This window comes from Burkholderia sp. HI2714 (genome assembly GCF_002223085.1).
In the GTDB taxonomy this organism is placed as follows: Bacteria; Pseudomonadota; Gammaproteobacteria; order Burkholderiales; family Burkholderiaceae; genus Burkholderia; species Burkholderia lata_D.
In genome coordinates this window covers 112123-224801 of the sequence record NZ_NKFM01000056.1, presented here as the reverse complement: position 1 = coordinate 224801, position 112679 = coordinate 112123, and the positions used below count along the sequence as shown (strand labels likewise).

Below are 112679 nucleotides of genomic sequence, written 5' to 3'. Positions count from 1 at the left end.
TGCCCGCGCGCACGATGTCGTGCAGCGTGCTCATCGTTTCCTCGACGGGCGTGTTCACGTCGAAGAAGTGCAGCATGAAGATGTCGACGTAATCCATCCCGAGGCGCTTCAGCGACCCGTCGATGCCGTCGAGCACGTGCTTGCGCGAATGGCCGCCCGCGTTCGGATAGCTGCCCATGTCGTAGCCGACCTTGGTCGTCACGACGAGCTCCTCACGGCGCGCGTTGCGCTTCAGGATGCGGCCCACCACTTCCTCGCCGACGCCCGTCGAATAGAAATCCGCGAGATCGATGAAGTTGACGCCGGCGTCGAGTGCCCGGCGCACGATCGGCTCGCTCTGCGCTTCGTCGAAGATCCAGGGCTTCCATTCGGGGGTGCCCATGTTCATCGTGCCGAGACACAGGCGGGACACCTTCAGGCCGGACTGGCCGAGGCGGACGTATTCCATGTTTCCTCCAGATGCGGCCGTCCGTCGCGCGTCGGCCGCTTGTCGTCGTCAGTTTTTCTTCGGGGTGTAGAACGGGTTCGACACGTCGCGCGCGGCGGCGAACACCGCGTCGCGATGCGGCAGCCCTTCCATCGCGGCGACGATCGCGTTGCGGCACGCGCGGTAGTTGTTCTCGAACACGGCGTCGAGATCGTCGGTCTGCGGGTTCACCCAGTTCGCCGACACGACGACCCAGTCGTTCTCCGCTTCGGGCGGCAGCGTGCCGTTCTCGAGCGCTTCGGCCACGGCCTTCGCGATGCCGGCCTGCGATGCGCCCCACGTGGCATTGCCGTGGAAATCGCCGGCGATCTGCGCCTTGTTCACGTACAGCGTGAGCGGCTTGGTCGGCACGCCCGGCTGCGCGATCACGACGAACGGCGCATGGCCGGCCGACGGCGTCGCGAGTGCGGTGGCGAACGCCTGGCCCGCCGGGCCGTTGCGCGGGCCGACCAGCACGTTGATGTGCGCAAGGTTGACGCCGGGGCCTTCGAAGCCTTCGCCGATGTAAAGCTGCCTGGGTTGGGATGCGGTCATTGCGGTGTCTCGTCGATGAGGTGGGTGTGAGGCGATTGTGGTGGGCCGTGATGCGGCCGGTGAATCGATGTTTTCTGATCGGGCCATGAGTTTTCGTCGTCTCCGGGAAAGCCCTGAATCCGGCACGCGAATGCCCGCCGGGCGGGCCTCGGCCGTGGTCGTGACGGCGGGCGGGGCGGGATCGGCGGGTGGGCATTCGCGTACTGGCTCCGGGTTTGTCATACCCGGGCAGGGGTTGGAGGGCCGAGCGCATCCGGACAACAATCGGCGTACTCCGAGCCCTATCTTTCGTCTTCCCTTCTTTTTTCGAAAGCGAGTAATTTCGATGGCTGCCATTCAAAAGCCCGATTGGTCGAAGCTCAGTTCGCTCGATCCGGAACTGATCCGGGCATTCGTCGCGGTCGTCGAAAGCGGTGGCTTCACCGCGGCGGCCCGGCAACTGCATCGCACGCAATCGACGATCAGCCTGCGCATCCGCACGCTCGAGGAGCGGCTCGACACGCACCTGTTCATGCGCAACAGCCGGCGGCTCGAGCTGTCGCGCGACGGCGAGAATTTCCTGATCCATGCGCGCCGGATCATCCAGGTGCAGAACGACGCGATCCTCGCGCTGAAGCAGGCGAGCAGCGACCGCGGCGTCGTGCGCTTCGGGCTGCCCGAGGACTATGCGGAGCTGTGGCTGCCCGACCTGCTGAAGTCGTTCTATGCGATGCGGCCGGGCGCGCGCCTGCACGTGCATTGCCGGATGTCGCTCGAATTGCTCGAACGGCTGCAGGCCGGCGAGCTCGACGTGGCGCTCGTCGTGCGGCACGGGCCCGGCGCGGGCGGGCGGGTGCTCGGCCGGCACGACGTCGTGTGGGCCGCGCACCGCGATTTCGCGCTCGACCGCCATGCGTCGGTGCCGCTCGCGCTGTTCCCGGAAACGTGCTGCTACCGGCAGCGCGGGCTGCAGGCGCTCGCGACGGCCGACCGGTCGTTTCATGTCGTCTACACGAGCCAGAGCCCGACCGGCATCAAGATCGCGGTGAACCACGGCGCAGCCGTGACGATGATCGATCGCTGCACGCTGCCCGAGAACTGGCGCGTGCTCGACGAGTCGGACGGCTTTCCGTCGCTGCCGGCGGCCGACCTCGAACTGCATCGCTCGCCGGGCATCTGCGATCCGCTGACCGACGATCTGGTATCGCTGATCGAATCGATGGTCGACGAGCGGCGGCGCGCGTCGCTCGAGGCCTTCGCCGCGTAACGGGAAGAACCGACGGGCGAACGCGGCGCGGGCGAGGTCGACGCGCGCCGTGATGCGCGACCCCCTCGCGCGCATGACGGCCGCACGGCCAGCCGCCGGCCGCTGGCGTGTTGTGTCCCCGATGCCGTTTTTTGCATCGGCGGTGCGTTTTTTTGCACGACGTTTATGTCGTCTCTTCTAAGCTGGGGATGTGTCGAACAGCCGAGACGGCTTCCGTCCGCTCCATGACCTTCATTCATCCCGTTCCCGCCTTCAATGCCGCCGGCCGCCAGTTGCACGCCGGCGCACGCAACAACGTCATTCCTTTCCCGCCGCCGCGCCCGCGCCTGCAGTTGCCCGTCACGCTGACGGCCGACTCCGGCGAACACGCGCACGCCCGCCTCGCGGCGCTGCTGCATTCCCCGCTCGGCGTGTACGTCGTCAGCGCGCGCGCCGTGCGCGACGTGGTTCACGTGCACTTCGACATCGCGCCGGAAGACCTGGATTTCACGCTGCACATGCTGATCGCGCAGCAGGCCGATGCGGTGATCGGGCCGGTTGCGCGACGGTTGCGCATCGGGCCGAAGGCGCGGTGAAGCGAGGAACGGTTATTGCTCGCTCCTGAATGGCTTGTCTGATCCGCCGCCCGATTGCCGGTCGCCGTGCTGTCCGTCGACAGACGGCGGACAGGCGCGCGGCACCGCGTGCGCGGCGCCGATCCTGAATACGGAGGGGTCATGGACCTCATGGAAGCAGTACCTGTCGCGCGGCCGGAAAGCCGCCGCGTAAGGACGGCGTCACTGCCGTCGGGCCAGCAGCTCGCGCGTCAGCTCGTGACGACGGTGCGCGTGGCCGAAGTGCTGCTGCATCAGGCGATCGTCGTACCCGACCGGCATCAGTGGTCGGTCGACACCGAAGGGGTCGACGCGGCCGGCGGGCCGCTCGCCGCGTGGGAAACCTGCGTGACCTGGCGGATCGGCAAGATGTTCGCGTCGACGGTCAGCCCGGCCGCGCGTGTCAACGATCGCGACCAGGTCGCCGTCGAGATCCGGCTCCGTTTGCCCGAACAGGACTATGTGGCGGAGCGGCGCGTGAGCACCTTCGGCCTCCGCCACGGCAACACGTTCGGCGCGGCGCTTTCGGTCGCGTCGGGCGCGCAGTGGGGCTGGCAACGCAAGGAGCACGTCGCGCCGGAACACCGGCTGGTGCGCGGCGATACGCTCGAGGCGCTCGTCGATACGGTCGCCGCGACCGTCAACGCGGCGCTGGGCGCGGCCGGGTTCGGCGCGACGCGCTGATCACGCGTCGCCGGTCTGCCCGGTCTGCCGCTGCAGGTCTTCCATCAGCTGTTCCGCGAGAAAGTCGCACGGCGGCCGTTTCGATTTCGTGCTGCGCGCGAGGATCAGCTCGAGCGGCGGCAGGTCGGGCAGCCCGTGCGAGCGGCCGAGCATCGACAGCTGCGCGGGAATCGCGCAGCGCGCGAGCGGCGCGACGGCCAGGCCGGCTTCGACCATGCTGAGGAGCCCGAGCAGGCTCGGGCTTTCATAGGACGTGCGGTACGGCACCTTGGCGCGCTCCAGGCTGCGGATCGCGTTCTCGCGGGCGACGCTGCCCGGCATGAACACCGCGATCGGCAGCGGCCGCTCTTCCCACACGCGCGGCCCGTTCGTCATCGCGGCCCACGCCATCGGCTCGTGGCGGATGAAGTCGCCGGACAGCCCCTTGATGCGCGTGCCGCACACGAGATCGACGGTGCCGTCCTTGATCAGTGGCGCGAGCGCGCTGCTCGGCAGCCCCATCACCTGGATCTCGACCTTCGGGTAGGTCGCCGAGAATTTCTTCAGGACCGACGGCAGCAGCGACGATGCATAGTCGTCCGGCACGCCGATCACGACCTTGCCGGTCACTTCCGGCCGCACCACGGCCGCCCATGCCTCGTCGCGCAGCGCCAGCATTCGTCTGGCGAATCCCAGCAGCACCTCGCCTTCGCGCGTCAGCACGATGCTGCGCGGCTTGCGCACGAACAGCGGCCGCCCGATCGCGTCCTCCAGGCTCTTGATCTGCATGCTCACGGCCGACTGCGAGCGGTTCACGGCCTCGGCGGCGCGGGTCATGTTGCCGGTTTCCGCGACGGCGACGACGGTGGCCAGCACGTCGTGATCGAGCATCTTCATGGGTATCAAAAAAACTGAACGTAACGATCAGCATTATGCGTTTTTATTGTTGCTGTGTGTCTGCCATAGTGCGATCACGCTGACGTTTCACCCGAGGGTGGCGCGGCGTTCGGGCCGGCCGAGCCGGCGTGCAGCACTGAACAGGAAAGCGTGGTGTCTCGATGATGGACCATCCGTTGCGCGCCGCACTGGCCGCGGAATTGCATGCCCGGCCGTTCCTGCGGCTCGCCGAAGCCGTGTCGCTCACGCATTACGCGATCTACGCGGACGGCCAGCCCGACATCCACGAAACGCTGCTGCACGCGCTGTGCCGCGAGACCGGCATCGCCGCGCCGCACGAAGGCGCGACACACTACGCGGTGCAGTCGCCGAGCGGCTGGCACCTGAAGTGGGAACGTCACACCGAATTCTCGACCTTCACGTTCGTCGCGCCGCGTCGCGACACCGGCTATTTCGACGATCTCGCGATCGAAGGCATTCCGGCCGCGTGGTTCGCGCGGCTGGCCGGCATCCGCTTCGTCGCGGTGCGCATGGAGCTGCTGTCGGGCGACGCCGCGCGGCTCGTGTGCGGCGACCTGCGCCGCTGGATCGACGGGCCCGCGCTCGTCGGCAGCAACGTGCTCGGCGGCGGCAAGGTGTTCTGCGACTGGCACGTGCGCGACGACGGCTTCATGCGCTTTCTCGTGGTCGACGAGGATTTCCGCGAGGAGCAGGGCGGCCGGCTGCTGCAGCGCCTGTATGAAATCGAAACGTACCGGATGATGGCGCTGCTCGCGCTGCCCGTCGCGCGCCGGATGAGCCGCGAACTCGACGAGATCCACGCGGCGCTGCACGCATTGATGCAGCGGATGGACGCGAGCGGCGCGGACGGCGACGACACGGCGCTGCTCGTCAAGCTCACGCATCTCGCGGTGCGGGTCGAATCGCTGTCGGGATCGGGCGCACGTTTCAGCGCATCGCGGGCGTACGAAAAGCTCGTGCTGGCGCGCATCCACGAGCTGCGCGAGGAGCGCATCGAAGGCATGCCGACGATCGCCGAATTCATGGAGCGCCGCTTCGCGCCGGCGATGGAAACCTGCCGCAGCGTATGGGCGCGCCACGAGCAGATCGCCGCGCGGATCGCGCGGGCGGTCGACCTGCTGCGCACGCGCGTGAATCTCGCCCAGGAAAAGGACGTGACGCGCCTGCTGGCGGGCATGGAGCGCACCGCGCGCAATCAGCTTCACTTGCAGCACGCGGTCGAAGGGCTGTCGGTGGCCGCCATTTCGTACTACGTGCTGTCGCTCGCGACGGCGGCGTTCAAGGCGCTGCATGTGATGAACCTGCCGGTCGATCCCGAGCTGGCGGAAGGCCTGCTGATCGCGCCGGTCGTGTTCGCGGTGATTCACATCACGCGGCGCACGCGCGCGCAGCTGGCGCGATCGGAGGCCGCGCACGACGGCGCGCCGATGCATGCGGCGGCGTTGAAGCAGGTGGGTTAGAACATCGAAAACACAATCAATGAAAGGAATGGAGATGACTTTTTCGCAGAAGCAACCGGCGTTCTTCAGCGGTTTCGACGCCGCGTTCGATGAGCCGGCGATGGATGAGCCCGGTGCGTCGGACGAGCCGCGCGTGACGTCGTATCAAGCCGTGCTGCAGGAGCCGATGACGTCGCTCGTCGGGAATACGATCGATCGGCCGGACGTCGCGGCGGTGGCGATTCTCGGGTACAACTGACGCGATGGCTTGCCCCGGTCCGGGGCAAAGCCGGCCTTCATGACCCGGCACGTCTCGAGACGTGCCGGGCGCGGTTCACTTTCCTTTTTCCCCTTTCCCCGCCTGCTGCGCCAACGCCAGTTCGACGAACGCGCGCGCAGCTGCGCTCCGGTACGCCCCCTTGCGCTGCAGCAGCACGGCCGTGCGCCGCAGGACGGCCGGATCGAGCGCGACGGCAGCGAGATCGTCGTGCCTGGTCGCGATCGTCGCCGGCAGCAGCGTCGCGAGGTTCGTGCGGCGCACGATCTCGATCACCGCCCCCAGTGAATTTGCCTCCATCAACACGCGCGGCCGCACGTCGTGCTCGCGGAAATAGCGGTCGATCTGCACGCGTGTCGCGAACTCGGCCGTGAGCAGCACGAGCGGCGCATCGTGCAGCGCGCGCAGGCCGGCCTTGCGGTTGCCGGCGAGCGCATGCCCGCGGTTCACGACGAGCGCGAGCGTTTCGACCAGCAGCGTTTGTGCTTCGATATCCGCCGTCTGCACGTCCTCGAACGCGATACCGACATCGAGCTCGTCATCGACGAGCAGCGCCTCGATGCGCTCCTGCGACATCTCGCGTACCGACAGCGACACGTCCGGATAGCGGCCGTGAAACGCCTCGACGAGCGGTCCGACGAGATAGCTCGTGAAAGTCGGCGTGACCGCGATCCGCAGCGAGCCGCGGCTCAGGTCCTGCACGTCGTGAATCGCGCGCCGGCCTTCCGCGAGATCGTGCAGCGCCTGCCGCGCATAGCGGAAATACACGTCGCCGGCGTCGGTCAGCCGCGTCACGCGCCCGGTGCGGTCGAACAATTGCGCGCCGAGCGTCTCCTCGAGCTGGCGGATCTGCTGGGACAGCGCGGGCTGCGACACATGCAGCGCGGCGGCCGCGCGCGTGAAGCTGCGGTGCTCGGCGACGGCGAGGAAGTAATGGATATGGCGCAGCAGCATGGCGGTTCCTATAAGTCCTGCTTATCGGGCAGATCATAAATCAGTCTTTTACGTTATTGGAAGTCCGGCGTAACCTGCCCTTCATCGATTCCACCTGCACCGGAGAACACACGATGAAGGACATCATCGAAGGCTTCCTGAAGTTCCAGCGCGACGCCTATCCGGAACGCGCCGCGCTGTTCCGCGATCTCGCGCGCAGCCAGAACCCGCGGGCGCTGTTCATCTCGTGCTCGGACAGCCGGCTCGTGCCCGAACTCGTCACGCAGCGCGAACCGGGCGACCTGTTCGTGATCCGCAATGCCGGCAACATCGTGCCGTCGTACGGCCCCGAGCCGGGCGGCGTGTCGGCATCGGTCGAATACGCGGTGGCCGCGCTGCGCGTGACCGACGTCGTGATCTGCGGCCATTCCGATTGCGGCGCGATGACCGCGATTGCCACCTGCCAGTGCATGGACGCCATGCCGGCCGTCGGCCACTGGCTGCGCTACGCCGATTCGGCGCGCGTCGTGAACGAGGCGCGCACGCATCGCAGCGACCGCGAGCGGATCGACTCGATGGTGCGCGAGAACGTCGTCGCGCAACTGGCGAACCTGAAGACGCACCCCGCCGTGCGGCTTGCGCTCGAAGAAGGGCGTCTCGCGCTGCACGGCTGGGTCTACGACATCGAATCGGGCTGCATCGACGCCTACGACGACGCGACCGGCCGGTTCGTCTCCCTGGCGGACCACCCCGAGGTCCGCGCCACGCCCGCGACGCTCCCCGTCGCGGCCTGAATCGCTCCTATCCCACCACGAGGAATTGCCATGATCCAGTCCCAGCACAGCCAGACCGCCCGCCACGCATTGGCGGAGACTATCGTGCTCGCGAAGGCGCGCAAGAACCTGTCGTTCGCGCAGCTCACCGACGGCACGGGCCTGAGCGAAGCGTTCGTGACCGCCGCGCTGCTCGGCCAGCATGCGCTGCCGGCGGAAGCCGCGCGCAGCGTTGCCGACAAGCTCGGCCTCGACGACGACGCGGTGTTGCTGCTGCAGACGATCCCGCTGCGCGGCAGCATCGATGATCGCGTGCCGACCGACCCGACCATTTACCGGTTCTACGAAATGCTGCAGGTGTACGGCACGACGCTGAAGGCGCTCGTCCACGAGAAGTTCGGCGACGGCATCATCAGCGCGATCAATTTCCGGCTGGACGTGAAGAAGGTCGACGATCCCGAAGGCGGTTCGCGCGCGGTGATCACGCTCGACGGCAAGTACCTGCCGACCAAGCCGTTCTGACGCCGGCGCGGCGCCGTGGAAGCGGTGCCGCGCAGGTTTCCGCCCGACGCGCGTTGGCCGCCGGCCGGCGCACGTTCCCGCCATTCCGTTTCAACGAGGACGCAGCCATGGATTTTGTGAAGCGCACGATCGATCTCGCGATGAAGAACGGTTCTCGCGCGTGCGGCTGGGACTGAACCCGGAGATGAACGCCCTGGCGACGCTGTTCATCACGGCGGTGACGATCGGCGTGATCGTCGTGAACCGGATGATGATCGCGCGCGAGCGGCGCCGCATCGCCGACATGAAGGCGGCGTTCGCGGTGGCGTGAGGGCGGGCATCGGGCACGGGCATGAACGCGGCCGGCCACGTGGTGCGTGACGACGGGTGACGAAGGCGGCGGGTGAGCCGGCACGGCATGCCCGCCGGCGCGCTATAGTCGTACGATTCCCGCCCCGGGGGTGTTGCACGCCCGGCGGTATCTCTCTTCGTCCGAACCCGCCCAATGACCACGCAACGCGACGTTTCCATCCGCCTCACCGATACCGAGCAGCCGGCCGCACACGATCTCATCAGCCGCAAACTCGGCGAATTCAATCACGCGATGACCGGGCGCGCCGACGCGGCCACGCTCGACGTGTACGTCACCGATCCCGCGACCGGCGAGATCCTGGGCGGCCTCACGGGGCGCACGTCGCTCGGCCTCTTCTTCATCGATCTGTTCTACCTGCCCGAATCGCTGCGTGGCGGCGGGTTCGGCAGCCGGCTGCTGCGCGAGGCCGAGGCGGAAGCGAAACGGCGCGGCTGTGCGCGTGCGGTGCTCTACACGATCTCGTTCCAGGCACCGGATTTCTACCGGAAACAGGGCTACGAAGCGTTCGGCGAAGTGCCGTGCGAGCCGGAAGGGACGTCGCGCGTGTTCATGGTGAAGGTGCTTTGAACCAGGGCGGGCGGCTCGCGTCGCGTGGCAAGCACGCTGGCGTAGCGCGAATGCCGGCAACCGGGCGCGGGCGGCATCGCTGAATACCTGCCCCGCGCCCGCCGGCTTCGCCCCGTGCGAACCGCCACGGGGCGCATGCCACGCGGGTCAGCAATGCTCCAGCGCGTACGACAGGTCGGCGATCAGGTCGTCCGGATGTTCGAGCCCGACCGACACGCGAATCAACCCTTCCGACACCCCCGCCGCCGCGCGCGCGTCGGCCGGCACGCCCGAATGCGTGGTCGACGCCGGATGGCAGATCAGCGACTCCGTGCCGCCGAGACTGACTGCCGACTTGAAGAGCGTCAGGTGGTTGATGAACCTGAACGCCTGCTCGCGGCCGCCGTCGAGGATGAACGCGAACGTCGAGCCGGGCCCGGTGCACTGACGCTGATAGACGGCCTGATAGGCCGGATCGTCGATGAGCTCGGGGTGCAGCACGCGCACCGGCCGATGCGGATTGCCGGCGAGCCAGCGGGCGACGGCGCTGCCGCTGCGGGCCGCCTGCTGCATGCGCAGCACGAGCGTTTCCATCGAGCGCGTGATCATCCACGACGAATGCGGGTCGAGCTGCGAGCCGAGCGTGCTGCGGACCGAGCGAATCTTCGTGATCAGCGCGCGAGCGCCCGTGACGCCGCCGGCGACGAGGTCGCTATGCCCGCCGATGTATTTCGTCAACGAGTACACGCTCAGGTCGATGCCCTGCCGCGACGGCTTCTGGTACAGCGGCCCGAGCAGCGTGTTGTCGCAGACCGACAGCGGGCGATAGCCGTGGCGCGCTTCGAACGCGTCGATCTCGCTGCGCAGCCCGTCGAGGTCGAACAGCGCGTTGGTCGGGTTGGCGGGCGTCTCGATGTAGCACATCCGCACGTTGCCCTTTTGCGCGGCCGCTTCGAGCGCGGCGCGGATCGCGTGGGTGGACAGCCCGTCGGCGATCACTTCGGAGCGAATGCCCCACTCGGGCAGGAACTTCGAGATCAGCGTTTCGGTGCCGCCGTAAAGCGGCACGGACTGGACGACGCAGTCGCCCGGCCGCAGGAAGGTCAGCAGGATCGCGGCGATCGCCGACATGCCGCTCGACGTCACGACGGCGGCTTCGGAATCGTCGAGCAGTGCGAGGCGATCCTCGACGATCTCCAGGTTCGGGTGATTGAAGCGGCTGTAGACGAGGCCCGCGCCTTCGCCTTCGGGTGAAGGCTTGCGCCCGGCCACGACGTCGAAGAATTCGGCGCCGTCCTCGGCCGTGCGGAACGCGAACGTCGACGTGAGGAACACGGGCGGCTTCACCGATCCTTCCGACAGGAACGGATCGTAGCCGTACGACATCATCTGGGTTTCGGGATGGAGTTCCCGGTCTGCAATCTTGCGCTTGTGGTAGTTGCGATAGGCCATGTAGTGCTCCGTGCAGGGGTGGTGAGGAACGGCCGTTGCAGCGGTGGCATGACGTGCGCGGCGCCGGGTAGGCACCGGTCGTCGCGACCGCGTGTGGCGATACTACCCCGAAGGCGCTGCTTCGTGACGCACCCCTGACACTATCGTCAGGGTGTCGCCTGTTCGACGATCATGTCGTACAACGCACGGGCGGCCGGCGACAGTTGCGCGCGCTTGCGCGTGACGAGCACGAGCGTGCGCGACACCGCCGGCTCGACGAGCTCGATCGTGCGGATCATCGGATACGCGTTCTTCTGGATCGCGAGCTTCGGCACCACGGCCGCGCCGAGCCCTTCCGCGACGAGCCCGAGCGCCGTCGAGCTGCGTTGGACCTCGTAGAACGAATGCAGCGACACGCCGCTCGTCTTCAGCGCGCCGTCGAGCAGCCCGCGATTGCCGCTCACTTCACCGGCGAAGATCAGCGGATGCGGCTGCAGCGCCGCCCAGCGAATGCGCCGCCGCTTCGCGAGCGGATGATCGTCGCGGCACACCAGCACGTACGGATCGCTCGTCAGCGGCACGTTGACCAGCTCCGGATGCTGGTCGCCCGCGATGCCGATGCCGAACTCGGCCTCGCGATGCAGCACGGCCTGCAGCACGGACGCCGACGCATGATCGAGGATCTTCACGCGATCGTGCGGCCGGTGCGCGGAGAAGGCGCGCAGGATGCGCGGCAGGTATTGCACGCCGACCGTCGGCACGCACGCGATCGTGACGTCGCCGCGCTGGCTCAGGCCGGTTTCGCGGATTTCGGTGAGTGCATCGGACAGTTCATTCAGCAGCCGGCGCGCTTGCGGCAGGAAACGCCGGCCGATTTCGGTGAGCGTGGTGCGGCGCGTGGTGCGCTCGACGAGCGCGACGCCGAGGAAGCTTTCGAGCTTGCGCAGCCGCTGCGTGATGGCCGTCTGCGTGACGTGCAGCGTGTCGGCTGCCTGCCGGAAGCTGCCGCCGTCGGCGATTGCGACGAAGGCCTGGACACCGAGCGTATCGATTTTCATTAGAGATTTGAATCAATCACGATATTAAATTCATTTTACTGAATACCGTGACGATCGCAGAATGCAGTGCATCGACGGCCACCGGCGTCCCACGCGCAGGGAAGGCCACGCCGTCCACGCCGACCAGGAGAAACGACATGACGACCCCACTCGATCGATACGCCGCCCAGTACGTGCAATTCGAGGACGAACGCACGCGGCCGATCCGCGATCTGCTGGCCGCCGTGCCGAACACGCCGATCCATACCGCGATCGACCTCGGCTGCGGCCCCGGCAATTCGACCGAGGCGCTGATCGCACGTGCGCCGGACGCGACGGTTCACGGGATCGATGCGTCGGCGGACATGATCGACGCCGCGCGCAAGCGGCTGCCGGACCTGCGTTTCGATGTCGTGGATATCTCCACCTGGGACGATCCGGGCGGCTATGACCTGATTCTCGCGAATGCGGTGCTGCAATGGGTGCCCGCGCACGACACGCTGTTTCCGTCGCTTGTCGGCCGGCTCGCGCCGGGCGGTCATCTTGCGGTGCAGATGCCGGACAACCTCGACGAACCCGCGCACCGGCTGATGCGCGAGGTCGCCGCGGCCGGCCCGTGGGCGGACAAGCTGAAGGGGGCGGCACGTACCGAGCGGTTCGACGCGCGCTACTACCACGCGCTGCTGTCGCCGCTGTGCTCGCGGGTGGACGTGTGGCGCACGACTTACTACCACCCGCTGCGCGGCGGTGCCGACGCGGTCGTGGAGTGGTTCAAGGGCAGCGCGCTGCGGCCGTTCCTCGCGGCGCTCGACGATGGCGAGCGCGCGGCGTTTCTCGCGCAGTATCGCGATGCGGTCGCCGGCCCGGGCGGATATCCGGCGCTCGCCGACGGCACCGTGCTGCTGCCGTTCCCGCGCCTGTTCATCGTGGCGACGCGGACGTAGAGTCGCAAAGACGCGCGGGGTAGCCGTGCGTCAGCGCACCGGCCGCACCGATTCCGGGTCGACCGTGCGGATTCGCGCGGTCTGCCCGTCGCGCAGGTCCTTGTACCAGAACAGCGCCACTTCGCCGTCGTTCTCGTCGTCCGCGTACAGCAGGCGATCGTGTCCGCCCAGCACGAAGCCCGAGCGCGCATACGTGCTGCACGCGGCGATGTTGTTCGACTGCGTTTCCAGCCGCATGAAGCCGAACCCGTGGCCGCGCGCCCACGATTCGGCGGTTGCCATCAGCAACTGCCCGATGCCTTGCCGCCGGCACTGGCGGTCGACGGCCAGCTCCGCGATCTCCGCCATCCCGTTCCAGCTCTGGCCGATGGCCACGAACCCCGCGAGCCGGCCGCCGGCCGTCGCGCGAAAGAGCGCCGTCTTGCCCGACGCTTCATCCGCCCAGCCGGCCGGATCGAAGCCGTAGTTTTTGCGGCGTGCAGGCAGCGCACGAAGATCGAGCAGGTCCTGATACGGCGCGTTCAATTCCCAGGCGATGTCGAACGAGAAGTCGCATCGGTCCAGCTCGTCGGCCGGCAGCCCGCTCGTCTGTTCGATGCTGATGTGCTCGGCTCGGTCCATGTGTCGGTGTCCTGTCTTCTGCGGGATGCGTGGTGGTGTCCGTGATGCGATTGCCGGCGCCATGATATGCGCCGCATGGAGTGTGTTCTTGCTTCGACTTTTTGCACCTGCACAATTCGCCGCGCGCGAGACCGGCACAGACCGGCTGCGTCCGTGGCGGTGGAACGCGGTCAGGCGATGAACGGGACGGTCGCGCAAACGTGTGCGGGGTTCACGCGCCGGCTGAGGCGCTCGTTCAACCGTCCGATTATGCTGGATTTCGGCGCTGGCCCTGTACTCGCATCGCTGCGATGACGGCCGTCGTGTGTCGTGTCTTCGATCCGCATGGCCGTCGATCGCATGTGGATGAAAGACGACAGGAACCCGAATAATTGTTTACGGTTGCGTGACAACTCGATATATTTCGCAAAATATATCGAAGGTCGTGGGGTCGTCAGGCACCACGTCGTCCACCCGCTCCACGAAAGCCGGAAGAGATGCTGACCTGCATCGTCGGAGCAACGCGTCGTCGCGGCATGCGCAACCGGTGCGCACGCTGGTCGACGCTGCAACACGAGCGGCCGCCCCGCGGCGTGCCGCTTCCGCAAGCCCACATTGGCATCGAAACGGAACATCGTGCACGCGCATGAGGTATTGGTGCGTGCGGCGATCCGGTGGCTTGCGTTCGTTCATCAGCCGGTTCTTCGCCAACACGCCGCGCGTCATGCTGCGACGCAGGCGCGCGCGTCAACAACAAAAAGGAAGTGAGCATGAAAAAGACCATCGTGGCCGCGGCCGCACTCGGGATGTTCGGCACCGCCGCGCACGCACAAAGCAGCGTCACGCTCTACGGGTTGATCGATGCGGGTATCACGTATTCGAACAAAGTCGCGACGACGGGCGGGCACGGCAAGCTCGTCAGGTACGGGGACGGCGTCGCGTCGGGCAGCCGCTGGGGCATCCGCGGCACCGAGGATCTCGGCGGCGGGCTGAAGGCGATGTTCGTGCTGGAGAACGGCTTCAGCAGCGGCGACGGTTCGATCGGCCAGGGCGGCGCGATCTTCGGCCGCCAGGCATTCGTCGGCCTGTCGAAGAACGGGATCGGTTCGCTGACGTTCGGCCGCCAGTACTCGTTCTCGACCGACTACATCGGCGCGAACTATTCGATGGGCAGCCAGACGCCCGCCGGCAACTACGCGTATCACATCAACGATCTCGATCAGCTGACGTCGAGCCGCATCAACAACGCGGTGAAGTTCCAGAGCGCGAACTTCGCGGGCCTCACGTTCGGTGCGATGTACGGCTTCTCGAACTCGACGCAGTTCGCGGGCACGCCGACCACGACCGGCGCGAACGGTTCGCAGGGTTCGTCGAGCGCGTACAGCTTCGGCGCGAACTACGCGCAAGGGCCGTTCGGCATCGGCGCCGCGTACACGAACATCCGCTTCCCGAACGGCGCGCAGCCCGCGTTCGGCGTGAGCATCGCGAACATCAACACGCAAGGGTTGCGCGACCTCGAGACGGTCGGCGTCGGCGCGCGCTATGCGATCGCGGCGGCCCTCGTGTGGGCGAACTGGACGCACACGAAGTTCGTGCCGCTGTCGGGCGAAACGTCGAAGCTGAACAACTACGAAATCGGCGGCCGCTATGCGTTCACGCCGGCCCTGAGCGGCGGTCTCGGCTATACGTTCTCGAAGCTCGACGGCCGCTTCGACGGCAAGTGGCACCAGGTCAATGCCGCGGTCGACTATGCGCTGTCGAAGCGCACGGACGTCTATGTGAGCGCGGCCTACCAGAAGGCGTCGGGCAGCAACACGATCAACGGCCGCGTGGTGCCGGTGCAGGCCGAGATCGGCTCGTCGGGGTCGTTCATCGGCAACGCGGGCGCGAACACGCAGTTCGTCACGCGGATCGGCCTGCGTCACAAGTTCTGACATCCGAAGCGGCCGTTCGGCGCGTTCCACGAGGATCTGCTCGTCTAGCGCGTGCCGCGTGGCTGGAAAAGCATCCGGGCGCGACGGGGTACGTCGCGCCCGAATGCGTGTCGGCCCCGTGCGGGCGGCCGATACCGGCTGGTCATACCGTCAAATGTTGATCGTGACGGGGCCCGCGAGCGGCGTGTAGCCGTCGTCGAACAGGTACCACGCATCGTACTGACCCGACGCCAGTGAACTGTTGGCCGTGGACGAGAACAGCAGCGAGCCGCAACTCTTCGGCAGGTACGCCCACGACTTGTAGCTGCCCTTGGTCGGCTGCGCGCCATGCGCGAAGATGCCCACCCAGTTCTTCGGGCTGTGGCTCCACGGCGGCGCGACGTAGTCGAACCGCAGCGTGCCGAACGTCGAGCCCTGCGCCGCGAGCGACGCGACGAACTTCTTGCTGGTATTGCCGATCGCCGAATCCGTGAGCAGCGTGCCGGATTGCGTCTGCACGCAGCCGGCCACCCGGCGCAGGAAGTTCGGATCGTTCGCGTCGCGGATGCTGGCGTCGTACCAGCCGCCGTCGCCGTACCACGTGACCGCTTGCGTCGCGCCGGCGGCGACGGTGTACGACTGCCTCGTGTTCATCCCGTACGCGTTGTCGGTGAGCTGGAACGTCGTCGCACTGGACCCCGCCGAGTTGTCGAGCGTGATCTGCACGTTGCCGTTCGCCACGTCGTAGCACAGGCTGATTTCGGCGGTCGATCCCGTGTTGCCGGACGAACCGATGCTGCCGCGGAACGTCTGCAGGAAACCGTTCGGCCCGTAGACCGAATAGTCGTAGCCGCCGCCGCTATTCAGCGCGAGCGAATCGGACAGGGTCGCGCACGGGCTCGCGCCGGCCGCGATCGTGTAATGGCGGGGGACCGTGCTCGTGCCGTCGACCCACACCTGCAGGTGCACGCCGGCGGTGCCGGTGTTGGTCATCGTCAGCGCGAGCGCACGGCCGGCGCGGTTGACCCTGCCTTGCACGAAGAACTCGTAGGGCAGGCGGCAGGCCGTGCTGCGGCCGGCCGCCTGTGCCGGCACCGCGGTGGTGGTCGGATAGGGGATCAGGACGGCCGGGCCGTTCGGGTTCATGTTGCTCACCGGCGGCTGGATCGCGGGAACGGTCTGGTCGGCGTTCGAGAAATCGAAGGCCGACGTCAGGTCGCCGCACACCGTGCGCCGCCACGGCGTGATGTTGGTTTCCTGCAGCCCGAAGCGCGCTTCCAGAAAGCGGATCACCGAGGTGTGATCGAACACCTGCGAGTTGACCTTGCCGCCCTTCGACCACGGCGAGATCACGAACATCGGCACGCGCGGGCCGAGCCCGATCGGCACGTCGCCGCTGGCCGAGCCGTCCGATGCGGTGCCGCTGCCGGAGACGAATTCGGCGGCCGTCGAGACCGTCGACTGGCCGGTGCCGGCAGCGGCGCTGGCCGGGACGGCCGGCGGCATGTGATCGAACAGGCCATCGTTCTCGTCGTACATGACGAGCAGCACCGTGCTGGCCCACACCGCCGGATTCGACGTCAGCGCATTGAGGACGTTGCTCACGTACCATTCGCCGCCGCTCGCGGCCCACGACGGATGTTCGCTGTAGGCGTAGGGCGCGGCGATCCACGACACCTGCGGCAGCGTGCCGTTGGCGACGTCGGCCCGCAACTGGCTGAAGAGGTTCGTGTCGTATTCCTTGCCGCCGCCCGACGGGTCGATCTGCGTGCCGTTGAGCGCCGGCGCGAGCGGATCGCTTGCACCGAGGTTCTGGTACTGCTTGAAGTTCAGGATGACGTTGTCGCCGTAATTGCCGTTCCACCAGAGATCGCTTTTCGAGCCGTTGTACTCGCCGTAGCCATGGCCGGCATCCAGGCCGTTGCCCTTGTCCTGGTAGAACTTCCACGTGACGCCGGCCGTGTTCAGGCGCTCCGGCATCGTGGTCCAGCCGGTGCCCGTCATCGTGTTGGTCGTGTACGGCGAATAGCCGGTGACGTTGCCGCAGCACCCGGTCCACAGATACAGGCGGTTCGGGTCCGTCGGGCCGAGCATCGAGCAGTGGTAGGCGTCGCACACCGTGAATGCGCTCGCCAGCGCGTAGTAGAACGGAATGTCGTTCTGCGTGAAGTAGTACATCGTGCCGCTGGTCTTCGCGGCGGTCCAGTTGTCATAGCGGCCGTTGTTCCAGGCGCTGTGCGTGGTGCCCCAGTCGTGAGGGAGGTCGCCGTAGTAGGTGTCGCCGTTCGCCGTACCGGAGGGCGAGGACGGGTTGAACGGGAACACGTAGGACAGCATCCAGGGCTGGCGCCACACCGGATACCCGCTCGAAATCACGACCGGCCGCGGATCGCCGAAGCCGCGTGCACCGCCCAGCGTGCCGAGGTAGTGGTCGAACGAGCGGTTTTCCTGCATCAGGATCACGACGTGCTTCACGTCCTGGATCGTGCCGGTCACGGTGGCAGCCGGAATGGCCTGCGCGCGTGCGATGCTTTCGGGCAGCATGCCCGTGATCGCGGTGGCGCCGGCGAGCTTCAGCGCATCGGCAATGAATTGACGTCGTGTTGTGGGTTTGTTTTGCATGATCGCTCTCTGTCTTGGATGGCTGGCCCGGGGGCCGGCGTCGGTCAGTGGCACGCGCTCGCGCAGTGCAGGACGGGCGTGGACGCCGAGCCCGGTGCGGCCGCGCGCGCGGCCGCCATGCTGGCCGCCGTTCCCGAGTCGCCGTCGCCGCAAGCGGCCAGCGTGCACAGGAGTGCGATCATGAAAACGCCGCGCCAGTGCGGAAAGCGGCTTTCCGACTGACGCGAGTTGACGACAGGCTTTCGATCCGATTCGAGTCGGATTCCTGAATGATCGAGACTGTTGCTGCATGCTCCGTATTTCATTACCCCTCCAGACATGAAAAATGGACAGCAGAGAATATCGCCCGAATCAGAACAACTTCATGACAGGCCACCCGCGCGTGCCTGCCACATGCAACAGCTTCGAGTCGGGATTGGTGGCGACCGGATGCGTGACGTAGTCCAGCAGCGGCACGTCGTTGATCGAGTCGCTGTAGAAGTAGGTGCGCTCGAAATCGGACGGCGCGTAGCCGAGTGATGCCAGCCACGCGGTGGTGCGCACGATCTTTCCTTCGCGGAAGCTCGGCACGCCCGTGCTGCGCCCGGTGAACGCGCCGCCCGGCGTGCCGTCGTCGGTATCGAGCTCGATGCCGAGCAGGTGCTCTATGCCGAATTCCGCCGCGATCGGCCGCGTGACGAACACGTTGGTCGCCGTCACGATGCAGCAGAGATCGCCGTTCTCGCGATGGCGGTCGACCAGCTCGCGCGCCTGCGGCGTGATCGCAGGGCGGATCACTTCGTCCATGAACCGTGCATGCCAGCGCTCGAGCACCTTGCGCGGATAGCGGGTGAGCGGCGCGAGCGTCACGGCGAGATACGCGTCCATGTCGAGCGTGCCGGCCGCATAGTGACCGTAGTGCTCGTCGATCAGCGCCACGTGCGCGTCGTCTTCCCGCCAGCCGACCCGCGTGATGAAGCGGCTCCAGGCCTGGTCGCTGTCGAGCGGCAGCAGCGTGTGGTCGAGGTCGAACAGCGCGAGATTCTTGTGCATGGGTGGTTCCTTGTGTTGCGTGCTTATGCGCCGATGCGCTTCTCGATCGCGTCCTTCGCGTTCTTGCCGTCGATGGTCGTGACGCCGTCGAGCCACTTCGACAGCACGCCGGGGTTCTTCTTCGCCCATTCCTTTGCCACGGCGACCGGATCGGCGTGATTCATGATCGGCACCATCAGCTGGTTCTCTTCGTCGGTCGTGAACTTCAGGTTGGTCAGTAGCCGGCCGACGTTCGGGCAGCGTTCGAGATAGCCGGGCGTGACGAGCGTATAGACCTTCGCCGAGCCGTAGTTCGGGCCGAACACGCTGTCGCCGCCGTCGAGATAGGCGATCTTGTAGTTGATGTTCATCGGATGCGGCTCCCACGCGAGGAACACGATCATCCGGTGCTCCTGCACCGCGCGCGTGACCTGCACGAGCATCCCGGCCTCGCTCGATTCGACCAGCTTGAAGCCGCCGAGCCCGAACTCGTTCTTGTCGATCATCCGCTGGATCAGCGCGTTGCCGTTGTTGCCGGCGCCGATCCCGTAGATCTTGCCGTCGAGCTGGTCGTGGAACTTGGCAATGTCGGCAAAACTCTTGAGGCCCTTGTCCGACGCGTATTGCGGCACGGCCAGCGTGTAGCGCGCGCCGATCAGGTTCGGCTGAGGCAGCTGGTGGACGGCGCCGGCATCGACGAACGGCTTGACCGTCGGCGTCATGCTCGGATCCCAGTAGCCGAGGAACGCGTCGATCTGTGCCTTCTTCACGCCGGCCAGCACGATCGGCGGCGACGCGATCGTCTTGGTCGCCTCATAGCCGAGCCCGTCGAGCAGCATCATCGCGACACCGGTGGTGGCCGCGATGTCGCTCCAGCCGACATCGCCGAGCGTCACCTTCTTGCAGACGTCGCCTTCCGACGCGTGACCGGGGGCCGTCGCCAGCGCCGCCAGCAGTGTTGCGGCCAGCATCCATGCCTTCTTCATCATGTTGGTCTCCTAAGCAAGTGTTCCGGATCGTGTTGCCTGAATGGTCTGACGATTGATCGTGCTGATCGGATGAAACAAACGAACTTGGGTCTGGCTTTGTAGTTTTGCGTACCGTATATTAGAACGCACAAAATCGCAAGAACGCACAAAAATACAACCATCCGGTTGCTGAGATTGGCGACGGGCGGGGCGAGGGCAGGAAGAATCGGGCGACGGCCCCGGTGGGCCGTGTTTCATCAGGTAGACCAGGCAAAGCAAGGAGACCTCGCATGATCAGTCAGCTGGAAATCGTGTCCCGCCTGTTGCTGGCGGCATTGCTCGGCAGCATCGTCGGCATCGAGCGCGAGCGCCTGTCGTGGGCGGCCGGATTGCGCACGCACATGCTGGTGGCCGTGGGCGCCGCGCTCGTGATGGTCGTGTCGGCGTTCGGCTTCGCGGATATCCAGAACGCGAAGAACGTGTCGCTGGACCCGTCGCGCGTCGCCGCGCAGGTGGTGTCGGGCATCGGCTTCCTCGGCGCCGGTTCGATCATGCTGCGCGGCGAGATCATCCGCGGCCTGACGACCGCGGCGAGCCTGTGGGTCGTGGCGGCGGTCGGGCTGGCCGTGGGCGGCGGCATGTATGTCGCCGCGATCGCCGCGACGGCGATCGTGCTCGCGATCCTGGCCGGCCTGAAGCCGATCGAGAAGCGCTTCTTCGCCGCGCGGCAGCGCTGGGGCGTGCGCATCCTCGCGCGCCGCGGCGCCGTGAAGCTGACGTCGCTGCAGGCGATGCCCGGCATCGACCAGGCGCGCATCGTCCAGTTCATCATCGAGCAGGACGACGCCGCGCCGGACGACGACCGCATCCACGTGGTGTTTTCGAAGATGACGAGCCGCGAGTTCCAGGCGGTCCGTCAATCCCTGCAGACCCTCGTCGGCATCAAAAAGATGGAGGAGAGCGCAGCGTAGTCCGCCGTTCGAATAATATTGGCGTTCATTCCGAGGACATTCCATGTGGCAAGAAGAGCGATACCAGAGGATTCGGCTTCTGTTATCGAAGATGCAGCGCGTTTCCACCGACCGGATCATGGCCGACCTGAACGTGTCGCGGGAAACCGTGCGGCGCGATCTCGTCGACCTCGAGGCGCTCGGTGAACTGAAGCGCGTACACGGCGGTGCGGTGCAGGTGGGCGACGAAGCGCCGATCGCCGAGCGCGCGCAGACGCACGTGAAGGCGAAGCTGGCGATCGCCCGCGCGGCGGTCAGGCTGGTCACGGGCTCGCAGACGCTGTTCATCGACGCGGGCACGACCACGACGCTGCTGGCCGAGGAACTGGCGAAGCTGTCGGGCCTCACGATCGTCACGAATTCGATCGACGTCGCGCTGAAGATGCGGTCGAGCGACCCGGCGCAGGCGAACAACGAAACGATCCTGCTCGGCGGGATGATCGGCAGCCGCGCGGCCGCGACCGTCGGCGACGGCACGGTCGCCGAAATCTTCCGCTACCGCGCCGATCTCGCGCTGCTGTCGCCGGTGGGCGTCGATGCCGTGCGTGGCGCGACCAACTACGACCGGATGGAAACCGAAGTGGCGCGCGCGATGGTCAGCAACGCGGCGAACGTCGCGATCCTCGCCGATTTCAGCAAGCTCGGCACGAACAGCCGGATCAGCTTCTGCGAGCCGGCGCGGATCGGCACACTGGTGACGGACCCGAAGGCGGAGTCGGTCGAAAGCTTCAAGAGCCTCAAGAAGGCTATCAAGCACATCGTGCTGGCGTAGATTTATTTAAAAATACCGTATGGCCCGTGGGCGATCATGTCACTACGCAATCGCCCGCTGATTCTGGCAACTGCGACCATTTCGCGCGACCGGCGCGCCTTCAGGACAGCGCGCGTAAGGATTCCGCGTACGACCAGTTGACGCCAGAGACGTTGACGACGGCCTGCCACGCGGCTTCTTGATTCGCGCCATCGAGGAGGTGTGGGTGTCGCTGCGCCTCAATCGGGCCTGAGAACTTCCCTTGAGCGGAGGCGAAGAATTGCCCTGAGACCTCGGTTCCGAACTTCGAAGCCTGGATATACCGGCCCGCTGCCGTCTCCGGCGTCTGATTCATGCCGGGAATGAGGTTCGCGATCGGGATAAACAGATACTTCACGGCCAGGCTAGCTTGTCGCGAAACGTTGGTCGCAGTCGCCGCACCGGGGGAGACGGCGTACACGCCCATGCCAGAGGGTAGCCGCCGCGCCAGCGCTGCGACCCACCAGGCGACGAGGAGCTTCGCGTCGGCATACGCATTGTTGGGCACGTACTTCACGTTCGGCCCGTTGCGAATCAGGGCTTCCATGGCAGCGGTCAGGTCGCCCTGGTGGTATTTGGCAGCGAGTGCGTCCACGTCGGTGTATTTGAACATGGGTACGCCCCCTCGGGCAGGCTCCGCGCTGGTGATGACAATCCGTGCGTTGGGGCTCAGCAGGTTGGCGCGGAGCAACCCGACAGTCAATTGATGATGACCGATGAGCGGGGCCTGAGAAGCCTCGACGCCCTCCGCGGTGATCACGCGCGCCTTGCCAGGAACCATCCCTGCATTGAGCAGCAGGAAATCGATCGGCCGACCTCGCTTGACGAGTTCGGCGAGCGCGGACTGGACGCTGGCCGGCGTGTCCAACTCCAGTTCCAGCGGTGTGAAGACCTGTCTTTTAGCTTCCGTTGCGAGTTGAGCGGCCGTTTCCTGGGCTCGAGCCAGGCTGCGGCCAGTGACGATGATCTCACGCCAGCCCTCTCCGGCAAGTGTGCGGGCAGCCGCATAACCGAGCCCGGAGGTGGCACCGGTGACGAGCACGATCGAATGTTCCATGGGCGTCTCAGTGTTGAAGGGGGAAAGGGGGAAGGTCGAGTCGTGAGGCCACGGACGACTTGCTAATTTAGAACTATTCAGTTATATATTTGCGCGATGACGAGTGTCAAGGAGTTTTGAACTAAATGATTCAAAATGCTGCCAGGCCGAGGGGCCGACCGCGCAGCTTCGACGAGACGGGGGCGCTGGAAAAGGCAACTCAGGTGTTCTGGTCGAAAGGCTACGACGGAGTGACGATTGACGATCTCGTCGCCGGGATGGGTGTGGGACGGCCCAGCCTGTATGCTGTCTTTGGGGACAAGCGGGCGATATTCTTGCGGGTCCTTAAGGCGTACGCGGAACGGAAAGGTGCATCAGCCGCGAAGACACTCCTCTCACCACTGAGTCTTCGCGACTCGATCACGAGCTTTCTGAGGTACGCCGTCGAAAGTGCGACCGAGAAAGGGTCCGCCCGTGGCTGCCTTCTGATTTGCGTCGCGCCGCTCGTGGACGACCCCGAGGTCCGGCAGTTCCTGCAAAACGCGGCCGCTGGCGGCGCCGCGCTGGTGGAAGGTCGTTTCCGGGACGCAATCATCGCGGGAGAAATCCCATCCGACTTTCCCGTCGCCGCGCGCGCAACCCAAGTCACGGATTTAGCGCGTGGGCTAACCATGCGTGCGCAGCTAGGCGTGCCGCGCAAGATGCTCCTCAAAGATGCCGAGGAAGCGGCCGACCTGGTGCTCCTGCCGCGACGCGTCTGACGGGTTATTGGACAAGAATTCATTGAGAAATGACCACGACAACTGACATGAGCGGCGGATCCGGGCGTTTCGTCGTCTGATGAACAAAGTGGCGACGTGGTCAATCGACTCCACGCGCGCCGATGGGAACACAACCGTTTTTTCACTTACTGCGGCAGCGCGGGACGAATATTTCATTTTCGTTGGCACGTGCTGGTTGTTCGATGCCACGCTTGCTGAAAAAATCGCCTCAACTTCAACGACGCATTTTTCATAATTGGTGGCACCCGACCATACAACGCAGGCTTGCCCACCGGCGGCCGCTGCTGTTCTCGGGCGCCGACCTCCTGCCCGCGCCGCGCCACGCCACGTGAAGCGGCTGGCCGGCGCGCGCCGCACCGGCCATCGTGTATGCTTGCCCGCATCGTTCAAAGGGCGGGACAACATGAAGACACCGGCACACCCCAAGCCTGAGGTGCGGTTCAGGATGCGTATCCAGCAAGCCGACACGATCGCGCTCGGGCCGGGCAAGGTCGCGCTGCTCGAAGCCGTGCGCGAGCACGGTTCGATTTCGGCGGCGGCGCGCAGCCTGAAGATGTCGTACCGGCGTGCGTGGTTGCTGATGGACGAACTGAACCGCTCGCTGAAATCGCCGGCGACGGTGTCCGAACATGGCGGGCAGAGCGGCGGCGGCAGCGTGCTCACGCCGGTCGGCGAGGAGATCATCCGGCTCTATCGCGGGATCGAGGAGCAGGCTTACGCGGCTTGCGCCGACGACATCGCCGCGCTCACGAAAATGGTCCGGCGCTGAAGGTACGCTTACGCTGACAACGGGCTTTCATCGGCCCGCTGAAGGGCCGCGTGCAACGTATGCGGCGAAACGAATCAGGCGCTAGCCGTGCCGCAGGCAGAAGCGCGACACGTCGCCCGTGGTGGTATCCGGTGCCATCACATCGCGCGCTTGCGCATCGAGCCGCCCGATCAGCTCGACGAAACTGGCGACGCTCGCCGTCCGCAGCGGGTAGTACGCGATGTGGTGGCGTTCGCAGATGCGCTTGAGCAGGTTCATCGAATCGTGGTCGATACAGTCGACCGGGAACACGACCATCCGCGCACCGGGTAGTGCCGCCGCCAGCAGGCCCTTGCGATCCTCGATGCCGCCGTCGTGCAGCGTCACCTCGCCACCCGCCGTTTCGACGATCCGCTTGATCGCGCGGTTCGAGCCCGGACGCCCGCCGACATACACCAGACGCGTACCCTGAAGGATCGACAGCGGATCGGCCACGCGTTCGGCCGGATCGTCCGCGGACGCCTGCACTGCCTGTTCGATCGCGCTCGCTTCGGCGCGCAGCGTCTTCACCATCGCCATCAGGTCGTCGAGCCGCGCGCGCATCGCGCGGGCGCTCGCCTGTTCCGCGGCGATCCGCTGCTCGGCCGCCTCGCGGCGGCTCGTGTGCAGCGCGAGCCGTTCGTCGCGCACGGCCAGCGCTTCGCGCAGTTCGTGCACTTCGTCGCGCAGGACGCTTTCCGCCGCCAGCGGCTGCGCGTTCTGGCGCGCGGCGAGGGCATCGCGTTCCTGCAGCGCCGCGTCGCGCTGCGCGCTCATTTCCTGCAGGCGCGCCTGCTGCCGTTCGATCTTCGCGTGCAGCGCCGCATTCTCTTCCTCCAGCGCGACCAGCCGCCGGATATCGGCGCGATTGGCCGCGCCGACCAGATGCGACAGCATGTGCAGGTCGCCGAACGCGGCCTGGCGTACGCCCATCGTCGTGCGCGGATGCGTCATCAGCGCCCAGTACGCGGGCGGAATGTCGCCGCTCTTCAGCGCTTCCTTCCAGCGCGCGAGGAGTTCATCCGCATCCTTCGCGCTGTCGAATGCGCGGATCGCACCGGCGTAGCGCTCGTCGAGCGCCTTGTGCAAGGCCTTGGCGCCGGCCGTGCCGTCGATGGCGAGTTCGACGGCCGCGTGATGGATCTCGAGGTCGGTCGCGCGCTGGCGGTCGAGGTCGGTGAACTTCGGCACGAGCTTGCGCAGTTCGTGCGTGGTCAGGCAGGTGCCGATGATCGAGCAGTGCAGGTTCGCATCGAGCTCGGACAGGCGCGCGCGGCGCTTCAGCTCGGTCAGTTGCGCGCGCGACGGCGCGCAGCAAGCGTCGATCCGCGTGCCAGTTGCCGCGGGCAGGTTACCGCCGGGCGTCGAGAGATCCACCGTGCGGGCAAGGCGAAAGGGCGGAGCGTGCATGTTGACCTCTGTCCGGCATGGTCGGGCCGGAGACGGATGCGCGAAAGATTCGCGAAATATACCACGGAATATAACGCTAGAAATTCAGGGGAAGTCACGGAGCAACGCGGTGTGGCACGGTCAGCAGAGCGCAGTTGAATGGTCGGTGAGCGATCGTGCGGACGGGGCCTCGGGCGAAACGGGGAGCGATGCCGGCGCATGACGCGCCATCACGTACTCGACGCACAGCCCGACGAACAGCAGGTCGACGCGCTCCAGTGCGGCGACCGCGTCGCGCATCGCGGCCGGGTCGTTGCTGAACGAATCGGAGAACACGTCGTCGCGTGTGCGTTCGAGTCGGCGTGCGTGGCCAATCACCCGTTCGAGTTCGGGCAGGCGCGTGAAGCGGGCGGCGCGGGCGTCGTCTTCGAGCGTCGACAGCAGTTCACGAAAGCCCATCGCGGACAGCGCATCGTCCGGCGTGTCGTCGGCATGCGCGGCCGAGAACATCAGGATGAAGCGCACGACGCTGCCGCGTAGACGCCGGAACGCGTCGACGACATCCGTGATCTGCTGAGCGCGTGCATCGCTCGACAGCGGCCTGAGTGCGCGGATCTTGCGCGCGAGCGGCTGTTCCCGTGCGGCGCGCTGCGAGACGCGATCCGTCGGCGTGCGGGGCATGGCGAGTCTCCGGAAGTGCAGGTATCGATATATTCTAAGGAATATATCGAATGCGCAGAAAAAGACGGCACGTGGAGGAGACACGGTGCCGTCAACGGCCGGGGCGGCCGACTGGTCAGTCGATGTCGCTCACGGCCGTTCCGAACGCGGCCATGAAGCGGAGGTACGCGCCGTCGGGCACGAGGATGTGCGCGGTGGCTGCGCACATCCGGCCCGCGTGTGTGAACGCGCGGGCGCCTGATGCTGCCGCGTGACCGCCGCCGGCAGCACGGTGGTCCGGGCGCCGGCCGTTTCGTCCATCGTCGGCCGACCGGCTGGATCCGTGCGCCGGCAGGGTTTTCATCAGGACCTCCGGAGCGCTGCACGATTCATCATGACGAAACCACCGTCGCAGCCAACCGCAGGAGGGCGCACCGTGACGTCCGATTCCATTCCTTCGACCGCCTTCGTGTTCGCCGGCGGCGGCAGTCTTGGTGCGATCGAGGTCGGCATGCTCCGCGAGCTGGTCACGAGCGGCGAACGGCCCGATTGCGTGATCGGCGCGTCGGCGGGCGCGATCAACGCCGCCTATTTCGCCGGCCGGCCGGATGCGGACGGCGTCGCGATGCTTGAAGCGCTGTGGTGCAAAATCCGCCGCCAGGACGTGATGCCGTTCTCGATGCGCAGCCTCTTCGCGATGCTGCTGCGCAACCGGCCGCATCTGGTCGAGGCCGACGCGCTGCGCCTGCTGCTGCAAAAGAACCTGCCGTACCGCCGGATCGAGCAGGCCGCGTTGCCGCTCCACATCGTCGCGACCGACGTGCTGAGCGGCCGCGAAGTCGTGCTGTCGGCCGGCCCGGTCGTGGATGCGGTGCAGGCCAGCGCGGCGATTCCCGGCGTGTTTCCGTCGGTCAGCATCGACGGCGTGGAACTCGTCGACGGCGGCGTCGCGAACAATACGCCGATCTCGGTTGCGATCGCGCTCGGCGCCAAGCGGATCGTCGTGCTGCCGGCCGGGTTCGCCTGCGCGTTGCGGGTCCCGCCGCGCAGCCCGATCGCGCATGCGACGCACGCGCTGACGCTCGTGATCGCACGGCAACTGGTGCGCGATCTGGAGCTATACGGGGCCCGCGCGCAAATTCATGTCGTGCCGCCGCTCTGTCCGCTCGAGGTGTCGTCCTACGACTACTCACAGTGCGCACAACTGATCGACAAGGCCGCGGAACGCACACGCGTGTGGATCGAGGCGGGCGGGCTCGCGGCGTGTGCGATTCCTGGCCAGTTGCGCGAGCACGATCATGCTGCGGCGCATTCGCATTGATCGTTGCTCACGCACCGTGCAAACGCATGACCGACGAGCGCCGGTTGCCGTGCCGCCTGGGCCTCTTTCCGGAAATCGGTAAAAAAAACGGCACCGTGCCACGAGACACGGTGCCGCCAACGGCCTGGAAGGCCCCACTGATCAGTCGATCGCGCGCATCGCGTGGCGCAGTTCCTGATAGCTGCGCAGCCCCGCCACGCCGAGTTCGCGCCCGATCCCGCTGAGCCCGAACCCGCCCCAGCACACGTGCGGGTAGATGAGCTGCGGCGCGTTGATCCACACGAGCCCCGCGCGCACGCGCTGCTGGAACTGCTTGGCGATACCCGCATCGCGCGTCACGACGGTCGCGACGAGCCCGTAGCGCGTGTCGTTCGCGAGCGCGATCGCTTCGTCGTCGGTGCGGAACGATTTCACGCATGCAACGGGGCCGAACACTTCGTCGGTCCACAGCGGGTTGTCGGCGGCCGGCTCGGCGATCACGACGGGCGCCATGAAGAAGCCGTCGCCGCCGGTATCCGCCACCCGGCCGCTGAAGGCGACGCGAGCGCCCGCATCGATGCCTTGCTGGAGCATCGCTTCGACGCGCGTGCGCTGTGCGGCCGAGATCAGCGGCCCCATCGCGACCTGTTCCGCGGCCGGCGGCGCGACGACGAGCGCGCGCACGGCGGTCTCGAACGCGGCCATGAAGCTGCGGTACACGCTGTCGTGCACGAGGATGCGCGCGGTGGCCGAGCACATCTGGCCCGCGTTCGTGAAGGCGCCCGCGACCGCGAGCGACACGGCGACGTCGAGGTCGGCGTCGTCGCGCACGATCAGCGACGACTTGCCGCCGAGTTCGAGCGTCACGCGCTTCATGTCGACGGCCGCGGCCTGCATGACCTTGCGGCCGGCCGCGGTGCTGCCGGTAAACGAGATCTTGTCGATCAGCGGATGCGCGGTCAGCGCCGCGCCGACGTCGGCGCCGCCGTTCACGACGTTGACGACGCCGGCCGGCACGCCGGCTTCGGCGACGATGTCGAGCAGCGCGTGTTCGGTGGGCGACGTGAGTTCGGACGGCTTCAGCACGACCGCGCAGCCGGCGGCGAGCGCGGGCGCGAGCTTCCACGCGGTCGTGACCATCGGGAAGTTCCACGGCATGACGAGCGCCGCGACGCCGACGGAGTCGTAGAAGCGTTCGGCCGTGACGGCGTCGCTCGGCAGTGCGACCGGTTCGGCCGCGAACAGCGCCGGGTCCTCGCACAGCGTCGCGTAGTACGCGAACGTCGCGGCGACGTCGCCGACATCGGCCTCGGCTTCAAACGGCGGCTTGCCGCTCACCTGCATCTGCAGCGCCGCCAGGCGATCGCGCGATGCTTCGACGCGTTCGGCGATCTTGGCGAGAATCCGGCCGCGCTCGGCGGGCGGCGTATCGCGCCAGGCGGCGAACGCGTCGCGCGCGGCGCGCACTGCCGCGTCGACGTGCGCGGCCGTCGCGAATTCCTGCCAGCCGATCGCGGCACCGGTCGACGCGTCGAAGATCGGCGCGCCGGGCGCGCCGGGCGCGTCGGCAGGCGTGCGCACGGGCTGGCCGGCGATGTGCGCCGCGGGCAGCACGAACGTGGCGGTGGAACGGGAAAGCTCGGCGGTGGACATGAGGGTCATCCTGTCGGTCGGGTTAGCGGTAGGCGACGCCCGGCATCACGCAGAGCATCTCGAACGCGAGGTTCGCGCCGGTGAGCCCGGTGGTGCCGGTCGGATCGTACGGCGGCGCGACTTCGACGAGGTCCGCGCCGACGATATTCAGGCCCTTCATCCCGCGCACGATCTCGAGGCCCTGCTGCACGGTGAGGCCGCCGATTTCGGGCGTGCCGGTGCCGGGCGCGAACGACGGATCGAGTCCGTCGATGTCGAAGCTCAGGTAGACCGGCGTGTCGCCGACGCGTTCGCGCACCTGCGCCATCAGCGGCGCGAGCGACTTGTTCCAGCACGCTTCCGCTTGCACGACCGTGAAGCCCTGCTGGCGGCACCAGTCGAAATCGTCCGCGTGGTAGCCGGTGCCGCGCAGGCCGATCTGCGTGACCTTGTCGCATTGCAGCAGGCCGTCTTCCACCGCGCGGCGGAACGGCGTGCCGTGCGCGATCTTCTCGCCGAACATCGTGTCGTTCACGTCCGCGTGCGCGTCGACGTGCACGACCGCGACCTTGCCGTACTTTTTATGCAGTGCGCGTAGGATCGGCCACGCGATCGTGTGGTCGCCGCCGAGCGTGATCGGCCGGCAGCCGTTCGCGACGATCTCGTCGTACGCTTCTTCGATGCGGCGCACCGAGTCCTTCAGGTCGTACGGGTTGGTCGCGACGTCGCCGATGTCGGCCACCTGCAGCGAATCGAACGGCGCCGCGCGCGTGGCCATGTTGTACGGGCGCAGCAGCACGGATTCGGTGCGGATCTGGCGCGGGCCGAAGCGCGAGCCCGAGCGGTTCGACGTGCCGAGGTCGAGCGGCACGCCGACGAAGCACACGTCGAGGCCGTCGGTCGTGGCGGCTTGCGGCAGCCGCATCATCGTGGCGATGCCGCCAAAGCGCGGCATGTCGTTGCCGCCCATCGGTTGATTCAGTTCGCGGGACATGGGCCGTCTCCTTTTTTTGAGGTCAAGCGATCGGCCGATGGTAGAGGAGAACGCCCGCGCGAAGATTTTGAAGTCGCAACGTTTACATCGACGGGCTTCGATGCAAGTGGCGCCGCCGCATCGACGCGGCGCAACCGAACGGGGCCGCACAGTGCGGCCGGGTGTGTCAGCGTGGGATGTCCGGCGGCGCGGCGCCGTCGTGCGAGCCGGCGGAAGGAAATGCGGTGGATGCCGAACCCCACGCGGCGAGCTCGCGCTTCGTGCGCACGCCGAGCTTCGCGAACGCGCGCTTCACGTACGACTCGGCCGACGCGACGCGCACGCCGAGGATCCCGGCCGTCTCCGGCACGGTCTTGCCGGAGAGCAGGTGCTTGCAGGTTTCGTATTCGCGCTTCGACAGCTTCACGCCGTCGGCCGCGATCCGCGCATCGAATTGCGCGAGCGGATGGACGTCGGGCGTCGGGTGCGCGACGCGCCGCGCGGCCGTGGTCGACGCATGCAGTTCGAGCAGCGGGAACAGCACGTCGCTGATGCTGCGAAAGCGGTTCATCTCGGCGAGCGTGAACGGCGGCCGGTCGCGGCCGCGCTCCAGCGCGATCGAATGCTGCGAATAGCGTGTGCCGCGGGCGAGCACGCATTCGTGCCCGATATGCACGTCGTCGAACAGCCGCTGGCGGAATTCGCCGGGCGGGATCGCCGCGATGTCGCGCACGACGAGCATCGTGCCCGTCTTGCCGCGCAGCCCCGCGAACAGCGGGTCGCTGTCGAGAAAGCGCTCGTAGTAGAGCGTCATCACGTCGGAGATTTCGGTGGATTCGGTATCGATGCCGCTGCTACCGATCCATTCGCATCGATAGCCGGTGGGCATCGAGCCGTCGACGCGCGAACGTTCGACGTGCGCGACGTCGAGCGGCACGACTTCGTTGAGCAACTGCGTGAGGCGCGGCACGAAGTGCGGCGTGCCGACCGTTTCGATCAGCTCGCCCAGCACCTTGAACGACACGTTGAAGCGGTCGTTGTCGCGGTGGAAGGGGTTCACGTTGAGCAGCATGCGGTTCCCCGGGTGAAAAGCGGCGCGATTGTAGCGGTCACAACGAAAAACGTCTTTAGGGGGAAACACCGTCGGTTGTCCTGCCGACCCGTTCGCCCCGGAAAATACCGCTTGTCCCCCCCGGAGGGGGGCATACCGGGGCAGTGTAAATGAGTAACTTTGTCTCTGCTTTTTTCAATCGAGAGACGAAAGATTCACATGACCAAACTGATCAAGGACATCCTGCCGCTCGGCGCAGGCATCGGCGAATTCACGAAGCTCGACTTCGGCATGGACGAAAGCGACTGGCGCGCGGCGGAAGGCAAGAGCGGCAACTACATCATCGGCTGGTGGGAAGGGAAAGTCGGTTCGGTTGAGTTTCCGGAAACCGCGGCCGATGAAGCCGTGTGGCTCGTCGAGGGCCGGATCGCGCTGACCGACGTCGAAGGCAACCGCAAGGAATTCACGCCGGGCCAGGGCTACCTGCTGCCGGCCGGCTTCGCGGGCCGCTGGGAGACGATCGAGGACGCGAAGAAGTTCTACGTGCTGCTCGAGAAGTCGTGATGTCCGAAGCCGCCGCTGCGGTGTCGTCGTCCGTGTGACGCGCGCCCGGCGGCGGTTTCGCTTTTCGCGTGTGATGGCTGGGATCATGGAAATGGAAGTCAAAACAAGAGAGACTGCACCGGAGCAGGCGCACGCAATGCGTGGCGCGCCGGTCGCACTGGGCGTCGAGGCGGCGCTCGCGAATACGAAGCTGTTCCCGTACTGGCTCGACAACCCGGCGGCGCCGGTCACCGAGCCGGAACTCGTCGGCGACGTGACGGCCGACCTGCTGATCGTCGGCGGCGGCTTCACGGGGCTATGGGCGGCCGTGCAGGCGAAGGAACAGATGCCGCACCTGAACGTGGTGCTGATCGAGGCCGGCAAGGTGGCGCACGGCGCATCGGGCCGCGCGGGCGGGATCATCTCGACGTCGGTGATGCACGGGCTGCCGAACGCGGTGCGCGTGTTCCCGAACGACATCGCGCAGCTCGAGGCATTCGGCCATCACAACCTCGACGGCTTCGAGGACACGCTGAAGCGCTACGACATCGACGCCGATATCGAGTGGAACGGCGAGATGACGGTCGCGGTCGATCCCGAACACATCGCGCACCTGAAAGGCGACTACGACCTGCATCGCGAATACGGCCACAACGTCGCGCTGCTGAACCGCGAGGAAACGCTCGAACAACTGAATTCCCCGCTGTTCGCGGGCGCATTGTGGTCGCGCAATCGCAGCGGCATCGTGCACCCGGCGAAGCTCGCGTGGGGGCTGAAGCGCGCGGCGCTGAAGCTCGGCGTGAAGCTGCACGAGCACACGCCGCTCGTGACGGTGACCGACGAAGGCAGCACCGTATTCGTGATGACACCGAAGGGCAGCGTACGCGCGCCGCGCGTGGTGTTCGGCAGCGGCACCGCGAAGGTCGGGATTCCCGACATCAATCGTCGCGTGATGCAGGTGCGCGACCACGTGCTCGCGACCGAGCCGCTCACCGACGAGCAGCTCGCGCGAATCGGCTGGAAGAACCGCCAGGGCGTGTACGACACGCGCACGCAGCTCAACTATTTCCGGCTGACGAAGCAGAACAACATCATCTTCGGCGGGCTGGTGAGCTATCACTTCGACGGCGACCCGGAACCACACCAGGACGGCCAGCGCGAAACGTATTACCGGCTCGCGGAAGCGTTCTACCGCACGTTCCCGCAACTGTGCGACGTGCGTTTCTCGCACGCGTGGGGCGGCCCGATCGACTACTGCTCGCGCGGTTCGGTGTTCGCGAAGCGCTACCTCGGCGACAAGGCCGTGTTCGTCGCCGGCTATACGGGCTTCGGCGTCGCGGCGAGCCGGTTCGGCGCGTTCATGGGGCTGAACATCCTGTTCGACCGCGACAGCCCCGAGCGCCAGCTCGACATCGCGAACCAGACCCCGAGCTATATCCCGCCCGAGCCGATGCGCTGGGTCGCCGCGAAGATCACGTTCCATGCGTTCGACGGCGCGGATGCGGAAGGCGGCTGGAAGCGCGCCTGGATCAGCGGCATCAAGGCGATGGGCTTCCCGATGTAAACGACTCAGGGGCGGCCCCGCGCCGGGCCGCCCCGTCATGGCGACACAACAAAAGACGATCCCCAGAGGAGACGGTCCGCACCGCGGACACGGAGAGAGACACCAGATGAATGTAGTCAACCTGCAGGACGAAGCGCGACAGGAAAGCGCGCTGTTCGTCGTCGTGATGCTGCTGCTCGGCATGCTCGGGCCGACGGTCTTCCTCGGCCTGCCCGCGATCGTCGGGCAGGTCGAGCGTCATTGGGGCTTCGGCGAAGCGGCGCTCGGGCTGTCGAGCTTCATCGAGGTGCTCGGCGAATCGACGGGCACGCTGCTCGTCGCGTTCGTGCTCGGCCGCCAGCCGGTGCGGTGGGTGCTCGCGGGCGCGGTGACGCTCGCGGCCGGCGCGAACCTCGGCACGCTCGCGACGCACGGGCTGGTGGCGTATTCGGCGTTGCAGTTCATTGCGTGCGTCGGCTCGGGCGGGCTGAACGGCATCGCGCTGCGCTACCTGTCGTATTCGCGCGCGCCGGAACGCAATCTCGGGATCATGCTGATGGGGCAGGTGACGTGGAGCATGGTGCTGCTCGCCTATATTTTCCCGATGCTGAGCGACACCTGGGGCGCGCACGGCGTGTTCGGCTTCGTCGCGTGCGTGCTCGGCATGTTCGTGCTCGCGACGCCGCTGTTTCGCCGCGGCGAGACGATGGCCGCGCCGACACCGGCCGGTGTCGCCGGCCGCATCGACCGCACGGGCGCGATGCTCGTGCTGTGCGCGCAGCTCGCGCTGTACGGCGGCGTCGGCGTCGTGTGGACCTTCCTCGAGAAGATCGGCACCGCGGCGGGCCTGAGCGACAAGTCGGTGTCGCTCGTGCTCGGCGCCGCGAACATCGCGAGCCTCGTGATCTGCGCGGCGATGCCGAAGCTCGGCGCGGGCGCGGGCCTGCGCCGCTGGGCGCTCGTGAATCTTGGGGGCTGCGCGGTCGCGGCCGTGCTGCTCGCGCTGCCGGCCTCGGCCGCGACGTTCACGCTCGGCGCGATCGTCTTCATCGGCTGCTGGACCGGCGGCGCGCTGCTGATCTACGCGACGATTCCGCAGTACGACCTGGTCGGCAAGTCGGCCGCGTTGTCGCCGGGTTGCGTCGCGCTCGGCTACGGCGTCGGCTCGGTCGCGGGCGGGTCGCTGATCGAGCGCGCGGGCACGCAGTCGGCGCTGATCGCGGCGATCGTGCTGTGCGCGGTGGCGTTCCTCTGCTACCGGCGGCTGCGGCCGGCCGTGTTCGGCATGGAACGCGCGCTCGCGGTGGCATCTGAATGACGGTGGCGACGCGCGCCGCTGCCGATGGCGGCGCGTGTCCGGTTCGGTTCATCGGCGCAGGCGGCGAGCGTGGCGTGCGAGGCGCGTCGGGCTGGCCGGCCGGGTAACGCGCACACGCGCAGCGACTTGAAGCATGTTCTCGAATACCTCCGATCTCGATCTCCGGCTCATCCGGGTCTTTCTGGCCGTCGTCGACGCACGCGGCATCACGGCCGCCGAGGCGTCGCTCGGCGTGCGGCAGTCGACCATCAGCACGCAGCTGTCGGCGCTCGAAGCGCGCGTCGGCTTCAAGCTGTGCGATCGCGGGCGCGGCGGCTTTCGCCTGACGTCGAAGGGCGAGCGCTTCGCGGCCACCGCGCGCACGCTCGTCGCGGCAACTTCCGAATTCGTCGCGCGCGTGCGCGACATCGACCGCAAGCTGGTCGGCACGCTGTCGATCGGCCTGATCGGCCAGGCGCCGCTCGTCGAGAACGCGCGCGTGGCCGATGCGATCGGCGCATTCCGCAAGCGCGACCAGGCCGTCACGTTCGCGATGAAGGTCGCGTCGCCGCAGGAGCTCGAGGAAAGCCTCGTCAACAACCAGCTCGATCTCGCGATCGGCTATTTCTGGCATCGCGTGCCCGGGCTGCTCTACACGCCGCTCTTCACCGAGCAGCAGGTGATCTACTGCGGGCGCGGGCATCCGCTGTTCCATGCGTCGCGGCCCGTGACGGCGGACGACCTGCAGCTTCACGACTGGGTCTGGCGCACCTATCCGGTGCCGGAGGAGCAATATCCGCTACCCGAGCGGCGCGTGACCGCGAGCGCGGACAGCATCGAGGCCGCGACGATCCTGATCCTGTCGGGCGGCCATCTCGGCTACCTGCCCGCGCACTACGCGGAGCCGTTCGAGCAGCGCGGGCTCGTGAAGGCCGTCGGCCGCGCGACGTTCAGCTTCGACGTGCCGCTGCATCTCGCGATGAAGCGCAGCGCGAGCGACAAGCCGATCGTCGACGCGTTCTGCGAGGACCTGCTGCGAGCCTTCAACATCAAGGCGGCCGCGCTGGCCGCGTAAGCCGGCGGCGCGCGTTCAGCAGTCCACCAGCACCCAGTCGAACAGCTCGCGGCGCGTGCGCACGCCGAGCTTCGCGAACGCGCGCTTCACGTACGACTCGGCCGTCGACAGCTTCACGTCGAGCTGCTGCGCGGCCTCGGGCACCGAGCGCCCGCACAGCATCAGCCGGCAGATCTCGTGCTCGCGGCGCGACAGCTGCACGTGCTGCCGTTCGAGGCGCGCGTCGAAGCCCGCCTGCGACGCGGCATTCACCGATACCGACGCCACGCGCCGCGCCGCGCAGGTGCGCGCATGCAGCTCGAACATCGGGAACAGCAGGTCGACCATCTGCCGGAAGTGGAACAGCTCGTCCATCGTGAACGCGGCACGCCCGACGGTGCGTGCGAGCCCGAGCGCGTACTGCAGGTGCGCGTTGCCGTGCACGAGCAGGCATTCCTGCTCGATGCCGGGTTCGTCGAAGATCCGGCGGCGGAATTCGCCGTGCGCGATGCCGTCGACATGGCGCTGCACGAGCAGCGTGCCGGCCTTGCCGCGCAGCGGCGCGACCAGCGGATCGGCCTGGCAGTAGTCCTGGTAATAGACATCCATCACGCGCAGCGTATCGGCCGCGAAGCGCAGGCTGCCGCTGCCGAGCCACTCGACGACGAAACCCGACGCGCTGCCCGTATCCGCGCGCCAGCGTTCGAGGTGCACGGCGTCGGCGTCGATGCTGTCGTTGACGAACTCCGTGACCGCGCCGACGAAATCCGGCGTGCCGACCGCGCGCAACGTCGCGCCGAGCGTGTCGGGGCGCACACCGATCAGGTAGTGGCCGCGGGCGGCCGGGTCGGGCTGGAGAAGTCGCATGGTCGGGCGTGGGCAGTCGGGGGACAGCGCGACGTTACGCGAACGCCGCACACGCGTCAGCCGGGAATTCACCGGATCAACCCGACGAATTTCACACGTTGTCCCCAAAACGATGACAAGACCGTGCCCGAGGCGGCCGGAATTCGTCAAAGCCCCGGCAGCGGGGGGGCATACCGCCACGAATCGTCTGCCTATAGTGAAAGCACTTCGAAAACCTGATCAACAGAAAGGACAGGCCATGCAGATGCAACCGACGCCCGCCGCCGTCAAGGACTCAACGCCGGCGGATTTCGTTCTGACCAACGCGAAGGTCTACACCGTCGATCCGCACAAGCCGTGGGCACAGGCGGTCGCCGTGCGCGACGGCCGGATCGTCCACGTCGGCGACACGGCGGCCGTGCAGGCGTACGTCGGCGCGGATACGAAGGTCGTCGACGCGGCGGGCCGGCTCGTGCTGCCGGGCTTCGTCGAATCGCACTGGCACTTCGAGACGACCGCATTCGCGTTCCAGGCGTTCGTGAACTACGAGGACCCGCAGAAGGTGCTCGCCGCGCTGCGCGAGTATGTCGAGTCGCATCCGGACGAGCCGGCGATCACCGGGATGGGCTGGGTGCAGGCGACCATTCCGCCGGCGCTGCTGCGCAAGGAGACGCTCGACGCGATCTGCGCGGATCGCCCCGTGTGCCTGCTGTCGACCGATTTCCATTCGATGTGGGTGAACTCGAAGGCGCTGGAGATCGCCGGCATCGACGCGTCGACGCCGCCCGTGCAGGAAGGCGCGAGCTGGTTCGAGAAGGACGCGGTGACCGGCGAGCCGACCGGCCTGATCGTCGACGGCGCCGCGTATTCGATGCTGATGCAGCGGATCAGCGCGGCCGGCCTGCTGCCGACCGGCATCGACCTGTATCTGAAATCGATCCCGCCATGGCAGAAGAAGCTGTGCGCGGCCGGCGTGACGACCGTGTTCGACGCGGGCTTCTTCGATCCGAGCGGCGACCAGTCGCTGCTGTACGAGACGCTGCAGACGATGGAGCGCGCGGGCGACCTGAAGCTGCGCGTGGTGGGCAGTGTCGCGGTGATCGGCGAGATCGACGATCCGGTCGGCACGCTCGTCAAATACCGCGAGCAGTACGATTCGCCGCTCGTGAAGGCGCGCGCGCTGAAGCTGTTCCTCGACGGCACCGAAGCGAACCACACCGCGTACCTGCTCGAACCGTACGCGGACCGCCCCGACACCTGCGGCGCGCCGACGATGCCGGCCGACACGTTCAACCACTACCTGGTCGAAGCCGATCGCGTGAACGCGAACGTGATGGTCCACTGCGTCGGCGATGCGGCCGTGCGGATGGCGCTCGACGGCTTCGACACGGTCAACCGCACGAACCCGCCGCGCGACCGCCGCCACGTGATCACGCACGCGTTCCTCACGCATCCGGACGACATCCCGCGCTTCCGCCGCGCGGGCGTGATGGCGAACACGCAGCTGCAATGGGGCGTGGTCGACGCGTACACCGAGCAGCTGCGCGACCACTACGGCCACGCGCGCTGGAGCAACATGTACAAGTTCCGCACGTTCCTCGACGAAGGCGTGAGGGTGTCGATCGGCATGGACGGCCTCGCGTGCCAGTGCCGCTGCCAGCACAAGCCGCTCGAACACATCGAGTCGGGCCATACGCGCCAGCTCGCGGGCGAGCCCGATGCACCGGTGTTCCCGGACATCGCCGAGCGCCTGAGCATTCCGCAGCTGATCGCCGCGTACACGATCCACGGCGCATACCAGCTCGGGATGGAGCACGAGGTCGGGTCGCTCACGCCCGGCAAGCGTGCGGATCTCGTCGTGCTGGAAAACGACCTGTTCGAGGTCGGCCAGTACGACATCGGCCGCATCGACGTCGCGCTGACGATGATGGACGGCCGCATCACGCACGTGGGCGAGGACTTCGGCGTGCGCACGGGCGTGCAGGCATCCTGAGCGGTTTTCGGTTGGCATGACGAAGTGGCGAAGGAAGCTTTCGATTCGCCTACGTGCCGTGCCGATCGGGGCATCCGCGCGGAACCGGATGCCCCGATTGTGCCGCGTGTCCCCCTAACGGCAGGGCAGACCGGCCAATTTCCTCTGGCTACATTTTTCCGGACCGAAGCACACACCGTTCATCGCGAGCGGATCATGATATCGACGGAGGAAACCATGGCAGGGGATTGGAGCAAGCATCTGGGAACGGCATGCGCGGCGCTCGCGCTGGGCGGCGTCCTGTGGGCCGGCGTGCCGGCGGCGCACGCGGCGGACGTCGTCAACGTGTACAACTGGGGCAACTCGATCGGCAAGGCGACGATCGCGAACTTCGAGAAGGCGACCGGCATCAAGGTGGTCTACCAGGAGTTCGATTCGAACGAGACGCTGCAGGCGAAGCTGCTGTCGGGCACGTCGGGCTATGACGTCGTCGTGCCGTCCGACATCTTCTGGGCGCGGCAGCTGCAGGCCGGCATCTACCGCAAGATCGACAAGAGCCAGGTGCCGAACTACGGGTTGCTCGATCCGGACATCATGAAGGTGCTCGCGAAGGACGATCCGGGCAACCAGTTCGGCATTCCGTGGACGTGGGGCACCGACGGGCTCGGGATGAACGTCGAGAAGGTCAAGGCCGCGCTCGGCAACGACGCGCCGCTCGACAGCTGGGCGCTGCTGTTCGACCCGAAGTACGCGCAGAAGCTGAAGCACTGCGGCATTTCGGTGCTCGATTCGCCGGTCGATGCGTTCGGGATGGCGTTCGTCTACCTGAAGAAGGATCCGAACACGACGAACCCGGCCGACTACCAGGCCGCGTACGAGCTGCTGAAGACGGTGCGGCCGTACATCACGCAGTTCAATTCGAGCAGCTACATCAACGATCTTGCGGGCGGCGACATCTGCCTCGCGCTCGGCTGGTCGGGCGACGTGAACTCCGCGCGGATTGCGGCCGCTTCCGCGAAGAAGCCATATCACATCAAGTACGTGATCCCGACGGAGGGCAGCGCGATGTGGTTCGACATGATGGCGGTGCCGAAGGATGCGCCGCATCCGGACGCCGCGCTGAAGTTCGTCAACTTCGTGCTGTCGGAGAAGGAGAGCGCGAACCTGACCAACGACACGTCGTACCCGTCGGCCGTGTCGTCGTCGAAGCATCTGGTGCGCGCCGACGTGACGAGCGATCCGGCCGTGTTCCCGCCCGCCGACGTGATCCGCAAGCTGAGCCTCAGCAAGCCGGTTCCGCCTGAGCTGATGCGTCTGCAGAACCGTCTCTGGACCAAGCTGAAGACCGAGTAAGCCGGCCGTCGCTTCTTCCCGTTCCCGCACACCTTTCGCGCGCCCCGCCGCTCATCGCGGCGGGCGGGGGCGCGCGCGTCCCGACGACCACCCAAAACATGAAAATCACACACATGACGGCGCTGTGCCTGCTGGCGTTTGAAGCCGCCTCGGCATTCGCGCACACGCCGCAGGCGACCGACGCGAGCAGGATGAAGGCGCTGCAGGCGCAGGTCACCGCGCTGCAGCTGCAGGTGAACGAACTGCGCGCGAGCATGCTGGCCGCGAAGCCGGCCGGCGCGGCAACGACCGCCAATGCCGCCTCGGGCGGCGCGACGATCGGCTCGATCAACACGGCGGCGGCCGCTGCACCGGCCGCGGATGCGGCCCCGGCGTTCACGAACGACGACCTGCAGCAGATGCGCGAGCAGATCGCGAACGCGTCGCTGAAGGTCGACTCGCTGCAGGAAGCGGCGACCACCGGCCCGCTCGCGGGCCTGAGCATCACCGGCTATGTCGATCCCGTGTACCTGTTCAACCGCGCGCAGCGCACGTCCGGCTTCCAGTTCCTGAACCACGACCCTGGAGCGTACGACTATTTCAACAGCACGATCGGCGACGTCTACCTCGACATCAAGAAGACCTTCGGCGTCGGCCCGATGGCGCCGGCGGCCGAAGTCGTGATCCAGCCGAACCGCGGCTTCGGCAACGTGTTCAGCAATGCGCACGGCGGCATCGGCAACAACATCATCACGCAGGCGGTGGTCACCGTGCCGCTCAGCACGACCCGCACCTTCGAGATCGGGATGATGCCGAGTCTCGCCGGCTACGAGGTGCAGCCGTCGAACCAGATGCTGACGCTCACGCACGGGCTGCTGTACGACTTCAGCGAGCCGGGCAACCTGATCGGCGTCGGGCTGAAGGGCTCCAACGCGGCGATGACGCGCTTCTGGCAGGTCGTGATCGGCAACGAGGTGCTGCGCACGGCCGGCGCGATCGCGAACGCGGCGAACAACACGACGAAGACCAACTGGACGCCGACGATCACCGCGCGCTTCGACAACGCGACGTCGACCGCCTTCGACTTCGGCCTCTCCGGGATGCTCGGCCGGCAGTCGCTGTTCTCGCCGTGCGCGCAGGCGGGCGGCTACGGCTACCAGTGCAACGGCGCGTCGCCGACGGGCCTCTACAAGTACGTGGAAGCCGACGTGACCTATACGCACGACAAGACGCAAGTCAACGCGCAGGTGGACTACGGCGAGCTGCAGAAGGGCGCGTGGAACGGCGGCACCGCGCGCTGGTACGGGATGTCGCTGCTCGGCCACACGAAGTGGACGACGTCGTGGGTCGGCCGCATGGGCGCGACGCTGCGCTTCGATTACCTGAACAACACGTCGAACGGCGGCGGCGGCACGAACATCCAGTACGGGCTCGCGGGCGGCAATCCGTCGGTGAACGGGTCGAGCGGCTTCGGCATCGATCCGGCGTGCTTCCAGGGTTCGTCGACGAACGGCACCGAGTGCAAGGGCGCGCAGCGTTATGCGATCACGGCCGACCTGTTGTTCTATCCGACGCAGCAGATCACCGTGAAGCTCGAATACCGCCACGACGCGGCGAACCATCCGGTGTTCCTGAAGAGCAACGGCACGTACGCGCGCAGCAACGACCTGGCCGGGATGCAGTTCGTCTACTCGTTCTGACCCGCTGCACGATGTATCACGCTCCGGGCCGCACAGGCCCGGAACGCATTTAACCCAGGAGATTTGATCTTGAAGCTGCACACCTTCGTGACCGACGTCACCGATCCGCGCGAGCGCGGCCGCCTGATCGGCGAGCGCTTCGCGCCGGCGATCCGCGAGACGGTCGCGCTGTATCTCGCGTTCTTCCCGAAGCTCGGCATCGCGCCGCAGCGCGCACGGGAGATCGGCGAAGCGAGTCTCGCCACACTCGGCGCGTGGTGCCCGCGCCTCGCCGCCGAAGTCGAGGCGATCGCCGACGGCGTCGACCTGCCGCGCTGGCAGCTCGCGTGCCCGAATGCGCGCACCGAGATTCTCGCCACTGCACCCGCGTCGGCCGAAGGCGAGTGCTCGACGACTGTCTACGCGCCGGCCGGCCCGCAAGCGCCGCGTACGCTGCAGACGTGGGACTGGCACGACAGCCTCGCGCCGGAGGGCTTGCTGATGCAGTTCGCGACACCGCACGGCCGTACCGTCAAGCTGTTCTCCGAATTCGGGATGCTGGCGAAGCTCGGCGTGAACAGCGCGGGGCTCGGGCTGCACTTCAACATCCTGCATCACGCGAGCGACAACGACAGCGCCGGCGTGCCGGTGCACGCGATCGCGCGGCGCCTGCTCGAAGACGCGACGACGGTGCAGGAGGCGATCGACATCGCGTGCACCGCACGCGTGAGCGCGTCGACGGTGCTGACCGTGTTCACACGGCACGACGCGAACCCGCGTGCGGCGAGCATCGAGCTAAGCCCGTCAGGTGTGGGCGTGGTGGTGCCGCGTCCGGACGGCTGGCTGCTGCATACGAACCACTTCCTCGATCGCGCGTTGAGCGGCGGCGAGTGCATGCCCGACAGCTCGACCACGCGCGAGCGCTTTGCGCACCTGAACGACGTCGTGAACGGGATGACGAGTGCCGATGTGCGCGAGCGCGCGGCGGCGATGTGTGGCGCGGCCGGCGACCAGGCCGTCGTGTGTTTTCATCCGGACCTGTCGATGCCCGACACCGAGCGCTGGGAAACGCTGTTGACCGTCGGCATCGACACCGATGCATGCGCGCTCGACTACTTAGCGGGCAATCCGCACGACCTCGCGCGCGACGGGGCTCAGCGGTTCTGACGCGACGTTTGACGCGCGTCAAGCGGTAGCGGTAACGCACGGCGGCATGCGCGTGCCGCCCTCGTGACGTTTACGCGTCGATGCGCTCGACTTTGCCGACCAGCAGCCCGTACGACAGGCTGCCGGCGAGCGCCATCGCGGCGATGTAGGTGATCGCGCGCGAGAAGTCGGCGCCGTCCACCAGCAGCCCGATCACGATCGGCGTCGCGATTGCGGACAGGTTGCCGATCAGGTTGAACACGCCGCCCGTAAGGCCGATCAGCCGCGCGGGCGCGAGCCCCGACACGAGCGACCACGTGATTGACGCGAAGCCGTTACCGAAGAACGCGATCGTCATGAATGCGATCACCCAGCCCGTCGACGTCACGTAGTTCGCGCCGATGATGCAGGTCGAGATCAGCAGCCCCGAGATGATCGGCAGCTTGCGCGCGAAGCCCTGCGATGCGCCTCGGCGCATCAGCCAGTCCGACAGCACGCCCGAGCACAGCACGCCGACGAACGCGGCGAGGAACGGCAATGACGCGAGAAAACCGGACTTGATGAAGTCCATTCCGCGGTACTTGACGAGGTAGGTCGGGAACCACGTGAGGAAGAACCACAGCGTCGAGTTCAGCGCGAACTGGCCGAGATAGATGCCCCACAGCTTGCGCCGGCCGAGCACGACGCCGAGGTCGCGCCACGTCGACGGCGCGCGTTCGGTGCGCGCCGCGACGCGGTCTTCGAGATCGACGAGCCCACCGCCGTCGCGGATCAGCGCGATCTCGGCCGCGTTGACACCACGAAACGCGCGCGGCTCGCGATACACCGCATACCAGATCGCGGCCCACACGATGCCGGCGAGGCCGGTCGCGACGAACACCATGTGCCAGCCGAGATGCACCTGCAGCCACGCGAGCACCGGCGTGAGGAATGCGAGGCCGACGAACTGGCCCGACGTGTAGCCGCCGATCGCGCTCGCGCGTTCGCGGGTCGGGAACCAGGTCGTCACCACGCGGTTGTTGATCGGGTAGGCCGGCGCTTCGAGCGCGCCGACTGCGAGGCGCAACACGATCAGCCCGACGAACGAGCCCGCGAAGCCGAGCAGCAGCGTCGCGGCCGACCACAGCGCGAGCGCACCCGCATACAGCACGCGCGGCGACACCTTGTCGACGAGCCAGCCGCCCGGGATCTGCATCAGCGCGTAGGTCCAGCCGAACGCGGAGAACACGAGGCCCGCGCGCATCGGATCGATGTTCAGTTCCTTGAACAGCGCGGGCGCGGCGATCGACAGGTTGCTGCGGTCGAGATAATTGATCACGACCGTGACGAAGAGCAACGCGAGGATCAGCAGCCGCTTGCGGCTGGGCGCTGTTGTCTGCGCGGCGGCTGCACGGGCGGCAGGATCGGATGCGATGCCGGCATGTGCGGGCAACTGTTCCGGCGGATTGGCGTGGGTGCGCGACGCAGATTGGGCCACGGTTGTCTCCTGTGTTCGGTGCCCGGCCGTCTCCCGCGAGCGGGGCGGCCGAATCGAATGGCGTTGGGGCGAACGTTAGAGCCGGGGCGGGAAGCACGTCAACATTTGGACAGGCATCCCTATTAATGGGACGTGACGCGCTCAATATGTGGGAAGGAGCGGCGATCACGTCACCGTGTGCATCAGTTTCCGATCGCTTCCTTCGCGCTGACCCAGCCCTGCACCGCGCCCGCTTGCGGGTTGCGATACCGCACCTTCAGCCACTGGAAATCGGCGCTCGTGTCGATCAGTTCGACCGTGTCGCCCGCGACGACGTAGCGGCGCGTGGGTGCGTCGGTCGTTGCATCGTGCAGCGGCAGGCGCGCCGGGCGCACCTTGAACGTGACGGTGCCGCCGCCGTACGCATCCGGGCGGCGCGATACGCGCTTGCCTTGTGCGTCGTAGGTCAGCAGCATCGACGACGGGCCGGAATCGGTGTCGAGCAGGTCGCGCAGGTCGTCGGGGATCGCTTCGCTGGACTGGTACAGATACAGCTTGCCGCTGGCATCGTAGCGGTACGCATCGGTGTACCAGCTCGGGCCGCCGCGGCACGAGCTGTACAGCGTGCGCGCTTTCGGCTTCGCGACCACGTTGATCAGGTCGTCGCAGTTGCCATGCGGCATGTTGGCCGCCGGCATGCGCAGCGGCGCGAACTGCTGGCGTGCGGCGTCATACAGGTAGATGCCGTAGCTGTCGTTGACCATGCCGAGAGTCGCGTGCATGGCGAGATCGCGGTGGCCGTCGAAGTTGTAGTCGTCCGGCGAGAGGCGATAGTGGCCTTCCTCGTCGCTGGCGGTGACGTCGAGCGTTTGCGTCTTGCCGCTCGGCAGAAGGCGCACGGTGATGTGCTCGCTGTCCGCGCGTTCGACGCGAGCCGTGACGGTGTCGTCGACCTTGAACGTGAGCAGCGGCTTGGCTGCTTGCGCGGCAGGCGCAAGCGATGCGCATGCGGCGAGCAGCAGCGCGGTCGCGGCAAGGCGGGGAAGTGGGCGGAGCCGAAGGGAACGCGTCATGAGCGGGCGTCGAAACGAAGATCGAGGATGAACGGGCTGGCCACTGCCTAGCCGCGCGTGCTGTCGTCCTGAAAGCCGCTCTTGCCGACGAAGATCTCCTTCAGCGCGGCGCGCAGCGTGACCGGATCGTATTGGCCGGGCGCGAGATGGATCACGTAGCGCGTCTGGCCGTCGAGACGCGCGGCGAGGGCGGGTTCGATCTCGACGTCGATCGTGTCGTCCGTCAGGCGCACCGACAGATCCTTGACGCGCACGTTGACCTGGTCGCGCACCATCACTTCGATCAGCGCGTCGTCCGGAAAGCGCGACAGCGCGAAGCAATAGTCCTGCTCGGCGTCGTGACAGTAGATGTTGGCGAAGCTTTCGTCGTCGTCGAGATCGGACGTTGCCGCGCCGATGGTGGCGTGAAGTTCCATGAACGGGGTTCCTGCGTAAAAGAGTGGGGGGTTATCGGGGCGAATGGAGGGCCGTGTCGATCGCGGCTGCCGCGCCGGGCGTCACGCCGGTGTCGCACGATGCATCGGCATCGCGCGCTTTCAGCCACAGCCCGAATTCGCGCATCACGTCGACGACGGGCCGCAGCCGGTCGCCGTCGGCGGTGAGATCGTACTCGACCCGCACCGGCACTTCCGGATAGACGGTGCGCCGCACGAGCCCCGCGTCTTCCAGCGCGCGCAGGTCGAGCGTCAGCATGCGCTGCGAGATGCCAGGCATGTCGCGCCGCAGGTCGCTGAAGCGCCGCGGCCCGTCGAGCAGATACGACACCAGCAGCAGCCGCCAGCGGCCGCCGAGCAGGCGCATCGCTTCTTCAACGGAACATCCTGTCGCACTCGTTTTCATCGTGCCGATTCCTGGTCGGTAAATTTTTTGTGACTACGGCACAAACGACTGCCGTCTTCTCAGCGCTGCGCCGATGCGAGATATTAGCGCCCGCGTCGCGGCGAATCGATACATGAACAACTCACGAAGGACACGCATGAAGCTTTATCACGCTCCGGGAAGCTGTTCCCAGGCCATCTGCATCGTGCTGCGCGAAGGCGGCATCGACGCGGAGGTCATCAAGGTCGACGCGCGCAAGCATGTCATTGAATACGGGCGCAATTACTACGATGTGACCGAACTCGGCTACGTGCCGCTGCTCGAACTCGACGACGGCACGCTGCTGCGCGAAGGGCCGGTGATCGCGCAGTATCTCGCGGATGTGCGTCCGGATGCGGGGCTCGCGCCCGCCTACGGCACGCTCGCACGCTATCGGCTGATGGAGTGGCTCAACTTCCTCGGCACCGAGATCCACAAGGGTTTCATCCCGCTCTTGTACGCGGTGCAGGCAGGGAAATACGTCGACCCGGCGAGAACGAAGCTCGACAGCCGCTTCGCGTGGATCGATCGCCAGCTCGACGGCAAGACGTTCGTGATGGGCGACTCGTTCACGGTCACCGATGCATACCTGTTCGCGCTGACGGGCTGGGGCAAGGCCGACTGGATGCGGTCGGTGTACCACGCGGATATCGACCTGACCCGGTATGCGCATCTGCGTGCGTGGTACGAACGGGTGCGGGCGCGGCCGGCGGTGCAGGCGGTGCTGGAGGCGGAGGGGCTGGCGCGGTAGCAGGCGACGGTGGTCGTGGAGTGGGCGCGTCTTTACGCTTCATCGACGCGCCGCCACACAGCCAACCCCCGCGCTATAATCCCCGCCATGAAATTCCTCCGGACGATCATCCTGCTGCTGCTCTGCGCGGTGCTGCCCATCAGCGGGCTGGCAGCCAGCGGCCTGGCCGGGGAATGTCCGATGATGCAGCAGGGCATGTCGATGTCGACGGACATGGACGCCAGCATGTCCGCCGGCATGCCGGGCTGCGATTCGATGAAGTCGACGTCCGCCGACAAGGCCCACGCAAAAGCGAAGGGCATGGCCTGCAAGCTGACGGCGCAATGCCAGTTCGGCAGTCTCTATCATCCGGCTGCACGAGCCGAAGTCAGTCGCCCCGCTGCATTCGCCAGCACCGTCGCGTTCCACTACGCGCAAATCCTCCCGGTCCGCGATCCGAACGGATTGTGGCGCCCTCCACGCATCAGCTGATCCCGATCCGATAGGTTCGCCGCATTCGCGGTGAGGTTCGTCCTGTATCAGGACGTGGAATCCCTATGGGGTTCCGCCGTTGGGGTTCAACCATGTCATTCCATCCCGGCACGCTGCTTGCGCGGCGTGCACGTCGGCGCGCGCCCGTGCTTTGGGCGGCGCTGCTGGTGGCGGGCGCCGTTCACGCGCAGCCATCGCCTTTCACGCTGGACGCCGCGCTGCAGTCCGCGACCGATCATTCCGCTTCGATGCAGGCCGCCCAGGCGTCGGTGCGCGCGAGCGCGGAGGCGGCCGTGAAGGCCGGCCAGCTGCCCGACCCGATGCTCAAGGCCGGCATCGACAACCTGCCGGTCAACGGCGGCCAGCGCTTCACCGTCGGCCAGGACTTCATGACGATGCGCCGCATCGGCATCGAACAGGAGTGGGTATCCGGCGACAAGCGGCGCCTGCGCTCGGCGCTCGCCAACGAGCAGGTCGGACGCGAGCGCGCCGGTTATCTCGCGCAGCTCGCGAGCGTGCGCCAGCAAACCGCGACGGCGTGGCTCAACGCCGTCTACGCGAAGCAGGCGCTCGCGCTGCAGCGGGCGCTGCTCGATCATATGAACCACGAGCTTGAAGCGACGAAGGCGTCGTATCGCGGCGCGAAGGCGAGTGCGGCCGACGTGGTCCAGGCGCGGGCCATGCTCGCGCAGACGCAGGATCAACTGCTGAAAGCGCAGCAGGTCTACCAGACCGCGCTCATTGCACTGTCGCGCTGGACCGCCGTGCCGGTCGACGACGTCACGGGCACGCCGCCCGCGCCGGAATCGTTCGTGTCGTCGTTGCCGCCGGACGAACTGCGTCTGTCGCAACCGGCGCTGATCACCGCCGCCGACGATATCGCGGTTGCCGAAGCCGATACCGCCGTCGCAAACAGCGAACGCAGCCCGAACTGGACGTGGGAAGTCGCTTACCAGCAGCGTGGCGGCGCGTATTCGAACATGGTGTCCGTCGGCGTCACGATCCCGCTGCCGCTCAATCGCAAGAACCGCCAGAACCGCGACGTCGCCGAAAAGGCCGCGCTCGCGACGAAGGCGCGCCTGATGTACGAGGACACGCTGCGCCAGGTGCAGGCCGATATCCGCACGCAGTCCGCGACGCTGGCGAGCGGTCGTGCACGCATCGCGAATCTCGACGACGCATTGCTGCCCGCCGCCGACCAGCGCGTGCAACTGGCGAACGCGGCCTACCGCGCGGGCACAGGCTCGCTCGCCGATACGTTTGTTGCCCGCCGCGCGCAACTGGATGCGCAATTGCAGGTGCTCGATCTGCGGCGCGAGGTCTCGCAGACCTGGGCGCAGCTCGAATACCAAGTCGTGCCGTCGACGCTGGCCGCCGCGCAATAAGGGAGAACGACATGACGAAGCAAACATTGGCCCGCGCGGCCGTGCTGGCGTTCGCCGGTGCCGCGCTGCTCGGCACGGGTTATTTCGTGGGCGCACGCCATGCGGCGACGGCCGCAACGACAACGGACACCACCGCGTCGGCATCACCTTCGCCCGGTAGCGCCGACCCGAAGACCGGCCGCCAGGTGCTGTACTGGCACGACCCGATGGTGCCGAACCAGCACTTCGACAAACCGGGCAAGTCGCCGTTCATGGACATGCAGCTGCAGCCCGTCTACGCGGACGAAGGCGGCGGTGCGTCGGGCATCCGGATCGATGCGGGCCTGCAGCAGAACCTCGGCATCCGCTATGCGACCGTCCGCCGCCAGCAGACGGCGGCCGGATTCGATGCGGTGGGCACCACGCAATTCGACGAATCGCGCGCGGACGTCGTCCAGTCGCGCGTGACCGGCTACATCGACCATCTCTATGCACGCGCGCCGATGCAGCGCATCGCGAAAGGCGCGCCGGTCGCGTCGTTGTTCGTGCCGGACTGGCTCGCGCCGCAGGAGGAATACCTCGCGCTCAAGCGCGGCGGGATGGATGCCGGCCTGCTCGATGCCTCGCGTGCGCGGATGCGGGCGCTGTCGATCCCCGACGGCATGATCGCGAACCTCGATCGCACCGGACGCGCACAGACGCATGTCGTGCTGACCGCGCCGGAAACCGGCGTCGTCAGCGAGCTGAACGTGCGGGACGGCGCGATGGTCGCGCCCGGTCAGACGCTCGCGAAGATCGCGGGGCTGTCGACGCTGTGGCTCATCGTCGAAGTGCCGGAAGCGCTCGCGCTGACCGTGCAGCCGGGGATGGCGGTCGATGCGACGTTCGGGGGCGACTCGGCGCAGCATTTCACCGGACGCATCCGCGAAGTGCTGCCCGGCATCAGCACGAGCAGCCGCACGCTGCAGGCACGCGTGGAGATCGACAACGCGGCGCTGAAGCTCACGCCCGGCATGCTGATGCGCGTGCGGATCGCCGCGCGGCAGAGCGTGTCGCGCCTGCTCGTGCCGTCCGAAGCGGTGATCGCGACCGGCAAGCGCACGATCGTCATCGTGAAGAATCGCGACGGCCGGCTTCAGCCCGTGACGGTGACGACGGGCAGCGACGTCGGCAGCGACACCGAAGTTCTCGGCGGGCTGAACGAAGGCGACACGGTCGTCGCATCGGGGCAGTTTCTGATCGATTCCGAGGCGAGCCTGAAAAGCGTGCTGCCGCGGCTGGAAAGCGGCACCGGCGCGAGCGGGGCCGCGGCGACGCCCGCGTCGGCACCGACCGCGGCGGCACCGGTCTATGAAACCACCGGCAAGGTCGAACAGGTCACGGCCGACGACATCACGTTCTCGCATCAGCCCGTTCCGGCGCTCGGCTGGGGCGCGATGACGATGGCGTTCGGCAAGCCGTCGGCCACGGCGTTCCCGGACGTGAAGCCGGGTCAGACCGTGCGCTTCGCGTTCACGCAGGGCGACGACGGCTACCGGCTGACGAAGGTCGAACCGCAGGGAGGCGAACGATGATCGCGCGCATCATTCGCTGGTCGGTCCACAACCGGTTTCTCGTGCTGCTCGCCACCGTGCTGATCGCCGCATGGGGCGTTCATTCGCTGCGGCAGACGCCGCTCGATGCATTGCCCGACCTGTCGGACACGCAGGTGATCGTGAAGGCGTCGTATCCGGGCAAGGCGCCGCAGATCGTCGAGGATCAGGTGACCTATCCGTTGACGACCACGCTGCTCGGCGTGCCCGGTGCGAAAACCGTCCGCGCATATTCGTCGTTCGGCGACGCGTTCGTCTACGTGCTGTTCGATGACCGCACCGATCCGTACTGGGCGCGTTCGCGTGTGCTCGAATACCTGAGCCAGGTGCAGAGCCGGCTGCCTGCCGGCGCGACGGTGTCGCTCGGGCCCGATGCGACCGGCGTCGGCTGGGTATACGAGTACGCGCTCGTCGATCGCACCAGCCGTCACGATCTCGGGCAACTGCGCGCGCTCAACGACTGGTTCCTGAAGTTCGAGCTGAAGGCGGTGCCGGATGTGTCGGAAGTCGCGAGCCTCGGCGGTATGGTGCAGCAATACCAGGTCGTGCTCGATCCGGACAAGCTGCGCGCGTACGGCATCACGCAGGCGGAGGTTGCGAACGCGCTCGGCAACGCGAACCAGGCGTCCGGCGGTTCGGTCGTCGAGCTGGCCGAGTCGGAGTACATGGTGCGCTCGACCGGCTACTTGCGCACGCTCGACGATTTCCGGCACGTGGTGCTGCGTACGAACGACGCCGGCACGCCGGTGCTGCTCGGCGACGTCGCGCGCATCCAGGTCGGCCCCGCGATGCGGCGCGGGATCGCGGAGCTGAACGGGCAGGGCGAGGTGACGGGCGGCGTCGTCGTGATGCGTTCGGGCAAGAACGCGCTGACCACGATCGATGCGGTGAAGGCGAAGCTCGCCGACCTGAAGCGTTCGCTGCCGCCCGGCGTCGAGATCGTCACGACCTACGATCGCTCGCAGCTGATCGAGCGCGCGGTGGGCAACCTGAAGGACAAGCTGATCGAGGAGTTCGTGATCGTCGGGCTCGTCTGCGCGGTGTTCCTGTTCCACCTGCGCAGTGCGTTCGTCGCGATCCTGTCGCTGCCGCTCGGCGTGCTGGCCGCGTTCATCGTGATGCGCTACCAGGGCGTGAACGCGAACCTGATGTCGCTCGGCGGCATCGCGATCGCGATCGGCGCGATGATCGACGCGGCGATCGTGATGATCGAGAACGCGCACAAACATCTCGAAGCGTACGACCACGCGCACCCCGGCGAGCCGATCACGGCCGCGCGACGCTGGGCGCTCGTCGCGACGTCCGCCGCGGAAGTCGGGCCCGCGCTGTTCTTCTCGCTGCTGATCATCACGCTGTCGTTCATCCCGGTGTTTTCGCTGGAAGGTCAGGAAGGCAAGCTGTTCGCGCCGCTGGCGTTCACGAAGACCTACACGATCGCCGCCGCCGCCGGGCTGTCGGTGACGCTGGTGCCGGTGCTGATGGGTTATCTCGTGCGCGGTCGCATTCCGCACGAGCATGCGAACCCGATCAACCGCGTGCTGATCCGCGTGTACCGGCCGCTGCTCGAAGCGACGCTCAGGCGCCCGTGGCTCGCGATTGGTGTCGCGGTCGTCGCGCTGGTGCTGACGGCCGTGCCGCTGTCGCGGCTCGGCGGCGAATTCATGCCGCCGCTCGACGAAGGCGACCTGCTGTACATGCCGACCGCGCTGCCCGGCATCTCGGCCGGCAAGGCGAGCGAACTGCTGCAGCAGACCGACCGGCTGATCAAGACCGTTCCGGAGGTCGACACGGTATTCGGCAAATCGGGCCGCGCCGATACCGCGACCGATCCCGCGCCGCTCGAGATGTTCGAGACGACGATCCGCTTCAAGCCACGCAGCGCATGGCGGCCCGGCATGACGCCGGAGAAGCTCGTCGACGAACTCGATCGCACGGTGAAGGTGCCGGGCCTGTCGAACGTATGGGTGCCGCCGATCCGCAACCGGCTCGACATGCTGTCCACCGGGATCAAGACGCCGGTCGGCGTGAAGATTTCCGGGCCGGACCTGGCCGGGATCGACGCGATCGCGAAGCAGGTCGAGGCCGCGGTGAAGCCCGTGCCGGGCGTGACGTCCGCGCTCGCGGAGCGGCTGAACGGCGGCCGCTACATCGACGTCGACATCGACCGGCTCACCGCCGCGCGCTACATGCTGTCGGTGGCCGACGTCCAGTCGGTCGTGTCGACGGCGGTCGGCGGCGGCGACGTCGGCGAAGTGATCGCGGGGCGCGAGCGCTTTCCGATCAACCTCCGCTACCCGCGCGAGGTGCGCGATTCGGTCGAGAACCTGCGGCAACTGCCGATCGTCACCGCGCGCGGTGCGCAGATCCGCCTGGGCGACGTCGCGCGCATCGCGATCGCCGACGGCCCGCCGATGATCCGCAGCGAGAACGCGCGACTGTCCGGCTACGTGTACGTCGATCTCCGCGGCGTCGACCTGAGCACCGCCGTCCGCACGATGCAGCAGGCCGTCGCGCAGCAGGTCGCGTTGCCGCCCGGCTATTCGATCGCGTGGTCGGGGCAGTTCGAGTATCTCGAACGCGCGGCGGCCAAGCTGCGCACCGTCGTGCCGGTGACGCTCGTGGTGATCTTCGTGCTGCTGTTCCTTACGTTCGGCTCGGCGGCCGACGCGCTGCTGCTGATGTCGACGGTGCCGTTCGCGCTGATCGGTGGCTTCTGGCTCGTGTGGGCGCTCGGTCACGCGGTGTCCGTCGCGACGTCGGTGGGCTTCATCGCGCTCGCGGGCGTGGCCGCCGAATTCGGCGTCGTGATGCTGCTGTACCTGAAGGGCGCGCTGCAGCGCCGGCTCGACGCCGGCGAACCGCTGACCGACGCGTTGCTGCTCGACGCGATCCGCGAAGGCGCGGTGCTGCGCGTGCGGCCCAAGGCGATGACGGTCGCGGTCGTGCTCGCCGGCCTCGTGCCGATCATGGTCGGGCACGGCGCCGGTTCCGAAGTCATGCAGCGCATCGCCGCGCCGATGGTCGGCGGCATGGTCACCGCGCCGCTGCTGTCGATGTTCGTCATTCCCGCCGCATGGCTCCTGCTGCAGCGCCGTCGTGCGCGAAGCATGGGCCGCGCGGGGCATTCCGAAGCAGTTCCTCACGGCACGAACGTGCCATCCATCCCAACCGGAGAATCCCGATGAAGAAGTTGATTACCGTCACCGTTGCTGCTGCCGCCGTGCTTGCTGTCGGCACGGTCGTTACCCCCGCCTTTGCTGCCGGCGACATGGCCGGCATGGACATGTCCGGTATGAAGATGTCGTCGGGCGGCATGGCCGAATCGAATGCCGCGCTGACCGACGCCGAAGTGAAGAAGGTCGATGCCGCGACCGGCAAGATCACGCTGAAGCACGGCGCGCTCGAGAACGTCGGGATGCCGCCGATGACGATGGCGTTCAAGGCGCGGGACGCGGCGATGCTCGAGCACGCGCATGCGGGCGACAAGGTCAAGGTGCGGATCGAGAAGGTCGACGGCACGCTGACGATCGTCAAGCTGGTGAAGGCGTCCTGACCTGAGCGCATGCCGGTGCGTTGCCCGTCCGTGAGGCGGGCGGCTGCACCGGCGCCATGCGTGTCGGGCCGGAAGCCGCGCGTGCGGCTCCGTTTGACGGTGCGCGAAGGGCTGGAGTGCGGCCACGCACGGGATCAGCATCTTCATTTCAACAATGCTTGAAATATTGAAATGATGGCGCTATCCTTCGCGCCATGGACTCCAATCTCGTCGTGCGCGCCCTGGGCGCGCTTGCTCATGAAGCGCGCCTGGCCGTCTTTCGCGCGCTGGTCGTGGCCGGGCCCGAAGGGCTGCCGGCTGGCGCGATCGCCCAGCAAATCGGGCTGTCGCCATCGAGCCTGTCGTTCCACCTGAAGGATTTGTCGCATGCCGACCTGGTCACCGCGCGTCAGGACGGCCGGTTCATCTATTACGCGGCGAATTTCGAATCGATGAGCGGCCTCATCGGGTTCCTGACCGAGAACTGCTGCGCCGGCGCGGCCTGTGGCGTGCCGACGGCGCCCGATTGCTGCGGAGGCGACGCATGACCGGCTCGGACGTCGCACAACCGCAAGCCGTGACGGCGCAGCCCGCCATCGGTTTCTTCGAGCGCTACCTGAGCGTGTGGGTGGCGCTGTGCATCGTGCTCGGCATCGCGCTGGGCCAGGCGCTGCCCGGGCTCTTCCAGCACATCGGCCGCATGGAATACGCCCAGGTCAACCTGCCCGTCGGGTTGTTGATCTGGGTGATGATCGTGCCGATGCTGGTCAAGGTCGACTTCGGCGCGTTGCATGAGGTTCGGCAGCACGTCCGCGGGATCGGCGTGACGCTCGTCGTGAACTGGCTCGTCAAGCCGTTTTCGATGGCGTTGCTCGGCTGGCTGTTCATCCGGCAGCTATTCGCGCCGATGCTGCCCGCCGACCAGATCGACAGTTATATCGCCGGCCTGATCCTGCTGGCCGCCGCGCCGTGCACGGCGATGGTGTTCGTGTGGAGCCGGCTGACGGGCGGCGATCCGCTGTTCACGCTGTCGCAGGTCGCGCTGAACGACAGCATCATGGTGATCGCGTTCGCGCCGCTGGTCGGCCTGTTGCTGGGGATGTCCGCCATCACGGTGCCGTGGGCGACGCTGCTCACGTCGGTCGTGCTCTACATCGTCATCCCGGTGATCCTCGCGCAAGTATGGCGCAGGCTGTTGCTCGCGAAGGGGCCGGCGGCGTTCGACCGCGCGATGGCAAAGATCGGCCCGTGGTCCATCGCCGCGCTGCTGGCCACGCTGGTGCTGCTGTTCGCGTTCCAGGGCGAGGCGATCCTGAAGCAGCCGCTGGTGATCGCACTGCTCGCGGTGCCGATCCTGATCCAGGTGTTCTTCAACGCAGCGCTCGCCTACGGGCTCAATCGTCTCGTCGGCGAGAAGCACAGCATCGCGTGTCCGTCGGCGTTGATCGGTGCGTCCAATTTCTTCGAGCTGGCCGTGGCCGCCGCGATCAGCCTGTTCGGCTTCCATTCCGGCGCAGCGCTCGCGACCGTCGTCGGCGTGCTCATCGAAGTGCCGGTGATGCTGCTCGTCGTGCGCGTCGTCAACCGCTCGAAGGGCTGGTACGAGTGCGCGTGAAACCATTCAGGAATCCCGAAATGACCGACATCACGATCTATCACAACCCCGATTGCGGCACGTCGCGCAACACGCTGGCGATGATTCGCAACTCCGGCGTCGAGCCGCGCGTCGTGCTTTATCTGGAAACGCCGCCGGGACAGGAAGAACTGCGCGCGCTGATCGCGGCGATGGGCATCCCCGTGCGCGACGTGTTGCGGCGCAAGGGGACACCGTATGAAGCACTCGATCTCGACAATCCGAAATGGAGCGACGACGACCTGATCGGCTTCATGGTCGCTCACCCGATCCTGATCAATCGCCCGATCGTCGTGACGCCGCTCGGCACGCGACTGTGCCGTCCGTCCGAGCAGGTGCTCGACATCCTGCCCGATCCGCAGAAGGGGCCGTTTGCGAAGGAAGACGGCGAGATCGTGATCAATGCGGAGGGCAAGCGTGTCTGACCGATTGAACGATCTGCCGCAACTCGATGCCGCGCTCTTTCGCGTGCCGGACGCGAGCCGGCTGCAGCCCGTGCAGCCGTCGACGCATCCGCCTCGAATCGTGTTGCTCTACGGGTCATTGCGCACGCGCTCGTTCAGCCGGTTGCTGGTCGAGGAGGCGGCGCGGTTGCTGGCGGCGATGGGCGCCGAAGCAAGGATCTTCAATCCGGCCGGCTTGCCGCTGCCTGACGATGCGCCCGACGACCACCCGAAGGTGGCCGAGTTGCGCGAGCTCGTGCAATGGTCGGAGGGCATGGTGTGGTGCTCCCCCGAGCGGCACGGCGCGATGACCGGCGTGATGAAATCGCAGATCGACTGGATTCCGCTGTCGGTCGGCGCGGTGCGGCCGACGCAGGGCAAGACGCTGGCGGTCATGCAGGTCAGCGGCGGATCGCAGTCGTTCAACGCGGTCAACCAGATGCGCGTGCTCGGACGCTGGATGCGCATGCTGACCATCCCGAACCAGTCGTCCGTCGCGAAGGCGTTCATGGAATTCGGCGACGACAACCGGATGAAGCCGTCCGCGTATTTCGACCGGGTCGTCGACGTCATGGAGGAACTGGTCAAATTCACGCTGCTGACGCGCGACGTCGGCGCGTACCTGACGGACCGGTACAGCGAACGCAAGGAAAGCGCCGAGCAACTGTCGCAGCGTGTGAACCAGACGCGCATCTGAATCGCTTGCGGGCCGGCGGCGCGACGATGCTTCGTTCGCGCCGGGCAGCGGGATCGTTCCCGGCGCGTCCGTTGAGTCCGTTGAGCAAGTTCAACGCGCCAGCGTCAGGAACAGATACCCCGCATACCCCGCGCCGTTCGCGAGCAACGCCCAGATTGCGAGCCCGCGCGTGCGCGCATTGACGCGCAGCCACGCCGCCGCCGCGAGCGTGATGATCACGCCGGTCAGCACTTCGGGGCGCGGCTCCCACGGCGTCAGCATGATGCCGATCGCCGGCAGCAGCGTGCCCTGGAACACCATTGCGCCGGTGATGTTGCCGAACGCGAGCGTGTCCTTCCTGCGGCGAATCCACAGCACGCTGTTGACCTTCTCCGGCAGTTCCGTCGCGATCGGCACGATGATCAGCGACAGCAGCAGCGCCGATACGCCGAGCGCGTGCGATACACCTTCCACGCCGTGAATGAAGCCCTTCGCCCCGCCGACCAGCAGCGCGACACCGAGGAGCAGTTGCAGCGCGATCGTCGCGAGGTTGGTCGGCACACCCAGGCGCGCCAGGAACATCGTGTGCGGCGCCTCGGTGCCGTGCCCGGCGTCGACGAGCTGGTTCGACGCCCGGAACGTCATCACGACATACATCACGTAGATGCCCACCAGCATCGCCGCGAGCAGCGCACGCACGGCCCCGTTGTGATGCGGGACGAACATCGCGGCGGTGGCCAGCGAAAACGCGGCGAGAAAGTAGTTCATGTCGCGCACGAAGCCCGTGCGTTCGGGCGCGATCGTGCCGCGCAGCCCGCGCGAACGGATCACGGCGAGCGTCATCAGGAAGGTGGTGAGCGTCGCGAGCATCAGCGGCGCGCCGAGAATCGCGCCGACGCCGATCTCCTCGTTCACGGCCTGGTTCGCCGTGCCGCCCGCGAGCGCGAGCAGCGGCACCATCGTTTCGGGCAGCGCGGTGCCGACGGCGGCGAACAGCGAACCGGTGACGCCTTCGGAAATCTTCAGGCGTTCGCCGAGGTGTTCGAGCGCATTGGTGAAGACCTCGGCGGCGATGAGGATGACGACCAGCATGAACGCCAGTTCGACAAACATGAACGTCATGCGGCACCTCCGCAGGCATGGGCGCGGACGGCGGCGAAACGCGGGGAGAAGGCGGCGGGGAACATGGGGACTCCGTGGTCGGACGCTGACAAACCATGGCGCATCCGCCGACGTCCGACCAGGAACGACGCGATGCGCCTATGGTCTCGCCAGGCCAATCAGGCTGATCGTGCCACGGCCGCAGGCCGAGTGTGTTGACACGATCGCTTTCCGGGGACGGAAAGCAGGCTACTCCCCAAAGACGAAGGGCAGTCTAGTCGAGCGGATGGCTTTCGGCAAGCTTGCCGATGCATATCCACGCATCGGGTGAGGAAAGGTGCGCGCATGGCGGACGCTCATGCCGCATCAGAAGGCATTCGGCACGCGTTGGCGTGGGTATGGCGTACGTGTCGTGAATGAGAATCGCTAACCGACTTGCGCTGCCGTGCCGCGCGGAAAATAAAGCGCGAACGTCGTGCGCCCGTCGCGGTTCGCGACCTCGACCTTGCCGCGATGCAGTTCCATGATCGACTTCACGATCGCGAGCCCGAGCCCGGCGTTGCGCGCCGCGCCGTGCCGCGACGAATCGATGCGGTAGAAGCGCTCGAAGATCTTGTCGACCTGTTCGGGCGGAATCGCGGCGCCGCGATTCGTGACTTCGACGACCGCGTAGCGGCCTTGCGCGGAAACCGCCAGCTCGATCGTCGACGCGGCCTCCGCATGTTCGAGCGCATTCGACACGAGGTTGCTGACGGCGCGCCGGAACAGCGTCGCATCGGCGACGACCGGCGCTTCGCCGTGTACGTCGATCCGCACGCCGGCTTCGTCGGCCAGCGCCTGGAAATACGATGCGAGCCGGCGCAGCTCGCTACCCGCATCGAGCGCGGTGGTCTTCAGGTGCTGCCGTGCGTTATCGGTGCGCGCGAGAAACAGCATGTTCTCGATCATCCGCTGCAACCGTTCGCATTCCTCGATGTTCGAATCGATCAATGCTTCGTATTCCTCGGTCGTGCGCGCGCGCGACAGCGTGACCTGCGACGCGCTGATCACGTTGGCGAGCGGCGTGCGCATGTCATGCGCGAGATCGGACGAGAACTGCGACAGCCGCACGAACGCGCGTTCGAGGCGGTCGAGCATCCGGTTGACCGACGTCGCGAGTTCATGCAGCTCGACCGGGCCGCCGCGCGCGTCGAGCCGTGCGTTCAGGTTGTGGGCCTCGATGCGCGACGTCTGCCGGCCGAGACTCTCGACCGGGCGCAGGCCGCGCGACGCAACCGCATAGCCGAGCGCGCCGACCAGCAGCGCACCCACGGCGGCCGCGAGCCAGATGTCGACGCGATAGCTTTCGAGTAGCGACTGGCGATCGGTCGCCGTACGGGCAAGCGCGACCTGGATTGCATCGCCGGACGGCAGCGTTTCGCGTGCATAGACGCAACGCGACGTGCCGACGCCGGGCGGCGAACAGGTGAACGGCACGCTGGCTCGGCTGGCCGGATGCGGTGCGGCGATCATCGACGCCAGCGTATTGCCGGCTTCGTCGGAATGCTCGACGATCGCGCGGTTCTGCGCATCGTAGATGCCGAGATACACGCCCGGGTGCGACAGCAGCACCTCGTGAAACACGGCCGGATCGGCGCGCAGCGCGGCGATCGAGCCGCTCGCGTGTGCAAGCTGCAGGAACTGGTTGAGCTTGCCGGAAATCTCGATGTCGTCGCGCCGCGTCAGCTCGGCGGACAGTGAGCGGTACAGGTATGCGCCGGTCAGCGCGAACACGAGCGCGGCGACGACGGCGAACGCGAGCGTCAGGCGCCGCAGCAGCGAATACGCGCCGGGGCGGCGCGTCACGAGCGATCCTCGAGCACGTAGCCCATCCCACGGATCGTGTGGATCAGCTTCTTCTCGTAGGCATTGTCGATCTTCGCGCGCAGGCGCTTGATCGCCGCATCGACGACGTTCGTGTCGCTGTCGAAATTCATGTCCCAGATCTGCGACGTGATGAAGGTGCGCGTCAGCACTTCCCCCTCGCGTTCGGCGAGCAACTGCAGCAGCGCGAATTCCTGCGCGGTCAGGTCGATCCGGGTGTCGGCGCGGCGCACGCGGCGGCGGATCAGGTCGACTTCGAGATCGGCGACCTGCAGGATGTCGCGCACGTTGCGCGGTGCGCGCCGCAGCAGCGAGCGGATGCGCGCGAGGAATTCGGCATACGCGAACGGCTTGAGCAGGTAGTCGTCGGCGCCCAGTTCGAGCCCGGCGACCTTGTCCTCGATCGCCTCGCGCGCCGTGAGCAGCAGCACGGGCGTCTGCTTTTGCGCGCGCAGCCGCTTGAGCACCTCGAAGCCATCCATTTCCGGCAGCATCACGTCGAGCACGACGAGATCGAAATCCTCGTGCAGCGCGAGGAACAACCCGTCCTTGCCGTTTTCCGCGACGTCGACCGTGTAGCTCGCCTCCATCAGCCCTTTCCGGAGGTACGACGCCATCTTGGGTTCGTCTTCGACTATCAGTATCCGCATGGTGGGGCAGGCTGTCCGTGATTCATCCGTGATTCCAGCCGGTCAGTGTAACGCGTGAGCTTACGGCGCCGCGCGTGCGCGAAGGATGACCGCCGGATGACGGAATTGTCATGAAACGCCGGTCATGTTTCGGCCATGTCGTCGTCACCGCGACGGCGATAAGCTGCGGCCGTCGTGTCCCCGGAGCGCGCCGTCGCGGCGCTGCGCCGGCCCATCCGGTCGTTGCCTGCGTGATTCCGCATCCATGTCGTACTGGCGCCAATTCCTCGTCGTCGTGCTGCTGGCGCTGAGCCTGCCGATCCAGTCGTTCGCGGCTGTGTCGATGGCGTGTGCGGGCGGGGGCGCGGCCATGCCGTATGCGGAAGGCGGGGCAAGTGCCGTCGAGGCAGTGACGCATGCAATGCCGAACGCGCATGGTGGCCAGCATCAGCATCAGCACAGGCACGACGATCACGCGCGACATGCACAGCCATGTTCCGCATGCGGGTCCTGCTGCCTCGGCGCCGGCATGGCGGATCTTCCCGCGATGTCCGTTGCGTCGGGTATCGGTATCGCGATCGTCGCTTTCGCTCCGACGCCGGTCGTCGTGTCGTTCCTGACCGGCGGCATCGACAGGCCGCCGCGCCGGTTTCTCGTCTAGACCCAGCCCGCGGCCCCGACCGGCCGCGCTCTGCAATCCGCTCCGGCGGCGGCGTCACGTCCGCCGGGCAACTCACGACGAGACCCATTCATGCGATTGATCATTGCGGCGCTGTTGAGCGCGGCGGCCCTCGCGCCGTCGCTCGCGCCTGCGCAAACCCCGTTGCCCGATCCGGCGGACGCCGCCGCGGCGGTGCCGGATATCACCGTGACGTCCGCATTCGACGGCTACCGGCCGTATCGGGACGACGAAGGCCCGGGCTGGAAACAACTGAATCGTGACGTGATGGAACGGCCCGCGAAGGGCCGTGCGACGGGCGGCGCGGCCGGAAGCGGCGCCGCTCATTCGAAGCACGGAGGCACCGCACGATGACGATGCTTGCGATATCGCCGAGGATCGCCGCGGCGGCGGCCGTGCTGGCTTTCCTCGCGGGCTGCACGACGTTTTCGAAGGATGGTGGCTTCGACGCGGTGTCGTCCGCCGCGTCGGCGCGCATCGGGAAAGACGCGGTCGTGGTCAGGACCGACGCCGATCGCGAAGCCGTCGACAAGCGCACGAAGGAACTGCTTGCGAAGCCGCTGTCGATGGACGACGCGGTGCAGGTCGCGCTGCTGAACAACCGCGGGCTGCAGGCTTCGTATGCGGAGCTCGGGCTGTCGGAAGCCGATCTCGTCCAGGCCGGCCGGCTGCCGAACCCGCGCTTCGCGTTCAGCCGCACCCGTGCCGGCGACGGCGAGCTGACGCTCGGCCGCACGTTCTCGGCGAACGTGTTCGCGCTGCTGACGATGCCGCTCGCGACGAACATCGAACGCCGCCGCTTCGAGCAGACCAAGCTCGAAACGGCCGACGCGATGCTGAAGGTGGCGGCCGACGCACGCCGCGCGTACGTCGAGGCCGTCGCTGCCGAGCAGGCCGCGAACTATGCGCAGCAGGTGCGCGATGCCGGGAGCGCAGCTGCCGAACTCGCGCTGCGCATGCGGCAGGCCGGCAACTTCAGCCGCCTCGATTACGCGCGTGAACAGGCGTTCCATGCCGATGCGGTCGCGCAGCACGCGAAGGCGCGCCAACAGGCCGTGGCTGCGCGCGAGAAGCTCACGCGCGCGATGGGCCTGTGGGGCGAACGCACGCAGTACGCACTGCCCGAGCGCTTGCCCGACCTGCCGAACGCGCGGCCGAACCTGCCCGATCTCGAGCGGTTCGCGATGAGCAACCGCTTCGACATCCAGGCCGCGAAGCTGCAGACGCAGGGCGTCGCGTCGTCGCTCGGCCTGAGCAAGGCGACGCGCTTCGTCAATGCGGTCGATCTCGGTTACGTGAACAACTACGAGACCGGCAAGGGTCACGAGCACGGCTACGAGATCAGCGTCGAGATCCCGCTGTTCGACTGGGGCGGCGCGAAGGTCGCGCGGGCCGAGGCCGTCTACATGCAGTCGGCAAACCGGCTCGCGAAGACGGCCATCGATGCGCGTTCCGAAGTGCGCGAATCGTATGCGGCGTACGTGACGAGCTACGACGTCGCGACCCACTATCGCGACGAAGTCGTGCCGCTGCGCAAGACGATCTCCGACGAACTGCTGTTGCGCTACAACGGGATGCTCGCGAGCGTGTTCGAGCTGCTCGCCGATGCGCGCGAACAAGTCGGTGCGGTCAACGGCTACATCGATGCGCTGAAGGACTACTGGCTCGCCGAAACCGATCTGCAGATGGCCGTCGGAGGGCGGCTGCCGTCCGACGGTGCCACGCCGCGCGCGACGCCATCCGCCCAACCCGAAGCCACTTCAAACGCCGACGCTGCGCCGCAGCCGGCATCCACCCCCGCGGCGCAACCGGCGCCCGCGACGCAACCGCATCCGGAAGGTCATTGACATGGTGTCCCGTCGACAATTTCTCAGCGGCTCGGGTGCCGCGCTACTGGGCGCCGCGATGGTCAGCAAGGCCGGCGCCGCGTCGCTGCCCGAAGCGCCCACGATGGCGAAGGCCGGCACGCAGCCGCCGCTCGTGCCGCCCAACGGCCGTCCGTACACGCCCGTCGCGACGCTGAACGGCTGGACGCTGCCGTGGCGGATGAAGAACGGCTGGAAGGAGTTCCACCTGACGGCAGAGCCCGTCGTGCGCGAGATGGCGCCCGGCATGAACGCGAACCTGTGGGGCTACAACGGCCAGTCGCCGGGCCCGACGATCGAAGCCGTCGAAGGCGACAAGGTGCGCATCTTCGTGACCAACCGGCTGCCCGAGCACACGACGATCCACTGGCACGGGCTGCGGCTGCCGAACGGGATGGACGGCGTCGGCGGCCTCACGCAGCCGCATATCCCGCCCGGCAAGACTTTCGTCTACGAGTTCCAGCTGGAGGCGCACGGCACGTTCATGTATCACCCGCACGCCGACGAGATGGTGCAGATGGCGATGGGGATGATGGGCATGTTCATCGTGCATCCGAAGGATCGCGGCACGATGCCGGTCGATCGCGATTTCGTGCTCCTGCTCGCCGCGTACGATATCGATCCGGGCAGCTACACGCCGCGCGTGAACGAGATGACCGACTTCAACATGTGGACCTTCAACTCACGCGTGTTCCCGGGCATCGATCCGCTGCCGGTGCGCGCGGGCGACCGCGTGCGGATTCGGTTCGGCAACCTGACGATGACGAACCATCCGATCCACCTGCACGGCTACAGCTTCGAAGTCGCGGGCACCGACGGCGGCTGGATTCCGCCGGCGGCGCGCTGGCCGGAAGTGACGGCCGATGTCGCGGTGGGCCAGATGCGCGCGATCGAGTTCACCGCCGATCGCCCGGGCGACTGGGCGTTCCATTGCCACAAGTCGCATCACACGATGAATGCGATGGGCCACCAGGTGCCGAACCTGATCGGCGTGCCGCAGAAGGATCTCGCGAAACGCATCGGCAAGCTCGTGCCCGACTACATGGCGATGGGCAGCACGGGCGGCGCGATGGGCGGCATGGAGATGCCGCTGCCCGACAACACGCTGCCGATGATGACGGGCACGGGCCCGTTCGGGCCGCTGGAGATGGGCGGCATGTTCACGGTCTGCAAGGTGCGGCAGGGGCTCGGCCGCAACGACTATCGCGATCCGGGCTGGTTCAAACATCCGAAGGGGACCGTCGCATACGAGTACACCGGCGAACTGCCGGACGGCTGAGCAGCAGCATGCGGCGGCTGCGTGAATGCAGCCGCCGGTTTCGTTTCATTCACTGGGAGTCGACATGATGAAGAAGGGACTGGTTTTGATGGCAACGGGGTGTGCACTGGTGTTTTCCGGTGCATCGTACGCAGGGGGCGACATGGCCGGCATGGACATGAGCGGCGGCGCGAAGCAGGCAGCCGCGGCGAAGCAGGACATGTCGCACGGCGAAATCCGCAAGGTCGACACGGCCGCCGGCAAGCTGACGATCAAGCACGGCCCGCTGGGCAACCTCGGGATGGACGCGATGACGATGGTGTTCAAGGTGAAGGACCCGGCGATGCTGTCGCAGGTGAAAGCGGGCGACAAGATCGACTTCGTCGCGGAAGACGTGGACGGTGCGCTGACCGTCGTCGAGCTGAAGAAGCCGTGACGCGGAGCGCGCACATGAAGATCACGAACCTCACGCGGCTGGCCGCGATCGTCGCGACCGGTGCGATGCTCGCCGCCGCCCCGGTTGCGGCATCCGCGCACGGCAAGCTGGAAAGCGCCGCACCGGCGACGGGCAGCACGGTCGACACCGCGCCCGACACGTTGCGGCTCACGTTCAACGAAGACCTCGAACCGGCGTTCAGCTCGGTGAAGGTATCGGATGCGAACGGCAACGCCGTCACGCAGGACAAAGCGAAGGTCGACGCGGCGAACCCGCGCGTGATGACCGTCGCGATGCCGAAGCTCGCGCCCGGCGCGTACACGGTGCAGTGGGCGGCGATGACGGCCGACGCGCATCGCACGAAGGGCACCTATACGTTCAGGGTGAAGGGGTGAACGACGGCTTCATCGGTCTCCTGCGGCTCGTGTCGGTGGCGCTCCAGAACGCCGGGTTCGCCGTCGTCGTCGGCGCGCTGCTCGGCCGCCACTGGCTCGCGCGCGGCGCGTCGGCGTGGCAGCACGGCATCGGGCGGCGGCTCGCCGCGACGCTGCGCATCGCGTCCGTCGTATCACTGGCCGCGAGCATCACCGCGTTCTGGGCGCACTGCGCGCTGATGAGCGAGGTGTCGTTGCTCGACGCAGGGCCGGCCGTCTGCTCGATGCTCGCGGGTACCGGCTTCGGTCATGCGTGGCTGGCTGGCGCGGTGTTCATGCTCATCTTTGTGGCGCTGTCGTTTGTCCGGCGCGCGAACGACACGCGCTTGCCGTTTGCGATGTGGGCCGCGCTGGCCTGCGTCGCGCTCGCGCGCAGCAATGGCGGGCATCCGGTGGATGCCGGATTGTTCAGCGTGCCGGTGTGGATCGACTGGCTGCATCTGCTGGCGATCAGCGCATGGGTCGGGCTCGTGCTCGTGACGGCATTCGGCGTGATGCCGAGGCTTGTCGCGATGCCCGCAAGCGAACGCACGACCGGCGCGTCGTTCGTGCAGTCGCTGTCCGATGCGTCGACCTACGCATTGATCGTGCTGTTCGCGACCGGTGCGTACAACGGCTGGCGCGGCGTCGATACGCCCGCCAATCTGCTCGCGTCGGCGTACGGGCAGATCCTGCTGTTGAAGCTCGCGCTCGTGTTGATCGCGGCGGCGCTCGGCGGACACAACCGCTTCTTCGGGATGCCAACGTTGCTGGCTGCATTGAAGGATCCGGCCGCCGCGATACCGGTTGGCTCGCTGAAACGGTTCGGCACAGTGTTGCGGATCGAGGCGCTGGTGCTCGGCGGCGTGCTGACGGTCGCGGCCGTGCTCGTGTCGAGCGCGTTGCCGGGCACGGTGTAGCGCGACGGCGCGAAGCCGCGGCAGCGAAGGCCCGCGGGGGAATCGCGTCGTGCACGGCGGATTTTCATCAGACGATTTCCCCGCTTTTTCAGGCGTAAACGCACGCTCGACGGCGATCGCCGCGTGATAACGACAATTACATCCGCCTGTCTTTCAATTACCAAAAACTGTCATTGAGCGCCGCTAAGCTTTCGCCACCCTCACAACCGGGATTCCCCGTCATGCGCTCGACAATCCGTCTCATTACCCCGCTATTGCTGCTTCCGACGCTCGCCGCGCCGGTTTTCGCCGCCACTGCCGCGCCCGTCAGCCCGAACTGCGGCGGCAGCACGACGCCGATCGCCGATATCCAGGGGCCGGGCGCGCCGTCGCCGCTCGCCGGCCAGAACGTATCGATCGAAGCCGTCGTTACCGCCGATTTCGGCGGCACGGACGGCTTCGGCGGCTTCTTCGTCCAGCAGGCCGACGCGCAGCGCCGCAACCAGCCGGGCGTGTCCGAAGGCTTGTTTGTCTACGCGCCGAAGGTGCGGGCGAAAGCGGGCGACCTCGTGCACGTGACGGGCAAGGTCGAGGAGAAGTACGGCCAGACGCAGCTCACGCAGTCGGGTGCGATCGCTGTGTGCGCGAACAACCAGACCGTCACGCCCGCGACGCTCACGCTGCCGGTCGACAGCCCGAACGCGTTCGCCGCGTATGAAGGGATGCTGGTGCGCCTGCCGCAGACGCTGAACGTCACCGACAACTACGAGCTCGGCCGCTACGGCAGCGTGATGCTCAGCAACGGCCGCCTGCGCACGCCGACGAGCGTCGTGCCGCCCGCGCAAGCGCAGACGCAGATCGATGCGAACGCACGCAACCGCCTGATCCTCGACGACGGCTCGAACAAGCAGAACCCCGCGACCGTGCCGTACCCGGCGCCGGGCCTGTCGGCCGCGAACACGCTACGCGCGGGCTACACGGTGCGCGACGTCGAAGGCGTGCTCGAAGTGCGCTACGGCGCATGGCGCGTGCAGCCGCTGCCGGGCGCCGCCGTGCCGGCATTCGACGCGCGGACGAACCCGCGCACCCATGCACCGGCGCGCGATCCGAAATCGAACCTGCGCGTGGCGTCGTTCAACGTCCTGAACTACTTCAACGGCAATGGTCTCGGCGGCGGCTTCGACGATCCGAACAACCGCGGCGCGAAGAACTTCCAGGAATTCCAGCGCCAGGAAGCGAAGATCGTCAGCGCGCTGAAGGCGATCGACGCCGACGTGATCGGCCTGATGGAAATCCAGAACAACGGCTACGGCGAACTGAGCGCCGTGCGCCAGCTCGCGGCGAAGCTCGGCAACCCGTGGCGCGTCGTCGATCCGGGCGTGTCGCGCCTCGGCGGCGATGCCATCACGGTCGCGATGATCTACGACAGCCGCAAGGTCGAGCCGGTCGGCCGCGCGGCGACGCTCGCGATCGACGACAAGAACCGCCAGCCGCTCGCGCAGTCGTTCCGGCTGATCAACGGCAACAAGCAGTCGCTGACGGTGGCCGTGAACCACCTGAAGTCGAAGAACTGCCCGGACGCCGCGAACGACGATCTCGATCAGGGTGACGGACAGGGCTGCTGGAACCCGACGCGCACGCGCGCGGCGGCAAAGGTAGCCGACTGGCTCGCCGGCAACCCGACGGGTGTCGCCGGCCAGGGCGTGCTGCTGATCGGTGACTTCAACAGCTACACGTACGAAGACCCGATCCGTACGCTCGAATCGCGCGGCTACCGCAACCTCGTCGCGCGCTGGATCGGCGCGAATGCGTACAGCTACGTGTACAACGGCGAAGCCGGCTACCTCGATCACGCGCTCGCGACGCTGCCGCTCGCATCGCACGTGAAGGCCGTGCACGAATGGCACATCAACGCGGACGAGCCGCTCGCGCTGCAGTACACGCTCGCGTACAAGTCGGCCGAGCAGCAGAAGACGTTCTACGCACCGGATGCGTATCGCTCGTCGGATCACGATCCGGTGCTGATCGATATCGCGCTGCCGGGCGGCGGAAAGTAATGGCGGATTGAATGCGGAAGAAGCGCGGCGTGCGTGAGGCTGCATGTCGCGCTTCATCCCGACCGGAAGGGCCGGCAGGAGAAAGGGTAAATAATTCCGCTGATTTTTGAGAATTGGAGAAATCGGTATTTTATGGATGTCGCGGTGCGGATAAGCGTATCGATTGAACAATGGTTGAAGTGACTTGAATCATTGAATGGCGGGCCATGCATGCCGTCATGCTGAATTAATCGATCCCGGATAATTAAAATGAAAGAATAATTCCGGTGATTTGAAGGCTTTCGAGGCGCAACACAAACGCCGGTAAAGGATTGCCGGTTGTGCGATAAAAGCGGCAGATTCGGCGGATTATTGTCGACAGAGCGCGCAATGCGCGAATAATCCCGCTTTCTTTCAATTGCCAGACACTGTCCGCTGTTAGCATCATTGCGGGATTTTTAATATCCGAATGATCTTTGACAACGCGGCGCAGCACCGCCTATTTTTGTGTTGTCGTAAATTTTGGTCATATAAAAGTTGTCCAAACTGCAGGGGGCGTCCGAGCACCATTCTCGCCAGCAGTTTGCTGTGTCTGTATCAAGTTCAGTCTCTTAGAAGTCCAATCCCCAACCGCCGACTGCCGACCGTGCAACGCGAGTGGCGGGTCGGCCTGCGCGTTTCGCAGGCGTTGGCGGCCTTTGTGAAGCGGTATTCGAATCAAAGGACAGAGATGAAACCAGACAGGAGCTGTACCGGCAGCCGCCGTGGCCGTCACGGCCGGTTGGCCGGGCTAGGTGCATTGACCGTCATGACCTTGGCGCTCGCGGCATGCGGCGGCGACGATTCGTCGTCCGTCGGTGCGTCGAGCCTCGCGCAGGCCACCGCCAGCCAGCAGGCCGGCGCGCAACAAGCGGCCGGCCAGACGCCGGCCAACCAGCCGTACGTCGACCCGGTCGCGTATTCGATGAATGCGACCGACGGCCTGGCCCCCGGGCAGGTGTCCGAGAAAGCCGCCGTCATGCATTACCAGTGGAAAAACGGCGGCACGACCGTCAACTACACGACGACGACCGGCCACCTGACCGCGCAGGACGCGAACGGCAATGCGGAAGCGTCGATGTCGTATGTCGCGTACACCGCGCCGAGCACGAACGGCAAGCCGCGCCCCGTCACGTTCGTCTATAACGGCGGCCCCGGCTCGTCGTCGATCTGGCTGCGGCTCGGCTCGTTCGCACCGACCCGCGTGGCCACGCCCGATCCGCTGTTCGGCAGCAACTGGCCGAACTATCCGCTCGTCGACAACGCCGAAAGCCTGATCGACACCACCGACCTCGTGTTCATCGACCCGCCCGGCACCGGGCTGTCGGAAGCCGTGTTGCCGAACACCAACCAGAAGTACTGGGGGTCCGACGCGGACGTGAACATCATGCGGGACTTCATCCAGCGCTACCTGAACGTCAACAGCCGCGGCACGTCGCCGATCTACCTGTACGGCGAGTCGTACGGCACGCCGCGTACCGACATGCTCGCGCTGGCGCTCGAATCGGCCGGCGTGCACCTGACGGGCATCGTGCTGCAGTCGGCGATCCTGAACTACTTCGCGGATGCGGTGGAAGCTGTCGCGATCACGCAGTCGACGGAGGGGCTGCTGCTCGAAACCGATACCGTGGCCGGCTACCTGCCGGGCTATGCGGCGGTCGCGGCGTACTTCAACCAGGTTTCGCCGGCACCGGTGAACCCCGATCTGTACGCACTGCAGACGGAACTGTTCACGACGCTGATCTATAACCAACTGCAGAAGTATTCGCAGTCGTGGGTGTTGAGCCAGCTCGGCATTCCGGATGCGCTCGGCACGCCGGTGTTCCCGAGCGATGCGACGCTCAAGCTGTGGTCGATCCCGTCGAGCCTCACGCAACAGGCGCTGCGCGGCTACTTCAACGCGAATCCGTTCGGCACGAGCCTGCTGCCCGGGACGACGATCGGCCGGTATGACGGACGCGTGTCGTTGCCGAATTCCGATCCGCGCCTGCAGAACGACGGCGACCCGTCCGACATCCTGATTTCGCAGCCGTTCACGAACGCGCTCGCGACGCAGATGCCGGATTACCTCGGCTACACCGCACCGAACGCGACGTACCTGCCGCTGAACGACAACATCATCGGCGTCTGGGACTTCACGCACGACGGCCAGCCGATGCCCGACACGATCCCCGATCTGCTCGGTGCGCTGCAGCTCAACCCGAAGCTCCGCGTGCTCGCGGAGAATGGCTTCCACGATCTCGCGACGCCGTTCTTCAACACCGAGAAGCAACTCGCGCGGCTGCAGACGGTGAAGGGCCTGAATCCGAAGCTGCAGGTGAACTTCTTCCAGGGCGGCCACATGACCTACCTGGACGACGTCGCCCGTCCGCAGATGAAGCGGGACCTGAATACGTTCTACAAGGGCGCGCGGATTCCGACGGCGCTGACGTTGCACATGCTGCCGCCGCCGTGGCCGGATGAAAACCCGCCGAGCGTACCGACCGGCAGCGTCCCGGGCGCGACCGCCGGGACGACGCTGGCAGCGGCCCCGTGAGCGACCTTGAGCGACGGACTCCTTGTCAAAGGAACCCTCTATTCATCCATTGAATGCGAGTGATCATGTCCCTAATCAAATTGATGCGGCGTATGTCTCCGTTGATCGTCCTCGGTGCCGTGATGAGCAGTGCCTACGCGTTGCCGCCGCAGGCGGTGGCGCCGGTGAAGCTGCCGCACGGCGGGCGCGGTGTCGACGGTCCGTTCTTTCCTGCCACGAAAGCGGCGCCGGTGTTGCCGTCGACCGGCGCGACGCTGCAGCAGCAGGCGCAGCAGCGTGTCGATGCGCGGCTCGGCGCCAATACGGTGCTGAGCAACGGCGCGGCCGTGACGAAGGCGCAGGCGCAGAGCAGCGGTCTCGGCTTCGTGTCGAAGCACTTCGACGAGATCGATGCGAAGCACACCGGCCGCGTGACGATGAGCGATGTACGGCAGTTCATCCAGCAGCGGCAGGTGCAGGCGCAGCAGGAACAGCAGGACGAGTGACGTAGCAGGCAGGGCGGCGGCCGGTGCGGACGCCTTCGCATCGGCCGCCGGAAGGTGAACGACAGCGTGAACGACAGGCGCTAGAGGGCCTGGCGCGCGTAGCGCTTCGCGGTGGCCGACGGCAGTTCGCCGAACATCGCGCGATAGTCGTGCGCAAAACTGCTCAGGTGCCAGAAGCCCCATTTGGTGGCGGCGGTCGTCACGGAGTCGCCGAGCCGAAGCTCGCGGCGCACGTGATTCAGCCGTACGGCCCGCAAGTAAGCGATCGGGTTCAGGTTCAACGTGTCCTGGAACGCGTATTGCGCGGTGCGCCGGCTGACGCCGAGCGCCACGCACAGCTCGGCGATCGACAGCGGGCAGGTCGATGCATCCTGCAGCCGCTCCCGCACCGCATTGACCAGCGACCAGTACTTCGTCGGGCGCACGATCTGTGCGCCGGCCTCCGGCGTGGCGGCCGTCATCACTTCCGAGATCGCGTACAGCACGGTACGTTCGAGCAGTTCGATCCTGTCCTGCGTCGTCACGTCGTCGATGCGCGTGGTGTTGACGGCGGCGGCCAGTGTCTGGCGCAGCAGGTCGCGCAGATGGTCGGCCACACCGGTCGCCATCGGGATCACCGGCGCGTGGGTTTGGGCGCGCAGCGATGCGGCCACCGTGCGCAGCGCCTGCGTCGACAGTTTCTCCGGCTCGATTTCGACATTCACGAGCAGATGGCGGTCGGGCGAATAGAACTCGAATGCCGGCTGGCTCGAGAACACGTGCAGGCTGTCGCGCCCGCTCTTCTCGCCGCACAGGCGCGCGTGGCCTTCCAGTTCCAGCGGCACGGCCACGGCGATCCGCTCCGTCGGCACAGCGCCTTGCTGCAGGATGACCTTGTCGAGATCCTCGACCAGCAGCTTGATGCCGCCCAGCGACATGATCGACGACGAGCCGTGAAACCGCCCGCCCGAGATCTGCGTGTAGTTCATGTTCCAGCCGTCGAACGCGCGCGCCTGTTCCGCCACGTCGGTGAACGCGCAGAACGCGACCGTTCGCGCGAACAGCGGGTCGCCGGAGAAATCGCTCGGGTAGGCAGGCGGCGTCATCGAGGGCGGAGGGCGGGAACGGGCGGGCCGGATCGATTCATTGTAGCCGCTCGCCGCGCCGGTCAAAAAGCGCCGGCCCGGTGTCGTCTCGTCAAAAACCCTGACTTGCCGAAATCCGATAGTGGAAAACCTTTCGGTACCCTACCTTTGGCACCAATACGACGCTGGAGAGACGGTCATGGAACTTCCCCGTGGCGGATTCTGGAGAAACTGGGTCGGCAATCAGTCGTGCGTGGCCGCGCATCTGGCGTCGCCGACCAGCGAGGCCGAGATCGCGGCACTGGTGCATGCCGCGACGCGGCAAGGCAAGCACGTGCGGTGCGCGGGGTCGGGGCACTCGTTCACGCCCGTCGTGGCCACCAGCGGCCTGCTGCTGTCGCTGCAGGACTACCAGGGCATCGTGGATGTCGACGAAGCGCGCAAGCGCGTGACCGTGAAGGCCGGCACCAAAATCAATGCGGTGACGCGCCACCTGAAGGAACTCGGCCTGTCGCTCGTCAACCAGGGCGACATCGATTCGCAGGCGATCGCCGGCGCGCTGGCCACCGGCACACACGGCACGGGGACGACACTGGGCAACCTGTCGTCGCAGGTCGTCGGGATGCGCATCGTGCGCCCGGACGGCTCGATCATGAAGGTAAGCGACCGGCAGGACCTCGACCTGCTGCATGCGACGCAGGTGAACATCGGCATGTTCGGCGTGGTGTCGGAGATCACGCTGCAGGTGACCGATGCGTTCTGGCTGCACGACCGCGTGTGGCGCGAGGACTTCGACGCGCTGATGGAGCAGTACGACGACCTGGCCGCGAAGCACCGGCATTTCGGTTTCTTCTGGTGCCCGACGTCGGCCAGCCGCGATCTCTACTGCCTGCCCGACACCACGAAGGTGTCGAACTCGAAGAAGGACTACGACGTGTGCGAGATCAAGGTGATGGATATCACCGACGCGCGCACGTTCCATGAAGGCGAGCACGAGAAGATTGCCTACAGCTCCGAGGTGTACGCGATCCACTACGTGCCGAACTTCCACGAACTCGAGTACGCGGTGCCCGCGCAACACGGCAAGGAAGCGCTGCGCCGGGTGCGCGAGCTGATCCTCACGAAACACCGCGACTGCATTTTCCCGGTTGAGTACCGCTTCACGAAGGGCGACCCGGCGTGGATCAGCCCGTTCAATCACCAGGACAGCGTCACCATTTCATGCTCGGGCGGCCCGAACGGCATCGACTACTGGCCGTTCCTGAAGGACGTCGACACGATCTTGCGCGACTACGGCTCGCGCCCTCACTGGGGCAAGCTGCATTTCACGAACCGCGAGGACGTCGATCGCTGGTTCCCCAAGGCCGAAGCGTTCCGCGCGCTGCGCCGCAGCGTGGACCCCGAAGGCTATTTCCTCAACGATCACCTGCGGACGCTGTTCAGTTGAGCAGACCGAACGAACCAGACTGGAGAAGGAAACATGAATGTCAAGATTGACGGCCGCCTGGCCGGCAAGGTCGCGATCGTGAGCGGCGGCGCCGGCGGCTGCGGTGGCGCGGCGTCCGAACTGTTCGCCGCCCAGGGCGCGAAGGTCGCGATCATCGACCGCGACGGCGACGCCGCCGAAACGCTTGCGTCGCGGCTGCGCGACGCGGGCCTGCAGGCGATCGGCCTCGGCGCCGACGTGTCGAAACAGGCCGAAGTCCAGCAGGCCGTGAGCGCCGCACGGGCGCAGTACGGCAACGCGGACATCCTGTTCAATCACGCCGGCACGCTGATCGTCAAACCGTTCCTCGACATCGAGGAGTCGGAATGGGACTGGCTGATGGGCGTGAACGTGAAGAGCATGTTCCTGATGACGAAGGCGGTGCTGCCGCAGATGCTGGAGAAGGGGCGGGGCAGCATCGTCTGCACGTCGTCGATTTCCGCGGTGTGCGCGACGCCGGGCGAGGTGCTGTATGACGCGACCAAGGGCGCGTGCCACATGTTCGCGCGGGCGATTGCGGTCGAGTATCGCGATCGCGGCATTCGATGCAACGCGCTCGCGCCGGGGTTCATCCGCACGCCGCACGGGATGCGCGAACTGAAGGACCTGCAGGCGATGGGCGTCGACGCGACCGAGGCGGCGATCGCGGTCCAGCAAGGCCGCCTGTGCGAGCCGTCGGAAGTCGCGGCCGCCGCGCTGTTCCTCGCTTCCGACGAGTCGAGTTTCGTCAACGGCACGCACCTGTTCGTCGACAACTGTTTCTCCGCCGTCTGATCGCGGATGCCGGCAAGATTCAACTGCTGCAACGCGGTTGAATCTCGTCGTTGCGTGTGGACATGAAAAAACCGACTCGCGGCACGAAGCCAACGAGTCGGTTTTTTTTCAACCTGATTCGAAACGCTTCAGACAGACGGATCGACGTTCGCCTCGAGTTCGCGGATGCGGTCGAGATTGCGCGTGTCCTTCAGCACCGGCGGCCCCGCGAACGTGTTTCGCACGCCGAAGCCGTACCAGATCACCATCAGCACCACCACGAAGCCGACGAGTACGTACAGCACCTTCTCGTTCGGCGGCTGGATGCCGACATACGCAAGCACGCAGGCACCGACCAGCGCGAGCAGCGCACACGGCTTCGACCAGATCCCCAGCTGAAACGGGCCCTTGTCGGTCCACGAGCGGCCCTCGGCCAGCATCCCGGAGCCGATCGGCATCGCATACGAGATGAACAGGAACACCGCGCTGCCGGCACTCAACACCGAGAATGCGTCGCCGTACAGCGTGACGACGATCGCGAGCACCGCACACGTCCAGATCGCGGGGCCGGGCGTCCGGTGCGTCGGGCTCACGCTGCGCAGCAGCTTCGACGCCGGCAGCCCGCCGTCGCGTGCGAATGCATAGACCATCCGCGACGTCGACATGATCGCCGCGAGCCCGCACACGTAGTTGATGAAGAACATCGCGAGCTCGAGGGTGACGCGCAGCGTCTTCGGAATCGGCGCGAGAATCGCCTCGAAAAAGCCGGTGCCCTGCTTCATGCTGGCGGTCAGGTCGGGCATCACCAGCACGAACGCGCACACCATCACGTAGCCGAACACCGCCGACCAGAACACCGACCCGATGATGCCGCGCGGCACGTTTTTGGCCGCGTCATGCGTCTCTTCCGACGTGTGCGCGGAAGCGTCGAAGCCGGTGATCGTGTAGGTCACGAGCAGCAGGCCGGACAGGAACGCGAGCGGCGTGGCCTGCTTCGGCCATGCCCCGCCATCGACGCCGGTGAAATTGGTGAACGTCACCAGCCGATGCGCGTCGAACGCGACCGGCGAGTAGACGAGCAGCGACACCACGAGCGCGATCGTCACCACGAAGATGAGGTAGCCCGACAGGTCGGTGATCTTGCTCGCGATCCGGATGCCGCGCGCATTCAGGATCGCCTGCGAGATCGTGATGAACGCGATGAACGCCGTCTGATGCCACCAGGTCAGGCTGTCCGGGCTGACGCCGAACATCGGCGCGATCAGCGTCTTGAAGAACGGATCGTAGGTGCCGAAATTGATCGCGGCGATCACGAAGATCAGGCCGATCAGGTTGAGCCACGCGGTCATCCACCCCCATTTCTTCCCGCCGAGGATCGCGCCCCAGTGATAGAGGCCGCCGGCCGTCGGAAACGCGGAAGCGATCTGCGACATCGACACCGCGACGATCAGCGCGAACAGCGAGCCCAACGGCCAGCCGAGGCCGATCGACGCGCCGCCGGTCGCGGAAAACGCGAGCTGGAACGCGGTAATGCCGCCCGACAGGATGCAGATCACGGAAAACGAAACCGCGAAGTTCGAGAAACCGCTCATACGTCTCGACAGTTCCTGCGCATAGCCCATCTTGTGCAGCAGGCTTACGTCACTGTCGGTGCCTGAATCAGGCTGGAGTTTTGCATCCATGGTCGCTCCGTCACGAATGTCCTGCGTGGCAGGACCGTCATCGCCGCCAGGGCCAAGCAATCTGGCCCGCTCCTGGGATTCGTCGGCGGCTCGCGATGCCGTGTCGAGCGGCCATCGCTTTGCAGTCCGATGCGTGAACGGTATGAAATCAAATTTCCCGGCTCTATCAGATTTCGGCAATGTAGTGAAAATCCGGGCGGATGCACCGGAACAGGGCTTGTCGGCCCGTTTCGTCGCCGGAAGGGCCGGGAGCGTGACGGAGGCGCGGCCGGTGGCCACGGGCGATCGCCGGGTCGCCGGGGCGCCGCCACGCAAGCGGCCCCGGACGCATGCGGGAACCGGCGACGGCCTATTCCGTTTGCGGCTTGTCGTGTCGCGGTCCGAAGCGGGCGCGATAGTCGCGCGGCGACACGCCGACCTGCTTCGCGAATGCGCGCTGCAACGCGTCGATGCTGCCGAATCCCGACCGCTCGGCGATGCGTTCGAGCGGCCAGTCGGCCCGCTCGAGCAGCGCCTTCGCGCGCTCGACGCGTGCGGCCAGGACGAACTGCGCCGGCGATCGCCCGGTTTCCTTGAGGAAGTGGCGCGCAAACGAGCGTTCGCTCATGTGCATCCGTGCGGCCAGCGCGGCGACGCCGAGATCGCCGGCCGGATCGTCGGCGATCTCGGCGAGCAGGGCGCGCATGCGCGGCGTCGCGTTGGCCAGCGAGCCGAGCCCGACGCTGAACTGCGCCTGTCCGCCGGGACGGTGCACGAACAGCACGAGTTCGCGTGCGACCGCGAGCGCGGTCGGCGCGCCGCAATCGGCCTCGACGAGTGCAAGACACAGATCGATGCCGGCCGTCACGCCGGCCGACGTGTGGAACGGCGGATCGCTGACGTAGATCGCGTCCGGTTCGATCCGCGCGTCGGGACGGAGCGCCTGCAGCATCGCGCACTGGTTCCAGTGCGTGGTCGCGCGCCGGCCGTCCAGCCATCCGCCCGCCGCCAGCACGAACGCGCCCGTGCAGATGCTCGCGATGCGCCGCGTGCCAGCGATCCGCGTGCGCAGCCACGGCAGCACGCCGGCTTCCGACGCGGCGTGGCGCAGCGCCGCTTCATCGCCGCCGGCGACGATGATCGTGTCGATCCGCTCGGGCAACGCCGCGAGTGCGGCCGTGCCGGCGAGGCGCAGGCCCGCGTGCGTGACGATGTCGCCGCCGTGTTGCGACGCGAGCGTGAGCCGGTACGGCACGGCATGGTCGGGAAGGTGACGGTTCGCGACCGCGAACACTTCCATCGGGCCCGTGATGTCGAGCGACTGGACGCCTTCGAAGCCGACGACGACGATGTCGCGTGCCGAACAGGTTGACTGGGACATGGCGGAAAGTGCGGTGGAGTTGTCCTTGTGACCGCGAGCATGATCCTTGTAATTTTCCGGACATGCAATCGACGGATGCGGGTGAACGATGCGGGGATGGAAGACAGGCGGGGCAGTGCTGCTCGTGTGCTCGATGCTGGGCGCGTGTACAGCGGGGTGGCATGTGCCGGTGAAGGCGGAGGATGCTCTGCCGGCCGCACAGGTGCTGACGATCGGCGCGCCGAAGGCGGGCCGCACGCGGCCGCTCGTGGCGATCGTCGCGGACAACGCCGGAACGGAGACGACCGATTTCATCGTGCCGTACGCGATGCTGAAGACGTCCGGGGCGGTCGATGTCGTCGCCGTATCGGCCGACGAAGGTGAGGTCGAACTGATGCCCGCGCTGCGCATGCTGGCCGATACGACGTTCGACCGGTTCGATGCCGCGACGCCTGCGGGGGCCGACGTGGTGATCGTGCCCGCGCTGCATCGCGCGGACAGCCCGGCCGTACTGGCATGGTTGCGCAAGCAGGCCGCCGCCGGCGCGACGATGGTGGCGATCTGCGATGGCGCGGAAGTCCTCGCGAACGCCGGCCTGCTGCGGCATCGCACGGCGACGTCCCACTGGTATTCGCGTGAAGGCCTGCGTCGCCGCTTTGCCGATACGACGTGGGTCGACGATCGCCGCTATGTGATGGACGGCAACGTCATGACGACGACCGGCGTGTCGGCGTCGATTCCTGCTTCGCTGGCATTGGTGAGTGCGCTGGCCGGGCCGGCAGCGGCGCGCGAGACGGCGCGGCGCGTCGGCGCGTACGCATGGAGCGATGTCCACGACGGAAGCCGGTTCGCGTTGACGGCGCGTGCGGTGGCGGTTGCGTTGACGAACCGCGTCGCGTTCTGGCGGCGCGAGACGTTCGATCTTCCGGTCGAAGCCGGGTTCGACGAGCTTCCGGTTGCGTTGACCGCCGACGCGTGGGCGCGGACCTGGCGCAGTGACGTCGTCGCGACGGCAGACGCGCGCGTGATCGAGTCGAGGCACGGGCTGCGGTTGCTGGCGCAGCCGGCGAACGTCCGGCACGCGCGTGTGACGATGCCGGCCGATCGGCGTGGGGAAGCGGTGCTGCCCGGTGTGCTCGGCGACATCGCGGCACGCTATGGCGACGCGACATCAGGCTGGGTCGCGCTGCAGCTGGAGTATCCGAAGTAGCGGCCGGTTTGCGCGGCATGCTGGTATTGCGTGCCGCGCTTGTGGCTGAGTTCACCGGCGCCGGGCAGCGGAATGTCGAGGCACGGCAGTTTCATGTCGATCTCCTCGCGAACGCAGTGCCGCTCACGCGCGGCGGGACGATGTTCCTGATCGATCAGACAGAGGCCGGGGCTTCGGCCGTCCGCCGGGCGGACAGCCGGCTCCACAGCAAGCCCGAGCGGCTGCCGCTGCGGCAATACGCGAGTACCGGCTTCTGCAGCGTGTCGACCAGTGCACCGAATGCGTCGATCTCCGCATCGCCGATGCCGTCGCGCTCGACCGGCAGGTAGCGCGCGTCGAGGCCCAGTTCGCGGGCCGCCGTGGCGATTTCGTCGAACGCCGGATGGGCGTCGCCTTCGCCGTCCGGCCGGTTGCAGATGACCGAGCGGAAGCCGGCATTGCGGATCGCCTTCAGGTCGGCCGGCGTGATCTGCCGCGACGCGGCGAACCCGTTCGCCGCTGTCGCACGACACTGTTCGATCGCGTGGCGGAAACAGGCGATCGCGAAGTCGACATCCTGCTCCGTCGTAAAGCGGCCGAAGCTCACGCGCACGGTGCGGCCTGCCGTTTCCGCATCGAGGCCGATCGCGGTCAGCACGTGGGACGGTGCGCCGCTGGTCGAGTTGCATGCGGACGTCGACGACACCGCGAGCGCTTCGCCGAGCATGAACGGGAAGAAGCCCGGCGCATTCACCGTCAGGCTCAGCGTGTGCGGGATGCGGCGCGCGGCGGCCGCGTTCTGCGTGACATCGCCGAGTGCGACCAGCGCGTCCGTCAGGCGCGCGCCGAGCGCCGCGATTCGAGCGGCTTCGCCGTCGAGCTTTTCAGCGGCCAGTTCGCAGGCAACGCCCATGCCGACGATCTGATGCGTCGCGAGCGTGCCCGAACGCAAGCCGCGCTCATGCCCGCCGCCATGAATCTGAGGGGCGATCCGGTCCGCGATGTCGCGGCGCACGAACAGCGCGCCGATGCCCTTCGGGCCGTACACCTTGTGCGCGGACATCGACAGCATGTCGATGCCGAGCGCGCGCACTTCGATCGGCGTCTTGCCGAGCGCCTGCGCGGCGTCGACGTGGAGCAGCGCGCCCGCGGCATGCACGATGCGCGAGATTGCGCCAATATCGGTCAGCGTGCCGAGTTCGTTGTTCACGAGCATCAGCGACACGAGGCCCGTATCGGGGCCGATGGCGGCGGCGACCGCGTCGGCGGTGATCTCGCCGTCGCGCGTGGGCGTCAGGAACGTGACCGTCGAGCCATGCTTCGCCAGGTTCGCCATCGTGTCGAGAATGGCCTTGTGCTCGATGCGGCTCGTGATCAGGTGGCGCTTGCCGGTCGCGTTTTCCGCATAACCCTTCAGCGCGAGGTTGTTCGATTCGGTGGCGCCCGACGTCCAGACGATCTCGTCGGCGTCCGCGCCGATCAGCGCGGCGACTTGCGCGCGGGCCTGCTCGACCTTGTCTTTCGCGAGCCGGCCGGCGGCGTGCGAGCTCGATGCGGGGTTGCCGAAGATGCCGTCGAAGCCGAGGCAGGCCGTCATTGCCTCGATCACACGCGGATCGGCGGGCGTCGTGGCGGCGTAGTCGAGGTAGTGCAGCGGGGTGGTGTCGCTCATGTCCTTCTCATGCTCGTTTCTTTCGGAATGGAAGAAATGATACGGGGGACAGAAGGGAAAAAGGATCTAAAGTCGGCTGGCGATTCAGCTTGATATGGAATAACGTTTTATCAGAATGTGGATTGGGGGAATTTATTTTTTTGGGGGCAGGCGGGTGCGATTTGCGTGTCCACGGCCCATTTTGCGAGGGATTGTCGAGATGCAGTATGAACTGACGACGTTGTCGTGTTTGCTGCTGGAGCAGGATGCCGTTTCGGCTGGGGCGCACCGATGGGTAACGGATCCGGGGGCCGCGGGGCGTCTCCTCGGCGCATGGCGTTCGGAAATCGGCGAATTGGGGCAGATCGTCGTGCTGCGAGGCTTCGACGAAATCGACGAACTGCAGCAGGAGCGTCGACGTGCGTTGATGAGCGGCGGGCCGTTCAATATCGGCGGTGCCCATGTGGGTCTCAGCATGGAAACCTACGAACTGTTTCCGTTCCTGCCCGAGATCGAGCCGTCGACACTCGGCAGGTTCTACGAATTCCGCCGCTATTGGCTCAAACCGGCCGGGATCGCGCCGACGATCGCCGCGTGGGAACAGGCCGTCGGCCAGGCCGAAGCCTATACGTCTCATCTCGTCGCGAATATGTACGCGATCGACGGCCCGCCTCGCATCGCCCATATCTGGGGGTTCTCGAGCCTGGAGGAGCGCATGGCATTGCGCGCGCGCCACTATGCCGAAGGGCTCTGGCCGCCCAAGGGCGGACCGCAGCAGATCGAGCGGGCCACGTCGACGATTTGCCTGCCGGAAGCGTGGTCTCCGCTGGGTTGAATTTTTGGTGAAGCGTCGAAGAGGTCGCGGAATGCCAGCGCGGCCTGACGGCCGGATTGCGGCGCCGGCACGCCGACACGCAACGCGATCGGCCGTGCCGCGAGCAGCATTCAGGGCTGCGCAGCGGACGCAGTGTGCGGAGCGTGCACGGCCTCCATGCCCTTGAGCAGTTCAACCATGCGCCGTTCGATGTCGTCATATTGGCGTACGATCTGCGTTGCGTCGGGATCGTGTATGCCGACGTCGCGCGTCGAGGAGAACGCCGTTCCGTGCACGGATTCGTACTGGATATCGATAGCGATATCGTTCGTGGCCAGCAACTTGAGCAAGATGGGCAGGCATGGAGGTGGCGCCTTATCCGACAAGGCCAGAAGCGGTACGATCTCGCCGGCTTTCAGCGGATCGTCGGGGCGCGGCCAGCCGGTCCTGAAGCATCCCGTGGCGCGGACGCCTGCATCGGACTGAACGCGCGACCAGATACTGGGGCCGAGGCCAGTGTATTTTCGGGTTCCGATCGTCACGGTCATACCCTTGATGATGGCCGGTCCGAGCCCTGCATTCGAAAGATAGATGCCACGCCTGTTTTCGGAGTCGTCGAAGTGCTGTGTTGCCACCACGTAGGGTCGGTACACGAGTTCGTTACTTTTCATCGCGTCGTGTGCGGACCACGCCGAAACGATGGAAATGCCGGCGGAGACGATCGATACGATCGTCGCGTACCGTGCCGCATCCGGATTGATCGAAAACTTCATGGGGCGTAAAAACCGGTGTGAGTTGGGTTTGAGAGAAGTTCCGGGGCGGGAATCGATCAGGTCGCCGTATCTTGTTCGTTCTGAATCGCCAATCGATAGGCATCCCGCACCCATGCCTGGAGTGCGGGCTCATATCTGGCCGGGATCGTGATCGTGAGGGTGGTGAGGCGCGTGCAGTTTCCCGGCAGCTCCAGATACCGCTGCCACACCTTCCGTACAAGCTGCGACATCGCGGAACACGTCATGCCGACTTCCGCCGCCACGGCCCGCTGCGATCGGCCCTTGACGAAAATCTCGTGCAGGGCCCACTGGTTTAAAGGCTGGATTCGTGTATTTTGCACGCGCAACAGGCGGAACTGTTCGGCAGTCATGCGTCGGGTCTTTTGCATTCAAACTCGCCCGGAAGTGTGAAGTGAAGAAATCAAGGTCGCGCCGCATGAAGTCTTGTGACCATCGAAGGCAGCGTCTCGATCTTCGACCTTGAAGGCCGTGTCGCCTTCGGCAATCGTGCAAGCGCCGTGAATCGGACACGAACATACGTCGCCAATGCGGGCGACCGAGCGCCCCATCACCTTGCTTTTTCGGGCGCCGGATTCGACCCGGCCGCCGTGGGTGTGCGTATCTTCTACCCGGATAATTCCCCGCATGGGATTCCGTCTTCCAAATGGTTTGAGGTCTGACGCGGCGATCACGCTCGGATGAAGCAATCTGCCGCGCCGGTGTGCATCACCATGAATAGCCTTGCATGCCGTAATTCGTATCGTGTCGGCGGCCCCACCACGGCAGGTAGGCGTTGTTGCCGCCGCGTGCGCGGAACCAGTCCTTGTCGGGATCGATCGGCGTGAGCTTCGACGGTGGCCGGACAACGACCGCGACCGGGTGATCTGGATCGGTCGTGCCGGCGACGAGTGCGTTGCCGCCGAAGTGATTGATCCGGCCGATGGCGAGCGCGACGTCGGTCAATGCGCTGCCGGTTCCCATGTCGCCGAGTAGGGCGGCCGTGTTGAAGGTCTGTTTGCGGTGGTCGTATTCGGGAAGGGTTTCGGTCAAGGTTTGTCCGAGCACGGCAAGACGTGCCGACGATGCGTCACTGCCTTTGCCTGCGTCGTGAACGATGTAGTTGAGGTCGGGGGCCGCGATGCCGGCGTTGCGTGCGGCTTGATCGATCGTTGCCTTCCAGGCCTGCACGATTCGCGTCGTACCGGTCTTCTTCGGAAAATCGAGTGTGTTACCGGTTGCCGCCTTGCCGATCCACGCGAGCGGTTCACGCTCGGTGTTGAAGGTTGGACCGGCGAGGAACAGCACGACAAGGTTCTCGTTGATCTGTGCGTCTGTGGGCGGGAAGTTGGGCGCGTCCCAGTTGATCGCCCATACGGTCTTGTCGGGGTTTTCCTGCAAGTAGTCCAGTGCCTTGTTCAGCGATGTAAAGCCTGCGTTCGCGCCGCCTTGGGTGATTTGCACGTCGGGGGGCGTGTCGCGGCTCCACATTTCTCGGAAATGCGGGTTGCCGATCGAGAATGACTTTCGAATTGAGTCGCGCAAGTAGCTTTGCGATTCAGCCGAATCAAGCCGATTCGGAATCGCAAGCTCAACATGAATTCCAGCCAATTCGCGCCACTCTCCTTTGTCGTTTGGTCCTACCGTGTAGAAATATTTTGGATTGGCGAAATAGCGTGAGCGAATTATTAGAGGGAACTCGAACATGTACTTGCGATAGAAGCCTCTAAATGTTTCCTTGCCTCTGTTTCCGTATGCGATACCAGCTACCGATTGCAAGGTGGTAAACGACTTCGGATCAGTGCGAACCATATCGTCATTCTTGTTTGGAACGGCAAGTCCTTGCGTCCACAACAATTGCCATTGGGTGGGGTAGTCCATGCGTTGCAATGGATTCAACCACATCAGGCCAACAACCTGTGCGACGAAGGGCTTCGCCGGTTCTTCGGCTGCCGGAGTTGCATTCTCTGCAGGCTGCTGGACAGGCCCGGCTTGTGCTGGACGCATCAGTGCGGTGATGAATAGAAACACCATGAGTGCAGCGAGGCCGGGTACTACAATGAATCGTTTCATCCAATCTCCTATCTCCAAATGTGCCGGGTTGGGTTGTTCTACGTGCGCCATCAGCGAGGCCATGAGTACGGTTGCGATCAGCCATGTCGAAACGGCGACGGCGACGCGTCGCGACCGTGTGACGATTAGAATTTTCAAATCACTCCCCCGACCTTCAGATAGAACTCGCCTTCACGTTCGTCCACAATCGCGTCGGGCATATTTCCTTCGCCTCTCACTATATGTACCCATTCCTGCACAGGCAGGTTGTCAATTTCACCGCGCGAGAAATATTCATAGTATTTTTTGTTCGAACTATCTTCTGGAATACCCTTGCCCATCCGCCAATCCGCTTCAATCCGCAGGTCATAGAGTTGCTCGGGCGTCAGATAGCAAACCCCGATCGCCACATCGTACGCAAGCGCCTTTTTCGCATGCTCCGGATTGGTCATCGTCGTGGAGTGATTCGTCGGGCTGTTGGTCGAGCCACGATCGAGCCAATCGACAATCTGCTTGTCGCGCCATTCCTTGTAGCCCTCCGGCATTTCGCTCTTGCCGTCCTCGCCGATCACATGGCCATCACCATCGAGCCATTCCGTATTCAGCGTGCGCCGGGCCTCCATCCGCATCAACGCGCGGTCCTCGTAACGCTGTCCGGCTTCGCTCTCCGCTGTCCCTTGCGCGACGCTGGCATTGTTCTTCGCCTCGTACTGATCGTAGGGATCGTCCGCGCGCTTGTCGGCCTCGCTCTTGCTTGCATCGCGCCATGCGGCCGGAGGATCGTTGCCTTCGTTGAAGTCGCTTGTCGCATTGCCGTCCTTCGTTTCGATGGGCTTGCCGAACCGCAACGCCTTCGGCGTAAACGGTTCGTCGAGTGCCGGCGCGTCCGCCACCACGGCCCAATCCTTCGGCGGATTGGCGTTCACGCGGAACATATTCAATGCCGAGCTGATCTGGGTCACGAAAAACATGATCGGCGCGGATGCAAGCGTGGCCGCCACCCCGAACACGGACTCGTTTCCCTTGAGCGCACCGATGAGATTGAATTTTGCAGGCGGCGAAGGCGGATACCAGAATCCCGACGTCGTTCCCTCTTTGCCATGCCGCCAGTCGTCCTCCCGATATCGATAGCGTTTCTGCACGCCAACGTGGAAGCCGGAGGCAAAGACGCGCTGCGTCAGCACGCCGGGGACGCTGATATCGTTCAGCTCGTTCTCGTCGATGCCGCGCCAGCCGATGCCTTGAACCGTGACCGCCGAAATCACCTGGTCGTGTGGACAGCAATACGCGGTGACGCGACCATACGTCGATCCGTTCAGGCCGTGGCGTACCCGATCGTCTTGTGCTGCATAAGACTTCTTGCTGGTCGGCGATACCCGTTCGTTCGCCATGTCTTCATCGATCTTGTCTGCGGAAAGTTCATAGGCCTTCCGAGTGCCGATGATCGACAGAAACTTGCCGAACGTTTTCGTGCGGGCGGTGTAGGTCTGCCGCCCGCGACGGCCGCCACCGTCCCTGGTCGCGCGTTGCGACCAGGTATCCATAAACGTATCGGATGGATTCGGGCCGTCTGCGCGCGCAAGACTGTACGGCGCATTCGCCAGCACGTAGGCGTCGGCCACGCAATGCCCGCTACGTCCCCACGGATCTTCGACATCGGGTAGTGCATCGCCGAAGAAGGCTGCGGTAAGGCCCACGATGTTGCCCTGGCTATGGCACACGACGGTGATCGGCACGTCGGCCTGCATGCGGCGAATCGACTCGATCAACCTCGCAAGGCGCAACGCTGCGAGCACGCCATATGCGCGGGGTGGCGCGCGATACAGCGGTCGATTGGTCGGGTTGATCCCCTGGACGGTCAACCACCCGGCCGCGCGGTCGTCGAGGCCGCCGTGCCAGAGATCGGGCAGGCTCGCGCAACCGTTCGTGAACGGACCGCCGCCCCAATAGTCCTTCTCGTTCAGGAAAATCTTGTCGCCGTATTCTTTGAGTTCCTCGGCTGTCGCCCGATAGCCCCACCGGAAATGAATGACCGGTGAAAACGACGGATCGGGCTTGATGTAGTCGCCGGCCCAAAGCTTCGGATTCAGAAACCCGTCCGGCGTCACGCTTTCCGTGTACTTCGCGGGCACCAGCTGCCCGGCATCGATGCCGCGATACTTGAGTTGATCGTCCAGCCGCCCGAGCCGGCGATTCAGGCCATCACACAGCCCCTGCTCGGCGGCTTCGAACCATTCACCTTCGGAATTCACCCCATGCACGAAGATGACGATACCGGGCAACGGCATTTGCTTGATGCAGATCAGCCGAGTGCCTTTCGTCCACATCGCGACTCCTTCGCTCCGGCCGACGACGATCTGCGGCGGCTCCGGGCGCGGCGCAACCGCGTCGGGCACGCCGGTCTTCGCGGCATGCTCGTTGGTGCGGGCGTCCGCAGCCGGCCGAGGATCGAGAGATGAATCGGTCATACGGATTCCTGCGCTTGCGTTAAACATTCTTCTTGGTGAACTGCACCGCCAGCCTCTCGAACCGGTCGGTATCGATCTCCGGCAATTCCCCGGCCATGTCGGTCGTCAAATCCGACAGCGTTCCCGATGCCTTTCGAATCTGTCCTTCGAACCCCGGTGCCGCGTGACCGTCCGTTGGGCGGACCAGCTTCGGGATGCGGCCGAGCGGACGTTGATCGAATGTCGGCAAGTCGACGCTCATGCTGGCGGGGCCATCCCACGCATGGCCATCGGATTTCACGGTGAACTTGCCGGGGCATCCCAGTTCGATATCGCCCCCGTGCAGCTTGAGATACGCGCCGCCGGACGTGACGAATACGATTTCGTCGCTTGCCGTGCCAGCAAGCCTGCCGTCGGCCGCGGTCAACTGGATGTTTTTGCCGGACTCTATTTGCGTGTCGTCGTTCTGCGATTGAATGGCGACTTTCCCCTGATTCGCGATAACCGACACGCCGTTCCCATGCGCGAACATCGCGACGCCATGCCCGGCATGCAGATTGATCCGCTCGCCGCTCGTGATCTGCATGTGTTGTTGCGCAATCTGATCGATGTTTTCGCCCGCATACATGACGTGCGTTTTCGGCGTGACGTTCAGCGACCCCGCTTGCGCGCCGAACGCCATGAATGCGGATGCGTCACCCGTGGCACGGGATTCCGAACCGTCGGGTTTCCAGTGACGGAATGCGCTGGCGAGGTTGTCCTGGCCGGCCGTGTCGGCGGATTGCCCGCCGTGCTGGCCGGCGTAATCGCCGAGCGACTTGAACAGCTCCGTGCATTGGTCGAGCAAGTGAATCAGTTCATCGCGATCGAGCTGACCGCCGGTCGCGTGCGACCGCGCATAGGTCGTCAACAGCATGCCCCGGGCGGCGCGCAACGCCGCAGCGGCGTCGGTGCGCAGTTCCGCGCCTTCACCCCGGTCGCTCCCGTGTCCATCACGACGGGGCTGCGTCAGATAGCCGAGATTCAATTGGGTGTGCGCGTGTTCGCTCGCCAACTGCGCCGAAATTTGCGACGGCGTATCGTCCAGACGAAGCTGGTTGTACCGATGGCCGTTGATTTCCTTGGTCTTGATCCCGGACAAGTAACGGTTGCCGGGTAGCGAGCCGGTATCGCTGAAGGTCGCGGGCGGGTTCGCGCCGTTGCTCAGGATTCCGATGATCACCAGACGGTCCGGATCGCCCGACAGGCTCCCCAGCAAAACCTCCATGCCGACCCGAGGCAGGAAAAGCGTGCCGAAGTATTTCCCCGCCAGGCTTGCGCCGACGCGAATCGGCGCGCTGTCGCCGGCCAGGCCGGTCGTTCCGGCGCCTTGCGCGTGGGCGTGATCGACCGGGTCGTAGCCGTGAATCTGCACGCGCACGCGGCCGGCCTCATCGCAAAACACTTCCTCGCCCGGTGTGCCGACGATCGTGCCGGTGAGCAGGTGAACCGGCGGCACATCGATTCGCGGATCGTAGGAAGGCTTGAGCGGCACGCCGCGTCGCACGCACGTGAAACTGTTCTCATAGCGCGTGTCCGTTCGTTCCGATGCATCGGCTGGCGCCGGCGGAACGACTTGCGTCAGGTGACGGCTTGCCGTGAACAGCCCGTCTGCGCGAACTGCCAGGACTTTCGGCAGGTTGTTCCAGATATCGTGCCGAACCGACGTGACGACAAACTGGCGATGATCGGCGGGCTTCATATCCAGCTCGGGGTCGCCGGTCAACGTGAACCAGTGACCGACCGGCAGGTCGCGCACGCTGCTGATGCCTTCATGGCGTGCGGCTTCGAACTGATGCGCGAGCATCCGGTCGCGCGTGATGCGATCGTGATCGCTCCACGAATCGCCGACGTGCGGAATGTCGATCGCAACGTCGGTCAGCAGGTGCGCAAGATCGTTCCCCGACTCGCCCTGATCGATGCCGGTGACGGTCGTGGATTCGTCTACACGGGCTTTCTTGTAGTCCCACGACGGACGGCTGACTTTGCCGGGCGACAGACTTTGGCAGCATGCAAAGAGCGTCACCGTGTCGCGTTGCTCGACTCCGGCATCGCGCGGATGGACGCGGAGTGTGCCCGCCGGCGCTTCCGTCAGGCGATAGGGATCGTCGCAAAACACGAGTGTGTGTATCGGGCGTTCGTCGGCCGTGTCGCTCACCCCTCCGATCGGTCCCGCCTTCGCAAATACCGTGATGCCTTCCCGACGCTACAGACGCCGGATGAAGCGCGCGTCGGACTCGTTCACCTGCCGTGTCAGTTCGCGCACCGGATAGCGTTCGGCCTGCAATGCCGACAGGTCGAAATCGAATGCCTGCGCGAGTGCGGGGCTGCGATGTTTCCACTCATTCATCAGCGTCGCCAGAATGTCGATCACGCTGCACGATCGGAATAGGCGGGCGTTCGTGCGGCGGTCCATCAGCGACAGGGCGTCGCACACATGCAACTGGTACACGGTCAGTTCGCCGTCGGATTGACCGGCTCGCACGTCGCGCACGATCGCATTGATCGCTCGTATGCCACCCCGATCGGTCGTCAGCCGTACCGACACGGGCAGACCGAGAAACAGCGCAGGCGATAGATGCGCATGGGTGGACACGCAGGTCAGTTGCCCATCGATCCCCGATATCAACCCTTCGCGAATATCGGCGTGATGGAGCACCAGCAAATGGCCGACCGTGCGTTGCGCCAGCCCGAAATAGAGATCGACAGGCCGTTTGTTGCCGCCCATCAGACCGGACGCAAAATTTCGGAATGTACTTTCTATCGACATCACCGCAATCTCGTTATTTTCGTTCTCAATTCGGACTGGATCGAATTGTGGTTTCAGGTAAATAAAAAGAAGGTTATGGAAAATTCGCGGTGAAGAATATCAAACTTGTCTGCTGTAAGAAATGATTTGATATTTAGAGATGCTTTTTAGATTTGGAGGAGACTTTATTTGACATTCTTTGTGAGGAGTGAAGGGTTGTATTTAGTAATGGGGGTAAATATTTTGGATAAGAATTTATTGGTTTATCAAGGATGGGTGATTTGTTTTTCGTCGAAATAAATTGAATGGAGCGTGTAAAGAATGAGATTCATCCCATGTCTGAACGAGCTGCGTCGCATGGTGGTGTCGGAAAGGGGGATGAACAGGATTGCGCTGGTGCTCGTCCGGTGCATCTTGGTTTGCCCCTGTTTTTTCGCCTCCCGCTACCCGGCGGGCGGCTTCTGTGCACGCGTGACGTGAATGGCGCCGCGCGTGGATGCCCCGATGTCCATGAGGGAATTCCCCGTGACGCATGAGCGAGCGTCACTTCGACGCCGCGCCCGTTCGCTTCGCGCTTTCCCTTCGCCCCTTCCCGTGCACCGCCCGCGATTATTTGCGTTTCGCGAATGGCGCGTTCGCCGGTTGTTCCATACCCGATTGGCGGCCGTGCACCTATCGTGGTGACGTCGGCTGATTGAACCCAACGCGTCGCACCCGAACGCCAGCCGGCATTTCCTCGCGATTCGCGTCGCATACAAAAACCATCGGACCTGGCTCATGCGCAGGCGCTGCGGCGCGCGCAGGCGAACCTGTGTCCACGGAGACGGACATGAAAGCAAACGAGTGGGATACCTCATACGAATGGAAGGCGGTCACGCTGCTGGCGCTCGGCTTCGGGCTGGTCGGCCTCGATCGCTGGCTGATCGCGCCGCTGTTCCCTTCGATCATGAAGGACCTCAACCTGAACGCGCAGGACGTCGGCAACTGCATCGGCGTGCTCGGCCTGTCGTGGGGCATCTTCGCGGCGCTGATGGGCGGCATTTCCGACAAGATCGGCCGCCGCAAGGTGCTGATTCCGGCCATCATCGCGTTCTCGCTGCTGTCGGGCTTCTCGGGGCTCGCGGGCGGCCTGCTCGGGCTGATGGCGATTCGCGGCCTGATGGGCGTCGCGGAGGGCTCGTTCTGCCCGACGAGCTTTGCCGCGACGGCCGACGCGTCGCATCCGCGGCGGCGCGGGCTGAACCTCGGCCTGCAGCAAAGCGGCTTCGCGCTGTTCGGGCTCGCGCTGTCGCCGATCATCGCGACGCAGCTGCTCGGCTTCGTGTCGTGGCGCTGGGTCTTTGCGCTGGTGGCCGTGCCCGGCCTGATCCTCGGCGCGATCATGTTCTTCGTGATCCGCGAGCCGAAGGTCACGAAGGCCGTCGCGTCGGAGCATGCGCCGGCGTCGCTCGGCCATGTGCTCAAGAGCCGCAACATCCTCGTGGCGATGGCCGCGCTGTGCTGCGCGATGACCGGCGTATTCGTGCTCGGCGCGCTGCTGCCGCTGTACCTGACCGACTACCTGGCGCTCGGCACGCAGAAGATGGGCCTCGTCGTGTCGGCGATCGGCTTCGGCGGTTTTCTCGGGCAGTTCGGGTTGCCGGGCCTGTCCGACCTGGTCGGCCGCCGCCTCGCGAGCATCGTCGGCTTCGCGGGGACGGCCGTGATGCTCTACATTTTCCGCGGCCTCGGCCCGCAGCCGCTCGCGCTGTTCGGCGTGCTGTTCGTCGCGTCGTTCTTCACGCTCGGGCTGGTGTCGCTGCTGTCCGGCCCCGTGGCCACCGAGGCCGCGCCCATCGGGCTCGTGTCGACGTCGATCGGCGTGGTGGTCGGGGTCGGCGAGATCTTCGGCGGCGGCATCGCGCCGGCGATGGGCGGCTATGTCGCCGCACACTTTGGCATCCAGAACATTCTGTGGCTGCCGATGTGCGCGGTCATGCTGGGCATCGTGGTCAGCCTGCTGCTGAAGGAAACCGCACCGGCCGTGCTGCAGCGTCGCGTGGCGGTGCAACCGGAACTGGCGGCGGGCGAGCAATCGCGGTAAGGCCCCGTGCGGGCACGGCGGCGCATGCGCGGGCCGGCGTCATCGGCGATTGACATCGATTGGGTGACAGAGTGACGCTTCCAGCATGACCCAGCCCGTTATCCGCACGGGTAGACTGCCGGTTTCGCTGTCGAAAAAGGGCGCGGTATGGACCGGTTCCTGAGCATCGAGGCATTTGTCCGGGTGGCGGAGGCCAGCAGCTTCGCCGAGGCGGCGCGGCAGCTCGGCGTGACCAGCTCGGTCGTGACGAACCGCATCCAGCAGCTCGAGAAGTTCGTCAACGCGCCGCTGTTCCATCGCAGCACACGCCACGTGCGCCTGTCCGAAGTGGGCGAGGCGTTTTATCGCGAGTGCGCGGAGGTGGTGGGGCGCGTCAACGAGCTGACCGACCAGATGCGCGAGCTTCGCGCGACCCCGACCGGGCGGCTGCGCATCCAGATGCTGCCCGGTTTCGCGCTCGATCACTTCGGCGCGCCGCTGATGGAGTTCAACCGGCGCTACCCGGGCATCCAGCTCGACGTGATCGTCAATGACCGTGTCGTGGACCCTGTCGAAGAAGGGTTCGACATCGCGTTCCAGATTTTTCCGCCGATCTCCGAGTCGCTGATCGAACGGCGGCTGTTCACCGTCAGGCGCCTGTTTTGCGCGTCGCCCGCCTACCTCGATGCGCATGGTGCGCCACAACATCCGCGCGACCTGCTGCAGCACACCACCGCGCTCTATTCGGGCTATCCGTCGCGCAACCGCTGGACGATGACGCGCGGCGACGAAGTCGTCGAAATGGAGCTGCCGGGCATGATCCGATCGAACTCCGTGCACCTGCTGCGCGAGTATGCGCTGTCCGGCGGCGGCGTCGTTTGTCTGCCTACACTCGTCGCGAGCAAGGCGCTCGTTGCCGGCCGGCTGGTGCCCATCCTGACCGACTTCCAGCTCGCGCCGCTGAGCTTTGCCGCGGTTTATCCCGCCACGCAGCGGCAGGCGTTGAAGGTGAAGGCGCTGGTCGAATTCCTCGCGGAAACCATCGGCGACGAATCGCCGTGGGATCGTCCCCTTCTGGAGCGTGGCTGGGTGCGTTGAACCGCGCGGATTATTCGCGAAACGCAAATGCCGTAGTCGCCGTCCCGTGCCTTGTTGCGGTGGCCCGTTGCCCCTAGAGTGGAATCCAACAAGCGGTTCAACTCAGGAGACAGAAATGACCGACACGGCATTCCATACCGTCTTTGGCTCGCTCGACAGTTACAAGAAAGGCGAGATCGAAATCACGAGCGGCAGCGCTCAACACTACGCGTTCTCGAATGTCTTCGAGGTCGCATCGAAGTCGGCCCCTTATGAAAAGGTCGTCGCCGGCAAGAACCTCGAATACGTGATCGAAGTGCTGCGGACCGACGGCCAGTCGCCGTGGTTCGCCTGCGCGCACGACGAATTCGTGATCCAGATGGATGGCGAAGTCCGGATCGAATTCATCAAGCTCGATACGCCGCCGCAATCGGGGCGCGGCACCGTGAACGCCGGCACGCAACCGGCCGGCCGCAAGATGGGCTACGTCGTATTGCGCCAGGGCCATCAGGCGCTGCTGCCGGCCGGCTGTGCATACCGCTTCACCGCCAGCCGGCCGGGCGTCGCACTCGTGCAGACCGTCCTGGGCGAGCTGTCCGTGGAGAAGTGGGCCGACATCTGCCTGCACTGATTCGTCCGACCTCATTCGACACTTCCAGGAGACACGTTATGGCCACCCTCGACACTTTCGACACTTCCGCAGGCTTTGCCGCCGATCTGGTGCGATCGACCGAAGCCGATGCCGTCACCGGCTACCGCCGCTTCCAGCTCGGCGCATTCGAATTCCAGCGCGACGAGTATTTCGTGAAGATCAGCTGGCCCGCGAAAGGCCAGACCCGCACGCACGCGATGCCGGCGGACGCGTTCCTGCGCGCGATGATGCGCGACGTGGCATGGGGCTTCTTCTACGGCTGGGTGAACTTCGACCACGTATTCGGCACGCGCAATCACTACGGCAAGGTGGACATGTATGCGGGCACCTTCAACGGCATCCTGAAGGACGCCGGCGTGGACTACACCGAGACCTTCGAAACGCCCACGATCATGGCGACCTTCAAGGCGATGCTGCACGACTGGACGAACGAAGGCTTCGATCCGTTCGCGGCGCCCGAGGAAACCGGCACCGCGTTCGGACGCAAGCACGGCGAGAACGGCTCGGCGATCGAGCGCACGCGGATCGCGACGCGCCGCATGCCGGGCCTCGAAGGCGATTCGCCGCTGCGCGACGACCTGCCGGTCAACCGCGCGTTCCTCGACGTCGCGCAGGATGAACCGGAAGTGCATGTCGAGCCGGGCTTCGAAGGCGAGCTGCACGCGTTCAACCTGTTCAAGTACCTGTCGCGCTCGGACGTGACGTGGAATCCGTCGGTCACGTCGGTGTGCGGGCGCAGCCTGTTCTGCCCGACCACCGAGGAATTCATCCTGCCGGTGTTCCATGGCAACGACCGCGTCGAATGGTTCCTGCAACTGTCCGACGAAATCGTGTGGGACATCGGCGACAAGAACACCGGCGCGCCGCGCGCACGCGTGACGATGCGCGCCGGCGACATCTGCGCGATGCCCGCCGACATCCGGCATCAGGGCTACTCCACGAAGCGGTCGATGCTGCTGGTCTGGGAAAACGCGACGCCGAACCTGCCGCAACGCTACGAGAGCGGCGAGCTCGCGCCGTATCCGATCGCGTTCTGAGCGGCGCGTCAGTTTCCGCTTGCGCTTCACGCCATACACCGAGGACGATTCATGCAAACCCAACTCTTCATCGACGGGCGCTTCGTTGACGCCGTCGACCGCGGCACGATCGACGTGCTGAACCCGCACGACGGCTCCGTCATCACGAAGATCGCGGCCGCCACAGCGGCGGACGTCGATCTGGCCGTCGAAGCCGCGACGCGCGCGTTCCCCAAATGGTCGGCGCTGCCGGCCGCCGAACGCGGCCGCTTGCTGCTGCGCCTGGCCGACGCGATCGAGGCCAATGCGGAGGAGCTGGCGCAGCTCGAATCGCTGGACACCGGGCACCCGATCCGCGATTCGCGCGCGCTCGACGTGCCGCGCACGGCTGCGTGCTTCCGCTACTTCGGCGGCATGGCCGACAAGCTGCAGGGCTCGGTGATTCCCGTCGAAACCGGCTTCCTGAACTACGTGCAGCGCGCGCCGATCGGTGTCGTCGGCCAGATCGTGCCGTGGAATTTTCCGTTGATGTTCACGAGCTGGAAGATGGGCCCGGCGCTCGCGGCCGGCAACACGGTGGTGCTCAAGCCGTCGGAAATCACGCCGCTGTCGACGCTGCGCATCGTCGAGCTGATGGCCGAGGTCGGGTTTCCGGCCGGCGTCGTCAACATCGTCCCCGGCTACGGGCACACGGCCGGCCAGCGGCTCGCCGAACATCCGGGTGTCGGCAAGATCGCGTTCACCGGCTCGACGGCCACCGGCCGCCGGATCGTCGAAGCGTCGCAGGGCAACCTGAAGCGCGTGCAGCTCGAACTGGGCGGCAAGGGCGCCAACATCGTGTTCGACGATGCCGATCTCGACGCGGCCATCAACGGCGCCGCGTGGGCGATCTTCCACAACCAGGGGCAGGCGTGCATCGCCGGCTCGCGTCTCGTGCTGCACGAACGCATCGCGGATGCGTTCCTCGAGCGCTTCGTGGCGCTCGCGTCGTCGATCCGGATCGGCAACCCGCTCGATGCGAACACCGAGATGGGGCCGCTCACCTCGAAGCAGCACCTCGATCGCGTGCTGTCGTTCGTCGATGTCGCGCGTGAACAGGGCGGCCGTGTGCTCACCGGCGGCAGCGCGCCGCAGGACCCGGCGCTCGCCGACGGCTACTACGTACGCCCGACGGTCATCGAGGCCAAGCGCGCGACCGACCGCGTCGCGCAGGAGGAAGTGTTCGGCCCGTTCGTCACGGTGCTGCGCTTCGGCAGCGACGACGAAGCGCTGGCCATTGCGAACGCAACCGAGTACGGGCTGGGCAGCGGCCTGTGGACGAAGGATCTTTCCCGCGCACACAAGATGGCGTCGCAGATCAACGCGGGCATGTGCTGGATCAACTGCTACAAGCGCGTCAATCCGGGCAGCCCGTTCGGCGGCGTCGGCCAGTCGGGCTACGGCCGCGAGATGGGCTTCGAGGCGATGCACGACTACACCGAGGCGCGGTCGGTGTGGGTCAACGTCGACGGCAACGTGCCGCCGCATTTCAAGCGCTGAGGTTCGCCATGGATCGCTTCGTCTATCAGGGCACCCCGTCTCGTGTCGTGTTCGAATGGGGCGCGCTCGACAGGCTGCCGGACGAGCTGTCGACGCTCGGCGCCCGCCGCGCGCTGATCCTGTCCACGCCCGAACAGCGGCCGCTCGCCGAGCGCGTGGCGGCGATCCTGGGCGAGCGTGCGGCCGGCATCTGCGCGCAGGCGGTCATGCACGTGCCGATCGAAGTCGCGCACGCGGCGCGCGAGATGGCCGACGAGCTGGAAGCGGACTGCTGCGTCGCGATCGGCGGCGGGTCGACGATCGGGCTGGGCAAGGCGATTGCGCTCGAATCGGTGTTGCCGATCCTGGCCGTGCCGACGACTTACGCGGGTTCGGAGATGACGCCGATCTTCGGGCTCACGGAAGGCCGGCTGAAGCGCACCGGGCGCGACGCGCGCGTGCTGCCGCGGACGGTGCTCTACGACCCGTCGCTGACGTTGTCGCTGCCGCCGGACATTTCCGCGGCATCGGGCATCAATGCGATGGCGCATGCCGTCGAGGCGCTCTATGCGGAAGACGCGAACCCGGTGATCAGCCTGATGGCGGAAGAATCGATCCGCGCGCTCGGCGAAGCGCTGCCCGTGGTCGTGCGCGATCCGGCGAACCGCGACGCGCGCAGCCGCGCGTTGTACGGCGCATGGCTCGCGGGAACCTGCCTGGGCGCGGTCGGCATGGCGCTGCATCACAAGCTGTGCCACACGCTCGGCGGCACCTTCAACCTGCCGCACGCGCAGACGCATGCGGCGATGCTGCCGCATACCGCGCACTACAACCACGCTGCCGCGCCCGATGCGCTGCGCCGCGTGGCGCGCGCGCTGGGCGGGAACGACGCGGCCGAAGCCGGCCCGCTGCTGTTCGCGCTGAACGCACGGCTCGGCATCGCGCCGGCGCTGGCCGACCTCGGGATGCCGGAGGCCGGCCTCGACGAAGCGGCCGACCTCGCGTGTCGCAACCCGTATGCGAATCCGCGGCCGATCGAACGCGACGCGATTCGCGCGCTGCTTCAGCGCGCATGGGAAGGGCGCGCGCCGCAATGAATGGCCGGATGCGCCAACGGAGACAACCATGAGCCATGACCACCATGACGGTGACGCCACGCTGGCCGAGCCGGTCGTCGCCAGCTTCGACGGCACGCCGAGCCCGCGCTTGCGCACGCTGATGCGGCGCCTCGTGCGGCATCAGCATGCGTTCGTCCTCGATCGGAGCTGACCGCCATGGCAAGATTTTTTGCGGTGTTTGCGACGGACCAGCCGGGCATGCGCGACGTGCGCGATCGCGTGCGGCCGATTCACCGGACTTACCTGCGCTCGGCCGACCAGCACGGCGTGGTGGTGCGCCTCGGCGGCCCGACGCTGGACCCGCACGGCGACGCGATGAACGGCACGCTGCTCGTCGTGGAGGCGGACGACATTCAGGCGGTGATGCAGTTCATCGGCAACGATCCGTACGTGAAGGAAGGGTTGTTCTCGCACGTGGAAGTGCGCCCGTGGGACTGGAGCCTCGGCAACCCGGAGCAGAGAGTGTGAATCATGGACGCACGACAACTCTGCCACTTTTCCGACGTGCCCGACGGCGGCGCGCGGGTCGTCGACGAAGCATGTATCGGACGTCCCGTGATCGTGGTGAGACGCGGTGAGCAGGTGTGGGCTTATGTGAATCGTTGTCCGCACTTTTCGGTGCCGCTCGATTTCGTGCCGGGTAGCGTTTCCTGCTACCGGTCGCAGGTGCTGATGTGCGCCCATCACAGCGCGCTGTTCCGGTTCGACGATGGCGTGTGCATCGACGGGCCTTGCTCGGGCTCGGCGCTGGAGGCCGTGGCGGTCGAGGTGGATGCCGCCGCGTGGGTCGTCTGTCGAGACGCTTGATTCTGGTTTTTTGATGAAGGGCGAGCGGGGCCGTTTAATGCGACGGTTATCGTGCTTGTCGATCAGTAAAGCTAATCATATTTCGGGTGTCTGGTAATCGACGCCTGAATGATGGCGATCCCTTGTGCAGTACCGAGCGAGCACCTGCCACGTAGCAGGTGGTGGCCTCGCTTTGTCATAAAAAAGACGGAGACAAAATGAAACTCAGGTTTGGAGCAGTAGTGATTCTCGCCGTGGCGCAGGGTGCATGGGCGCAGAGCAGCGTGACGATGTTCGGGCTGATCGACGCCGGCGTCTCTTATGTCAGCAACGAGGGCGGCGGAAAGAACGTCAAGTTCGACGACGGCATATTCGCGCCCAATCTGTTCGGCTTTCGCGGCACGGAGGATCTCGGCGGCGGATATCGCGCGATCTTCGCGCTCGTGAACCAGTTCTCGATGGCGAACGGCGCAATCATCGGGACGGGGATTTTCGGGCGAAATGCGTACGTGGGCCTTGAAAGCAACCGGTTCGGCAGTATCACGCTGGGCAATCAGTACGACTTCATGGTGGATTCGCTGTTTTCGAAGAACAACGCGATTTCACGCGATATCTCGGGGCTGTACGGCTTTCGCAATGGGCCGTTCCAGCGTCTCGCGCTTCCGGATAATCCGACCGGTGCATTCGATTGGGACCGTACGGCGGGTAGCAAACCGATCGCGAATTCCGTCAAGTACAGCTCGCCGACGGTGTCGGGCTTTTCCGGCGGCGCGATGTATGCGTTCGGTGGGGTGGCCGGGTCGGTCGGGGCAGACAATGCGGTCAGCGCCGGGGTGAACTATGAGATGGGGCCATTCGGAGTGGGCGCGGCCTATACGAACGAGAAATACGGACCCGCGCCCGGCGTGCCGTCCACCAGCGTGCGCAACTGGGGCGTCGGGATGCATTACGACTTCGGTGTCGTGACTGCGAATGCGCTGATGACCACCGTACACAATTCGTTCAACGACGCCGGGGTGTGGATGGCCGAAGCAGGCGGGCTGTGGCACGTCAGGCCGGATGTCGTGCTGGGCGCGAAGTACATGTACATGAAAGGTAATGAAGCGGTGAACAACAACCACGCGCATCAGGTCAGCGTGGCGCTTCAATACCTGTTCTCGAAGCGGACGATGGTTTATGTGTCGGCGGACTATCAGCGGGCGAACAACGGTGCGAATGCGCAGGTCAATGGCGTGCTCGATCCGAACGGGGCGTCGAGTTCCGCGAGCCAGACGGTGGCGCGGATCGGGCTGCATACGGTGTTCTGACGGGGTGTGGTGCCCCGTTCTTCAAGCGCGCAGGGCGACCCATGCTCGCCCTGCGTTGATATTCCCCATCACCGATATTTCCCGCAGGGTTTGCAGCACGACGATATTTTCCTGGTAAGTGAGCGGTAAGTCGACTGGTCCTACAGTAGCCCCCGTTTCGATCGTCGACTCCAGGAAAATGATTGTGAAAACAGCCTCCCGCTGCGAACGTCCGTTACTGCTGCTTGCCGTTTCATTCGCATTTGCGTCTGCTTCCGCCTGGGCGGACGACGGCATGATCCCGCCCGATGCCGATAATTCGGGGCTGACCATCCTCAACAACGCGACCAATGTGACGCGCTGGGGGTTGGGTGCCGGAGTCGGCTTCGCACCATCGGCCTACAAGGGCGACGGCACCCGCGTGTTGCCGTTTCCGCTGGTCTATTTCGACAACAAATGGGTACAGGTCATCGGTACCACGGCCGATCTGAAAATCGGGAGCTGGAGCGGCGTCAGTGTCGCGCTTCGTGGCCAGTTCTCGCTTTTCGACGGATACAAGGGCTCTGACGCACCGATCCTGAACGGCATGGAAAATCGCAGGGGCGCATTCTGGTACGGGCCTGCACTGTCATGGGGCACCGGGTTCGGTACGTTGTCCGGCAGCTTCCTGTTCGGCGGAAACAAGGGCGAGCGCGCGAAAATCGGCTTCGAGAAGGCATTTGCTTTCGGCCAATTCTCGATCGCGCCGCATGTCGGCGCGGAATGGCTGAGCAACAAGTACGTCGACTACTATTACGGCGTGCGACCATCGGAGGCGCGCGCCGGACGCGCCGCCTACAGCGCGGGTTCGACAGTGAACGTGTCGGCCGGCACGCGTATCGACTACCGGCCGACGAAGCAGCAGACGATATTTCTGGACGTCGGCGTGTCGCGTCTCGGCGACGCCATCACCGACAGTCCGATCGTCGGAAGACGGTTCGTTCCCGAAGCCAGAGTGGGCTACATGTATCGGTTCAAGTGAGAGCGGGTATGCCGAGAGTTGCGATTGTCGAGGATCATGAGCGCCTTGCCGACATGTTGTGCCAGGCGTTGGCCGGCGCGGGAATCGAATCCGATCGGTGCGGCAATGTCAGTGAAGCCGCCTACGGTGTCGATCACGCCGACTACGCACTGCTGATCATCGACCGCGGATTGCCCGACGGCGACGGCCTGGCGTTCCTGCGGACGCTGCGCGCGGCGGGGCGCATGATGCCTTGCCTGATGCTGACGGCACGCGATGCGTTGCATGACCGCATCGACGGACTCGAAAGCGGGGCCGACGACTATGTGACCAAGCCGTTCGAAATGAGCGAACTCGTCGCCCGCGTGCGCACGCTGATGCGGCGCCCGGCGCTGCTGACGACGCTCGTCGCATCGTTCGCGGATGTGACGGTAGACCCGCCACAGCGCGCGATGTGCTGCGGTAACCGGACGATACCGCTTGCGCCGGCCGAGTTGCAGGTCATGCTTTGCCTGATGGAAGCCGCAGGCCGGACGGTGCGGCATTCGATACTCGAGCATGCCGCGTGGGGGCTCGGGGAGGCGGTCACGCCGAACGCGCTCGAGGTGACCGTGCATCGCTTGCGCAAGAAACTGGCGGCGATCGGTGCAACGATGCGACTGACCAATATTCGCGGTGCCGGCTTCGCGCTGCGGGACGCATGACGCTTCGCCGCGTCTTGCTCGTTGCCGCTTCTGGGTAAGAAAGCGACCATGTTCCATCATTGGATTCGACGCCTGTCGACGCGTCTGTGGATGACCAACGTCGTTGCGTTCGCCATCAGCCTGGCGCTGCTGTCTGCGCTCGCCGTGTATGTCCTCGATCGCTATCCGGAGTTCCTGGGGCGGCGGCAGCAGATGGAGATCATCGGTCATGTCGTGACCGGGTTGAGCTTCGACGACGCCGGGCGTCCGGTATCCGTGCAATTGGGCGAGCGTCCGGCGCTGATGTTCCGGCTCTTGTCGAGCGAGGTGAAGTATCGCGTGCTCGATTCGACGGGGCGGTTGTGGCTGGCGTCGGTGCCTTCGAACGGGAATCGGCCGTGGCTGACGGAAGACCTCGCGAAGGCGGCCGGCAAGGTGGTGTCCGCCACGATCGATGGCAAGGTATACGCCGTCGCCACACGGCGCATGTCGAAAGGGGGCGTCGATTATTACGTGCAGGTTGCACAAAGCAGGCAGCTTGTCGATGCGCTTGTCGTGTCGAAGATCGAGCCGATACCGAAGACCGTCGGCTATGTGCTGCTCATCGCGACCATCATTTTCGGGCTGACGCTGCCGCTGACGATCAGCCGCGTGTTGAAGCCATTGCGGGAGGTATCGCGTGCCGCGAGCGGAATCGAGCCGCGCAACCTGAAGACGCGACTGTCTTCGGACGGGATTCCGAGCGAGATCAAGCCGCTGATCGATGCGTTCAACGATGCGTTGACGCGACTCGAGAATGGCTTCGCCGTTCAGCAGCGGTTTCTGGCCGACGCCGCGCATGAGTTGCAGACACCGCTCACGCTGGTCAGAGGCCAGATCGAGCTGCAGCCCGACATCCAGCACAAGGCGCTTCTGCTTCGCGAGATCGACCTGATGGCTCGGCAGGTCAAGCAGTTGCTGCACCTGGCGGAAGTCAGCGAAGCGCAGAACTTCAGCTTCGACGACGTGAACAGCGTCGAAATCGCGCGGGACGCCGTTGGCTTGCTGGCCGGCAAGGCCGATGCGAAGCAGGTGAAGCTCCATATCGAAGCGCGCGACTCCGTGTCACCCATCCGGGCTGATGGCGGGGCGCTTTTCATCCTGCTCAAGAACATTCTCGAGAACGCGATCAACGCTTCGCCCACGGCTGGCGTGGTCGTGCTGACCGTACTCGATACGGCGATTCACATCGACGATGAGGGGCCGGGCATTCAGCGGGAGCATGTCCCGCTGCTCTTCGACCGATATTGGCGGGCGCCGGATTCACGGTATGACGGTGCCGGCCTCGGGCTGGCAATCTGCAAGGAGATTGCTGTGGCGCATCAGTGGAAACTGACGGTCGATGTGCTGGCCACGGGGACGCGGTTCAGCGTGTGGTTTTAGTCTGCACGGTTGTCGTGCCGGGTCGGGTTCCGACAGTACAAGGGACGGATCGAAGGTTCCGCCTGGTCGAAGGAGGGCTTTCCCGAGGTCCCTTGTTCGAAGCTGGAGCAACACATAGAGATCTGGAGAAACATAAGATCGATGGTCTCGTTTCCGCCTCGGTTAATGCGTTGAGCGTTAGGGGACACGAGGGATTCTGTTTGACGCTCGCCGCCCTTGATGAGCTACCCAACCTTTCTTGGAGACGGCTGCGATGGCAGGATGGTCAGCAGTGCTTCCCGTTGTTCGCGCTCCGCTGCGGTGACGGCCGACGGTGTCACTTTCTAGGCCGATGTTTTCGGCATAGTCCTTCTACGCCGCTAGATTAGGCAAACCCGGGTCGTCATGTAAGATGCGCACAGCTTCACCCGGTCTTGAGAGGGGCCGGTTCCCGCTTCATAACGGCAATCAGCCGCACAACAACAAGGAAGCCACGAAATATGCCGGGGATTCCCACCAAAGCCTTTACTGTCTGGCACACGATCCTGTCCGTGGCCCGACACGCACCGTCGCCGCACAACGTTCAGCCGTGGCGCGTGCAACTGATTTCGGACGACTACGCCGAGCTGTTCATCGACGGGACGCGCACGCTGCCGAAAGAGGACACGACGGGTTCGTTCCTGTTGTCCGCGATGGGCATGTTCATCGACGCGATCGATCTGCTTGCGGCACCGCATGGCTTGCATGTCGAATGGCAACTGCATCGCCCGGTGCAGGAATTCGCCGCCATCCTGTCGCGGCCTACGCCGCCAGGGCTGATTCCGTTCGCCGCGTTGCGACTCGTCGCGAATGCCAACGCGGACGGATCGCGCGACGACCCGTCCGCGCTGATGCTGGCGCGCCGCACGTCACGCCTTTCGATGGACCCGACACCGGTACCGGATGCGGCCGTCGCGCAACTGGCGGCGCTGGCCGATGAATGGGGGCATCGATATACGCACCTGTCGGGTGCGGAACTGATCGAGCCGATCATCGCGACGAACATCGACGCCGTGTTTCATGACATGAACGTCGCGGACTACCACGACGAAATCACTGCCTGGTTTCGCTTCACGGAAAGCTCGACCGCTCGCCATCGCGACGGCCTCGACTGGCGCTGCATGAACCTGTCGCGGGCGGAGTTCTGGATGTCCGCGCGGCTGTCGAAAATCCTGATGTTCAAGCCGACGCGCTTCTATTTCAAGCGCCGCTATCGGTCGCAACTGGGCCACGTGCCCGCGATCGGCGTGTTGAGTGGTGATTTCTTCAACCCGGAGAAGGCGATCGAGTCGGGCCGTTTCCTGCTGCGCTTCTGGCTGGCTTTGACGAGTCTCGGCCTGTACCTGCATCCGTACGGCAACCTGGTCACGAACCCCGACGCCGCCGCGTGGTTCAGCGCACATACCGGGGTCGACCGGGCATGGCTCGTGTTCAAGGTCGGCTACTCGCGTACGCCGCCGCAGAGCCAACGCAGGGCACTTGCCGACATCCTCGTCGACGCGCCGGTTCCGTCCTACTCGCCAAGATCCGCATGAACACGCTCATTCGCCTCTTTCTCGAAGCCATTCTCTGGACGCTCTGGTTCCTTCGCCGCGTGATCAGCGTCGACGGACGTCTCTACATATTCCTCAACGCGCCGATCTTTCAGCCCTATCTGGCCTATGTCGGCCGCATGCGCGCCCGCGTCGCCTTCCTCAAGGCGAGCACGTCGTGCCCTGCGTACGTCGAGTTCCTGAAGGCCGAAGGCTACAAGGCCGGCGGCACATGGCGGCTGTCTGATCTGCCCGCCATGACCAAGGAGAATTACATCAAGCGCTATTCGATCGAGCAGCGCTGTTACGGCGGTGCGATTCCGAAGTCGGGTGTCGTCATCGACGAGTCATCGGGGTCGACCGGCCAACCGAACAACTGGGTGCGCAGCGCGGCCGAGCGCAGCGACGTCAAGCGCATCCTGCAGCTGAACTATCAGCTGGTGTTTCGCGACTCCGGCAAGATGTTGCTGAACTGTTTTGCGCTCGGGCCATGGGCGACCGGCATGAACGTATCGATGTCGCTCGTCGACGTCGGCATCATGAAGTCGATCGGCCCGGACAAGGCCAAGCTGATCAACACGCTGAAGCTGTTCGGGCCGAAGTACCAGTACCTGATATTCGGCTACCCGCCGTTTATCCGCTCGGTGGTCGACGAATGCGATCTCGATCTGGCGCCGTATCACATCGATTTCATCGTCGGCGGGGAAGGGTTGTCGGAAGCGTTGCGCGATCACCTGCTGCGCAAGGCGAGCACGGTGATCTCGTCGTATGGCGCGTCGGACCTCGAGATCAATATCGGCGTCGAGACACCGACGACGATCGGCTTGCGGCGTGCGTTGCTGAGTCGCCCCGAGTTGTGCCGCGAACTGTTCGGGCGCGATTCGCCGCCGATGATCTTCCAGTACAACGCGCTCGACTACGTGATCGAGACGAATGAGGACGGCGAACTGCTGGTGACGATCGGGCGGCAGTCCGGTGCGGCGCCGAAGATCCGCTACAACATTCGCGATGCCGGTGGGACGTATAAATTCCGCGATCTGAACAAGCGTCTGTCGGCGCATGGCATGCGCCTGACGGACTTCGCATCGCGCACCAGCCATTTTCCGTTCTTGTTCGTGTACGGGCGTAACGATTCGAGCGTGCCGTTCTATGGCGCGAAAGTGTTCCCGTCGGATGTCGAACAGGTTCTGTCCGCTTCGCCGGTGCTGCATGACGCGGTCAGTACGTTCCAGCTTGCTACGACCGAGGATGCGCAGTTGACGAGCTTCCTGCATGTCCATCTTGAGCGGGCTTTGGGGAATGGGGCGGTGCAGCTCGACGATGCGGCGCTGCACGGCGAGATGTTCGAAGGCATGAAGCGCGTGAATCAGGACTTTCGCGAGGTGTCGCGGTTGTTCGATCCGAAACAGGTGATCGTGCACATGCACGATCACGATACGGGGCCGTTTCAGGGGCGGGATATTCGGATCAAGAACAAGTACATTGCGTGATGGTGGGGCGATGCGTTTGGACACGCGTCGCCTGATGGGCGGCGCAAGGGGCGGGTCGGCGTCGCCATCCGGCCAAAGAACTGTTCCCGGGCGCTTCTTGCCCACCACCCGTTTTTCGGTATAATGAACCCAACGTTCGGAATGTCGAACGTGAGAAGTCAAGCATCCAGAGTCGGATTCTCCGACGCCAACCTGCCCTCCCGGGCAAGGTGGACGCCTCTGAGGCGATGCGGCCGATTTACGGCAACGAAGCGGGAGCAGCATGGCTGGCACCGGTTCGATAACCACTCATCCGGAGCAACCATGCGTCAAGACACTTCTGCTTCCTGCCCCGCAGTCTGTGAAGACTGGTCACACTTCCTCCCCGGTTTCACGCTGACGCATACGGTTCATCTCGTGTCGAGACGGAATCCGGGCATCGTCTCGACCGCGGCGGCTGTGCTCGAAGGTGAAACCGCCACGGTCGACCGTTGGGCCATCACCCGCTGTGGTGACGTTCTCGAGCAAAAGATCGTTCTCGGGGAAATGACGGAAGGGCAAGCGGTTCGACTGCGCGAACGACTGGCCGCGCTCGAGGGCGTGCTGCGCACGAGGGTCGAGCATCATTTCGTGCGGGCCGGGTCGACGACGGGCAACTGAATGTCACGGCCCCCGCCCGTCGCGCCGCTGCTCGCTTGTCGTGGATTGTTGTAGTCTGGGCAATACGATAGTGTGGCGCGCCGGCCTGCCGCCGAACTGACAATGAACCTATGATGTGTCGCGCAGGCGATCGGTGAACCTGACCGGTTGGTCCAGTATCGATCGCTTGATCCTGCTAATCTCATAGTCGACCGATCCGCCAGAAAATCAGGAGTTTGTCGTGCGTCACCGGAAATCCATGTTGAGCCGTCCGAATGTCGCGTGCGTCGTCGCCATGGCGATCATGCTGGCCCCGGTCGCGACGCGTGCAGCGGCCGACAATGTCAACGAAACGGCGAGCGTCGCGCCTGCCGTTTCGGCCAATACGTCGCTTACGCGGCCGATTGTCGGCGACGATCCGGTTGCGATTCGGGAAGCACTGGAGAAGCTGCACGTCAAGAGCGCGTCCCCGTCCCTGAGCGATCGCGTCCGCAGCCTGATCCCCGTCGTCGCCGACAAGCATGGCCAGAACGCCGACCTGGCCGCGGTCAACCTGGATCGTGAGGTCACTTTCCTGGTGCCGGTGTCGTACGGGCTGCGATATCAGTCGCAGAAGCATCTGTTGAAGGTGAACGTCGACCTGGTCGACGCCGACGGCGAAGGCCGGACAGGCATCCTGCTCAGAAAGGTCATTACCGGGCCGCGAGGGCAAGGGCTCGTGATCGCACCCGAGGCGAAGGCAAAAGGCTATATCCAGCAGATCGACATCATCGAACTCGATCCCGGAAAAGGCAGGAAGTCCACCGTGCGCGGCAGCGTGAGGCTGTCACCCGCTGCGTACGCGCAATCGCAGGGCGGGTTCGTGTTGGCGCTTTCCGGGCGCCTGGCCCGGCCGTACCTGACCGAACACATCGAACACGCCGAGCCGAGCAACGACGAGCCGACCGACATCACGACGAGGACTTCGAGGTTGTACCTGGATATCGAATCCATTTCGCTCGTGAGTCGGGCGAGTGGTGCGGTGTTGTTGAAGAAGCTGAGTCTGTCGAAATAGCGGGTTTGTTGCGGGAGTCTTTGGGCGGTAAGGGGGCGCCGCAATGGAACATTTCGGGCGTGCGGGGTTGAGCGTGCGCACGCTGCAGCAGCGCTTTTCCGGCGATGTGGGCGTGACACCGAAGCGGGTGATCTGCCGATACCGATTGCATGAGGCCATCGGCTGGCTCGCCGGTGGCGAGCCGGTCGATCTCGCGGAACTGGCTCATGCCCTGTCGGGTATCTCGATCAGGCTCGCCTTCTCACGACTTCTCATGGAACATGAGAAAGCAGCACGCCGGTCTGGCCCTAGATTTGCTGTACTTTTTGTGGAAAGTGCAGCACCGCGAGGCCCTTGTCACATAAGGCGATGCGGGGTGTACGTGTCGTGCATACAGCCTGTTTTTCTGTACAGCGACGTGCTAGTTCAACCGTTCGAACGTTCTGTCCAGCGCGGACGGGGACTCCGGTGAGCTTTCCGAGGTTTCTCACCGGCCAAGCGGGCCAGAACACCTGTGTGAATCATCGTAAACTATTGATTTATAAAGATTGGCCGTTTATATTACAAAAAACGGATCGCTACGGCCAATGCTCAACTACCTGCCACTCTCGGACAATGCTGCTCGTCAGGCTATCGACTCGTCTACCGTGTTCGAGGAGTTCTGTCGGACGAAATCCGAGGCTTTGAAGTATGCCGGGGGTATGTACTGGAAGACTCAGGGCCCTTACGAATACCTGGTGAAAACGACCGCAGGCAACCGGCAAAAGCGTGTCGGGCCTCGCTCATCCGAAACCGAGCAAACCTACGCAGCCTTCAAGTCCAAGAAGGCAGAAATCGAGGCTCGCCTGTCGGACCTTCATGCTGCAGTAGTTGAAGCAGAGCGATTAAATCGTGCGCTCAGGGTGGGCCGGGTCCCGGCTATCGTTGTGGATGTTCTGCGGGCTATCGAGAAAGCGGGACTGTCTTCCTACTTTACGGTCGTTGGTACGCACGCCCTGTACGCATATGAAGCCGCAGCTGGAGTTCGCATTGCGCAGGGTGCATTGGCCACCCAGGACGTCGACATGCTTTGGGACGCTCAGAAGCATGTTCGTTTTCTGACAGACATGGAACGCCTGGACGTTTCGATGCTTCGTATTTTGCAGGGCGTGGACAAGACTTTTCAGCGCAAAGATGGGCATCTCGAGACGGCCATCAACAGCAAAGGTTTTGAGGTTGATTTCTTGCGGCGCCCACCGCAAGACTCTGACCCACATCCTGTCCGACTGTCTGGCTATGAAGAAGACCTGTGGCCTGTACAGGCCCGGCGTGCACAAGTATTGTCGTCGGCGCGCAAATTCGAGCAGGTCGTGGTGGCCGCGACTGGAAAAATGGCGAGGATGACGACCATTGACCCAGAAGTATTCATCGAATTCAAATCGTGGATGGCGAATTTAGCCCTGGACCGCGACCCGCGTAAACGTCAACGCGACAAACTGCAGGCCGATATCGTTTGGACGTTGATGGACCAAGGTTTGCTGTTATCGCAGTAGATGCGCGTTCAGCGCTGCATCCCTTGGTTGCGACGGCTCCCGGTGTGAGAGGTGCCGTCGTGTGTCAGGTATCCATTCGTTTGCTGCTTTTCTCATACTTTAAGGTTTTGCTTCCAACCTGGATTTTTCGACGTATCCCGCGCTTTGGCTGTGCCGAAATGCCGTTGGAACAGTTTCACTTAAGCCGCGCCCGGCGGTTGCTTACGGGAGTCTCAAGGGGCGTTAAGTGAAACTATTCGAAGTTGCCAACGAAATCACGGATAGGCCCCGGATAGGTCCACCCTCACTCCACCGTCACCGACTTCGCCAGATTCCTCGGCTTATCGATATCCGTCCCCCGTGCCAGCGCGGCGTGATACGCGAGCAGTTGCATCGGCACCGTATGCAGAATCGGCGAAAGCGGCCCGTAGTATTCGTTGAGCCGAATCACCTCGATCCCTTCACTCGGCACGAGTCCGCAGTCCACATCCGCGAACACAAAAAGCCGTCCATTCCGCGCACTGACCTCATGCATGTTCGACCGGAGCTTTTCAAGCAGCATGTCATTCGGCGCGACCGCAATCACCGGCATCTCGTTACTCACCAGCGCCAGCGGACCATGCTTCAGCTCCCCGGCCGGATAAGCCTCCGCGTGAATATACGAAATCTCCTTCATCTTCAGCGCGCCTTCGAGTGCGATCGGATAATGCATCCCGCGCCCGAGAAACAGCATGTTGTCGCGTCGTGCGAGCAGTTCCGACCAACCCATGATTTGCGGCTCCAGCGCGAGCACTTTCGACATCGCATCCGGCAGATGCCTTAGCGCACGCAGATGCTCCTTTTCTTCGTCGTCGCTCAACTGCCCGCGCACCTGCGCAAGCGACAACGTCAGCAGAAACAACGCAACGAGCTGCGTCGTAAAAGCCTTCGTCGAAGCCACCCCGATCTCGATCCCCGCGCGAGTGACAAACTGCAGCGCACATTCCCGCATCAACGCGCTCGTCGCAACGTTGCAGATCGCGAGCGTATGCATCATCCCGCTGCGCTTCGCGACATGCACCGCCCCGAGCACATCGGCCGTCTCGCCACTCTGCGACACCGCGACAACCAACGTGCGCGGATTCGGCACACTATCGCGATACCGAAACTCGCTGGCAATTTCCACGCTGGCCGGCAGCTTCGCGATGCTCTCGATCCAGTACTTCGCCGTAAGCGCCGCGTGATAACTGCCACCACACGCGAGCAGCAACACTGAATCGACGTCATTGAAAACCCGCCAGGCACCATCACCAAACAACTCCGGCATGATCGACGAAACATCGAGCAACGTATCGGCCACGGCCTGCGGCTGTTCGAAGATCTCCTTCTGCATGTAGTAGCGATACGACCCGAGGTCGGCCGCACCGCTATGCGCGGCGACCCGCTGCACCGCGCGCTCGACGCGCTGGCCGGCCGCATCGACGATCCAGTAGCGATGCAGCTGGATATCGGCAACGTCACCGTTCTCGAGGTAAGCGATCCGATCGGTAATCCCCGACAGCGCAATTGCATCCGACGCCAGAAAATTCTCGCCTTCGCCGACACCCACGACGAGCGGCATGCCATCACGCGCACCGACGATCCGGTGCGGCTCGTCGCGGCACATCACCGCGATTGCATAACTGCCGCGCAGTCGCGCAACTGCACGCCGGACCGCATCGAACAGATCGCCGTCGTACAGGTGATCGATCAGGTGCGCGATCGCCTCGCTGTCGGTCTGGCTCGCGAACACATAGCCATGCGCCTGCAGTTCCGCGCGCAGTTGGTCGCAGTTCTCGATGATCCCGTTATGCGACAGCGCGATGCGCGCATTGGCGTCGCTCGGCGAGAAGTGCGGATGGGCGTTGAGCGTGACGGGCGCGCCGTGCGTGGCCCAGCGCGTATGCGCGATGCCGGTGTAGCCCGACAGCGCATGCTCGGCGATCTCGCGCTGCAGGTTGGCCACACGATCGACGCTGCGGGCGCGCGCCAGCGCCCGGTCGCGGTAGACCACGACGCCGCACGAATCGTAGCCGCGGTATTCGAGCCGCTTCAGGCCGTCGACCAGGTTCGGCAGGATGTCCCGCTGGGCGACCGCCCCGACAATTCCACACATATCGCGCTCCGTAAATGTCCTGTCTGGATCAGTGAGAGCGATGGTAGGGCGAGCCAAATGGAATTAAATTTCAAAATGAAAGAATAAATGAAACGAATGGCAGGTCGTCTATCATGTTGAAATTAAATTTCACATCCTGACCGGAAGGAGCCGCGAATGGCCGGCATCACCCTCGACGATCTCGACCTGCGCATCCTCGCGATCCTGCAGGACGACGCATCGGTGTCGAACCTGCAACTGGCCGAGCGGGCGCTGTCGTCGCCGCCCACCTGCATGCGTCGCGTGCGCCGGCTGACGGAAGCCGGCGTGATCCGCCGGCAAGTCGCGGTGCTCGACCCGGTGGCGATCGGCACGGCCGTCACCGCGCTGATCGAGATCAGCCTCGATCGTCAGACGGCCGAAGACTACGACGCGTTCGAAGCGTACGTGTGCGCGGAGCCGGCCGTCACGCAGTGCTATCGCGTGTCGCCGGGGCCGGATTTCGTGGTGGTGGCCGATCTGGCCGACGTCGCCGAATACGACGAATTCGCGCGGCGGCTGTTCACCGGCGCATCGAACGTCCGCAACGTGCGGACGTTCTTCTCGACGCATCGCGCGAAGTTCGAAGCGAACGCGCGGGTCACGCACGCGATGCGCAAGCGCGCATGAGGTGATCGCGCGATCATTCGCCATGCGTTCGCGAATGCCTCCGCGACGTCATCACACAGCAGCGTCAGCCGCGCCCACCAGTTGCAGCGGCTTGCCATACCCGAAGCAATGCGCGGGCTCCGGAAACACACGCTGCCGCACGTCGTGTGCGTACTGGCGGATCGCATCGCGCATCACCGCATTCGCATCGGCATAGCGCTTCACGAAACGCGGCGTGTACGCATCGAATGCGCCGATCATGTCCTCGGTCACGAGCACCTGTCCGTCGCACGCGGGCGATGCGCCGATGCCGATCGTCGGGATCGTGAGCGTTTCGGTGAGATGGCGCGCAAGCGCTTCGGCCGTGCCTTCGATGACGACGCTGAACGCGCCGGCCCGTTCCGCCGAACACGCGGCGTCGAACACCTGCGCGGCCGAGCGCGGGTCCATCCCCTGCGCGCGGAAGCCGCCGGTCGCGTTGGCCTGCTGCGGCATGAGGCCGACGTGCGCCATCACCGGGATGCCGCGCTCGGTCAGGAAGCGGATCGTGTCACCCATCTCGCTGCCGCCTTCGAGCTTCACGCCCTGCGCGCCGGTTTCGGCGAGCAGGCGCGCGGCGGAGCGATACGCTTGCGCGGGCGATTCCTGGTACGTCGAGAACGGCAGGTCGACGACGACACAGGCCTGCGCGGCCCCGCGCACGACGGCCGCACCGTGTGCAATCATCATGTCGAGCGTGACGCGCAGCGTATCGGGCAGTCCGTACAGCACCATGCCGACGGAGTCGCCGACGATGATCACGTCGGCCACCTCGTCGACGAGCTTCGCCATCGGCGCGGAATACGCGGTCAGCGACACGAGGCTGCCGATGCCCTTGGTCGAACGGATCGCGGTAACGGTCTTGCGGGTGGTGCGGGTATGAGCGCTCATGAACGGAAGCCATGTGAAGGAAGAGCCGCCACGGTAGCATCGCGCTCGTTCGTGCAATGACCTTAGGAGGACGTCTTATGGTGCTGGCGGGACAATCGGGTGACCCTTACGCGGTGCCGCCGATGGCACGCCTGCCGAGGCCGCTGTACGTGCGCGCGTTCGGGATTCCCGGCAACGTGAGCATCGACGCGCACAGTCATCCGTGGGCGCAGCTGATGTATGCGACGAGCGGCGTGCTCGAGGTATCGACGCCGTCGGGCCGGCACCTGCTGCCGCCGCACTATGCGATGTGGATTCCGCCGCACGTGCCGCATGCAGTGTCGACGCGCGATTGCGTCGCGTTCCACAGCCTGTATCTCGATGCGGCGATCGCGCGCGACGACGTGCACGACGATTGCGCGATCCTCTGCATGACGCCGCTGCTGCGCGAGCTGGTGCTCGCCACGGCGGAATTGCCGGTGAACTACGACGAGACGGGGCCGGACGGTGCGCTCGTCTGCCTGATCGCCGACCGGATCGCCCGCATGCGGCAGGCGCCGCTGACGGTGCCGCTGCCGCGCGATCCGCGGCTGCTGAAAATCGCGCGTGCGTTGCATGCGGATCCGGGCGATACGCGCAATCTCGACGAATGGGGGCATAAGGTCGGCGCGACGCGACGCACGCTGTCGCGGCTGTTCCGGCAGGACACGGGGCTGTCGTTTACCGAATGGCGGCAGGCGGTGCGGCTGCTGGCGTCGCTGCCGCTACTCGATGCGGGCGAGCCGATCGGCGCGGTGGCCGCGCAACTGGGCTACGACTCGACGTCGTCGTTCATCGCGCTGTTCCAGGCGAAATTCCAGGTGACGCCCGGCGCGTATGCGAAGCGTGAAGCGCGCCGGCCCGTGCTGAACGCATGACGCGGTCGCACGCCTGCACTCAGAACGCGAGCGCCTGCTGCACCGGATGGTGGGCGCCGCGCTCAAACCCCGCGCCTTCGAGCGACAGCAGCGCGCGCTTGCGATCGATGCCGCCCGCATAGCCGGTCAGGCTGCCCGACGCGCCGACGACGCGATGGCACGGCACCATGATCGACACCGGGTTCCGGCCGACTGCACCGCCCACGGCGCGCGCGCCGCTCATCGGCAGCCCGACGCGCTCGGTGATGTCGCCGTACGTCACGAGTTCGCCGAACGGAATCGCGAGCAGTTCCTTCCATACCCGTCGCTGAAACGCGGTGCCGCGGAGGTGAATCGGCACCGAGAATGTCTCGCGCATGCCGGTGAAGTACTCGGCGACTTCTTCCGCGACCTGGCGCGCAAGCGGCGACATCGCGAGCGCGTCCGCTTCGGTCACGATCGCAACCGGCGGGAAGTATTTCTGGCCGACGAAGTAGAGGCCGGTCAGCGCATCGTCCTCGATGCGTACGGCGATGT

General features: G+C 65.6%; 107 protein-coding genes, 2 pseudogenes and 2 riboswitches (2 of these 111 only partly in view). Of the genes and pseudogenes, 68 read left to right on the top strand and 41 right to left on the bottom strand.

Annotation, left to right across the window (positions count from 1 at the left end; genetic code table 11):
• Together CFB82_RS31660 and fae are read right to left on the bottom strand one after the other, a co-directional pair.
• Positions 1–448, bottom strand: partial view of an aldo/keto reductase gene (locus CFB82_RS31660; protein WP_089446963.1) — the start only. It extends 575 nt beyond the left edge of the window; 448 of the gene's 1023 nt are visible here — the first part of the coding sequence; its start codon is at positions 446–448; its stop codon lies beyond the left edge, outside the window.
• Positions 449–496: 48 nt separating this feature from the next.
• Positions 497–1021: a formaldehyde-activating enzyme gene (gene fae, locus CFB82_RS31655; RefSeq protein WP_031397394.1), complete on the bottom strand. Its 525-nt coding sequence runs from the start codon at positions 1019–1021 to the stop codon at positions 497–499.
• A gap of 325 nt (positions 1022–1346) precedes the next feature.
• On the opposite strand from fae, the gene CFB82_RS31650 reads away from it, so the two are divergent.
• The 3 genes from CFB82_RS31650 (at position 1347) to CFB82_RS31640 (ending at position 3544) form a co-directional block, all read left to right on the top strand.
• Complete coding sequence (locus CFB82_RS31650; protein WP_039369879.1) at positions 1347–2267, top strand: LysR family transcriptional regulator; 921 nt, start codon at positions 1347–1349, stop codon at positions 2265–2267.
• Positions 2268–2491: 224 nt separating this feature from the next.
• Positions 2492–2842, top strand: a complete 351-nt coding sequence (locus tag CFB82_RS31645; protein WP_089446964.1) for a hypothetical protein — start codon at positions 2492–2494, stop codon at positions 2840–2842.
• A gap of 141 nt (positions 2843–2983) precedes the next feature.
• Positions 2984–3544, top strand: coding sequence for a hypothetical protein (locus CFB82_RS31640; protein ID WP_089486636.1), 561 nt, complete (start codon positions 2984–2986; stop codon positions 3542–3544).
• Here the strand turns inward: CFB82_RS31640 and CFB82_RS31635 are convergent, their stop codons facing one another.
• Entirely contained in the window at positions 3545–4420 is an 876-nt protein-coding gene (locus CFB82_RS31635; protein WP_011356411.1) for a LysR family transcriptional regulator, read from the bottom strand.
• Between the two features lie 161 nt (positions 4421–4581).
• Here CFB82_RS31635 and CFB82_RS31630 point away from each other — a divergent pair, with 161 nt between their 5' ends.
• Both CFB82_RS31630 and CFB82_RS31625 read left to right on the top strand, forming a co-directional pair.
• Positions 4582–5901 (top strand): DUF3422 family protein, encoded by a 1320-nt coding sequence (locus CFB82_RS31630; protein ID WP_089446965.1) that lies wholly within the window; start codon positions 4582–4584, stop codon positions 5899–5901.
• A 34-nt stretch (positions 5902–5935) separates the two neighbouring features.
• A complete protein-coding gene (locus CFB82_RS31625; protein ID WP_069252835.1) occupies positions 5936–6139 on the top strand; it encodes a hypothetical protein in 204 nt (67 codons plus the stop codon).
• A 75-nt stretch (positions 6140–6214) separates the two neighbouring features.
• Here the strand turns inward: CFB82_RS31625 and cynR are convergent, their stop codons facing one another.
• Positions 6215–7111 carry a transcriptional regulator CynR gene (cynR, locus tag CFB82_RS31620; protein ID WP_069250629.1) on the bottom strand — a complete coding sequence of 299 codons (897 nt, stop codon included), beginning with the start codon at positions 7109–7111 and terminating at the stop codon, positions 6215–6217.
• 113 nt (positions 7112–7224) lie between these two features.
• Here cynR and CFB82_RS31615 point away from each other — a divergent pair, with 113 nt between their 5' ends.
• The 4 genes and pseudogenes from CFB82_RS31615 (at position 7225) to CFB82_RS31600 (ending at position 9304) form a co-directional block, all read left to right on the top strand.
• Positions 7225–7884 carry a carbonic anhydrase gene (locus tag CFB82_RS31615; RefSeq protein ID WP_069250630.1) on the top strand — a complete coding sequence of 220 codons (660 nt, stop codon included), beginning with the start codon at positions 7225–7227 and terminating at the stop codon, positions 7882–7884.
• Between the two features lie 30 nt (positions 7885–7914).
• Entirely contained in the window at positions 7915–8385 is a 471-nt protein-coding gene (cynS, locus tag CFB82_RS31610) for a cyanase (protein ID WP_069250631.1), read from the top strand.
• A 151-nt stretch (positions 8386–8536) separates the two neighbouring features.
• A pseudogene (locus CFB82_RS31605) lies at positions 8537–8695 on the top strand (putrescine ABC transporter permease PotI); the annotation flags it as partial.
• A 174-nt stretch (positions 8696–8869) separates the two neighbouring features.
• On the top strand, positions 8870–9304 hold the full coding sequence (locus CFB82_RS31600) for a GNAT family N-acetyltransferase (protein WP_089486635.1): 435 nt from the start codon (positions 8870–8872) through the stop codon (positions 9302–9304).
• A gap of 147 nt (positions 9305–9451) precedes the next feature.
• Here the strand turns inward: CFB82_RS31600 and CFB82_RS31595 are convergent, their stop codons facing one another.
• The 3 genes from CFB82_RS31595 to CFB82_RS44180 form a co-directional block, all read right to left on the bottom strand.
• Positions 9452–10735 (bottom strand): cystathionine gamma-synthase family protein, encoded by a 1284-nt coding sequence (locus CFB82_RS31595; protein ID WP_069250633.1) that lies wholly within the window; start codon positions 10733–10735, stop codon positions 9452–9454.
• A 146-nt stretch (positions 10736–10881) separates the two neighbouring features.
• Positions 10882–11772, bottom strand: a complete 891-nt coding sequence (locus tag CFB82_RS31590; protein WP_089486634.1) for a LysR family transcriptional regulator — start codon at positions 11770–11772, stop codon at positions 10882–10884.
• A gap of 16 nt (positions 11773–11788) precedes the next feature.
• On the bottom strand, positions 11789–11911 hold the full coding sequence (locus CFB82_RS44180; RefSeq protein ID WP_256990551.1) for a hypothetical protein: 123 nt from the start codon (positions 11909–11911) through the stop codon (positions 11789–11791).
• Here CFB82_RS44180 and tam point away from each other — a divergent pair.
• Positions 11910–12695, top strand: a complete 786-nt coding sequence (gene tam, locus CFB82_RS31585) for a trans-aconitate 2-methyltransferase (RefSeq protein ID WP_089486633.1) — start codon at positions 11910–11912, stop codon at positions 12693–12695. The genes CFB82_RS44180 and tam overlap by 2 nt on opposite strands.
• 30 nt (positions 12696–12725) lie before the next feature.
• Here the strand turns inward: tam and CFB82_RS31580 are convergent, their stop codons facing one another.
• Positions 12726–13316: a GNAT family N-acetyltransferase gene (locus CFB82_RS31580; protein ID WP_089486632.1), complete on the bottom strand. Its 591-nt coding sequence runs from the start codon at positions 13314–13316 to the stop codon at positions 12726–12728.
• A 749-nt stretch (positions 13317–14065) separates the two neighbouring features.
• Here CFB82_RS31580 and CFB82_RS31575 point away from each other — a divergent pair.
• On the top strand, positions 14066–15229 hold the full coding sequence (locus tag CFB82_RS31575) for a porin (RefSeq protein ID WP_089486631.1): 1164 nt from the start codon (positions 14066–14068) through the stop codon (positions 15227–15229).
• Positions 15230–15379: 150 nt separating this feature from the next.
• On the opposite strand, the gene CFB82_RS31570 is transcribed toward CFB82_RS31575, so the two are convergent.
• From CFB82_RS31570 to CFB82_RS31555, 4 genes are all read right to left on the bottom strand, one after another.
• On the bottom strand, positions 15380–17830 hold the full coding sequence (locus CFB82_RS31570; protein ID WP_089486630.1) for a phosphocholine-specific phospholipase C: 2451 nt from the start codon (positions 17828–17830) through the stop codon (positions 15380–15382).
• A gap of 44 nt (positions 17831–17874) precedes the next feature.
• Positions 17875–18012 carry a hypothetical protein gene (locus tag CFB82_RS44175; RefSeq protein ID WP_223274263.1) on the bottom strand — a complete coding sequence of 46 codons (138 nt, stop codon included), beginning with the start codon at positions 18010–18012 and terminating at the stop codon, positions 17875–17877.
• Between the two features lie 169 nt (positions 18013–18181).
• Complete coding sequence (locus tag CFB82_RS31560; RefSeq protein ID WP_089486628.1) at positions 18182–18862, bottom strand: HAD family hydrolase; 681 nt, start codon at positions 18860–18862, stop codon at positions 18182–18184.
• Positions 18863–18885: 23 nt separating this feature from the next.
• A complete protein-coding gene (locus tag CFB82_RS31555) occupies positions 18886–19830 on the bottom strand; it encodes a choline ABC transporter substrate-binding protein (RefSeq protein WP_089486627.1) in 945 nt (314 codons plus the stop codon).
• A gap of 269 nt (positions 19831–20099) precedes the next feature.
• Between CFB82_RS31555 and CFB82_RS31550 the strand changes: the two genes are divergently transcribed.
• Complete coding sequence (locus CFB82_RS31550; RefSeq protein ID WP_069250642.1) at positions 20100–20780, top strand: MgtC/SapB family protein; 681 nt, start codon at positions 20100–20102, stop codon at positions 20778–20780.
• A 43-nt stretch (positions 20781–20823) separates the two neighbouring features.
• Positions 20824–21591: a DeoR/GlpR family DNA-binding transcription regulator gene (locus CFB82_RS31545; protein WP_089486626.1), complete on the top strand. Its 768-nt coding sequence runs from the start codon at positions 20824–20826 to the stop codon at positions 21589–21591.
• Between the two features lie 100 nt (positions 21592–21691).
• Here the strand turns inward: CFB82_RS31545 and CFB82_RS31540 are convergent, their stop codons facing one another.
• Entirely contained in the window at positions 21692–22666 is a 975-nt protein-coding gene (locus CFB82_RS31540) for an SDR family NAD(P)-dependent oxidoreductase (protein WP_089486625.1), read from the bottom strand.
• A gap of 125 nt (positions 22667–22791) precedes the next feature.
• Between CFB82_RS31540 and CFB82_RS31535 the strand changes: the two genes are divergently transcribed.
• Both CFB82_RS31535 and CFB82_RS31530 read left to right on the top strand, forming a co-directional pair.
• Entirely contained in the window at positions 22792–23406 is a 615-nt protein-coding gene (locus tag CFB82_RS31535; protein WP_069250645.1) for a TetR/AcrR family transcriptional regulator, read from the top strand.
• Between the two features lie 466 nt (positions 23407–23872).
• Positions 23873–24196, top strand: a complete 324-nt coding sequence (locus CFB82_RS31530) for a winged helix-turn-helix domain-containing protein (RefSeq protein ID WP_069250646.1) — start codon at positions 23873–23875, stop codon at positions 24194–24196.
• A gap of 81 nt (positions 24197–24277) precedes the next feature.
• Here CFB82_RS31530 and CFB82_RS31525 read toward each other — a convergent pair whose 3' ends face one another.
• Together CFB82_RS31525 and CFB82_RS31520 are read right to left on the bottom strand one after the other, a co-directional pair.
• The gene (locus tag CFB82_RS31525; protein ID WP_089486624.1) at positions 24278–25624 is read right to left on the bottom strand and encodes a DUF2325 domain-containing protein; all 1347 of its coding nucleotides are present in this window, start codon (positions 25622–25624) and stop codon (positions 24278–24280) included.
• 120 nt (positions 25625–25744) lie between these two features.
• A complete protein-coding gene (locus CFB82_RS31520; RefSeq protein ID WP_089486623.1) occupies positions 25745–26284 on the bottom strand; it encodes a hypothetical protein in 540 nt (179 codons plus the stop codon).
• Positions 26285–26699: 415 nt separating this feature from the next.
• On the opposite strand from CFB82_RS31520, the gene CFB82_RS31515 reads away from it, so the two are divergent.
• A complete protein-coding gene (locus tag CFB82_RS31515; protein ID WP_089486622.1) occupies positions 26700–27584 on the top strand; it encodes a patatin-like phospholipase family protein in 885 nt (294 codons plus the stop codon).
• Positions 27585–27725: 141 nt separating this feature from the next.
• Here the strand turns inward: CFB82_RS31515 and CFB82_RS31510 are convergent, their stop codons facing one another.
• The 3 genes from CFB82_RS31510 to CFB82_RS31500 all read right to left on the bottom strand — a co-directional run bounded on the left by CFB82_RS31510 (position 27726) and on the right by CFB82_RS31500 (position 31240).
• Positions 27726–29216, bottom strand: coding sequence for an aldehyde dehydrogenase family protein (locus tag CFB82_RS31510; RefSeq protein ID WP_089486621.1), 1491 nt, complete (start codon positions 29214–29216; stop codon positions 27726–27728).
• Between the two features lie 22 nt (positions 29217–29238).
• Positions 29239–30189, bottom strand: coding sequence for an agmatinase (gene speB / locus CFB82_RS31505; RefSeq protein ID WP_089486620.1), 951 nt, complete (start codon positions 30187–30189; stop codon positions 29239–29241).
• A 166-nt stretch (positions 30190–30355) separates the two neighbouring features.
• On the bottom strand, positions 30356–31240 hold the full coding sequence (locus CFB82_RS31500; RefSeq protein WP_089486619.1) for a helix-turn-helix transcriptional regulator: 885 nt from the start codon (positions 31238–31240) through the stop codon (positions 30356–30358).
• A gap of 198 nt (positions 31241–31438) precedes the next feature.
• On the opposite strand from CFB82_RS31500, the gene CFB82_RS31495 reads away from it, so the two are divergent.
• The 4 genes from CFB82_RS31495 to CFB82_RS31480 all read left to right on the top strand — a co-directional run bounded on the left by CFB82_RS31495 (position 31439) and on the right by CFB82_RS31480 (position 35677).
• Positions 31439–31783, top strand: coding sequence for a cupin domain-containing protein (locus tag CFB82_RS31495; protein WP_011356376.1), 345 nt, complete (start codon positions 31439–31441; stop codon positions 31781–31783).
• A gap of 85 nt (positions 31784–31868) precedes the next feature.
• Entirely contained in the window at positions 31869–33326 is a 1458-nt protein-coding gene (locus CFB82_RS31490; RefSeq protein WP_089486618.1) for an NAD(P)/FAD-dependent oxidoreductase, read from the top strand.
• Between the two features lie 106 nt (positions 33327–33432).
• Positions 33433–34623: an MFS transporter gene (locus CFB82_RS31485; protein ID WP_089486617.1), complete on the top strand. Its 1191-nt coding sequence runs from the start codon at positions 33433–33435 to the stop codon at positions 34621–34623.
• 133 nt (positions 34624–34756) lie between these two features.
• Positions 34757–35677 carry a LysR family transcriptional regulator gene (locus tag CFB82_RS31480; RefSeq protein WP_069250655.1) on the top strand — a complete coding sequence of 307 codons (921 nt, stop codon included), beginning with the start codon at positions 34757–34759 and terminating at the stop codon, positions 35675–35677.
• Between the two features lie 15 nt (positions 35678–35692).
• On the opposite strand, the gene CFB82_RS31475 is transcribed toward CFB82_RS31480, so the two are convergent.
• Positions 35693–36523: a helix-turn-helix transcriptional regulator gene (locus CFB82_RS31475; protein ID WP_089446991.1), complete on the bottom strand. Its 831-nt coding sequence runs from the start codon at positions 36521–36523 to the stop codon at positions 35693–35695.
• A 238-nt stretch (positions 36524–36761) separates the two neighbouring features.
• Between CFB82_RS31475 and CFB82_RS31470 the strand changes: the two genes are divergently transcribed.
• From CFB82_RS31470 to CFB82_RS31455, 4 genes are all read left to right on the top strand, one after another.
• Positions 36762–38495: an amidohydrolase gene (locus tag CFB82_RS31470; RefSeq protein WP_089486616.1), complete on the top strand. Its 1734-nt coding sequence runs from the start codon at positions 36762–36764 to the stop codon at positions 38493–38495.
• A gap of 216 nt (positions 38496–38711) precedes the next feature.
• On the top strand, positions 38712–39827 hold the full coding sequence (locus tag CFB82_RS31465) for a polyamine ABC transporter substrate-binding protein (protein ID WP_089486615.1): 1116 nt from the start codon (positions 38712–38714) through the stop codon (positions 39825–39827).
• 98 nt (positions 39828–39925) lie between these two features.
• On the top strand, positions 39926–41506 hold the full coding sequence (locus CFB82_RS31460) for a DUF3138 family protein (protein WP_089486614.1): 1581 nt from the start codon (positions 39926–39928) through the stop codon (positions 41504–41506).
• 69 nt (positions 41507–41575) lie between these two features.
• Positions 41576–42652 carry a C45 family autoproteolytic acyltransferase/hydolase gene (locus CFB82_RS31455; RefSeq protein ID WP_089486613.1) on the top strand — a complete coding sequence of 359 codons (1077 nt, stop codon included), beginning with the start codon at positions 41576–41578 and terminating at the stop codon, positions 42650–42652.
• A gap of 70 nt (positions 42653–42722) precedes the next feature.
• On the opposite strand, the gene CFB82_RS31450 is transcribed toward CFB82_RS31455, so the two are convergent.
• From CFB82_RS31450 to CFB82_RS31430, 4 genes are all read right to left on the bottom strand, one after another.
• Entirely contained in the window at positions 42723–44108 is a 1386-nt protein-coding gene (locus tag CFB82_RS31450) for an MFS transporter (protein ID WP_089486612.1), read from the bottom strand.
• 182 nt (positions 44109–44290) lie between these two features.
• Positions 44291–45160, bottom strand: a complete 870-nt coding sequence (locus tag CFB82_RS31440) for an XAC2610-related protein (RefSeq protein WP_089486611.1) — start codon at positions 45158–45160, stop codon at positions 44291–44293.
• A 47-nt stretch (positions 45161–45207) separates the two neighbouring features.
• Positions 45208–45576, bottom strand: a complete 369-nt coding sequence (locus CFB82_RS31435; RefSeq protein WP_069250662.1) for a hypothetical protein — start codon at positions 45574–45576, stop codon at positions 45208–45210.
• Positions 45577–45607: 31 nt separating this feature from the next.
• Positions 45608–46000, bottom strand: coding sequence for a winged helix-turn-helix transcriptional regulator (locus CFB82_RS31430; protein WP_069250663.1), 393 nt, complete (start codon positions 45998–46000; stop codon positions 45608–45610).
• Between the two features lie 136 nt (positions 46001–46136).
• Here CFB82_RS31430 and gstA point away from each other — a divergent pair, with 136 nt between their 5' ends.
• The 10 genes from gstA to arsH all read left to right on the top strand — a co-directional run bounded on the left by gstA (position 46137) and on the right by arsH (position 56501).
• A complete protein-coding gene (gstA, locus tag CFB82_RS31425) occupies positions 46137–46769 on the top strand; it encodes a glutathione transferase GstA (RefSeq protein WP_089486610.1) in 633 nt (210 codons plus the stop codon).
• An 87-nt stretch (positions 46770–46856) separates the two neighbouring features.
• The gene (locus tag CFB82_RS31420; RefSeq protein WP_089446999.1) at positions 46857–47240 is read left to right on the top strand and encodes a hypothetical protein; all 384 of its coding nucleotides are present in this window, start codon (positions 46857–46859) and stop codon (positions 47238–47240) included.
• Positions 47241–47332: 92 nt separating this feature from the next.
• Positions 47333–48625, top strand: coding sequence for a TolC family protein (locus CFB82_RS31415; RefSeq protein ID WP_089486609.1), 1293 nt, complete (start codon positions 47333–47335; stop codon positions 48623–48625).
• 11 nt (positions 48626–48636) lie between these two features.
• The gene (locus CFB82_RS31410; RefSeq protein ID WP_089486608.1) at positions 48637–50178 is read left to right on the top strand and encodes an efflux RND transporter periplasmic adaptor subunit; all 1542 of its coding nucleotides are present in this window, start codon (positions 48637–48639) and stop codon (positions 50176–50178) included.
• The gene (locus CFB82_RS31405) at positions 50175–53381 is read left to right on the top strand and encodes an efflux RND transporter permease subunit (RefSeq protein ID WP_089486607.1); all 3207 of its coding nucleotides are present in this window, start codon (positions 50175–50177) and stop codon (positions 53379–53381) included. The genes CFB82_RS31410 and CFB82_RS31405 overlap by 4 nt, the downstream gene beginning before the upstream one ends.
• Complete coding sequence (locus CFB82_RS31400; RefSeq protein ID WP_089447003.1) at positions 53378–53749, top strand: copper-binding protein; 372 nt, start codon at positions 53378–53380, stop codon at positions 53747–53749. Before CFB82_RS31405 ends, CFB82_RS31400 begins: the two co-directional genes overlap by 4 nt.
• 194 nt (positions 53750–53943) lie before the next feature.
• The gene (locus CFB82_RS31395; RefSeq protein WP_069250670.1) at positions 53944–54276 is read left to right on the top strand and encodes an ArsR/SmtB family transcription factor; all 333 of its coding nucleotides are present in this window, start codon (positions 53944–53946) and stop codon (positions 54274–54276) included.
• The gene (gene arsB / locus CFB82_RS31390; RefSeq protein ID WP_089486606.1) at positions 54273–55343 is read left to right on the top strand and encodes an ACR3 family arsenite efflux transporter; all 1071 of its coding nucleotides are present in this window, start codon (positions 54273–54275) and stop codon (positions 55341–55343) included. Before CFB82_RS31395 ends, arsB begins: the two co-directional genes overlap by 4 nt.
• Positions 55344–55363: 20 nt before the next feature.
• Positions 55364–55786, top strand: coding sequence for an arsenate reductase (glutaredoxin) (arsC, locus tag CFB82_RS31385; protein WP_089486605.1), 423 nt, complete (start codon positions 55364–55366; stop codon positions 55784–55786).
• On the top strand, positions 55779–56501 hold the full coding sequence (gene arsH, locus CFB82_RS31380; RefSeq protein WP_089486604.1) for an arsenical resistance protein ArsH: 723 nt from the start codon (positions 55779–55781) through the stop codon (positions 56499–56501). Before arsC ends, arsH begins: the two co-directional genes overlap by 8 nt.
• A 90-nt stretch (positions 56502–56591) precedes the next feature.
• On the opposite strand, the gene CFB82_RS31375 is transcribed toward arsH, so the two are convergent.
• The 3 genes from CFB82_RS31375 to CFB82_RS31365 form a co-directional block, all read right to left on the bottom strand.
• Positions 56592–57602 carry a sodium:calcium antiporter gene (locus tag CFB82_RS31375; protein ID WP_089447007.1) on the bottom strand — a complete coding sequence of 337 codons (1011 nt, stop codon included), beginning with the start codon at positions 57600–57602 and terminating at the stop codon, positions 56592–56594.
• A 73-nt stretch (positions 57603–57675) separates the two neighbouring features.
• Positions 57676–57851, bottom strand: a riboswitch (yybP-ykoY riboswitch).
• Between the two features lie 156 nt (positions 57852–58007).
• A complete protein-coding gene (locus tag CFB82_RS31370; RefSeq protein ID WP_089486603.1) occupies positions 58008–59426 on the bottom strand; it encodes a heavy metal sensor histidine kinase in 1419 nt (472 codons plus the stop codon).
• Positions 59423–60094 carry a heavy metal response regulator transcription factor gene (locus tag CFB82_RS31365; protein WP_069250678.1) on the bottom strand — a complete coding sequence of 224 codons (672 nt, stop codon included), beginning with the start codon at positions 60092–60094 and terminating at the stop codon, positions 59423–59425. Before CFB82_RS31365 ends, CFB82_RS31370 begins: the two co-directional genes overlap by 4 nt.
• A 244-nt stretch (positions 60095–60338) precedes the next feature.
• Here CFB82_RS31365 and CFB82_RS31360 point away from each other — a divergent pair, with 244 nt between their 5' ends.
• From CFB82_RS31360 to CFB82_RS31325, 8 genes are all read left to right on the top strand, one after another.
• Positions 60339–60734, top strand: coding sequence for a DUF2946 family protein (locus CFB82_RS31360; protein ID WP_089486602.1), 396 nt, complete (start codon positions 60339–60341; stop codon positions 60732–60734).
• A 90-nt stretch (positions 60735–60824) separates the two neighbouring features.
• Positions 60825–61106 (top strand): hypothetical protein, encoded by a 282-nt coding sequence (locus CFB82_RS31355; protein WP_089486601.1) that lies wholly within the window; start codon positions 60825–60827, stop codon positions 61104–61106.
• Positions 61103–62599, top strand: coding sequence for a TolC family protein (locus tag CFB82_RS31350; RefSeq protein WP_089486600.1), 1497 nt, complete (start codon positions 61103–61105; stop codon positions 62597–62599). Before CFB82_RS31355 ends, CFB82_RS31350 begins: the two co-directional genes overlap by 4 nt.
• Before the next feature lies 1 nt (position 62600).
• Positions 62601–63896: a multicopper oxidase family protein gene (locus CFB82_RS31345; RefSeq protein WP_089486599.1), complete on the top strand. Its 1296-nt coding sequence runs from the start codon at positions 62601–62603 to the stop codon at positions 63894–63896.
• 67 nt (positions 63897–63963) lie between these two features.
• The gene (locus CFB82_RS31340) at positions 63964–64311 is read left to right on the top strand and encodes a copper-binding protein (protein WP_089486658.1); all 348 of its coding nucleotides are present in this window, start codon (positions 63964–63966) and stop codon (positions 64309–64311) included.
• A gap of 14 nt (positions 64312–64325) precedes the next feature.
• Positions 64326–64706, top strand: a complete 381-nt coding sequence (gene copC / locus CFB82_RS31335) for a copper homeostasis periplasmic binding protein CopC (RefSeq protein WP_089486598.1) — start codon at positions 64326–64328, stop codon at positions 64704–64706.
• Positions 64703–65644, top strand: a complete 942-nt coding sequence (locus CFB82_RS31330; protein WP_089486597.1) for a CopD family protein — start codon at positions 64703–64705, stop codon at positions 65642–65644. Before copC ends, CFB82_RS31330 begins: the two co-directional genes overlap by 4 nt.
• 221 nt (positions 65645–65865) lie before the next feature.
• Positions 65866–67680, top strand: coding sequence for an ExeM/NucH family extracellular endonuclease (locus tag CFB82_RS31325; protein ID WP_089486596.1), 1815 nt, complete (start codon positions 65866–65868; stop codon positions 67678–67680).
• Between the two features lie 244 nt (positions 67681–67924).
• Here the strand turns inward: CFB82_RS31325 and CFB82_RS31320 are convergent, their stop codons facing one another.
• Positions 67925–68155, bottom strand: a complete 231-nt coding sequence (locus CFB82_RS31320) for a hypothetical protein (RefSeq protein WP_256990549.1) — start codon at positions 68153–68155, stop codon at positions 67925–67927.
• Between the two features lie 234 nt (positions 68156–68389).
• On the opposite strand from CFB82_RS31320, the gene CFB82_RS31310 reads away from it, so the two are divergent.
• Positions 68390–70234, top strand: coding sequence for a S10 family serine carboxypeptidase-like protein (locus CFB82_RS31310; protein WP_089486595.1), 1845 nt, complete (start codon positions 68390–68392; stop codon positions 70232–70234).
• Between the two features lie 53 nt (positions 70235–70287).
• Positions 70288–70719: a 2-oxoglutarate dehydrogenase gene (locus CFB82_RS31305; RefSeq protein WP_069250688.1), complete on the top strand. Its 432-nt coding sequence runs from the start codon at positions 70288–70290 to the stop codon at positions 70717–70719.
• 80 nt (positions 70720–70799) lie between these two features.
• Here CFB82_RS31305 and CFB82_RS31300 read toward each other — a convergent pair whose 3' ends face one another.
• Positions 70800–71804, bottom strand: coding sequence for a helix-turn-helix domain-containing protein (locus CFB82_RS31300; RefSeq protein ID WP_089486594.1), 1005 nt, complete (start codon positions 71802–71804; stop codon positions 70800–70802).
• A 178-nt stretch (positions 71805–71982) separates the two neighbouring features.
• Here CFB82_RS31300 and CFB82_RS31295 point away from each other — a divergent pair, with 178 nt between their 5' ends.
• Together CFB82_RS31295 and CFB82_RS31290 are read left to right on the top strand one after the other, a co-directional pair.
• Entirely contained in the window at positions 71983–73230 is a 1248-nt protein-coding gene (locus tag CFB82_RS31295; RefSeq protein ID WP_089486593.1) for a D-arabinono-1,4-lactone oxidase, read from the top strand.
• Positions 73231–73263: 33 nt separating this feature from the next.
• Positions 73264–74043, top strand: coding sequence for an SDR family NAD(P)-dependent oxidoreductase (locus CFB82_RS31290; protein WP_089486592.1), 780 nt, complete (start codon positions 73264–73266; stop codon positions 74041–74043).
• 128 nt (positions 74044–74171) lie between these two features.
• On the opposite strand, the gene CFB82_RS31285 is transcribed toward CFB82_RS31290, so the two are convergent.
• The gene (locus CFB82_RS31285) at positions 74172–75704 is read right to left on the bottom strand and encodes an amino acid permease (RefSeq protein WP_089486591.1); all 1533 of its coding nucleotides are present in this window, start codon (positions 75702–75704) and stop codon (positions 74172–74174) included.
• Positions 75705–76053: 349 nt separating this feature from the next.
• On the bottom strand, positions 76054–77064 hold the full coding sequence (locus tag CFB82_RS31280; RefSeq protein WP_089486590.1) for a GlxA family transcriptional regulator: 1011 nt from the start codon (positions 77062–77064) through the stop codon (positions 76054–76056).
• 88 nt (positions 77065–77152) lie between these two features.
• Between CFB82_RS31280 and CFB82_RS31275 the strand changes: the two genes are divergently transcribed.
• Complete coding sequence (locus CFB82_RS31275; RefSeq protein ID WP_089486589.1) at positions 77153–78253, top strand: DJ-1/PfpI family protein; 1101 nt, start codon at positions 77153–77155, stop codon at positions 78251–78253.
• 154 nt (positions 78254–78407) lie between these two features.
• Here CFB82_RS31275 and CFB82_RS31270 read toward each other — a convergent pair whose 3' ends face one another.
• Positions 78408–79904 carry an aminotransferase class V-fold PLP-dependent enzyme gene (locus CFB82_RS31270; protein WP_089486588.1) on the bottom strand — a complete coding sequence of 499 codons (1497 nt, stop codon included), beginning with the start codon at positions 79902–79904 and terminating at the stop codon, positions 78408–78410.
• A 199-nt stretch (positions 79905–80103) separates the two neighbouring features.
• Here CFB82_RS31270 and CFB82_RS31265 point away from each other — a divergent pair, with 199 nt between their 5' ends.
• Positions 80104–80718, top strand: coding sequence for an NIPSNAP family protein (locus CFB82_RS31265; protein WP_089486587.1), 615 nt, complete (start codon positions 80104–80106; stop codon positions 80716–80718).
• 110 nt (positions 80719–80828) lie between these two features.
• Here the strand turns inward: CFB82_RS31265 and CFB82_RS31260 are convergent, their stop codons facing one another.
• From CFB82_RS31260 to CFB82_RS31235, 6 genes and pseudogenes are all read right to left on the bottom strand, one after another.
• Positions 80829–81470, bottom strand: coding sequence for a hypothetical protein (locus tag CFB82_RS31260; RefSeq protein ID WP_089486586.1), 642 nt, complete (start codon positions 81468–81470; stop codon positions 80829–80831).
• Between the two features lie 56 nt (positions 81471–81526).
• Positions 81527–81859 carry a TrfB-related DNA-binding protein gene (locus CFB82_RS31255; RefSeq protein ID WP_179255476.1) on the bottom strand — a complete coding sequence of 111 codons (333 nt, stop codon included), beginning with the start codon at positions 81857–81859 and terminating at the stop codon, positions 81527–81529.
• Positions 81860–82117, bottom strand: coding sequence for a PAAR domain-containing protein (locus tag CFB82_RS31250; protein ID WP_089486585.1), 258 nt, complete (start codon positions 82115–82117; stop codon positions 81860–81862).
• Positions 82118–82196: 79 nt separating this feature from the next.
• Entirely contained in the window at positions 82197–83540 is a 1344-nt protein-coding gene (locus CFB82_RS31245) for a virulence factor (protein WP_089486584.1), read from the bottom strand.
• A 134-nt stretch (positions 83541–83674) separates the two neighbouring features.
• The gene (locus CFB82_RS31240; protein ID WP_089486583.1) at positions 83675–85987 is read right to left on the bottom strand and encodes a T6SS effector phospholipase Tle3 domain-containing protein; all 2313 of its coding nucleotides are present in this window, start codon (positions 85985–85987) and stop codon (positions 83675–83677) included.
• A gap of 19 nt (positions 85988–86006) precedes the next feature.
• Positions 86007–88775: pseudogene (locus CFB82_RS31235) on the bottom strand (type VI secretion system Vgr family protein).
• Positions 88776–89583: 808 nt separating this feature from the next.
• Here CFB82_RS31235 and CFB82_RS31230 point away from each other — a divergent pair.
• The 10 genes from CFB82_RS31230 (at position 89584) to CFB82_RS31190 (ending at position 98290) form a co-directional block, all read left to right on the top strand.
• Positions 89584–90837 carry an MFS transporter gene (locus CFB82_RS31230; RefSeq protein WP_089486582.1) on the top strand — a complete coding sequence of 418 codons (1254 nt, stop codon included), beginning with the start codon at positions 89584–89586 and terminating at the stop codon, positions 90835–90837.
• A 147-nt stretch (positions 90838–90984) separates the two neighbouring features.
• A complete protein-coding gene (locus CFB82_RS31225) occupies positions 90985–91914 on the top strand; it encodes a LysR family transcriptional regulator (protein ID WP_089486581.1) in 930 nt (309 codons plus the stop codon).
• Between the two features lie 115 nt (positions 91915–92029).
• On the top strand, positions 92030–92524 hold the full coding sequence (locus CFB82_RS31220; RefSeq protein ID WP_089486580.1) for a hydroxyquinol 1,2-dioxygenase: 495 nt from the start codon (positions 92030–92032) through the stop codon (positions 92522–92524).
• 38 nt (positions 92525–92562) lie between these two features.
• Positions 92563–93582, top strand: coding sequence for a hydroxyquinol 1,2-dioxygenase (locus CFB82_RS31215; protein ID WP_089447029.1), 1020 nt, complete (start codon positions 92563–92565; stop codon positions 93580–93582).
• Between the two features lie 51 nt (positions 93583–93633).
• Positions 93634–95100 (top strand): aldehyde dehydrogenase family protein, encoded by a 1467-nt coding sequence (locus tag CFB82_RS31210; protein WP_089486579.1) that lies wholly within the window; start codon positions 93634–93636, stop codon positions 95098–95100.
• 8 nt (positions 95101–95108) lie between these two features.
• Positions 95109–96176, top strand: a complete 1068-nt coding sequence (locus CFB82_RS31205; RefSeq protein WP_089486578.1) for a maleylacetate reductase — start codon at positions 95109–95111, stop codon at positions 96174–96176.
• A 28-nt stretch (positions 96177–96204) separates the two neighbouring features.
• Positions 96205–96348 (top strand): hypothetical protein, encoded by a 144-nt coding sequence (locus CFB82_RS42530; RefSeq protein ID WP_256990546.1) that lies wholly within the window; start codon positions 96205–96207, stop codon positions 96346–96348.
• A gap of 5 nt (positions 96349–96353) precedes the next feature.
• Positions 96354–96665, top strand: a complete 312-nt coding sequence (locus CFB82_RS31200) for a YciI family protein (protein WP_046549162.1) — start codon at positions 96354–96356, stop codon at positions 96663–96665.
• A gap of 3 nt (positions 96666–96668) precedes the next feature.
• Positions 96669–97004 (top strand): Rieske (2Fe-2S) protein, encoded by a 336-nt coding sequence (locus CFB82_RS31195; RefSeq protein ID WP_089486577.1) that lies wholly within the window; start codon positions 96669–96671, stop codon positions 97002–97004.
• Between the two features lie 197 nt (positions 97005–97201).
• A complete protein-coding gene (locus tag CFB82_RS31190; RefSeq protein ID WP_089486576.1) occupies positions 97202–98290 on the top strand; it encodes a porin in 1089 nt (362 codons plus the stop codon).
• Between the two features lie 21 nt (positions 98291–98311).
• On the opposite strand, the gene CFB82_RS43755 is transcribed toward CFB82_RS31190, so the two are convergent.
• A complete protein-coding gene (locus tag CFB82_RS43755; RefSeq protein WP_218829080.1) occupies positions 98312–98566 on the bottom strand; it encodes a hypothetical protein in 255 nt (84 codons plus the stop codon).
• Here CFB82_RS43755 and CFB82_RS31185 point away from each other — a divergent pair.
• From CFB82_RS31185 to CFB82_RS31145, 8 genes are all read left to right on the top strand, one after another.
• Complete coding sequence (locus CFB82_RS31185) at positions 98475–99290, top strand: MipA/OmpV family protein (RefSeq protein WP_089486656.1); 816 nt, start codon at positions 98475–98477, stop codon at positions 99288–99290. The genes CFB82_RS43755 and CFB82_RS31185 overlap by 92 nt on opposite strands.
• 8 nt (positions 99291–99298) lie before the next feature.
• Entirely contained in the window at positions 99299–99973 is a 675-nt protein-coding gene (locus CFB82_RS31180) for a response regulator transcription factor (RefSeq protein WP_089486575.1), read from the top strand.
• A gap of 48 nt (positions 99974–100021) precedes the next feature.
• Positions 100022–101374 (top strand): sensor histidine kinase, encoded by a 1353-nt coding sequence (locus CFB82_RS31175; protein ID WP_089486574.1) that lies wholly within the window; start codon positions 100022–100024, stop codon positions 101372–101374.
• A 530-nt stretch (positions 101375–101904) separates the two neighbouring features.
• Positions 101905–102927, top strand: coding sequence for a hypothetical protein (locus tag CFB82_RS31170; RefSeq protein ID WP_089486573.1), 1023 nt, complete (start codon positions 101905–101907; stop codon positions 102925–102927).
• Positions 102924–104414, top strand: a complete 1491-nt coding sequence (locus tag CFB82_RS44170) for a phenylacetate--CoA ligase family protein (protein ID WP_089486572.1) — start codon at positions 102924–102926, stop codon at positions 104412–104414. The genes CFB82_RS31170 and CFB82_RS44170 overlap by 4 nt, the downstream gene beginning before the upstream one ends.
• Positions 104415–104571: 157 nt before the next feature.
• Positions 104572–104675: riboswitch (SAM-I-IV-variant riboswitch) on the top strand.
• A gap of 42 nt (positions 104676–104717) precedes the next feature.
• Positions 104718–105053, top strand: a complete 336-nt coding sequence (locus CFB82_RS31160; RefSeq protein WP_179255475.1) for a hypothetical protein — start codon at positions 104718–104720, stop codon at positions 105051–105053.
• A 220-nt stretch (positions 105054–105273) separates the two neighbouring features.
• Positions 105274–106086, top strand: a complete 813-nt coding sequence (locus tag CFB82_RS31155) for a hypothetical protein (RefSeq protein ID WP_089486571.1) — start codon at positions 105274–105276, stop codon at positions 106084–106086.
• Positions 106087–106652: 566 nt separating this feature from the next.
• Positions 106653–107597: a GSU2403 family nucleotidyltransferase fold protein gene (locus tag CFB82_RS31145; protein ID WP_089486570.1), complete on the top strand. Its 945-nt coding sequence runs from the start codon at positions 106653–106655 to the stop codon at positions 107595–107597.
• A gap of 283 nt (positions 107598–107880) precedes the next feature.
• Here CFB82_RS31145 and glmS read toward each other — a convergent pair whose 3' ends face one another.
• A complete protein-coding gene (gene glmS / locus CFB82_RS31140) occupies positions 107881–109710 on the bottom strand; it encodes a glutamine--fructose-6-phosphate transaminase (isomerizing) (RefSeq protein WP_089486569.1) in 1830 nt (609 codons plus the stop codon).
• A 156-nt stretch (positions 109711–109866) separates the two neighbouring features.
• Between glmS and CFB82_RS31135 the strand changes: the two genes are divergently transcribed.
• The gene (locus CFB82_RS31135) at positions 109867–110358 is read left to right on the top strand and encodes an Lrp/AsnC family transcriptional regulator (RefSeq protein WP_021160045.1); all 492 of its coding nucleotides are present in this window, start codon (positions 109867–109869) and stop codon (positions 110356–110358) included.
• A 51-nt stretch (positions 110359–110409) separates the two neighbouring features.
• Here CFB82_RS31135 and panB read toward each other — a convergent pair whose 3' ends face one another.
• A complete protein-coding gene (gene panB / locus CFB82_RS31130; protein ID WP_089486568.1) occupies positions 110410–111267 on the bottom strand; it encodes a 3-methyl-2-oxobutanoate hydroxymethyltransferase in 858 nt (285 codons plus the stop codon).
• Positions 111268–111344: 77 nt separating this feature from the next.
• Between panB and CFB82_RS31125 the strand changes: the two genes are divergently transcribed.
• Positions 111345–112163 carry an AraC family transcriptional regulator gene (locus tag CFB82_RS31125; protein WP_089486567.1) on the top strand — a complete coding sequence of 273 codons (819 nt, stop codon included), beginning with the start codon at positions 111345–111347 and terminating at the stop codon, positions 112161–112163.
• Between the two features lie 19 nt (positions 112164–112182).
• Here the strand turns inward: CFB82_RS31125 and CFB82_RS31120 are convergent, their stop codons facing one another.
• Positions 112183–112679 carry the 3' portion of a methylated-DNA--[protein]-cysteine S-methyltransferase gene (locus CFB82_RS31120; protein WP_089486566.1) on the bottom strand. Its footprint extends 37 nt past the window's final position, so 497 of the gene's 534 nt are visible here — the last part of the coding sequence; its start codon lies beyond the right edge, outside the window — the gene reads right to left on this strand; its stop codon occupies positions 112183–112185.

What these genes read in the sequence shown, in the direction of transcription:
- fae (WP_031397394.1), bottom strand. Translation starts at nt 1,021, where the DNA reads ATGACCGCATCCCAACCCAGGCAGCTTTACATCGGCGAAGGCTTCGAA.
- CFB82_RS31650 (WP_039369879.1), top strand. Translation starts at nt 1,347, where the DNA reads ATGGCTGCCATTCAAAAGCCCGATTGGTCGAAGCTCAGTTCGCTCGAT.
- CFB82_RS31645 (WP_089446964.1), top strand. Translation starts at nt 2,492, where the DNA reads ATGACCTTCATTCATCCCGTTCCCGCCTTCAATGCCGCCGGCCGCCAG.
- CFB82_RS31640 (WP_089486636.1), top strand. Translation starts at nt 2,984, where the DNA reads ATGGACCTCATGGAAGCAGTACCTGTCGCGCGGCCGGAAAGCCGCCGC.
- CFB82_RS31635 (WP_011356411.1), bottom strand. Translation starts at nt 4,420, where the DNA reads ATGAAGATGCTCGATCACGACGTGCTGGCCACCGTCGTCGCCGTCGCG.
- CFB82_RS31630 (WP_089446965.1), top strand. Translation starts at nt 4,582, where the DNA reads ATGATGGACCATCCGTTGCGCGCCGCACTGGCCGCGGAATTGCATGCC.
- CFB82_RS31625 (WP_069252835.1), top strand. Translation starts at nt 5,936, where the DNA reads ATGACTTTTTCGCAGAAGCAACCGGCGTTCTTCAGCGGTTTCGACGCC.
- cynR (WP_069250629.1), bottom strand. Translation starts at nt 7,111, where the DNA reads ATGCTGCTGCGCCATATCCATTACTTCCTCGCCGTCGCCGAGCACCGC.
- CFB82_RS31615 (WP_069250630.1), top strand. Translation starts at nt 7,225, where the DNA reads ATGAAGGACATCATCGAAGGCTTCCTGAAGTTCCAGCGCGACGCCTAT.
- cynS (WP_069250631.1), top strand. Translation starts at nt 7,915, where the DNA reads ATGATCCAGTCCCAGCACAGCCAGACCGCCCGCCACGCATTGGCGGAG.
- CFB82_RS31600 (WP_089486635.1), top strand. Translation starts at nt 8,870, where the DNA reads ATGACCACGCAACGCGACGTTTCCATCCGCCTCACCGATACCGAGCAG.
- CFB82_RS31595 (WP_069250633.1), bottom strand. Translation starts at nt 10,735, where the DNA reads ATGGCCTATCGCAACTACCACAAGCGCAAGATTGCAGACCGGGAACTC.
- CFB82_RS31590 (WP_089486634.1), bottom strand. Translation starts at nt 11,772, where the DNA reads ATGAAAATCGATACGCTCGGTGTCCAGGCCTTCGTCGCAATCGCCGAC.
- tam (WP_089486633.1), top strand. Translation starts at nt 11,910, where the DNA reads ATGACGACCCCACTCGATCGATACGCCGCCCAGTACGTGCAATTCGAG.
- CFB82_RS44180 (WP_256990551.1), bottom strand. Translation starts at nt 11,911, where the DNA reads ATGTCGTTTCTCCTGGTCGGCGTGGACGGCGTGGCCTTCCCTGCGCGT.
- CFB82_RS31580 (WP_089486632.1), bottom strand. Translation starts at nt 13,316, where the DNA reads ATGGACCGAGCCGAGCACATCAGCATCGAACAGACGAGCGGGCTGCCG.
- CFB82_RS31575 (WP_089486631.1), top strand. Translation starts at nt 14,066, where the DNA reads ATGAAAAAGACCATCGTGGCCGCGGCCGCACTCGGGATGTTCGGCACC.
- CFB82_RS31570 (WP_089486630.1), bottom strand. Translation starts at nt 17,830, where the DNA reads ATGCAAAACAAACCCACAACACGACGTCAATTCATTGCCGATGCGCTG.
- CFB82_RS44175 (WP_223274263.1), bottom strand. Translation starts at nt 18,012, where the DNA reads ATGATCGCACTCCTGTGCACGCTGGCCGCTTGCGGCGACGGCGACTCG.
- CFB82_RS31560 (WP_089486628.1), bottom strand. Translation starts at nt 18,862, where the DNA reads ATGCACAAGAATCTCGCGCTGTTCGACCTCGACCACACGCTGCTGCCG.
- CFB82_RS31555 (WP_089486627.1), bottom strand. Translation starts at nt 19,830, where the DNA reads ATGATGAAGAAGGCATGGATGCTGGCCGCAACACTGCTGGCGGCGCTG.
- CFB82_RS31550 (WP_069250642.1), top strand. Translation starts at nt 20,100, where the DNA reads ATGATCAGTCAGCTGGAAATCGTGTCCCGCCTGTTGCTGGCGGCATTG.
- CFB82_RS31545 (WP_089486626.1), top strand. Translation starts at nt 20,824, where the DNA reads ATGTGGCAAGAAGAGCGATACCAGAGGATTCGGCTTCTGTTATCGAAG.
- CFB82_RS31540 (WP_089486625.1), bottom strand. Translation starts at nt 22,666, where the DNA reads ATGGAACATTCGATCGTGCTCGTCACCGGTGCCACCTCCGGGCTCGGT.
- CFB82_RS31535 (WP_069250645.1), top strand. Translation starts at nt 22,792, where the DNA reads ATGATTCAAAATGCTGCCAGGCCGAGGGGCCGACCGCGCAGCTTCGAC.
- CFB82_RS31530 (WP_069250646.1), top strand. Translation starts at nt 23,873, where the DNA reads ATGCGTATCCAGCAAGCCGACACGATCGCGCTCGGGCCGGGCAAGGTC.
- CFB82_RS31525 (WP_089486624.1), bottom strand. Translation starts at nt 25,624, where the DNA reads ATGCACGCTCCGCCCTTTCGCCTTGCCCGCACGGTGGATCTCTCGACG.
- CFB82_RS31520 (WP_089486623.1), bottom strand. Translation starts at nt 26,284, where the DNA reads ATGCCCCGCACGCCGACGGATCGCGTCTCGCAGCGCGCCGCACGGGAA.
- CFB82_RS31510 (WP_089486621.1), bottom strand. Translation starts at nt 29,216, where the DNA reads ATGTCCACCGCCGAGCTTTCCCGTTCCACCGCCACGTTCGTGCTGCCC.
- speB (WP_089486620.1), bottom strand. Translation starts at nt 30,189, where the DNA reads ATGTCCCGCGAACTGAATCAACCGATGGGCGGCAACGACATGCCGCGC.
- CFB82_RS31500 (WP_089486619.1), bottom strand. Translation starts at nt 31,240, where the DNA reads ATGCTGCTCAACGTGAACCCCTTCCACCGCGACAACGACCGCTTCAAC.
- CFB82_RS31495 (WP_011356376.1), top strand. Translation starts at nt 31,439, where the DNA reads ATGACCAAACTGATCAAGGACATCCTGCCGCTCGGCGCAGGCATCGGC.
- CFB82_RS31490 (WP_089486618.1), top strand. Translation starts at nt 31,869, where the DNA reads ATGGAAATGGAAGTCAAAACAAGAGAGACTGCACCGGAGCAGGCGCAC.
- CFB82_RS31485 (WP_089486617.1), top strand. Translation starts at nt 33,433, where the DNA reads ATGAATGTAGTCAACCTGCAGGACGAAGCGCGACAGGAAAGCGCGCTG.
- CFB82_RS31480 (WP_069250655.1), top strand. Translation starts at nt 34,757, where the DNA reads ATGTTCTCGAATACCTCCGATCTCGATCTCCGGCTCATCCGGGTCTTT.
- CFB82_RS31475 (WP_089446991.1), bottom strand. Translation starts at nt 36,523, where the DNA reads ATGCGACTTCTCCAGCCCGACCCGGCCGCCCGCGGCCACTACCTGATC.
- CFB82_RS31470 (WP_089486616.1), top strand. Translation starts at nt 36,762, where the DNA reads ATGCAGATGCAACCGACGCCCGCCGCCGTCAAGGACTCAACGCCGGCG.
- CFB82_RS31465 (WP_089486615.1), top strand. Translation starts at nt 38,712, where the DNA reads ATGGCAGGGGATTGGAGCAAGCATCTGGGAACGGCATGCGCGGCGCTC.
- CFB82_RS31460 (WP_089486614.1), top strand. Translation starts at nt 39,926, where the DNA reads ATGAAAATCACACACATGACGGCGCTGTGCCTGCTGGCGTTTGAAGCC.
- CFB82_RS31440 (WP_089486611.1), bottom strand. Translation starts at nt 45,160, where the DNA reads ATGACGCGTTCCCTTCGGCTCCGCCCACTTCCCCGCCTTGCCGCGACC.
- CFB82_RS31435 (WP_069250662.1), bottom strand. Translation starts at nt 45,576, where the DNA reads ATGGAACTTCACGCCACCATCGGCGCGGCAACGTCCGATCTCGACGAC.
- CFB82_RS31430 (WP_069250663.1), bottom strand. Translation starts at nt 46,000, where the DNA reads ATGAAAACGAGTGCGACAGGATGTTCCGTTGAAGAAGCGATGCGCCTG.
- gstA (WP_089486610.1), top strand. Translation starts at nt 46,137, where the DNA reads ATGAAGCTTTATCACGCTCCGGGAAGCTGTTCCCAGGCCATCTGCATC.
- CFB82_RS31420 (WP_089446999.1), top strand. Translation starts at nt 46,857, where the DNA reads ATGAAATTCCTCCGGACGATCATCCTGCTGCTGCTCTGCGCGGTGCTG.
- CFB82_RS31415 (WP_089486609.1), top strand. Translation starts at nt 47,333, where the DNA reads ATGTCATTCCATCCCGGCACGCTGCTTGCGCGGCGTGCACGTCGGCGC.
- CFB82_RS31410 (WP_089486608.1), top strand. Translation starts at nt 48,637, where the DNA reads ATGACGAAGCAAACATTGGCCCGCGCGGCCGTGCTGGCGTTCGCCGGT.
- CFB82_RS31405 (WP_089486607.1), top strand. Translation starts at nt 50,175, where the DNA reads ATGATCGCGCGCATCATTCGCTGGTCGGTCCACAACCGGTTTCTCGTG.
- CFB82_RS31400 (WP_089447003.1), top strand. Translation starts at nt 53,378, where the DNA reads ATGAAGAAGTTGATTACCGTCACCGTTGCTGCTGCCGCCGTGCTTGCT.
- CFB82_RS31395 (WP_069250670.1), top strand. Translation starts at nt 53,944, where the DNA reads ATGGACTCCAATCTCGTCGTGCGCGCCCTGGGCGCGCTTGCTCATGAA.
- arsB (WP_089486606.1), top strand. Translation starts at nt 54,273, where the DNA reads ATGACCGGCTCGGACGTCGCACAACCGCAAGCCGTGACGGCGCAGCCC.
- arsC (WP_089486605.1), top strand. Translation starts at nt 55,364, where the DNA reads ATGACCGACATCACGATCTATCACAACCCCGATTGCGGCACGTCGCGC.
- CFB82_RS31375 (WP_089447007.1), bottom strand. Translation starts at nt 57,602, where the DNA reads ATGACGTTCATGTTTGTCGAACTGGCGTTCATGCTGGTCGTCATCCTC.
- CFB82_RS31365 (WP_069250678.1), bottom strand. Translation starts at nt 60,094, where the DNA reads ATGCGGATACTGATAGTCGAAGACGAACCCAAGATGGCGTCGTACCTC.
- CFB82_RS31360 (WP_089486602.1), top strand. Translation starts at nt 60,339, where the DNA reads ATGTCGTACTGGCGCCAATTCCTCGTCGTCGTGCTGCTGGCGCTGAGC.
- CFB82_RS31355 (WP_089486601.1), top strand. Translation starts at nt 60,825, where the DNA reads ATGCGATTGATCATTGCGGCGCTGTTGAGCGCGGCGGCCCTCGCGCCG.
- CFB82_RS31350 (WP_089486600.1), top strand. Translation starts at nt 61,103, where the DNA reads ATGACGATGCTTGCGATATCGCCGAGGATCGCCGCGGCGGCGGCCGTG.
- CFB82_RS31345 (WP_089486599.1), top strand. Translation starts at nt 62,601, where the DNA reads ATGGTGTCCCGTCGACAATTTCTCAGCGGCTCGGGTGCCGCGCTACTG.
- CFB82_RS31340 (WP_089486658.1), top strand. Translation starts at nt 63,964, where the DNA reads ATGAAGAAGGGACTGGTTTTGATGGCAACGGGGTGTGCACTGGTGTTT.
- copC (WP_089486598.1), top strand. Translation starts at nt 64,326, where the DNA reads ATGAAGATCACGAACCTCACGCGGCTGGCCGCGATCGTCGCGACCGGT.
- CFB82_RS31325 (WP_089486596.1), top strand. Translation starts at nt 65,866, where the DNA reads ATGCGCTCGACAATCCGTCTCATTACCCCGCTATTGCTGCTTCCGACG.
- CFB82_RS31310 (WP_089486595.1), top strand. Translation starts at nt 68,390, where the DNA reads ATGAAACCAGACAGGAGCTGTACCGGCAGCCGCCGTGGCCGTCACGGC.
- CFB82_RS31305 (WP_069250688.1), top strand. Translation starts at nt 70,288, where the DNA reads ATGCGAGTGATCATGTCCCTAATCAAATTGATGCGGCGTATGTCTCCG.
- CFB82_RS31300 (WP_089486594.1), bottom strand. Translation starts at nt 71,804, where the DNA reads ATGACGCCGCCTGCCTACCCGAGCGATTTCTCCGGCGACCCGCTGTTC.
- CFB82_RS31295 (WP_089486593.1), top strand. Translation starts at nt 71,983, where the DNA reads ATGGAACTTCCCCGTGGCGGATTCTGGAGAAACTGGGTCGGCAATCAG.
- CFB82_RS31290 (WP_089486592.1), top strand. Translation starts at nt 73,264, where the DNA reads ATGAATGTCAAGATTGACGGCCGCCTGGCCGGCAAGGTCGCGATCGTG.
- CFB82_RS31285 (WP_089486591.1), bottom strand. Translation starts at nt 75,704, where the DNA reads ATGGATGCAAAACTCCAGCCTGATTCAGGCACCGACAGTGACGTAAGC.
- CFB82_RS31280 (WP_089486590.1), bottom strand. Translation starts at nt 77,064, where the DNA reads ATGTCCCAGTCAACCTGTTCGGCACGCGACATCGTCGTCGTCGGCTTC.
- CFB82_RS31275 (WP_089486589.1), top strand. Translation starts at nt 77,153, where the DNA reads ATGCGGGGATGGAAGACAGGCGGGGCAGTGCTGCTCGTGTGCTCGATG.
- CFB82_RS31270 (WP_089486588.1), bottom strand. Translation starts at nt 79,904, where the DNA reads ATGAGCGACACCACCCCGCTGCACTACCTCGACTACGCCGCCACGACG.
- CFB82_RS31265 (WP_089486587.1), top strand. Translation starts at nt 80,104, where the DNA reads ATGCAGTATGAACTGACGACGTTGTCGTGTTTGCTGCTGGAGCAGGAT.
- CFB82_RS31260 (WP_089486586.1), bottom strand. Translation starts at nt 81,470, where the DNA reads ATGAAGTTTTCGATCAATCCGGATGCGGCACGGTACGCGACGATCGTA.
- CFB82_RS31255 (WP_179255476.1), bottom strand. Translation starts at nt 81,859, where the DNA reads ATGCAAAAGACCCGACGCATGACTGCCGAACAGTTCCGCCTGTTGCGC.
- CFB82_RS31250 (WP_089486585.1), bottom strand. Translation starts at nt 82,117, where the DNA reads ATGCGGGGAATTATCCGGGTAGAAGATACGCACACCCACGGCGGCCGG.
- CFB82_RS31245 (WP_089486584.1), bottom strand. Translation starts at nt 83,540, where the DNA reads ATGAAACGATTCATTGTAGTACCCGGCCTCGCTGCACTCATGGTGTTT.
- CFB82_RS31240 (WP_089486583.1), bottom strand. Translation starts at nt 85,987, where the DNA reads ATGACCGATTCATCTCTCGATCCTCGGCCGGCTGCGGACGCCCGCACC.
- CFB82_RS31230 (WP_089486582.1), top strand. Translation starts at nt 89,584, where the DNA reads ATGAAAGCAAACGAGTGGGATACCTCATACGAATGGAAGGCGGTCACG.
- CFB82_RS31225 (WP_089486581.1), top strand. Translation starts at nt 90,985, where the DNA reads ATGGACCGGTTCCTGAGCATCGAGGCATTTGTCCGGGTGGCGGAGGCC.
- CFB82_RS31220 (WP_089486580.1), top strand. Translation starts at nt 92,030, where the DNA reads ATGACCGACACGGCATTCCATACCGTCTTTGGCTCGCTCGACAGTTAC.
- CFB82_RS31215 (WP_089447029.1), top strand. Translation starts at nt 92,563, where the DNA reads ATGGCCACCCTCGACACTTTCGACACTTCCGCAGGCTTTGCCGCCGAT.
- CFB82_RS31210 (WP_089486579.1), top strand. Translation starts at nt 93,634, where the DNA reads ATGCAAACCCAACTCTTCATCGACGGGCGCTTCGTTGACGCCGTCGAC.
- CFB82_RS31205 (WP_089486578.1), top strand. Translation starts at nt 95,109, where the DNA reads ATGGATCGCTTCGTCTATCAGGGCACCCCGTCTCGTGTCGTGTTCGAA.
- CFB82_RS42530 (WP_256990546.1), top strand. Translation starts at nt 96,205, where the DNA reads ATGAGCCATGACCACCATGACGGTGACGCCACGCTGGCCGAGCCGGTC.
- CFB82_RS31200 (WP_046549162.1), top strand. Translation starts at nt 96,354, where the DNA reads ATGGCAAGATTTTTTGCGGTGTTTGCGACGGACCAGCCGGGCATGCGC.
- CFB82_RS31195 (WP_089486577.1), top strand. Translation starts at nt 96,669, where the DNA reads ATGGACGCACGACAACTCTGCCACTTTTCCGACGTGCCCGACGGCGGC.
- CFB82_RS31190 (WP_089486576.1), top strand. Translation starts at nt 97,202, where the DNA reads ATGAAACTCAGGTTTGGAGCAGTAGTGATTCTCGCCGTGGCGCAGGGT.
- CFB82_RS43755 (WP_218829080.1), bottom strand. Translation starts at nt 98,566, where the DNA reads ATGCCGTCGTCCGCCCAGGCGGAAGCAGACGCAAATGCGAATGAAACG.
- CFB82_RS31180 (WP_089486575.1), top strand. Translation starts at nt 99,299, where the DNA reads ATGCCGAGAGTTGCGATTGTCGAGGATCATGAGCGCCTTGCCGACATG.
- CFB82_RS31175 (WP_089486574.1), top strand. Translation starts at nt 100,022, where the DNA reads ATGTTCCATCATTGGATTCGACGCCTGTCGACGCGTCTGTGGATGACC.
- CFB82_RS44170 (WP_089486572.1), top strand. Translation starts at nt 102,924, where the DNA reads ATGAACACGCTCATTCGCCTCTTTCTCGAAGCCATTCTCTGGACGCTC.
- CFB82_RS31160 (WP_179255475.1), top strand. Translation starts at nt 104,718, where the DNA reads ATGCGTCAAGACACTTCTGCTTCCTGCCCCGCAGTCTGTGAAGACTGG.
- CFB82_RS31145 (WP_089486570.1), top strand. Translation starts at nt 106,653, where the DNA reads ATGCTCAACTACCTGCCACTCTCGGACAATGCTGCTCGTCAGGCTATC.
- glmS (WP_089486569.1), bottom strand. Translation starts at nt 109,710, where the DNA reads ATGTGTGGAATTGTCGGGGCGGTCGCCCAGCGGGACATCCTGCCGAAC.
- CFB82_RS31135 (WP_021160045.1), top strand. Translation starts at nt 109,867, where the DNA reads ATGGCCGGCATCACCCTCGACGATCTCGACCTGCGCATCCTCGCGATC.
- panB (WP_089486568.1), bottom strand. Translation starts at nt 111,267, where the DNA reads ATGAGCGCTCATACCCGCACCACCCGCAAGACCGTTACCGCGATCCGT.
- CFB82_RS31125 (WP_089486567.1), top strand. Translation starts at nt 111,345, where the DNA reads ATGGTGCTGGCGGGACAATCGGGTGACCCTTACGCGGTGCCGCCGATG.